The organism is Dendrosporobacter sp. 1207_IL3150, from assembly GCF_036763085.1.
GTDB lineage: Bacteria > Bacillota > Negativicutes > DSM-1736 > Dendrosporobacteraceae > JBAIYU01.
In genome coordinates this window covers 1-110,835 of the sequence record NZ_JBAIYU010000022.1, presented here as the reverse complement: position 1 = coordinate 110,835, position 110,835 = coordinate 1, and the positions used below count along the sequence as shown (strand labels likewise).

At 39.4% G+C, this 110,835-nt stretch carries 107 protein-coding genes and 1 riboswitch; of the genes, 95 read left to right on the top strand and 12 right to left on the bottom strand.

Annotated features, from left to right (window positions below):
• Positions 1-439 precede the first annotated feature (439 nt).
• From V6C17_RS12375 to V6C17_RS12365, 3 genes are read left to right on the top strand one after another with little or no spacing between them, the layout of a single operon-like run.
• Positions 440-751, top strand: coding sequence for a YerC/YecD family TrpR-related protein (locus tag V6C17_RS12375; RefSeq protein ID WP_333522890.1), 312 nt, complete (start codon positions 440-442; stop codon positions 749-751).
• 15 nt (positions 752-766) lie between these two features.
• On the top strand, positions 767-1,960 hold the full coding sequence (gene hisZ / locus V6C17_RS12370) for an ATP phosphoribosyltransferase regulatory subunit (RefSeq protein WP_333522889.1): 1,194 nt from the start codon (positions 767-769) through the stop codon (positions 1,958-1,960).
• Positions 1,960-2,484, top strand: coding sequence for an HD domain-containing protein (locus V6C17_RS12365; RefSeq protein ID WP_333522888.1), 525 nt, complete (start codon positions 1,960-1,962; stop codon positions 2,482-2,484). The genes hisZ and V6C17_RS12365 overlap by 1 nt, the downstream gene beginning before the upstream one ends.
• On the opposite strand, the gene V6C17_RS12360 is transcribed toward V6C17_RS12365, so the two are convergent.
• Positions 2,481-3,431, bottom strand: coding sequence for a D-2-hydroxyacid dehydrogenase (locus V6C17_RS12360; protein ID WP_333522887.1), 951 nt, complete (start codon positions 3,429-3,431; stop codon positions 2,481-2,483). The genes V6C17_RS12365 and V6C17_RS12360 overlap by 4 nt on opposite strands.
• 156 nt (positions 3,432-3,587) lie before the next feature.
• On the opposite strand from V6C17_RS12360, the gene hisG reads away from it, so the two are divergent.
• The 31 genes from hisG to V6C17_RS12205 all read left to right on the top strand — a co-directional run bounded on the left by hisG (position 3,588) and on the right by V6C17_RS12205 (position 37,271).
• Positions 3,588-4,253 (top strand): ATP phosphoribosyltransferase, encoded by a 666-nt coding sequence (hisG, locus tag V6C17_RS12355; RefSeq protein WP_333522886.1) that lies wholly within the window; start codon positions 3,588-3,590, stop codon positions 4,251-4,253.
• Positions 4,250-5,590: a histidinol dehydrogenase gene (hisD, locus tag V6C17_RS12350; protein ID WP_333522885.1), complete on the top strand. Its 1,341-nt coding sequence runs from the start codon at positions 4,250-4,252 to the stop codon at positions 5,588-5,590. The genes hisG and hisD overlap by 4 nt, the downstream gene beginning before the upstream one ends.
• A 1-nt stretch (position 5,591) precedes the next feature.
• Entirely contained in the window at positions 5,592-6,650 is a 1,059-nt protein-coding gene (gene hisC / locus V6C17_RS12345) for a histidinol-phosphate transaminase (protein WP_333522884.1), read from the top strand.
• Positions 6,651-6,654: 4 nt separating this feature from the next.
• Positions 6,655-7,242: an imidazoleglycerol-phosphate dehydratase HisB gene (gene hisB, locus V6C17_RS12340; RefSeq protein ID WP_333522883.1), complete on the top strand. Its 588-nt coding sequence runs from the start codon at positions 6,655-6,657 to the stop codon at positions 7,240-7,242.
• 23 nt (positions 7,243-7,265) lie between these two features.
• The gene (gene hisH / locus V6C17_RS12335) at positions 7,266-7,868 is read left to right on the top strand and encodes an imidazole glycerol phosphate synthase subunit HisH (protein ID WP_333522882.1); all 603 of its coding nucleotides are present in this window, start codon (positions 7,266-7,268) and stop codon (positions 7,866-7,868) included.
• 45 nt (positions 7,869-7,913) lie between these two features.
• Entirely contained in the window at positions 7,914-8,642 is a 729-nt protein-coding gene (gene hisA / locus V6C17_RS12330) for a 1-(5-phosphoribosyl)-5-[(5-phosphoribosylamino)methylideneamino]imidazole-4-carboxamide isomerase (RefSeq protein ID WP_333522881.1), read from the top strand.
• A gap of 4 nt (positions 8,643-8,646) precedes the next feature.
• Entirely contained in the window at positions 8,647-9,405 is a 759-nt protein-coding gene (gene hisF, locus V6C17_RS12325) for an imidazole glycerol phosphate synthase subunit HisF (protein WP_333522880.1), read from the top strand.
• The gene (hisIE, locus tag V6C17_RS12320; protein ID WP_333522879.1) at positions 9,402-10,055 is read left to right on the top strand and encodes a bifunctional phosphoribosyl-AMP cyclohydrolase/phosphoribosyl-ATP diphosphatase HisIE; all 654 of its coding nucleotides are present in this window, start codon (positions 9,402-9,404) and stop codon (positions 10,053-10,055) included. Before hisF ends, hisIE begins: the two co-directional genes overlap by 4 nt.
• Before the next feature lie 5 nt (positions 10,056-10,060).
• Positions 10,061-10,795: a SagB/ThcOx family dehydrogenase gene (locus tag V6C17_RS12315; RefSeq protein ID WP_333522878.1), complete on the top strand. Its 735-nt coding sequence runs from the start codon at positions 10,061-10,063 to the stop codon at positions 10,793-10,795.
• Positions 10,796-10,965: 170 nt separating this feature from the next.
• Positions 10,966-12,174, top strand: coding sequence for a divergent polysaccharide deacetylase family protein (locus V6C17_RS12310; protein WP_333522877.1), 1,209 nt, complete (start codon positions 10,966-10,968; stop codon positions 12,172-12,174).
• A 99-nt stretch (positions 12,175-12,273) separates the two neighbouring features.
• Complete coding sequence (locus V6C17_RS12305) at positions 12,274-12,762, top strand: DUF6803 family protein (RefSeq protein WP_333522876.1); 489 nt, start codon at positions 12,274-12,276, stop codon at positions 12,760-12,762.
• 191 nt (positions 12,763-12,953) lie between these two features.
• A complete protein-coding gene (locus tag V6C17_RS12300; RefSeq protein ID WP_333522875.1) occupies positions 12,954-13,223 on the top strand; it encodes a metal-sensitive transcriptional regulator in 270 nt (89 codons plus the stop codon).
• 30 nt (positions 13,224-13,253) lie between these two features.
• Positions 13,254-15,653, top strand: a complete 2,400-nt coding sequence (locus V6C17_RS12295; RefSeq protein ID WP_333522874.1) for a heavy metal translocating P-type ATPase — start codon at positions 13,254-13,256, stop codon at positions 15,651-15,653.
• Positions 15,654-15,902: 249 nt separating this feature from the next.
• A complete protein-coding gene (locus V6C17_RS12290) occupies positions 15,903-16,172 on the top strand; it encodes a DUF2933 domain-containing protein (protein ID WP_333522873.1) in 270 nt (89 codons plus the stop codon).
• A 53-nt stretch (positions 16,173-16,225) separates the two neighbouring features.
• On the top strand, positions 16,226-17,512 hold the full coding sequence (locus tag V6C17_RS12285; RefSeq protein WP_333522872.1) for a TolC family protein: 1,287 nt from the start codon (positions 16,226-16,228) through the stop codon (positions 17,510-17,512).
• A gap of 29 nt (positions 17,513-17,541) precedes the next feature.
• Positions 17,542-18,867, top strand: a complete 1,326-nt coding sequence (locus tag V6C17_RS12280; RefSeq protein WP_333522871.1) for an efflux RND transporter periplasmic adaptor subunit — start codon at positions 17,542-17,544, stop codon at positions 18,865-18,867.
• 11 nt (positions 18,868-18,878) lie between these two features.
• On the top strand, positions 18,879-22,058 hold the full coding sequence (locus tag V6C17_RS12275; protein WP_333522870.1) for an efflux RND transporter permease subunit: 3,180 nt from the start codon (positions 18,879-18,881) through the stop codon (positions 22,056-22,058).
• Positions 22,059-22,091: 33 nt separating this feature from the next.
• Positions 22,092-22,265, top strand: coding sequence for a hypothetical protein (locus tag V6C17_RS12270; protein ID WP_333522869.1), 174 nt, complete (start codon positions 22,092-22,094; stop codon positions 22,263-22,265).
• A 22-nt stretch (positions 22,266-22,287) separates the two neighbouring features.
• Positions 22,288-22,842, top strand: a complete 555-nt coding sequence (locus tag V6C17_RS12265; RefSeq protein WP_333522868.1) for a C40 family peptidase — start codon at positions 22,288-22,290, stop codon at positions 22,840-22,842.
• A gap of 88 nt (positions 22,843-22,930) precedes the next feature.
• Positions 22,931-23,323, top strand: a complete 393-nt coding sequence (locus V6C17_RS12260; protein WP_333522867.1) for a hypothetical protein — start codon at positions 22,931-22,933, stop codon at positions 23,321-23,323.
• 239 nt (positions 23,324-23,562) lie between these two features.
• Complete coding sequence (gene phnD / locus V6C17_RS12255; protein ID WP_333522866.1) at positions 23,563-24,444, top strand: phosphate/phosphite/phosphonate ABC transporter substrate-binding protein; 882 nt, start codon at positions 23,563-23,565, stop codon at positions 24,442-24,444.
• Between the two features lie 66 nt (positions 24,445-24,510).
• Positions 24,511-25,281 carry a phosphonate ABC transporter ATP-binding protein gene (locus tag V6C17_RS12250; RefSeq protein WP_333522865.1) on the top strand — a complete coding sequence of 257 codons (771 nt, stop codon included), beginning with the start codon at positions 24,511-24,513 and terminating at the stop codon, positions 25,279-25,281.
• Entirely contained in the window at positions 25,274-26,116 is an 843-nt protein-coding gene (gene phnE / locus V6C17_RS12245) for a phosphonate ABC transporter, permease protein PhnE (RefSeq protein ID WP_333522864.1), read from the top strand. Before V6C17_RS12250 ends, phnE begins: the two co-directional genes overlap by 8 nt.
• A 182-nt stretch (positions 26,117-26,298) precedes the next feature.
• On the top strand, positions 26,299-27,045 hold the full coding sequence (locus V6C17_RS12240) for a DUF169 domain-containing protein (protein WP_333522863.1): 747 nt from the start codon (positions 26,299-26,301) through the stop codon (positions 27,043-27,045).
• A 295-nt stretch (positions 27,046-27,340) separates the two neighbouring features.
• Positions 27,341-28,741, top strand: a complete 1,401-nt coding sequence (locus tag V6C17_RS12235) for a PTS mannitol transporter subunit IICB (protein ID WP_333522862.1) — start codon at positions 27,341-27,343, stop codon at positions 28,739-28,741.
• 117 nt (positions 28,742-28,858) lie between these two features.
• Positions 28,859-30,991: a BglG family transcription antiterminator gene (locus V6C17_RS12230; protein ID WP_333522861.1), complete on the top strand. Its 2,133-nt coding sequence runs from the start codon at positions 28,859-28,861 to the stop codon at positions 30,989-30,991.
• Between the two features lie 2 nt (positions 30,992-30,993).
• Entirely contained in the window at positions 30,994-32,862 is a 1,869-nt protein-coding gene (locus V6C17_RS12225) for a PTS mannitol transporter subunit IICBA (protein WP_333522860.1), read from the top strand.
• 23 nt (positions 32,863-32,885) lie between these two features.
• A complete protein-coding gene (pfkB, locus tag V6C17_RS12220; RefSeq protein ID WP_333522859.1) occupies positions 32,886-33,821 on the top strand; it encodes a 1-phosphofructokinase in 936 nt (311 codons plus the stop codon).
• Positions 33,822-33,974: 153 nt separating this feature from the next.
• Positions 33,975-35,234, top strand: a complete 1,260-nt coding sequence (locus V6C17_RS12215) for a zinc-binding dehydrogenase (RefSeq protein WP_333522858.1) — start codon at positions 33,975-33,977, stop codon at positions 35,232-35,234.
• Between the two features lie 26 nt (positions 35,235-35,260).
• Positions 35,261-36,991: a phosphoenolpyruvate--protein phosphotransferase gene (gene ptsP, locus V6C17_RS12210; RefSeq protein WP_333522857.1), complete on the top strand. Its 1,731-nt coding sequence runs from the start codon at positions 35,261-35,263 to the stop codon at positions 36,989-36,991.
• Between the two features lie 16 nt (positions 36,992-37,007).
• A complete protein-coding gene (locus V6C17_RS12205; protein ID WP_333522856.1) occupies positions 37,008-37,271 on the top strand; it encodes an HPr family phosphocarrier protein in 264 nt (87 codons plus the stop codon).
• 57 nt (positions 37,272-37,328) lie between these two features.
• On the opposite strand, the gene V6C17_RS12200 is transcribed toward V6C17_RS12205, so the two are convergent.
• On the bottom strand, positions 37,329-38,114 hold the full coding sequence (locus tag V6C17_RS12200) for a tRNA 2-thiocytidine biosynthesis TtcA family protein (RefSeq protein WP_333522855.1): 786 nt from the start codon (positions 38,112-38,114) through the stop codon (positions 37,329-37,331).
• Positions 38,115-38,247: 133 nt separating this feature from the next.
• Entirely contained in the window at positions 38,248-39,018 is a 771-nt protein-coding gene (locus V6C17_RS12195) for a DUF4130 domain-containing protein (protein WP_333522854.1), read from the bottom strand.
• Between the two features lie 231 nt (positions 39,019-39,249).
• On the opposite strand from V6C17_RS12195, the gene V6C17_RS12190 reads away from it, so the two are divergent.
• The gene (locus tag V6C17_RS12190; protein ID WP_333522853.1) at positions 39,250-40,890 is read left to right on the top strand and encodes a putative manganese-dependent inorganic diphosphatase; all 1,641 of its coding nucleotides are present in this window, start codon (positions 39,250-39,252) and stop codon (positions 40,888-40,890) included.
• Here the strand turns inward: V6C17_RS12190 and V6C17_RS12185 are convergent.
• Positions 40,883-41,773 carry a LysR family transcriptional regulator gene (locus V6C17_RS12185; protein WP_333522852.1) on the bottom strand — a complete coding sequence of 297 codons (891 nt, stop codon included), beginning with the start codon at positions 41,771-41,773 and terminating at the stop codon, positions 40,883-40,885. The genes V6C17_RS12190 and V6C17_RS12185 overlap by 8 nt on opposite strands.
• A 133-nt stretch (positions 41,774-41,906) precedes the next feature.
• On the opposite strand from V6C17_RS12185, the gene yedE reads away from it, so the two are divergent.
• The 27 genes from yedE to V6C17_RS12050 all read left to right on the top strand — a co-directional run bounded on the left by yedE (position 41,907) and on the right by V6C17_RS12050 (position 70,808).
• Positions 41,907-42,983 carry a YedE family putative selenium transporter gene (gene yedE / locus V6C17_RS12180; protein WP_333522851.1) on the top strand — a complete coding sequence of 359 codons (1,077 nt, stop codon included), beginning with the start codon at positions 41,907-41,909 and terminating at the stop codon, positions 42,981-42,983.
• 4 nt (positions 42,984-42,987) lie between these two features.
• Positions 42,988-43,206: a sulfurtransferase TusA family protein gene (locus tag V6C17_RS12175; RefSeq protein ID WP_333522850.1), complete on the top strand. Its 219-nt coding sequence runs from the start codon at positions 42,988-42,990 to the stop codon at positions 43,204-43,206.
• A gap of 11 nt (positions 43,207-43,217) precedes the next feature.
• A complete protein-coding gene (locus tag V6C17_RS12170) occupies positions 43,218-43,436 on the top strand; it encodes a DUF3343 domain-containing protein (protein ID WP_333522849.1) in 219 nt (72 codons plus the stop codon).
• A 165-nt stretch (positions 43,437-43,601) separates the two neighbouring features.
• Positions 43,602-45,833 (top strand): DNA helicase PcrA, encoded by a 2,232-nt coding sequence (gene pcrA, locus V6C17_RS12165; RefSeq protein WP_333522848.1) that lies wholly within the window; start codon positions 43,602-43,604, stop codon positions 45,831-45,833.
• Between the two features lie 20 nt (positions 45,834-45,853).
• Positions 45,854-47,893 carry an NAD-dependent DNA ligase LigA gene (ligA, locus tag V6C17_RS12160; protein WP_333522847.1) on the top strand — a complete coding sequence of 680 codons (2,040 nt, stop codon included), beginning with the start codon at positions 45,854-45,856 and terminating at the stop codon, positions 47,891-47,893.
• Between the two features lie 91 nt (positions 47,894-47,984).
• Positions 47,985-48,275, top strand: coding sequence for an Asp-tRNA(Asn)/Glu-tRNA(Gln) amidotransferase subunit GatC (gene gatC / locus V6C17_RS12155; protein WP_333522846.1), 291 nt, complete (start codon positions 47,985-47,987; stop codon positions 48,273-48,275).
• Positions 48,276-48,286: 11 nt separating this feature from the next.
• Positions 48,287-49,747: an Asp-tRNA(Asn)/Glu-tRNA(Gln) amidotransferase subunit GatA gene (gatA, locus tag V6C17_RS12150; RefSeq protein ID WP_333522845.1), complete on the top strand. Its 1,461-nt coding sequence runs from the start codon at positions 48,287-48,289 to the stop codon at positions 49,745-49,747.
• 3 nt (positions 49,748-49,750) lie between these two features.
• Positions 49,751-51,193 (top strand): Asp-tRNA(Asn)/Glu-tRNA(Gln) amidotransferase subunit GatB, encoded by a 1,443-nt coding sequence (gatB, locus tag V6C17_RS12145; protein WP_333522844.1) that lies wholly within the window; start codon positions 49,751-49,753, stop codon positions 51,191-51,193.
• 142 nt (positions 51,194-51,335) lie between these two features.
• Positions 51,336-52,016: a CPBP family intramembrane glutamic endopeptidase gene (locus tag V6C17_RS12140; RefSeq protein WP_333522843.1), complete on the top strand. Its 681-nt coding sequence runs from the start codon at positions 51,336-51,338 to the stop codon at positions 52,014-52,016.
• Positions 52,017-52,035: 19 nt separating this feature from the next.
• Positions 52,036-52,290 (top strand): hypothetical protein, encoded by a 255-nt coding sequence (locus V6C17_RS12135; protein WP_333522842.1) that lies wholly within the window; start codon positions 52,036-52,038, stop codon positions 52,288-52,290.
• A gap of 75 nt (positions 52,291-52,365) precedes the next feature.
• Positions 52,366-54,792, top strand: a complete 2,427-nt coding sequence (locus V6C17_RS12130; protein ID WP_333522841.1) for a Lon protease family protein — start codon at positions 52,366-52,368, stop codon at positions 54,790-54,792.
• Positions 54,793-54,911: 119 nt separating this feature from the next.
• Complete coding sequence (gene rlmD / locus V6C17_RS12125; protein WP_333522840.1) at positions 54,912-56,282, top strand: 23S rRNA (uracil(1939)-C(5))-methyltransferase RlmD; 1,371 nt, start codon at positions 54,912-54,914, stop codon at positions 56,280-56,282.
• A gap of 225 nt (positions 56,283-56,507) precedes the next feature.
• Positions 56,508-57,422, top strand: a complete 915-nt coding sequence (locus tag V6C17_RS12120; protein WP_333522839.1) for a hypothetical protein — start codon at positions 56,508-56,510, stop codon at positions 57,420-57,422.
• Positions 57,423-57,691: 269 nt separating this feature from the next.
• Positions 57,692-58,315, top strand: a complete 624-nt coding sequence (locus V6C17_RS12115) for a hypothetical protein (protein WP_333522838.1) — start codon at positions 57,692-57,694, stop codon at positions 58,313-58,315.
• Positions 58,316-58,329: 14 nt separating this feature from the next.
• A complete protein-coding gene (locus tag V6C17_RS12110; RefSeq protein ID WP_333522837.1) occupies positions 58,330-59,520 on the top strand; it encodes an HNH endonuclease in 1,191 nt (396 codons plus the stop codon).
• Positions 59,521-59,555: 35 nt separating this feature from the next.
• Positions 59,556-59,867, top strand: coding sequence for a hypothetical protein (locus V6C17_RS12105; protein WP_333522836.1), 312 nt, complete (start codon positions 59,556-59,558; stop codon positions 59,865-59,867).
• Between the two features lie 8 nt (positions 59,868-59,875).
• Positions 59,876-60,517: an HNH endonuclease domain-containing protein gene (locus V6C17_RS12100; protein ID WP_333522835.1), complete on the top strand. Its 642-nt coding sequence runs from the start codon at positions 59,876-59,878 to the stop codon at positions 60,515-60,517.
• Between the two features lie 4 nt (positions 60,518-60,521).
• Positions 60,522-60,842, top strand: coding sequence for a nucleoside triphosphate pyrophosphohydrolase (locus V6C17_RS12095; protein WP_333522834.1), 321 nt, complete (start codon positions 60,522-60,524; stop codon positions 60,840-60,842).
• 300 nt (positions 60,843-61,142) lie between these two features.
• Positions 61,143-61,724 carry a mobilome CxxCx(11)CxxC protein gene (locus V6C17_RS12090; protein WP_333522833.1) on the top strand — a complete coding sequence of 194 codons (582 nt, stop codon included), beginning with the start codon at positions 61,143-61,145 and terminating at the stop codon, positions 61,722-61,724.
• A gap of 2 nt (positions 61,725-61,726) precedes the next feature.
• On the top strand, positions 61,727-61,924 hold the full coding sequence (locus V6C17_RS12085) for a hypothetical protein (protein ID WP_333522832.1): 198 nt from the start codon (positions 61,727-61,729) through the stop codon (positions 61,922-61,924).
• 23 nt (positions 61,925-61,947) lie between these two features.
• Complete coding sequence (locus V6C17_RS12080) at positions 61,948-62,151, top strand: hypothetical protein (RefSeq protein WP_333522831.1); 204 nt, start codon at positions 61,948-61,950, stop codon at positions 62,149-62,151.
• Between the two features lie 268 nt (positions 62,152-62,419).
• Complete coding sequence (locus tag V6C17_RS12075) at positions 62,420-63,196, top strand: hypothetical protein (protein ID WP_333522830.1); 777 nt, start codon at positions 62,420-62,422, stop codon at positions 63,194-63,196.
• A 75-nt stretch (positions 63,197-63,271) separates the two neighbouring features.
• Complete coding sequence (locus V6C17_RS12070; protein WP_333522829.1) at positions 63,272-64,189, top strand: hypothetical protein; 918 nt, start codon at positions 63,272-63,274, stop codon at positions 64,187-64,189.
• An 87-nt stretch (positions 64,190-64,276) separates the two neighbouring features.
• Positions 64,277-64,990, top strand: coding sequence for a hypothetical protein (locus V6C17_RS12065; protein ID WP_333522828.1), 714 nt, complete (start codon positions 64,277-64,279; stop codon positions 64,988-64,990).
• Between the two features lie 129 nt (positions 64,991-65,119).
• Positions 65,120-65,824 carry a nuclease-related domain-containing protein gene (locus tag V6C17_RS12060; protein ID WP_333522827.1) on the top strand — a complete coding sequence of 235 codons (705 nt, stop codon included), beginning with the start codon at positions 65,120-65,122 and terminating at the stop codon, positions 65,822-65,824.
• Between the two features lie 532 nt (positions 65,825-66,356).
• Entirely contained in the window at positions 66,357-68,039 is a 1,683-nt protein-coding gene (ettA, locus tag V6C17_RS12055; protein WP_333522826.1) for an energy-dependent translational throttle protein EttA, read from the top strand.
• A 792-nt stretch (positions 68,040-68,831) separates the two neighbouring features.
• Complete coding sequence (locus tag V6C17_RS12050; protein WP_333522825.1) at positions 68,832-70,808, top strand: DUF2075 domain-containing protein; 1,977 nt, start codon at positions 68,832-68,834, stop codon at positions 70,806-70,808.
• 581 nt (positions 70,809-71,389) lie between these two features.
• Here the strand turns inward: V6C17_RS12050 and fosX are convergent.
• From fosX to pta, 4 genes are all read right to left on the bottom strand, one after another.
• Positions 71,390-71,794, bottom strand: a complete 405-nt coding sequence (gene fosX / locus V6C17_RS12045; protein ID WP_333522824.1) for a FosX/FosE/FosI family fosfomycin resistance hydrolase — start codon at positions 71,792-71,794, stop codon at positions 71,390-71,392.
• Positions 71,795-71,827: 33 nt separating this feature from the next.
• Entirely contained in the window at positions 71,828-72,688 is an 861-nt protein-coding gene (locus V6C17_RS12040; protein WP_333522823.1) for an EamA family transporter, read from the bottom strand.
• 39 nt (positions 72,689-72,727) lie between these two features.
• Positions 72,728-73,675, bottom strand: coding sequence for an NAD(P)-dependent oxidoreductase (locus V6C17_RS12035; RefSeq protein WP_333522822.1), 948 nt, complete (start codon positions 73,673-73,675; stop codon positions 72,728-72,730).
• Positions 73,676-73,805: 130 nt separating this feature from the next.
• A complete protein-coding gene (pta, locus tag V6C17_RS12030; protein ID WP_333522821.1) occupies positions 73,806-74,780 on the bottom strand; it encodes a phosphate acetyltransferase in 975 nt (324 codons plus the stop codon).
• Positions 74,781-74,949: 169 nt separating this feature from the next.
• Here pta and V6C17_RS12025 point away from each other — a divergent pair, with 169 nt between their 5' ends.
• The 15 genes from V6C17_RS12025 to V6C17_RS11955 all read left to right on the top strand — a co-directional run bounded on the left by V6C17_RS12025 (position 74,950) and on the right by V6C17_RS11955 (position 89,749).
• Positions 74,950-75,834: a LysR family transcriptional regulator gene (locus V6C17_RS12025; protein WP_333522892.1), complete on the top strand. Its 885-nt coding sequence runs from the start codon at positions 74,950-74,952 to the stop codon at positions 75,832-75,834.
• Positions 75,835-76,442: 608 nt separating this feature from the next.
• Positions 76,443-77,552 (top strand): cobalamin B12-binding domain-containing protein, encoded by a 1,110-nt coding sequence (locus tag V6C17_RS12020; RefSeq protein ID WP_333522820.1) that lies wholly within the window; start codon positions 76,443-76,445, stop codon positions 77,550-77,552.
• Positions 77,549-78,724, top strand: coding sequence for a sensor histidine kinase (locus V6C17_RS12015; RefSeq protein WP_333522819.1), 1,176 nt, complete (start codon positions 77,549-77,551; stop codon positions 78,722-78,724). Before V6C17_RS12020 ends, V6C17_RS12015 begins: the two co-directional genes overlap by 4 nt.
• A 16-nt stretch (positions 78,725-78,740) precedes the next feature.
• The gene (locus V6C17_RS12010; protein WP_333522818.1) at positions 78,741-80,189 is read left to right on the top strand and encodes a sigma-54-dependent transcriptional regulator; all 1,449 of its coding nucleotides are present in this window, start codon (positions 78,741-78,743) and stop codon (positions 80,187-80,189) included.
• Between the two features lie 203 nt (positions 80,190-80,392).
• Complete coding sequence (locus V6C17_RS12005) at positions 80,393-82,108, top strand: methyl-accepting chemotaxis protein (protein ID WP_333522817.1); 1,716 nt, start codon at positions 80,393-80,395, stop codon at positions 82,106-82,108.
• A gap of 10 nt (positions 82,109-82,118) precedes the next feature.
• Positions 82,119-82,727 (top strand): HD-GYP domain-containing protein, encoded by a 609-nt coding sequence (locus V6C17_RS12000; RefSeq protein WP_333522816.1) that lies wholly within the window; start codon positions 82,119-82,121, stop codon positions 82,725-82,727.
• A complete protein-coding gene (locus tag V6C17_RS11995; RefSeq protein WP_333522815.1) occupies positions 82,728-83,096 on the top strand; it encodes a response regulator in 369 nt (122 codons plus the stop codon). It begins immediately after the preceding gene.
• Positions 83,093-83,296, top strand: coding sequence for a hypothetical protein (locus V6C17_RS11990; protein ID WP_333522814.1), 204 nt, complete (start codon positions 83,093-83,095; stop codon positions 83,294-83,296). The genes V6C17_RS11995 and V6C17_RS11990 overlap by 4 nt, the downstream gene beginning before the upstream one ends.
• A 473-nt stretch (positions 83,297-83,769) precedes the next feature.
• Complete coding sequence (locus V6C17_RS11985; protein WP_333522813.1) at positions 83,770-83,931, top strand: hypothetical protein; 162 nt, start codon at positions 83,770-83,772, stop codon at positions 83,929-83,931.
• On the top strand, positions 83,918-85,195 hold the full coding sequence (locus V6C17_RS11980) for a Y-family DNA polymerase (protein ID WP_333522812.1): 1,278 nt from the start codon (positions 83,918-83,920) through the stop codon (positions 85,193-85,195). The genes V6C17_RS11985 and V6C17_RS11980 overlap by 14 nt, the downstream gene beginning before the upstream one ends.
• A gap of 314 nt (positions 85,196-85,509) precedes the next feature.
• The gene (locus V6C17_RS11975) at positions 85,510-86,364 is read left to right on the top strand and encodes a pirin family protein (protein ID WP_333522811.1); all 855 of its coding nucleotides are present in this window, start codon (positions 85,510-85,512) and stop codon (positions 86,362-86,364) included.
• A gap of 17 nt (positions 86,365-86,381) precedes the next feature.
• Entirely contained in the window at positions 86,382-86,624 is a 243-nt protein-coding gene (locus V6C17_RS11970; RefSeq protein WP_333522810.1) for a hypothetical protein, read from the top strand.
• Between the two features lie 34 nt (positions 86,625-86,658).
• Complete coding sequence (gene ygiD, locus V6C17_RS11965; protein WP_333522809.1) at positions 86,659-87,426, top strand: 4,5-DOPA dioxygenase extradiol; 768 nt, start codon at positions 86,659-86,661, stop codon at positions 87,424-87,426.
• Positions 87,427-87,951: 525 nt separating this feature from the next.
• The gene (locus V6C17_RS11960) at positions 87,952-88,764 is read left to right on the top strand and encodes an AraC family transcriptional regulator (protein ID WP_333522808.1); all 813 of its coding nucleotides are present in this window, start codon (positions 87,952-87,954) and stop codon (positions 88,762-88,764) included.
• Between the two features lie 70 nt (positions 88,765-88,834).
• Positions 88,835-89,749 carry a DMT family transporter gene (locus tag V6C17_RS11955; RefSeq protein ID WP_333522807.1) on the top strand — a complete coding sequence of 305 codons (915 nt, stop codon included), beginning with the start codon at positions 88,835-88,837 and terminating at the stop codon, positions 89,747-89,749.
• A 323-nt stretch (positions 89,750-90,072) separates the two neighbouring features.
• Here the strand turns inward: V6C17_RS11955 and V6C17_RS11950 are convergent, their stop codons facing one another.
• On the bottom strand, positions 90,073-90,489 hold the full coding sequence (locus tag V6C17_RS11950; RefSeq protein ID WP_333522806.1) for a MarR family winged helix-turn-helix transcriptional regulator: 417 nt from the start codon (positions 90,487-90,489) through the stop codon (positions 90,073-90,075).
• Positions 90,490-90,652: 163 nt separating this feature from the next.
• Between V6C17_RS11950 and V6C17_RS11945 the strand changes: the two genes are divergently transcribed.
• The gene (locus V6C17_RS11945) at positions 90,653-91,027 is read left to right on the top strand and encodes a putative zinc-binding protein (protein ID WP_333522805.1); all 375 of its coding nucleotides are present in this window, start codon (positions 90,653-90,655) and stop codon (positions 91,025-91,027) included.
• 325 nt (positions 91,028-91,352) lie between these two features.
• Here the strand turns inward: V6C17_RS11945 and V6C17_RS11940 are convergent, their stop codons facing one another.
• Entirely contained in the window at positions 91,353-91,715 is a 363-nt protein-coding gene (locus tag V6C17_RS11940) for a VOC family protein (RefSeq protein ID WP_333522804.1), read from the bottom strand.
• 367 nt (positions 91,716-92,082) lie between these two features.
• Between V6C17_RS11940 and V6C17_RS11935 the strand changes: the two genes are divergently transcribed.
• The 7 genes from V6C17_RS11935 (at position 92,083) to V6C17_RS11905 (ending at position 98,197) form a co-directional block, all read left to right on the top strand.
• Positions 92,083-92,760: a DUF6273 domain-containing protein gene (locus V6C17_RS11935; protein ID WP_333522803.1), complete on the top strand. Its 678-nt coding sequence runs from the start codon at positions 92,083-92,085 to the stop codon at positions 92,758-92,760.
• Positions 92,761-92,936: 176 nt separating this feature from the next.
• Complete coding sequence (locus V6C17_RS11930) at positions 92,937-93,584, top strand: Vat family streptogramin A O-acetyltransferase (RefSeq protein WP_333522802.1); 648 nt, start codon at positions 92,937-92,939, stop codon at positions 93,582-93,584.
• 142 nt (positions 93,585-93,726) lie between these two features.
• A riboswitch (cyclic di-GMP riboswitch) is annotated at positions 93,727-93,812 on the top strand.
• Positions 93,813-93,917: 105 nt separating this feature from the next.
• Positions 93,918-94,988, top strand: a complete 1,071-nt coding sequence (locus tag V6C17_RS11925) for an HD-GYP domain-containing protein (RefSeq protein WP_333522801.1) — start codon at positions 93,918-93,920, stop codon at positions 94,986-94,988.
• A 388-nt stretch (positions 94,989-95,376) separates the two neighbouring features.
• Positions 95,377-96,339 (top strand): DapH/DapD/GlmU-related protein, encoded by a 963-nt coding sequence (locus V6C17_RS11920; protein ID WP_333522800.1) that lies wholly within the window; start codon positions 95,377-95,379, stop codon positions 96,337-96,339.
• Between the two features lie 309 nt (positions 96,340-96,648).
• Positions 96,649-96,918, top strand: a complete 270-nt coding sequence (locus tag V6C17_RS11915) for a magnesium and cobalt transport protein CorA (RefSeq protein ID WP_333522799.1) — start codon at positions 96,649-96,651, stop codon at positions 96,916-96,918.
• An 83-nt stretch (positions 96,919-97,001) separates the two neighbouring features.
• A complete protein-coding gene (locus V6C17_RS11910) occupies positions 97,002-97,766 on the top strand; it encodes an N-acetyltransferase (RefSeq protein WP_333522798.1) in 765 nt (254 codons plus the stop codon).
• 125 nt (positions 97,767-97,891) lie between these two features.
• Positions 97,892-98,197 (top strand): MGMT family protein, encoded by a 306-nt coding sequence (locus V6C17_RS11905; RefSeq protein ID WP_333522797.1) that lies wholly within the window; start codon positions 97,892-97,894, stop codon positions 98,195-98,197.
• Positions 98,198-98,341: 144 nt separating this feature from the next.
• Here the strand turns inward: V6C17_RS11905 and V6C17_RS11900 are convergent, their stop codons facing one another.
• Together V6C17_RS11900 and V6C17_RS11895 are read right to left on the bottom strand one after the other, a co-directional pair.
• Positions 98,342-99,148, bottom strand: a complete 807-nt coding sequence (locus tag V6C17_RS11900; protein WP_333522796.1) for an HAD-IIA family hydrolase — start codon at positions 99,146-99,148, stop codon at positions 98,342-98,344.
• A gap of 29 nt (positions 99,149-99,177) precedes the next feature.
• Positions 99,178-100,470 (bottom strand): MFS transporter, encoded by a 1,293-nt coding sequence (locus V6C17_RS11895; protein ID WP_333522891.1) that lies wholly within the window; start codon positions 100,468-100,470, stop codon positions 99,178-99,180.
• 507 nt (positions 100,471-100,977) lie between these two features.
• On the opposite strand from V6C17_RS11895, the gene V6C17_RS11890 reads away from it, so the two are divergent.
• The 10 genes from V6C17_RS11890 (at position 100,978) to V6C17_RS11845 (ending at position 110,518) form a co-directional block, all read left to right on the top strand.
• Positions 100,978-102,447 (top strand): protein adenylyltransferase SelO, encoded by a 1,470-nt coding sequence (locus V6C17_RS11890; RefSeq protein ID WP_333522795.1) that lies wholly within the window; start codon positions 100,978-100,980, stop codon positions 102,445-102,447.
• Between the two features lie 219 nt (positions 102,448-102,666).
• On the top strand, positions 102,667-103,947 hold the full coding sequence (locus V6C17_RS11885; RefSeq protein WP_333522794.1) for an FAD-dependent oxidoreductase: 1,281 nt from the start codon (positions 102,667-102,669) through the stop codon (positions 103,945-103,947).
• 208 nt (positions 103,948-104,155) lie between these two features.
• Positions 104,156-104,443, top strand: a complete 288-nt coding sequence (locus V6C17_RS11880; RefSeq protein ID WP_333522793.1) for a hypothetical protein — start codon at positions 104,156-104,158, stop codon at positions 104,441-104,443.
• A 210-nt stretch (positions 104,444-104,653) separates the two neighbouring features.
• A complete protein-coding gene (locus V6C17_RS11875; protein ID WP_333522792.1) occupies positions 104,654-107,020 on the top strand; it encodes a hypothetical protein in 2,367 nt (788 codons plus the stop codon).
• Positions 107,021-107,033: 13 nt separating this feature from the next.
• Positions 107,034-107,801 (top strand): amino acid ABC transporter ATP-binding protein, encoded by a 768-nt coding sequence (locus tag V6C17_RS11870; RefSeq protein WP_333522791.1) that lies wholly within the window; start codon positions 107,034-107,036, stop codon positions 107,799-107,801.
• 139 nt (positions 107,802-107,940) lie between these two features.
• Positions 107,941-108,825, top strand: coding sequence for an SPL family radical SAM protein (locus V6C17_RS11865; protein WP_333522790.1), 885 nt, complete (start codon positions 107,941-107,943; stop codon positions 108,823-108,825).
• 36 nt (positions 108,826-108,861) lie between these two features.
• Complete coding sequence (locus V6C17_RS11860) at positions 108,862-109,170, top strand: carboxymuconolactone decarboxylase family protein (RefSeq protein WP_333522789.1); 309 nt, start codon at positions 108,862-108,864, stop codon at positions 109,168-109,170.
• Between the two features lie 27 nt (positions 109,171-109,197).
• The gene (locus V6C17_RS11855) at positions 109,198-109,752 is read left to right on the top strand and encodes a hypothetical protein (RefSeq protein WP_333522788.1); all 555 of its coding nucleotides are present in this window, start codon (positions 109,198-109,200) and stop codon (positions 109,750-109,752) included.
• 93 nt (positions 109,753-109,845) lie between these two features.
• Positions 109,846-110,076 carry a hypothetical protein gene (locus tag V6C17_RS11850; protein WP_333522787.1) on the top strand — a complete coding sequence of 77 codons (231 nt, stop codon included), beginning with the start codon at positions 109,846-109,848 and terminating at the stop codon, positions 110,074-110,076.
• A 187-nt stretch (positions 110,077-110,263) separates the two neighbouring features.
• Positions 110,264-110,518 (top strand): hypothetical protein, encoded by a 255-nt coding sequence (locus V6C17_RS11845; protein ID WP_333522786.1) that lies wholly within the window; start codon positions 110,264-110,266, stop codon positions 110,516-110,518.
• The last annotated feature ends 317 nt before the right edge of the window (positions 110,519-110,835 follow it).

The window sequence follows — 110,835 nt, the reverse complement described above, 5'->3', positions numbered from 1 at the left end:
TATTATGATTGTTTCCAAAGACATTATGTCTGTCCATTTTCGTGGCATAATTAAAACCTCCCGTCATAGTTATCCTACAACAGGAGGCTTTTTGTCACAATGTCTGTTTTGCTGGGTTCAGTTCAAAGTTTCACGGGCTTTGAAAAACTAAAATAGTATGTGGTTATATTTTTTTAGAGGGGGAGGGATAAACTAAGAAAAGTTAACGAAAACTGACTCCTTCAATGGAATCACCCCATTCGATAATATATATTATTAGGGGATAATTATTATCTAATTAAATTATAAAATATTTGTCCATATTTTGCAAGCACTAATTAGATGTATTATAATAAAAATAATTTCATAGATTAAAGAAGTAAAGGGATAAAGAAGGAAAATATATATAAAAGAAGAATAGATTACAGAAGCGACTGTACTGGTATAAGGAGTGAATGAAATGCCTGTTAATCCTAGACTTAAAGATGAGCTTACTGATCAATTATTCAAAGCCATTTTATTATTAAAGAATGAAGAAGAATGCTACCAATTTTTTGAGGACGTTTGTACAGTAGGTGAATTAAAAGCCATGGCGCAACGTTTGGAAGTTGCCAGCATGCTGAAGTATGGTCATACATATGATGAAATTGTTGAACGGACAGGGGCGAGTACCGCTACAATCAGCCGAGTTAAGCGTTGTTTGCATTATGGAGCAGATGGCTATAAAACAGTCTTGCTGCGTTTGGATGAAACAAAGGATGAAGAAAAATAAAGCGGAGGTGTTATTATGAACCAAAATGAATTTGTCCCACAGATTCCTTATGGAACTAAAGATTTTTTGCCGCGCGAGGCTAGCCGGAAAAGAGCGATTGAAGACAGTCTTGCGGCTATGTTTGCGAGATGGGGATATGACGAGGTAATAACGCCTACTATAGAGTATCTTGACACATTGAAAGTAGGAGCTGGCTGTGATATGCAGCAGAGTATGTTTAAGTTTTTTGATAAGAATAATCATATTTTAGCTCTAAGACCAGACATGACAACTCCTATTGCTCGTCTTGCTGCAAGTAGGTTAAGGGAAAATACCCCACCGTTAAAATTATTTTATATTACTAATGTCTTTCGGTATGAGCAGGCTCAGGTTGGAAGGCAATGCGAATTCTATCAGGCCGGGGTAGAGTTGATGGGAGTTCCTGGACCAACTGCTGATGCCGAGGTGATTGCTTTGGCTGTGGAAGCTATGCTTGAAGCTGGACTTCAGAATTTCCAAATTAGTTTAGGTCAGGTAGACTTTATCAATGGCATTATGGAGGAAAGCGAATTAACTCACAATCAGCGCCAGCAAGTTAAGAATGCTATGATAACCAGAGATTTAGTTGGGTTGGGAGAAATACTGTCAGCAAGTAGTTTAAGCAAGTCCGTTCAAACTATGCTGCAGCAAATTCCCGTACTTCATGGCAGGGAAGATATGCTCATTCAAGCTCGCGCCATGGTTAAGAATGAAACAAGCCGAAATGCATTGGATAATCTGTCCGAAATATATGAATTATTAACAGCCTATGGTGTTGAGAAATATGTTAATTTTGACCTAGGAATCATTCGTGATTTTGATTATTATACGGGAATGGTTTTTGAAGGTTATACTCCTGGTCTTGGTTTTCCACTATGCGGTGGAGGCAGATATGACCAGATGCTGACATCATTTGGTGCCGGTGGTCCTGCTACTGGTTTTGCATTAGGAATAGAACGGGTAATGTTGGCTCTTGAGCGTCAGGGTATAGCTGTTGTTTCCGAGGAGAAAAATTACTATATTGCATGGCAGGAAGGAAACCTGTCTGCGGCAATTTTAGAATCAAATAAATTGCGCAAAGATGGCAAGCATGTTGAACTGGCATTTCACGCCCAGTCTAAGGATGAAGCAAGAAACAGTCAGGCAGCTAAAGGCTATGAAAAATTAATATATGTTGGTGCAAGTGACTGATGTTAACTCGCATAAGGCAGGTTTTATCAGCTTTTACAGCTTATATAAATAGCAAAGATAAAGCTTTTGTAGGGAAATATCTAACAAAAGCCGAGCAGGATTTGTTCTGGGGAATGAACTTGCCAGATCAGAGGCATTCATTAAATGTTGCTTATACTGCGATAAAGCTGGCAGAAGGCAGCGCAATTGATCGAATTTTACTAATTAAGTGTGCCTTGCTTCACGATGTAGGTAAAGTCAAAGGTGATGTAAGTACACTTGATAAAATTATTACTGTTGCTGCTCATATGATTGCACCAGAATGGGCGAAAAACTGGGGGCGCGAGGGGCGGGGAAGTAAAATAGATAACCTACGCCATGCTTTTTATATTTATTTCAGCCACCCGGCTAAAAGTGCAAGATTTTTGCTTGAAGCTCATTCCGGTCAGCAAGTAGTTAGTATAGTGTTACAGCATCATAAAACTCCGGCAGAACAAGACCCGCCGGAGTTAACGATATTACGGGATGCTGACAACTTACATTAATAACCCTTGGTTTTGTCGATGATGTTGACCATTTCCTGTCCGCCGCAATAACATGCGAGGTTTTCGCAAAAAAGCTTCATTGCTCTATCTAAGTAATGCGGAGATATTGCAGCAATATGCGGTGTAATAATTACATTAGGCACATCCCACAACGGAGAACTCTCAGGCAAGGGTTCATTTTCAAAAACATCTAGCGCAGCACCCTTTATTATTCCCTGGGATAAGGCGATTGATAGATCATCTTCCTTAACAATTGAGCCTCTGGCTACATTTATGAAATAGGCAGACGGTTTCATAAGTTTAAACAAGTTTAGGGTAAATAATCCCTGTGTTTGCTTAGTTTCTGGTAAGGTGACGACGACAAAGTCAGAAACTGCTAAAACCTCTTCAATTTGGTTTGATGTATATAAAGTATCAACAAAAAGTTCGGTAGTCATTTCTCTTTTACTCGCAACGACTCTCATTCCTAAACCTTTTGCTCTTTTAGCTATTTCCCTGCCAATACTGCCGAGGCCGATAATCCCGATGGTTTTCTCATGAATTTCTTCAAGCGCAGTACGCTTCCATACTCTCTGCTGCTGCTGTTTTATAAATACATTAAGACCACGAGTAAAAGCCAAAATCATGGAAATGACATGCTCTGACATCGGAATACCGTGAATGCCGCGTGAATTTGTCAGCAGAGTTGAAGAGGAAATCATTTCAGGAAACAGCATTTTTTCGACACCGGCACTCAAAGCATGAACCCAACGGAGTTTAGGTGCTTTTAAATAGAGTTCTTGAAGATCCATCCAGCCCCAGGCAACTATTATTTCAGCTGTGTCTATATATTTTTCTGCGTCAGCTAAATCACAGGAAATAATGCTGCAGCCTGGTACAGAATTTGTAATTGCAGAGATGTGCCTATCTGATAATTGATTTATAACTAGGATATTAGGGGTGTGCATTTATTTTGCCTCCTTTTCGGCTATACTCTTTAAATATACTTCTATTAAAATTAGATAAATCCTACAAGGGCGTTGACGAAGGAATAATCTAGTGTTACTATATTAATATATTAATACTTTAAATCGCTAAAGCATTGAATAAGTAGGAGGGTTTTCATGACTTCGAGTGATATGGAATATCTTACGATTGCTTTGCCTAAAGGCAAACTTTTTAAACCATCCGCCGATTTATTGGCAAAAATAGGCTATACTGCAGATGGATTAAGTGAAAACTCCCGTAAGTTAGTTATTACCAATGAGGCGGAAAAAATTAGATTTATTATTACTAAAACGGCAGATTTGCCTACTTATGTTGAATATGGAGCAGCCGATATTGGTGTAATTGGGAAAGATGTATTGCTTGAAGAAGGCAAAGATGTCTATGAGCTGTTAGATTTAAAATTTGGGTATTGTCGAATGGTTGTTGCGGTACCTCAAGCCTTAAAGCAAGAAAAACTAAGTGATTACGCACATATGAGAGTGGCAACAAAATACCCTCATATCGCTGAGCGCTTTTTTCATAGCATGGGTATTCAAACTGAAATCATTAAACTTAATGGATCGATTGAGTTAGCTCCAATGGTAGGGCTGGCAGAGATTATCGTTGATATCGTAGAAACAGGACGGACACTTAAAGAGAATCAATTAGTTGAGATAGCGCAAATAAATCATGCAACAGCCCGGTTTATTGCTAATCGGGTAAGCTTTAAAATGAAGTTTGGGCGCATTAGCAAAATGGTTGAAGATCTTAAAGTTTTGATGGAAAGTGAGGCAGCGAAGTGAGAATTGTACTTACAAAGAATTTAAGCAAACTTGAAACAGCTGACTTGCTTAAAAAACCTGCCTTTGATGAAGTTGTTTTGGGGGATGGTGCGAGGGCAAGAATCAAGGAAGCTTTTGGCTCAGATCTTTCGGCAGCACAGGTTGTTGATAAAATTATTAATGAAATACGGACTAACGGCGATAAAGCTGTTGTGAAATATACGAAACTAATAGACAGGGCTGATTTTACAAATCAGTCTTTTGAAGTAACTCCTGCAGAATTTGACGCTGCTGCTCAAGCCGTTGAAGAAGATGTATTGAGGTCAATTAAACTAGCGATTAACAATGTACGTCGCTATCATACAGAGCAATTGCCGAAATCCTGGTTGAGTTATCGCGAATATGGAGCCATGCTAGGGCAAAACTGTATACCTCTCGAAAGGGTAGGCATATATGTACCAGGGGGCACTGCCGCCTATCCATCTTCTGTTATTATGAATGCTGTTCCAGCCGCTGTTGCCGGTGTAAAAGAAATCATTATGGTTGTACCTCCAGCTAAGGATGGAAGTGTGAACCCTTATGTTCTAACCGCAGCACGCGAAGCTGGTGTAACTAGGGTCTTTAAGATTGGTGGGGCGCAAGCTATTGCTGCATTGGCCTTTGGTACTGAATCGGTGCCGAAAGTTGACAAGATAACAGGACCAGGCAATATTTTTGTGACTTTAGCTAAGAAAGCAGTATATGGATACTGTGATATAGATATGCTGGCAGGTCCTAGCGAGATTTTAATAGTAGCTGACGAAACTGCGGACCCTCGCTACATTGCGGCAGATATGCTCAGTCAAGCTGAGCATGACGTACTGGCGTCCAGTATTGTAATAACCAATAGTGAAGAATTAGCCGATAAAGTTGCTCGGGAAGTTGAAGTTCAGCTAGCAAAGCTTCCACGTCAAGAGATTGCAGCCGCATCAATAGAGACTAATGGGTTAATAATTGTTTCAAAAGATATCTTAGAGGCTGTGGAACTTGCGAACATATCGGCTCCTGAACATCTTGAAATACTTACAGCAGAGCCTTTTAAGCTGCTGCCCTACGTTAGGCACGCAGGTGCAGTCTTCTTAGGACCATACTCACCAGAGCCGCTAGGAGATTATTTTGCTGGTCCAAACCACGTATTGCCTACAGGAGGAACAGCACGCTTTTATTCTGTTCTTAATGTAGAAACTTTTATGAAAAAAACAAGCATCATTGCTTATACTAAGCAAGCTCTGGCGGCAGTTAGCGATGATATTATACGACTTGCGTCAGCGGAAGGCCTAGAGGCACACGCTAACGCTATAAGGGTAAGAGGTGAATGATATGTCAAAATATAGACCAGGCTTAGAGCAGCTTCCTACTTATTCTGTTGAAGAAAAAGAGTGGGATATAAAGCTTGACGCAAATGAAAGCAATCTTAATCTTCCTCCTTTAGTATATGAAAGACTTGTGAATAGACTGTCATTCATAGACTTTAATCGTTATCCAGACATGGGAATGAAGAGCTTAAAAGAACTAATCGCGCAAAACTTTAATTTAGATATAGATAATATTCTTATAGGCAACGGCTCTAGTGAGATATTAGAGAAACTTTTTTATGCCTTTGGCGGACCTGGGAGGAGTATCGTTTTTCCTACGCCTTCTTTTTCTATGTATAATATTTATGCTAAGTTAACCGAAAGTATTGCAATACCAGTAGAATTAGAACAAGACTATTCGCTTAAGCCTGATAAAATAACTGCTGCTGCCAAAGCTTCCGGTGCAAAACTTATTATACTTTGTACACCAAACAATCCCACTGGAAATGCCATGCCACAGCAGGATATTGAAAATATAGTTGCTAGTGTTGATTGTCCGGTAGTAGTTGACGAGGCTTATTTTGAGTTTCATGGCGAAACCTCAGCAGGACTGCTTAAAAAATATCCTAATGTTATTATTGCTCGGACTTTTTCAAAAGCCTATAGTTTTGCTTCAGCAAGAGTAGGTTATATGGTTGCAGATTCCGATATTGTCAAAATGGTTGGTAAAGTATGCATGCCATATCATGTAAATTCATTATCTTTAGCTGGAGCGGAAGTTATTTATCAAATGAGAGATGAGTTCGTGCCCTACATTAAACAAACCATTGCTGAGCGTAAACGTCTCGAAGTTGCTTTAAAGTTATTACCAGGAGTTATTGTATATCCATCAGAAACGAATTTTCTGCTTATTAAGCTGCCTAATGCTGCCGAGCTAAATCAATACCTGTCTTCTAAAAACATTGGAATTCGTGATTTTAGCAATGCACCTAGTTTAACAGACTGTCTGCGTATATCGATCGGAACGGCAGACGAAAACGATGCTTTATTAAAATCTATTAAAGATTACCTGGAAAGAGGTTAATATTATGATTCGGTCGGCTCAAATAGCTCGTAAAACAGCAGAAACAGATATAAAGCTGCAGTTTGATATAGACGGAAATGGAAAATCGGTAATTAACTCAGGGGTAGGTTTTTTCGACCATATGCTTGTGTTATTTGCAAAGCATGGTTTATTTGATCTAACAGTCAATTGTGACGGTGATTTAGAAGTCGATTGTCATCATACCATTGAGGATATCGGTATCGCTTTAGGGCAGGCCCTGTCAAAAGCATTAGGGGATAAAGCCGGGATAAAACGCTATGGGACAGCTTTTGTACCTATGGATGAAGCTTTGGCTATGGTTTCTCTTGATATCAGTGGCCGTCCGTTTTTAGTTTATGATGTTGTTATTCCTTCGCAAAATATCGGAACATATGATAGTGAAATGACTGAAGAATTTTTACGTGCACTGGCTTTTAATGCTGGTCTGACATTGCACATTAAATTACTATCAGGAAAAAATTCTCATCATATAGTCGAAGCTATTTTTAAGGCATTAGGCCGCGCTTTGGATGAAGCAACGCGTAAAGATGAACGAATTGTTGGTGTTATGTCGACAAAAGGAACGCTATAAAGAGCGATTACGGAGGAATTAAGATGATTGCGATAATTGATTATGGAATGGGCAATCTGTATAGCGTTGAAAAAGCGTTTGTTAAATTGGGAGCTGAAGTGGTTGTTACTAGCGATTCTGAGACAATCGCAAAAGCAGATAAAGTTGTGTTGCCAGGGGTTGGAGCCTTTGGCGACTGTATGAAGAATCTTTCTGATTCGGGATTAATTCCTGTAATTAAAACGGTGATTGAAAAAGGTACACCCTTTTTAGGAATATGTCTTGGGCTGCAGCTTTTATTTGAGGGAAGTGAAGAAAACCCTGGTGTTCAGGGCTTGGGAATCTTTCCTGGCCAGGTAAAAAGGATAGTTGCTCCTAATTTAAAAATCCCGCATATGGGTTGGAATAGTTTAGAAATGCGCAGTACAAGCCCGTTGTTTAGCGAGCTGCATCCAAAATCGTATGTCTATTTTGTGCACAGCTATCACGCTGTACCGCTTGAAGATAATATTGTTACCGCCGTTACTGATTATGGTGGGCCTGTTACAGCTGCTGTGGGAAAAGGAAATATTCAGGCTGTGCAGTTTCATCCTGAGAAATCAAGTACTGTTGGTATGGAGATTTTACAAAATTTTATAAAAATATAATAAAAAGTTTTGAATAGCTTTTTGCGGTAACAAGGAGTGACTTACATGATTATTTTTCCAGCTATTGATATAAGAGGCGGCAAGTGTGTTCGTCTAACTGAAGGACGGTTTGATCAAGAAACAATTTTTGCTGATAATCCGGCAGATATGGCTAAACGTTGGACAGATGAAGGTGCAGAGTACTTGCACGTTGTAGATTTAGATGGAGCTTTAGCTGGTAAATCAGTTAATCTGGACGCCATTAAAGCAATTGTTGATAGTGTAAGTATTCCGGTACAGTTAGGGGGCGGAATAAGAACCCTCGAAAATATAGAAAATCTGCTTTTGTTAGGTATAGACAGGGTCATACTGGGATCAATCGCCGTAAGACAGCCAGAGCTTGTAAAGGCTGCATGCAGAGAGTTTGATAGTAAAATCGTAGTTGGCATAGATGCCCGCAATGGTGAGGTAGCCGTAGATGGCTGGGGTGTTACCGGTGGAATAAGTGCGGTAGAATTGGCTAAAAGAATGGCTGATGTTGGCGTAGCTCGCATTATATATACTGATATATCTAGGGATGGGACTCTTTCGGGAGTTAATGTTCCAGCTACTGCATCGCTAGCTCGTGTTGCTGGTATTCCTATAATTGCCTCAGGCGGCGTAAGTGGTATTGCAGATATTATAGCCGTTAGAGAAGCAGCGCAGGATGGTATCGAGGGAGTAATTGTTGGTAAGGCCATTTATACAGGCAGTCTAAGTCTGCAGGAGGCCCTAAGAGAGGCTAGAGGAGTGTGAACTCATGTATACTAAGAGAATAATCCCCTGTCTTGATGTTAAGGATGGGAGAGTTGTTAAAGGCACTAATTTTGTCGGCCTTAGAGATGCGGGTGATCCTGTTGAGCTTGCGAATATTTATGATAAAGAAATTGCAGATGAATTAGTTTTCTTAGATATAACAGCTTCTTATGAAGAACGAAATACTATGGTGCAGGTTGTTCAGCAGACGGCTTCGCAAGTATTTATTCCATTCACCGTTGGGGGCGGCATCAGAACGTCAGAAGATATTCGCCGCATGCTAAAAGCCGGTGCCGATAAAGTTTCTTTAAATACTGCTGCGATTAAGAACCCCATTATTATTGCTGAAGGTGCTCAGCGGTATGGCAGTCAATGTATTGTACTGGCAGTTGATGCTCGGCAGACTGGACAGGATAAATGGGAAGTTTACATTAATGGAGGACGTACGCCTACTGGCCTTGACGTTTTAGAATGGGTTAAGAAAGGTACCGAACTTGGCGCAGGTGAAATACTATTGACAAGCATGGATAAGGATGGCACCAAGGATGGATACGATATAGCCTTGACTAGAGCTGTTTCAGAAGCTGTTAACGTACCAGTGATTGCTTCAGGCGGTGCGGGTGAAATGGAACATTTTTATGATGTTTTAACAGCTGGAAAAGCTGACGCCGTACTGGCCGCTTCGGTATTCCATTATGGCCAATTCACTGTACGACAAGTTAAAGAATATCTTAAATCACGTGGGGTGGAGGTACGGCTATGAACATAGATAATATTAAATTCGATTCAAACGGTCTTATCCCAGCTGTAATTCAGGATAATACTACAAATACAGTTTTAATGCTGGCCTATATGAACAAAGAAGCTCTTGCCAAGACGATACAATCAGGGGTGACGTGGTTCTATAGTCGCAGCCGTAAATCACTCTGGCAAAAAGGTGAAACATCAGGAAATGTTCAAAAAGTTTTAGAAATGTATTATGATTGTGATGCAGACACTCTGCTAGTCAAAGTAGAGCAGTCAGGTGCTGCCTGTCACGAAGGAACCTTCTCTTGTTTTAGCCGCAGACTGGGTGAAACTGAAAGTAGTAGCGAAAAATTATTTAATGCCGAAGAAGTATATGGTAAATCTTTGTCAACTGTACTGCATGAGTTGTATAATGTAATTATGGATCGTAAAACAAATCCTAAAGAAGGTTCTTATACAAACTACTTGTTTGATAAAGGGCAGGACAAAATTCTAAAAAAAGTTGGCGAGGAATCTGCAGAAACAATAATTGCTTCGAAAAACAATGATAAAGGTGAACTGTTATACGAGATGGCTGATCTTTGGTATCACTGTCTTGTGCTATTAGCTCACCATGATGTTAGTCCAAGCGAGCTGTTGGAGGAATTGCAGAAACGGAGGAAGTAGTTTTAATGGGTAATACAGTTGGTAAAGAATTTATGTTACGTACACGCTATGCATACTTAGAAGGTACCGGTCAATCTCAAGGGCACACTCAGCCAGAATTGGAACTGCCATTTGACAGTACAGGAAATATAATAAAACTTCCGGAACCAGACCTTCTACCTGATACCAATGTTAATTTTCTAGAATTAGTTGAGATGAGGTCAACTTCAAGGAAGTATAGCGATGAGCCGATAACTTTAGCAAATTTATCACAACTATTATGGTGTACACAGGGCGTAAAATTAGTCATGCCGGATTCAGCAACCTTTAGAACAGTTCCTTCAGCAGGAGCTAGGCATGCCTTTGAAACCTATTTGCTTGTAAATAATGTTGAGGGCTTAAAGCCGGGCTTATATCGTTTTTTAGCAATAGATCACAAGCTTATTGAAATAACTACTGCAGATAATATTACTGATGAAGTAACTGCTGCACTATTAAATCAGCAGCAAGTTAAAAAAAGTGCGGTGACCTTTATTTGGACGGCGGTAACCGCTCGTATGACCTGGCGATATGGAGAGCGAGGTTATAGATATTTGCATCTTGACGCTGGTCATGTTTGCCAAAATCTCTATCTGACGGCTCGGATACTAAATTGCGGCGCTTGCGCGATTGCTGCTTTTGATGATGAGCAGATCAATCAAATACTAGGTATTGACGGACAAGAGCAATTTGTTATTTATGCAGCCACAGTTGGTAAGTAACTAATATATAACCCGTGGTGGAAGCAGGCTTTCATCGCGGGTTTTTTCACTATCTAACGAGTAGACTAGCTTCTCGTGTTATTTCAGTATATGCTAATTTAAATTTAAGAATAGTAAAACTACTATTTTGAAGAAGATTAAGAACAATAGAATTTTACGGGGTATTGTTAATGGCAAAGAAAAAAAGTAACAAAAAGAGTAACAAATATCTATGGATTGCTGCTATAGCTGCGTTAATAATAGCAGTGTTATATTTTTATGGTACTAATAAGACTGATAATAATCGGCAGCGCTTTGATATTGAGAAGAGCGGGGCAGCTTCAACGGCAGATTTTTCTAAAGCTTCACATAAAGTTCACGCGGCTGTTGATAATGCGTTAAGCAAGCATAGAGTCACTGCAGAGCATAATAAAGAAGAAGTTAAGGAAGTTCCCCGCACTGGTGTTGAAGGAAAAATACGTTGGCACTATAGGGAGTTATCTATAGAAAAGACTTCTGATACGACAATTGAGACGATTAAGAATGATTTAACAGCTTTAGTAAAAACAGCAGGTGGCGAGGTGTTATCTTCCCAGCCTGATCATTATATGGGCTTACCAATAATAAGAATGGATATAGGTATTAGAGATAATTTGGGCGGCGAGCCAGTTACTATTGTAACTGATAAAATAATTATTTCCCGGGAAAAAACGACAATACCTAAAGAAAATGTCAAAATAAGCGGCGAGTTAGCAATAGTAATTGATGATTTTGGCTATACCAAGGAAGTAATAGGTGCCTTTACTGACATAAATAAGCCCTTAACTTTTGCTGTAATCCCATATCGGCCATACAGTAATGAAGCGGCTACGAGGGGGCTTAGTTCAGGAAAGCAAGTAATATTACATCTACCAATGGAGCCGCTGGCTTCATCTGAGCAATCCGAGGAAAAGACCATTACAGTTAATATGACTGATTCTGATATCCAAGCTTTTGCCTCTAAGGCCATACAAGCGGTTCCTGGCATCATCGGAGTAAATAATCATCAAGGATCACGAGCTACGGCAGCTAAGCGGGTTATGCTTAATGTAATAAAAGTAGTAAAAAACAATAGTTTATTTTTTATTGACAGCCGTACTAACAGTGAATCGGTGGCTTTTGCTACAGCTAGGCAGCTGGGAGTTAAAACAGGTGAAAATAACATATTTCTTGATAATGAAGATGACGTTAATGCAATAAAAAAACAGCTGCGCAGTGCTGGTCAAATAGCTGGTCGTTACGGCAATGCAATAGCGATTGGTCATGCAAGAATAAATACGGCCAAAGCTATAACAGAGATGATACCGGAATTAGAAGCTAGCGGGATAAGACTAGTATTTGCGTCTAAGCTGCTGAAATAAATTAAAACTTTAATTCTTCACAATTTCTTCATAATGTCTTCATAACTTTTTCACATTTGTTTGTTATATTTAAGTCAGAACAAATAAGGGGGAATGGTTATGAGTATGACACATTATATGGAGTTATTAGCAGTAAATCAGCCATGGAACTTGATAATATATATGGTTATTCCTGTAGCACTAGCTGAAGCTCTTGTTGCAACAGAATTTTTCGTAGTGTTTCATCATCTGAAATCCGGTGCTTTACGCACACTAAATAAGTGGCTTGGCATAATTCTAGGCTTTTATTTTATGGGTATTTTTCTTCAACTTAGCTTTAGCGTTGTTCCGAACATAGAGTGGCGTGGTCCGGCTGATATTTTGGCTGTTGGTTCTTACCTAGCAGGTGTAGTACCGTTATTCGCTATAGCGCTCCTGGAGCTAGGGGTAATAGGTTCAAGAAAAACCGACGAAGAAAAGATGAAATTACATTTTATACTTTTGACAATATTCCTTGTTGTAGCACACGTTGCTATGGTATTCGGAATGCTAGATCCGCAGATTTTAGGTTGGAACTCTAGCGGTTCTAATATAATGCATAATCACTAATAAGTAAAAAGTCTGTCCTTTCAAGGGCAGACTTTTTACTTATTAGCAGCAGTAATGGCGTTAGGTATTGTTTTTATATCCCTGTCGGGTTTGTTATGAGATATTGGAAAAGGCTAATACTATTGACGGACATTAATAAAATGAAATATAATTACTGTATACCCCACGGGGGTATAGTAGGGAGGCGCGAGATGTTAACGGAAAAAGAGAAAAGCGATATGAGACAAAGGCTAAAAAAAGTAGCCGGTCAAGTTAATGGCATAGATAAGATGCTTGAAGATGACCGTTATTGTGTGGATATCGTACAGCAAATATTAGCTGCTCGGGCGGCGCTTAACCGCGTAGCCTTAATTATACTGGAAAGCCACGCCAAAAGCTGTGTCGTCACAGCTATTAAGGAAAACCGTGCAGAAGAGAGTATTGACGAGCTTCTTAGTGTGCTAAAGCAGTTTAGCCGATAATATAAAATCAACTAGAAAGGCGTGATTATAATGCCAGATATAAAAACAGATACCTTAAAAATCGGAGGTATGTCATGTGTTGCCTGTTCAAATCGTATTGAAAAAGGCATATCCAAACTTCAAGGTGTGGAAAAAGCGGTAGTAAATTTTGCTGCTGAAAAAGCAACAATTACCTATGATAATTCCAAAATTAAATTAAAAGACATTCAAGATAAAGTTGAATCACTGGGGTTTCAAATTATTAAAGACAAAGTTGACTATAAAATTTCAGGCATGAGTTGTGTTGCTTGTGCGAATCGGATTGAGCGCGGTTTAAAGAAGGCACCAGGTATATATGACGTTTCAGTAAATTTTGCTGCCGAAAAAGCTACTATCGAATTTAATTCAAGTGATATCACCCAAAGTAAGATTCAAGAAATGGTAAGTAAAATGGGGTTTGAAGCACACAATTTAGAAGATGAAGCAGATACTGATCGTGAAACGAAGGCTAGGAAAAATGAAATATCCAGCCAAAGGTTTCGCTTGATACTGTCATCGGTACTATCATTTCCTATGCTATTGGCTATGGTACTGCACTTTTTCAAGGCAGCGGAGAATATCAGCCATATCCTTATGAATCCTTACCTGCAATTAATACTAGCTACACCAGTTCAATTTATAGCAGGGTGGCAATTTTACAAGGGTGCGTTTATAGCCTTGAAGAATGGCAGTTCCAATATGGATGTTCTCGTTGCCCTAGGAACGTCTGCTGCATATTTTTACAGCATTTATAACGTCTTAACCGGTTCACCTGATTTATATTTTGAAACTTCAGCAATTTTAATAACATTAATTATTTTAGGTAAGCTGCTTGAAGCTACGGCTAAAGGACGCACTTCTGAAGCTATAAAAGCGCTTATGGGGTTAAAGGCAAAAACTGCTAGAGTAGTTCGTGATGGCAAAGAAATTGATATTCCAACTGAACAAGTAATTTTAGGTGATATCATTGTCGTAAGGCCAGGAGAGAAAATCCCTGTCGATGGAATAATTGTGGAAGGGACTTCAACTGTAGACGAGTCTATGCTCACAGGTGAAAGCCTTCCTGTAGATAAGAAGTTGAATGATGAAGTAGTTGGAGCTACAATAAACAAACTAGGGACGTTTAAATTTCGAGCAACTAAGGTAGGAAAAGACACTGCTCTTGCCCAAATTGTACGCATAGTAGAAGAAGCACAGGGTTCAAAAGCTCCTATTCAGCGCTTTGCTGATATAGTATCAGGATATTTCGTCCCTACTGTAGTTGCAATTGCTGTACTGACGTTTGCGGCCTGGTACTTTATGTTTGATCCCGGGAACTTTTCTAGAGCATTAGTTAACTTTACAGCGGTCCTGGTAATAGCTTGCCCGTGTGCACTAGGATTAGCCACTCCTACTTCCATTATGGTTGGTACAGGTAAAGGCGCTGAACATGGAATTTTAATTAAAGGCGCTGAGCATTTAGAAAATGCCCATCGTTTAACTGCAATTGTTTTAGATAAAACAGGTACTATTACTAAAGGTGAGCCTGATTTAACTGATATAATTTCGCTGGATAATACTCCTGATATTGAACTATTAAAGTTAGCTGTGCAGGCGGAAAAAAACTCTGAACATCCATTGGCTCAAGCGATAGTGAAATATGGTGAAGCTCAGGGAATAGCTATAAGTGATCCTGATGCATTCAAAGCTATACCTGGTCATGGTGTAGAAGTAGTAATAAATAATAGAAAAATATATATGGGTACCCGCAAACTTATGCGAGACCACAGTATCGAAATTTCAGGTATTATAGCCAAAATAGAAGCGATGGAAGAACAAGGCAAGACGGTAATGCTTATGGCTATTGATAATCAGATAGCAGGTTTATTTGCAGTTGCCGACACAGTTAAAGAAAACTCAGCAGCGGCGGTGAAAGAGTTAAAGGAACTTGGGTTAGAGGTATGGATGATTACCGGGGATAATGAGCGGACAGCACGAGCGATTGCTGGGCAGGTTGGAATTACAAACATTATGGCTGAAGTCTTGCCGGAAAACAAAGCGGAAAAGGTTATAGCACTGAAAAAAGAAAACAAAGTCGTTGCCATGGTAGGAGATGGTATCAATGACGCACCAGCTTTGGCAACTGCTGACGTCGGTTTTGCTATTGGCACAGGTACAGATGTAGCTATAGAAGCTGCTGATATTACGTTAATGCGTGGAGATCTTCGCGGTATAGTAGCAGCCATTAAATTAAGTAAAGCAACAATGCGTAACATTAAGCAAAATCTGTTTTGGGCCTTAATTTTTAACTCCCTTGGCATTCCCATTGCGGCGGCGGGCTACTTATCACCAGTTTTAGCAGGTGGTGCGATGGCCTTTAGTTCAGTTTCAGTTGTGACGAATGCTCTAAGGTTGAAAAATTTCAAACCGTGATAATAAATTAATAATATAAATCAGTCATTTTAAAAAGTAGGTTTTCCGTTTACTACGGGGGATCTACTTTTTTGTTATCAGAAATTATAACTTCAAGTTCGCGAGGATGTAGCGATAACATTCCTAGATGATTTGTAACATGTATTTTCCCTTGCCAAAAAATTCATAATTTATTCACATTTACTTCATAGCTTTTTCACATTTATAAGGTACGATATCTAAAAATAGCCAGTAAGGCAGGTATTCAAGATGAAAAGACAGCTAGGAAATATTATAGAAGAAATCGATACAGTTAACCAGAGTTTAGCGGGAAATCAGCATAGTGAAAAAAGTAAACATATCCTTTTGATGATATTATGCTGTATTACCCCTTTAATACTTGCAGTTTTACTGCCTGCATTTGGCTATACGGGCACAGCAAACTTCATTCTGCTACTGATATGTCCCGTTATGCACTTTATAATGAAGCGTGGTCTCGTAAAACATGCAAATACTGACGCAACCGATGAAAGTAGCTGAAATAACAAAACTAAAATTTCAGCAATTTTATTTAAATCTTAGGGGGGAATTTAGTGAAGAAACATTATAAGAGGTACTTATCAATTTTTTCAGTAGTTTCTATTCTTGCAGCTAATACAACCGTCGTTACTGCAAATACTGTTCAGTCTCTGAATTTACAGGAGGCTATTACAGCAGCGGTTAGTAAAAATCCATCAGTTATTGAAATGCAGAAGCAATGGGAAGTAAAGGAAAAAAGTATTCCTATAGCAAAAGCACAGCCTAATCCAGAACTTGGAATAATGAAGGATGATATACCAACAAGCACATTAGATCCACTCAAAGGCATGATGACAGAGTTTACAATTAGCCAGGAAATAATGAACCCATCTAAAGTTAATTTGATGGGAAAGATGGCAGCTAATGAGGCAGCAATGGCTAAACAAACTTATAATGACAAGCGTATTGAATTATATAGTGAGGCGAAAAAAGCGTACTACGATGTTCTTTATGCAACTAAAGCCTTAGAAGTTGAAAAAGAAAACCAACAGCTTATGGGGCAGCTTACGCAAATTGCTCAAGTTAACTATTCTACTGGGATGGTCTCACTACAAGATTCATTAAAGGCGCAAACAGAGTTTTCTAAAATGACTACAGATTTAGTCGATATGGCAGCAATGCTTGCTGTCACTAAGGCCAAGCTAAACGTTTTAATGGCAAGGGCAACTGATACACCTTTTACAGCCCAAGAAGAATTTAACTCGCCTCCGCCTAATTTCAACCTAGCATCACTGCAAAAAACAGCATCAGAAACTAGACCTGCCCTAATTGGAATGAAAAGCCAAGTGGAAATGGCTCAAAATGGTATAAACCTGGCTAAAAAAGAGCAGCTACCAGATTTTGAATTACAGCTTGGATATAAGACTTACAAGCAGGAAGAAATGATGCCTGTTAAGCCAGATAATTGGAAAGTTGGCTTTATGGTAATGCTGCCTATCTGGCAGGACAAAAATAGTGCTCAAATTAAATCTGCATCGGCTGGCTTAGAGGCAGCGCAAGCTTCGCTTAATAATATGGAGAACATGACATCACTTGATGTTCAGATGGCCTTAACTGAAGCGCAGTCATCCTGGCGTCAGGTCGAGTTATTTAAGAGTACTGTGATTCCTCAAGCAGAGCAGACTTATCAAGCCGGAGTTGTAGGATATACAAATGGCAAAGTAGACTTTATGGCTGTACTCGACAGTCTAAATGCCCTTAGAAACGCCAAGCTTGGTTATTACAAAGCAAAAGTTGATTATGAAAAAGCTATAGCCAACTTAGAAAAAGCAATAGGAAAGCCACTTGTTGGCAGCTTGTAAAAACTACAAAATAGAATAAGGGGGCCAGTATGTTAGATAACTTACTTTCAAAATTAGGAGACACAACTACTAAGAAGCGGCTGTTAGTGGGTGCGGTATTAGGTGCACTTGTAGCAGGTTCATTTGGCTATTATACCTATTATCATAAGAAGCCTGCGATGGTTGATCACTCTGCACACCAAGGTCCTAGCTCGGTAGAAGTAGCGGGCGATGTTGTAAAACTTGATGCAAAAGCCAGGCAGCTTGCAGGAGTCCAAACTTCACAAGTAGTCTCAAAGCAGTTAAATAAAGAAATTAAAACAACAGGCAAAGTTGCATTTAATGAAAGTGGTCGTACTTATATAACGTCTCGAGTAGAGGGCCGGATAGATGAACTCTATATAAATGCTGATGGAGATTATATTGCCCCTGGACAGGCTATCGCAGCAGTATATAGCCCTACTTATATAGCAGCCCAAGAAGAATATCTTCTAGCAATAGATACTGTTAATAAACTGCGCGGAGCAAGTAAGGATATTGCTCAACTGAATAACAAACTATTGCAAGCGGCAAAACGCAAGCTTGAACTACTAGGTGTACCATCAGATGATATAGCCCATCTTGAACATACACGCCAGCCCAATACTCATATGCTGGTACGCGCGCAATTTGGGGGTACCGTTCTCGAAAAACTTTTACTCCCGGGCGGTTATATAATGCCAGGTGATAAGTTATTTACGCTGTCGGACCTGTCTACTGTCTGGATGTATGCAGATATATATGAAAAAGATTTATCTAGTGTAAAAGTCGGACAAGAAGTAGTAGTTTCAAGTACTGCTTACCCTGGCGAAAAGTTCACAGGACGCATAACGTTTATCAATCCAGTACTAGACGATGGCAGCCGCATTGTAAAAGTCAGAGTAGAGATGGCAAATCCTGGTGGGGTGCTAAAACCCAACATGTTTGTCGATGCTGTTATTAATACACCGCTAGGCGAGAGTTTGGTTGTACCTGAATCTAGCTTGCTTGATACAGGTACTAGACAGGTGGTTTATGTTGCTCAAGGTGAGGATACCTTTGCTAAACGAGATGTAGTTGTAGGTAAAGAAGCCGGAGGATTTATCCAAATTTTATCTGGTTTGCAGCCGGGAGAAACTGTTGTAACAGCTGCAACATTTCTTATTGATTCACAAACACAGCTTGGCGGATTCGGTGGCCACGGAGGGCACGGCGGCCATGGGGGAAGCAAGTCAAACCAAGTTCCTGCCAGCACAGCACCTAACACACCTGCAGCAAATACACCTATAAAACAGCATCCGACTGCTCCAGCAGCACAAGGTGATCATAGCGGACACAATGGCCATAGTGGTCACTAAGGAGGATTGGCATGCTAAATAAGTTGATCGAATTCTCACTAAAGAATCGAGTAATTATAGTAATTTTAACTGTTCTTATCGCGCTATGGGGTGTTTTTGTTGTTAAGGATACGCCAATAGATGCCTTTCCTGATTTAAGTGAAAACCAGGTTTTAGTGTATGCTGACTGGATGGGGCGCGGTCCTCAGGAAGTGCAGGATCAGGTAACTTACCCACTAGAGACAGCACTGAGAGGCCTGCCGAAAGTTAAAGATGTCAGAAGTTCGTCCTCATTCGGCTTTTCGATGGTAACCGTAATCTTTGAAGACGGTGTAGATACCTATTTTGCCCGTCAAGTAGTAAACGAAAAAGTACAGCAAGCTATTCCGCTGCTTCCTAGAGGTGTTCAGCCAGCATTAGGGCCAGCTAGTACGCCAATGGGACAAGTATTTATGTACACTATTGAGAGCGATAAGCACAATCTCGCCGAACTTAGAACAATGGAGGACTTTTTAATAAAGCCTCAATTAAGCGCAGTTCCCGGTGTAGCTGAAGTAGCGAGTATTGGCGGATACGTACTGCAATACCAAGTAAACTTAGATCCAGGCTTAATGAAAGCAAACCGTGTTAGTGTCGGGCAAGTATTTAGCGCCGTAGGAGCTAACAACTCTAATATTGGTGCTAAAGTTGTTGAACAAAACGGTCAGGAGTATGTTATCCGTGGTCTAGGTCTAGTACAGTCAATTGACGATATTAAAAATATTGTTATCACTCAAAATAACAATGTCCCAATTTACGTTAAAGATGTTGCAAAAGTTGTAGCAGGTCCTGATTTCCGCCGTGGTGTTCTTACTAAGTCTGGTTATGAAGCAGCAGGCGGTATAGTCGTCCAGCGCATGGGTGAAAACACAATTAATGTAATAGATCAAGTTAAAGTTAAAATCGATGAAATCCAGCCAACTCTGCCTGCAGGAATGAAAATAGTACCGTTCTATGATCAAACTGATCTGGTTAAAAAGGCAGTTAATACGCTTAATAGGGCACTAATTGAAGAATTTATTTTAGTCTCTATAATCGTATTAGCCTTCCTTGGCAACTTCCGTTCTAGTATTATTGTGACAAGTGCAATACCGATTGGTATTTTAATTGCTTTTATCTTTATGAAAGAGATTAATTTGTCAGCTAACTTAATGTCACTTGGTGGTATTGCAATTGGTATCGGGGTTATGACGGATGCTGCTATCGTTATGGTTGAGAATGTTTACAGGCATCTAGCTGAAGATGGCGGTAAAAGAAATATTATAGATGTTACAATGGAAGCTGCTAAAGAAGTGGCTGCGCCGATATTCTTCTCAATTACAATAATCATTGTTACATTCTTACCAGTGTTCACTATGACTGGTACTGAGGGTAAAATGTATACCCCGATGGCGTGGACTAAAACATTTGCTATGACAGGTTCATTAATTTTAGCCTTTACCATAGTACCTGTGCTTTGCACGCTGTTACTAAAGGGTAAGATACAAGAGAAAGATACATGGGTTGTCGAAAAACTTCATCATTTATATGTGCCAATGCTCAAAAAATCGCTACAATATCGCAAGGCTACAATAGCTATTGCGCTAGTAGTTATGCTAGCTGGATTTGCCTTGCTTCCGCTTATTGGTACAGAATTTATGCCGGCACTTGATGAAGGAACTTATCTTGTAATGCCGACAATGCTGCCAAGTGTTTCGCTGACTGAAGCAGTAGAATCTGCAAAGAAAATGGATAAAGTCATAATGAAAGTTCCTGAAGTTGAAATGTCGGTCGGTAAAGTCGGTCGGGCCGAGTCGGCCATGGACCCCGCTCCAATAAATATGATTGAAACCATTGTTACCTTAAAGCCCAAAGACCAGTGGAGACCAGGGGTAACAAAAGCCGATATCGAGCAAGACATGATGGCTGAACTCTCTAAGCTGCCAGGGTTAAATATGGCTTTAACTCAGCCAATTGCAGGTAGACTCTCTATGCTCACAACGGGTGTTCGTACTGATCTTGGTATTAAGCTTTATGGTGAAGATTTAAAAGTTCTGCAGCAAAAGGCATTTGAAATCGAAAAGGTGCTAGCTACGATACCAGGAGTTAGCGATCTATTAGCTGAGCGAATATTTGGTGCACCATATCTAGAAATCAACATCGATCGTACAAAAGCCGCTCGGTACGGACTGAATATCAATGAAGTAGAAGATACTCTAGAACTTGCTATCGGTGGTAGAAATGCCACTACAACAATTGAAGGAAGAAAGCGTTTCAATGTAATGCTGCGCTATAATCGTGACAGCCGTGAGAATATTGATGCCATGAAAAACATTCTTATTCCTGTATCTTCCGGAGGTAGTGCTAAAGCTTTAAGCAGCGGTGGTATGGGCGGCATGGGGGGAGCTTCACTGAGTGCTAATGCTGCACCACCGGGAGCATATGTTCCGTTAGGTGAGGTTGCTCAGTTTAAAGTAGTAGATGGTCCTTCCATGATTAGTAGTGAAAATGGAGCTTATCGTGTTATAATCCAGCTTAATAGCCGTGGCCGTGACGTTGTAAGCTTTGTTGATGAAGCTAATAAAGCCATTAAAGAAAAAGTTGATTTACCACCTGGATATCTAATTAAATGGACCGGACAATACGAAAATCAGGAACGCGCTAAAAACCGTTTAGCCTTAGTTGTACCACTTGTGATTGTTTTGACCTTCTTCCTCTTGTATATGACGTTTAACTCAGCTAGTGATGCGCTGTTGATACTGCTTAACATCCCGTTCTCGCTGGTAGGTGGCATAGTGGCTATTTATATGGCTGACATGTACTTGACAGTAGCCGCAGCAGTTGGATTTATTGCGCTGTTTGGTATAGCCGTCCAAAATGGAGTTATTATGGTTACCTATATCAAGAAGCTAATGGATAAAAAGTCATTAGAGGAAGCCATTATTGAGGGGGCGATTACTCGTCTAAGACCTGTAATGATTACAGCGCTTGTCGCAAGTCTTGGGTTATTACCGCTGATCTTTGCTACAGGTACTGGAGCGGAAGTTCAGCGTCCAATGGCAACAGTGGTAGTCGGTGGACTAGTAACTTCAACAGTACTGACACTAGTGGTATTACCAAGCATTTATTATATTTGGAATGACCGCAAACGTAAACCAGCTGAACCTGCCCAAGTTCAAGATATCGCTAATTAGTCTCGTCAAAATTCGTAGTTTATTGGAGGAAATATGAAAAACAAAATGCTTTTTGCTATTCTCCTAGTAACGTTGGCGGTAGTATTTATTGCAGGATGTGGCTCTACCGATAAAAAGTCCTCACCTGCAACTACTAAGCCTGCTACCCAGAATATGGACCATACCAGCCATACTCCAGAACAGATGAAAGAACATAATAAACAATAGTTTTTATTATCGGAGGGAGCAAATGGAAAAATTAATCATTGCAATAGCTATTTCACTATACTTTGGCGGCGCAAACATAGTAAGCGCCGCCCCTCCCTCTGGTTATAATGATTTTTTGCAATCACTTGATTCGCTCATAACTGGAGCAGCTATTCCGATAGATGATGAAGTACTTATTAATACCCGAACGATAACGCCACAGAGTATTCAAGTCAACCAAATAGTAGGATTTGCTCAGAGTATGTTAGGGAAACCAGTAGTTTGGGGGGGCGCCTCAGCAAATCTAGGATTTGATTGTTCAGGGTTAGTCCAATATGTTTATCGTCAAGCTGGTGTTAATCTACCGCGTACGGCAGATCTTCAGTTTTTAGTCGGTGTGACAATTTCAAAGACTGTATTACAACCAGGAGATCTAGTATACTTTACAACCTACGAACCTGGAGCATCACATGTTGGCATTTATATTGGGAAAAACAAGTTTATACATACTTCGTTTTCGCAAGGGGTAGTAGCAATATCAGATATGAATGAAGATTATTTTGCTAAAAGATATTATGGTTCCAAAAGGGTTTTGTAAAATTCATACTTATTTCACAATTTCATCATCAGTAATTCACAAAGATGTTGTATAGTATAAATATAGACAAGTTGAAAGGATGATAAATATGAAGAAAAAATTTGCTGCTTTAGTAATTGGCGGTATTATAACGGTCTCTGCCTTTGGATTTGGCTATAGCGTTAATGCTGCAGAGAAAAACGCTGAGCAAAAACCAGCGATGCATAACATGATGCAGGGCGGTCATATGGATGCAAAGGCTATGGGAGATATGATGAAAGACCCTGCAAAATGTGTTGAGATGATGAAATCACCTGAAATGCAGGGAATGATGAAAGATATGATGAAAACACCTGAAATGCAAGTCATGATGAAACAAATGCTGCAAAATGATGCAGAGCTTCACAAAATTATGCTAGACCTTGTGAATTCGGTTGATATGAGTGAGCACGATCATGCTGCACCTAGAGCAACTGCAAGTGAACACAATTCTCATCACTAATATTTCAAAAAATCAAAAAGGATGCCTTATGGCATCCTTTTTTGTTACTAGTACTAATGCTAGCCATTAAAAAGCAACTATATAATAACCTATTTAGCTATGGGGCAAATTCCTAGCAAAGCGAGGGTATATTTATATGACATAGATAAAATATTGATTGGCTATAGAATTTATATTGACGCTAGTCTTGTGTAGTTCTAAAATAGTATAGGTAATGTTATATGAGAGAAGAGGATTATATGAGATTTAATAGCTTGTTGGTTGTGGTATTTTTAGTACTTACATTAGTTATAGCTGGGTGTGGCGGAGCAAGCACATCAGATAAAGCAGGCAAGCAAGATACCTTAAGAGTTGGACTGGTACCAAATCAGGCACCAGACAAAATAAAAGCTCAATATGAACCTTTTCGGAAATACTTATCTGAGAAATTAAATATGCCTGTAGAGCTTTTTGTTGCAACAGACTATGCAGGTGTTGTAGAAGCAATGGCTAATGATAAGCTGGATGTTGCGTACTTCGGTGGACTTACATATGTTCAAGCAAAGCAGCGGGCGAAGATTCATCCCATTGTAACGGAGATTGATCAAGAAACAAAAACAACTAAATACTATAGTTTAATAATCGCTCCAGCTGAAAAAGATACAAAATCGGTTGGAGAATTGAAAGGTAAAGTGTTTGCATTTGGTGATATCAGCTCTACATCTGGGTCGCTTTATCCGAGGGTTATGTTAGATAAGGCAGGCATTAAAGTGCCTGATGATTTTAAAAACGTAGTATACACAGGCGGACATGATGCAACGGCACAGGCAGTGCAGAATGGAGCAGTTGATGCTGGTGGCATTGAGGGGAGAATTTTAAAACGTCTTATAGCTAAGGACACGGTAGATGAGGCTAAGATAAAAGTGTTAGAAAGGCATCTAGTTGAAGGGTATCCTTGGGTTGTTCGGGATAGTTTGGATAAACAGCTCGAGGCTAAAATTGTCGATGCTTTCTTAACGATGAAAGATCCTGTTTTGCTCGATTTAATGAGGGCGGAAGGTTTTGCAAAAGTCTCCAACGAAACCTATGCGGAGGCAGAGCAAGAGGCTAAACGATTAGGGCTCTTAAATCCAAAGAAATAGCAGGAAGGCAGGAGGCTTACTCCTGCCTTTTCATAATATAACGAATGTTATTGTAGGTGATCGCTTTTGGAAATAATCAGCGCAAAAAAAGTATCAAAAATATATTCTAATGGGCAAGGTCTTAAGTCAGTTGATTTTACGATAAGTAAAGGGGAATTTGTAGGTATTGTTGGAGAGAGCGGTGCTGGAAAAACAACGCTAATGAGATTGTTGTGCGGAGCAATTTTTCCGACAGATGGAGAACTAATAATTTATGATACAGATATGACAAATATCAGAAGGGCGCGCCTGACTAATCTTAGGCGAAAAATTTCTGTTGTGTATCAGAATTATAATGTAATACCATGTCTTGATGTTGCCCGCAATGTCATGCTCGGAAGATTGTCTGAGGTCTCCTGGCTAGAAACTATACGCCGTCTATTTTTTTTGAATCGGGAAGAGCTTGGAGAAATCAAAAGTATACTAGAAAAACTTAATATTGCCGATAAACTAAATGAGCGCTGCCAGGAACTTTCAGGTGGACAGCAGCAACGGGTTGCAATTGCTAGAGCTCTATACAGTAAGGCTGATTTATTTATTGCAGATGAACCGATAGCTTCAGTAGACCCGGCAACCGCAAATTTAATTATAAATGCATTTAAAGATTTAAAATATCAAGGAAAAACTATTATCATGAATTTACATCAGCTAGATCATGCAATAAAACATTGTGATCGTATATTGATGTTTGAGCAGGGCGAAATTTGTTTTGACGGGAAACCAACGGAATTTGCTCAAAGTAGTGCATATTCTCGTCTGGATGATAAAGATCTCCAAATGGGGGTCACCAATGAATAATATCTTAAACTTAATAATTACTTTAGGGGTATTAGTCAGCATCTTTTACAGCGGCATAGATACAGGTGTTTCGCTTGGGGTGTTATTCGAACCGAAGAATATAAAAGCAGTTCAGAGGTTTTTAACTGGGCTATGGCCAATCGAAACAGACGCTGCTTTTTTACTTCAAACTTTTAAGTTATTAATTGAAACAGTAGAGATTTCTCTTGTATCAACGGCAATAGCAATTGTACTTGCATTGCCTTTATCGATTGCGTCTATTAGGCCTCAGGGTGAAGAATTTACTCTTAAAAGGCTGGGAATGTCAGAATGGACACTAAGGTGGATACTATACTATACAGTTCGTAGTTTGTTAGGTCTATTACGGGGGATACCGGAACTAATGTGGGCACTAATATTTGTTGTAGCAGTTGGGTTAGGACCGTTCCCTGGAATATTAGCACTTGCAGCTCATAGTACTGGAATTCTAGGAAAACTTTACAGTGAGATGTTTGAGGCGGTGGATTCTAGACTAATTGAGACCGTGCGGTCAAGTGGTAGTAGTCAATTTCAGGAGTTTATTTTTGTCAGGTTCCCTATGAGCCTATCAATCTTTTTGTCATATACATTGTTTAGATGGGAATGTAACCTAAGAGCTGCTACAATTCTTGGGTTTGTAGGTGCAGGTGGTATTGGCACTCAATTGATTATTAGCATGAAATTATTTATGTATCATGAAGTATCAACATTAATTATTGCAATATTGCTGCTAGTTATTACACTGGAGCTAATGGGACAGTATGTTCGTGCTCGTATTCTAACAGGTAATGAAGGCAGTGGTCCGAGAAAATCATAGAGGAACTATTTTTTGATAAAAGACATCTGCTAATTTAGCAGATGTCTTAATGATTTTTATGGTATATGTACATTATAAATGCTGCTAGTTAGGTTTCAGCACATATATATGCTTATTATCACAAGAAGGTTCTGGATAATTTTGGTAGAATGTATATACTAAAATGACAGGAGGGACTTATTGTGAACAGCCGATTAGCTAGTGAGTTAAAACTCCGGTATTCTCCAATAGCAATTCTTTTTTCGGACGAAAAGCCAATGGAATCACTCCAGTTTCAGGAAGGAAAGCGTGGCTGTGTAATTGCTATGTTAACAGCAGCAGCAAAGGGGAGGACTGCGGTATTCGATCGCTCAACTTCTGGCTGTTTGGGAGGTGCTGTTGGTCTAGGATTTGGCAATGCATACCCCCATTTCCCGGGTGGAATAGAGTACTTTCTTTCGACTGGTCGCGGTGAGGGATATCCAGAAGGCGAGGCTTATATAAAAACGCCAGAACTTGGATCTGATTTTGCTGATAATTTGCCATATACTGACCTTCCGTTTAAATACGTTATTTTTAAACCGTTATCCTTAGTAGATCTGTCTAACGAAAAACCAGAGCTAATTACTATCTACGCTAATCCAGACCAATTATCTGCGTTAGTCGTATTAGCAAATTATGATCGCCCAGGCAACGATAACGCCATAATTCCATTCGGTGCTGGCTGCCAAAGTATATGCCTTATGCCTCATCATGAGTCCAAACAGGCAAGACCAAGAGCCGTGGTCGGAATGATAGATATAACAGCTAGACCTATGGTTGATGCTGATATACTATCTTTTACTGTTCCGTATACGATGTTTTTGTCTATGGAAGAAAATATTCCAGACAGTTTCTTGGAAAAGCATGATTGGTTAAAAGTCAGAAAGCGGATACCTGACCCGCAATAAATATGTTTGTTATATGTAAAATACTTCATAAGCTTTTATGCGAAGCCCGCATAGAGGCTTTTTTTATATAAAAGAAAATAGATTATTTTAGTGGTGATTATAGGTTTCAGCTCGCGCAAAAAATATGGTGTCATGTTTTGTTTATATGATTGCTAGATATTCAGTTTTGTCATTAATGGCTATGGACTAATCCATATATCTTCAAATTGAATGATTGCATCTTACTATTTATAATTTAATTAACGGAATAGAAAGATTATTCCGACACGGCAATAAATAATAGGGAGGTAAGAAAATGTCAAGTGCACAAATTCAGCCCAAGTTTGTTCACACGGGTAATACTGAAAAGGTGCAAAAATTCGGCAGATTTCTCAGCGGCATGGTTATGCCAAACATCGGCGCATTTATTGCATGGGGACTTATAACAGCATTATTTATTCCTACTGGGTGGATACCAAATGCGTATCTTAGTAAACTTGTAGGACCAATGATCGTATACTTGCTGCCGCTTTTGATCGGCTATACTGGCGGTAAGGCAGTTGGCGGCACAAGAGGAGGCGTACTTGGCGCCATAGCGACAATGGGGGTAGTAGTCGGGGTAGATATCCCAATGTTTATTGGTGCTATGATTATGGGACCGCTAGGCGGGTTTGTAATTAAGCATTTTGATGAGTGGATTGAAGGCAAGATTCCAACTGGCTTTGAGATGCTGGTAAATAACTTTTCTGCAGGAATTATTGGGGCAGCTGTAGCTCTATTAGGTTACACATCTATAGGCCCTGTCGTATTAGCTCTAAACAATATGCTGAAAAACGGTGTAGAGGCAATTGTAAATGCGGGTATTCTTCCCTTAACATCACTCTTTATCGAACCAGGCAAAATTCTCTTTTTAAATAATGCAATTAATCATGGAGTGTTAGGCCCGATCGGTATACAGCAGGCAAAAGAATTAGGGCAGTCTATATGCTTCCTGCTGGAAACAAATCCAGGTCCAGGGCTTGGTATTCTATTAGCGTACTGGGTATTCTCAAAGGGAATGATTAAACAATCAGCTCCTGGAGCAGTAATTATTCACTTTTTAGGCGGAATTCATGAGATTTATTTCCCATATGTACTTATGAATCCAATGCTCTTAATTGCAGTAATCTGTGGTGGAGCAAGTGGCGTATTGACCTTTACAATTTTCAAAGCAGGACTTGTTGCAACACCATCACCTGGCAGTATATTTGCTCTCCTAGCCATGACACCTAAAGGAGGGTACTTAGGTGTATTAGCTGGAGTACTTGTATCAACGGTTGTAAGCTTCTTAGTAGCCTCAGTGTTTGTTAAAAGAGCTAATGATAAGATTGACGAAACAGAATTAGAAGATGCTAAAGAAAAGGTAAAAGAGTTAAAAGGTGTACAAGTAAAGACTCGCATTACCAAAATCGTATTTGCTTGTGATGCCGGAATGGGTTCAAGCGCTATGGGAGCAACAAATTTAAGAAATAAATTTAAAAAAGCTGGACTTAATGTAGAGGTTACAAACTGCGCTATTGAAGATATTCCAATGGATGCTCAAATTGTTGTCAGTCATCAATCGTTAACCGAAAGAGCTAAGGCAAAAGCTCCCAAAGCAGAACATATATCTATAATGAATTTTATGAATAGTCCAGAATACGACGAATTGGTAAAACGGGCAATAGAGAATGCTTAGCTGATATAAGAATTATAAAAAGATTAAATGGGTAACTTTGTTACCCATTTAATCTAAAATTTGTATTACAATGGAAGTATAAGAATACGGTGATATGCGTTAAGGGGGGGACTGCAGTTGCAGGTAAATAAGGTTAATTTGCGAGTGAAAAATATATTGCAGAGGCTCTGCAGTCAACCAGACTATATAACCATATCGTCTATTGCCAAAGATGTAGGTGTAAGTGCTAAAACTGTTTTAAGAGAAATGGATGAGGTCGAACGCTGGCTAGAAGCTAATGCCTGCAGTCTTAGCAAAAAAACTGGTTTAGGTATCAAAATTGAAGGAAATGTTGCGAGTGCTAAAGAGCTTCTCAAAAGTCAGTGCGAGGACAGAACAGAGGAAGCGTACTCTCCTAAGGCGCGGCAGACTCTTATCATAAGTGAATTGTTAAAAAATCAGCAACCAGTAAAATTATTTAATTTTGCTGCTTTGTTTAAAGTTACAGAAAGTACTATAAGTAACGATCTTGATAAAATTGAACAGTGGTTTTCCACTCATAGGCTTAATTTAATTCGAAAACAGGGTCTAGGGGTTTATGTGGAAGGATCAGAAACTGAATTTAGAAAAGCAACTATTAATTTTATTTATGAAAACATTGATGAGGACCAGCTTATTAGAATAATACGCCGCAATCTAAATAGGTCAAACCAGCCAAGCAATGACGTAGATCTACAAGCAAAACGAAGGCTGCTAAATTTAATTGAACCACAATCAGTATATAAGTTAGAAAGCTCTATCCGTGAGGCAGAAAGGAAAATGGGACATAAGCTAACTGACAATGCTTATGTAGGCTTAATCGTGCATTTGGCACTTGCCATTCAAAGATTAAGGATAAAGGAAGAAATTAAGATTGAAAAAGAATTCTTAGACGAGTTAAAAAAACTCCCAGAGTTTTCTATTGCATTAGATATTGCAGCAAGTGCTGCCGACAGTTTTTCGATAGAAATTCCCGAAGATGAAGTCGGCTATATTACCATGCACCTTAAAGGATCAAAGAACCGAACGGATTCTATTAAATCAAGTAATAAAACTATTGGAAATTTCGAGCTAGTTAAACTTTCAAGAGAAATGATAAAAGTAGCAGAAAGATTGACAGGACATTTTCTCTCGCAACATGATAGCCTATTAGTCGGCTTGGTAAATCATTTGGGGCCGGCAATAAGTAGATTAAAAATGAATCTGGAAATTAGAAATCCATTACTAGAAAAAATTAAAGTTTTTTATCCAGATCTAATAGAAGTTAGCAAAAATTGTGCAGTTGTTATTGAAAAAAATATCGGTATTAAAATGCCTGAAGCTGAAATTGCTTATATAGCAATGCATTTTGGAGCAGCTATAGAAAATTCCCAAAAGTTTGCTAAACCAATTTATAGGTGTGCTATAGCTTGTTCAACGGGTATAGGTACCTCTAGGCTGCTTGCAACAAGAATAGAAAAAGAGTATGACAATATACAGGTCGTTGATATCATATCCACTATGTATATTGAAGAGGGCATGCTTCAAGAGCAAGATATTGATTTTATAATAGCAACTGTAACCATCGATAACTGTATTATTCCAGCCGTAACAGTAAATCCACTCTTATTTGAAGAAGATAAAAAAAGAATAAATAAGCTGATAAAGCTTGTGCAGAATAGAACTACTTCAAGTATTGCTCCTAAAAAAAGCTCATTAAAGCTAAAAGATAAATTGCTCTTACTAAATGAATATAATCAGGGTGTTATTCAGATTTTAGATAATTTCTTCATTGTAGATGATAACGAATCTTCAACTATTGATGATTTAATTGCTAAGCTCAGCAACCAAATCGGAAATGATCACATAAACCAACAGGCAATAGCTGATGCCTTAAGGAGCAGGGAGGAGAAGGGTAGTACTTTTATAACTGGACATAGGCTAATCTTGCTGCATTGTCGTACAGATGCTGTGCAATCGCTCCACTTTGGTTTAGTGAGAATTGGTAAAGAGCTTCATCTTTTAAATGGTAGGAATGAGTTAGAGGAAGCTAAACTAGGTGTTGTAATGCTCGCTCCCGAAAATTGCACTAAAGAAGGTATGGAGACGATTAGTTATCTAAGCAGAATGTTAATTGAAAGAGCTGGGCTTTTAGAAGTATTATTAAGTGGTTACAGCGAAGCGATTTCAGAAATAAGCAATATTTACCAAGGCTTTTATAAATCTAAATCAGCTAATTTACTGGGGGGTTGACAATGAAGGTAGAAAAAACGGTCGTAAATACTTATTTACCTAGTAATACTGAAAAGGTGCAAAAATTCGGCAGATTTCTCAGTGGCATGGTTATGCCAAATATAGGTGCATTTATTGCATGGGGACTTATAACAGCATTATTCATCCCTACTGGCTGGATACCAAATGCGTATCTTAGTAAACTTGTAGGACCAATGATCGTATACTTGCTCCCGCTTTTAATCGGCTATACCGGAGGTAAGGCAATTGGCGGCACAAGAGGAGGCGTACTTGGCGCCATAGCAACAATGGGTGTAGTAGTTGGGGTAGACATTCCAATGTTTATTGGTGCTATGATTATGGGACCGCTAGGTGGATTTGTAATTAAGCATTTTGATGAGTGGATTGAAGGCAAGATTCCAACTGGCTTTGAGATGCTAGTAAATAACTTTTCTGCAGGAATTATTGGGGCAGCTGTCGCTCTTTTAGGTTATACATCTATAGGTCCGATCGTATTAGCTCTAAATAATATGCTGAAAAACGGTGTAGAGGCAATTGTAAATGCTGGTATTCTTCCCTTGACATCACTCTTTATCGAACCAGGCAAAATTCTCTTTTTAAATAATGCGATTAATCATGGAGTGCTAGGCCCAATCGGTATACAGCAGGCAAAAGAATTAGGTCAGTCTATATGCTTCCTGCTGGAAACAAATCCAGGTCCTGGGCTTGGTATTCTCTTGGCTTACTGGGTATTCTCCAAGGGTATGATTAAACAGTCGGCACCAGGAGCAGTAATTATTCACTTTTTAGGCGGAATTCATGAAATTTATTTCCCATATGTACTGATGAATCCTATGCTCTTAATTGCAGTAATCTGTGGTGGAGCAAGCGGCGTATTGACCTTTACAATCTTCAAAGCAGGACTTGTTGCAACACCATCACCTGGCAGTATATTTGCTCTCTTAGCCATGACACCTAAAGGAGGATACTTAGGTGTATTAGCTGGAGTACTTGTATCAACGGTTGTAAGCTTCTTGGTAGCTTCAGTGTTTGTTAAAAGAGCTAATGATAAGATTGACGAAACGGAATTAGAAGATGCTAAAGAAAAGGTAAGAGAGTTAAAAGGTGTGCAAGTTAAGACTCGCATTACCAAGATAGTATTCGCTTGTGATGCCGGAATGGGTTCAAGTGCTATGGGAGCTGCTAACCTAAGAACAAAATTTAAGAAGGCAGGGATTAATGTAGAGGTAGTAAACTCTGCTATTGAGGATATTCCGTCAGATGCTCAGGTTGTTATTAGTCATGAAAACTTAGCTGATAGGGTAAGGCGGACTGCTGTAAATGCTGAACATATATTTGTTAAAGACTTTATGGATAATCCTGCTTTTGAAATCTTAAGAGGGCGTTTTGAGAGACCTGCTGACTTGGAGCCAACAAAGCTGCCTGAAGTCCAAAATGCAGCGGATAATGCCATCCTTAGAAGAGCAAACATAAAGTTAGGATTAAAAAGCGTCGATAAATATGAGGCTGTGAGGATGGCAGGGCAATTACTTTATCAAAGCGGGTATGTAAATGAAGATTATATAGAAGCAATGCTCGAAAGGGAAAAAGATTTAAGCACATATATCGGAAAAGGCATTGCCATACCACATGGAGTAGGAAAATCAAAAGATGAAATTAAAAAGTCTGGAATGGTCGTATTACAATTCCCTGACGGTATTGATTTTGGCGAGGAAAAAGCTTATTTAATTGTTGGAATTGCTGGAGTTGGAAATGAACATTTAGGTATCCTGTCTAACATTGCTACAGTCATAGATGGTGAAGATGAGGATATCACTGAAGAGCTTCGAAAAACAAATGATGTTGAATATATATACGGTCTATTTATCTAAAAAAGTAGCTACGGGGGAGAGAGATGATAATTACCGTTACGTTAAACCCGGCAATTGATAAGACAATAGTTATAAATGACTTCCGCATTAACAGCGTGAATAGAATATCATCTACAAGACTTGACGCAGGCGGAAAAGGCATAAATGTATCCAAGACTATTTTAACTTTAAACGGAAAAAGTAAAGCTATCGGGATAGCTGCCGGGAATGCTGGAAGGTTTATTCAGGACTATCTTAATGCTGTCAATATTGAACAAGATTTTGTTTCTATATCAGGAGAGACAAGAACAAACATTAAGATAATTGATCCAGTAAATAAAACAAATACAGATATTAATGAAGCTGGTCCAGATATTTTAATGGATGATCTAGAATCTGTAAAAAATAAGTTATTAAGTGGTATTGATGATAAATCAGTCGTAGTTTTTTCCGGAAGTGTTCCTAGTAATGTACCTAATGAGGTTTACCGTCAATGGATAGCTAGCGCAAAAGAAAAAGGGGCCAAAACAATACTAGATGCTGATGGTGATCTATTAAAGTTGGCTCTTGAAGCTAGTCCATACATGATTAAACCCAATATCCATGAATTAGAAAGATTATTTAATAAAAAAATTAACACTATCGAGGATGCAATTGAAATAGCTGTTGAGATCATCAATAAATATAAAGTTGAAAATGTAGTAATTTCTATGGGGGAAAAAGGAGCACTATTTATCAAAAAGGATTGCTATGTTTTAGCCCATGGTCTTAAGGTAGAAGTAAAAAGTACGGTTGGTGCTGGCGATGCCATGGTAGCAGCTTTGGCATATTCGATTGATCAAGGATATAGTTTTGAAGATACTATAAAGCTTGCAGTAGCCTGCGGTACGGCGAATGTCATGACTTCAGGCACTGAGCCAAGTACGTTAGAGACAATTATGCAATTAGAAAAACAAGTTACTTGGGAGTTTATCCAATGACCAAGCCGCTCTATACCCAAAGGGCACAGGAGAGCGGCTAAGTCCCTGGATAAGTTCGACTAAGGTTCAGGTGGAGTTCTACCCGTAGGGCAAAGTTAACTCCACCTGAACCAAGTCTCACTTGATTAATAAATAGCGATAGGATGGTAGCGTATGAAAACAAGAGCGGTAAGGCTATATGGAAAGAAGGATCTTCGACTGGAAGAGTTTGAACTCCCGGAGATTAATGATGATGAAATTTTAGTGCAAGTTATATCAGATAGTATTTGTATGTCAAGTTATAAAGCGGCAATTCTTGGGCCGGATCACAAAAGAGTTCCGAATGATGTTGCTGACAAGCCAATAATTATCGGGCACGAGATGGCTGGCAATATAGTAAAGGTCGGATCAAAATGGCAGCATCAATTTAAAGAAGGTGAAAAGTTTGCCATGCAGCCTGCCCTTAATTATAAGGGCAGTATGGATTCACCTGGTTATTCTTATCAATACTGTGGTGGAGCTGCAACCTATACGATAATGCCTCAAGAGGTAATGGAGTTAGGCTGCCTGCTAAAATATGATGGTGAAGCTTACTATGAAGCTTCACTAGCAGAACCTATGTCGTGTATTATTGGAGCGTACCATGCCAATTACCATACTAGTATGGGCAGCTATGAACATAAAATGGGTATTGTTGAAGGTGGCAAGCTAGCTATATTGGCTGGTGCTGGGCCTATGGGACTGGGAGCAATTGATTATGCTCTAAATGGTGATATAAGACCAGGCCTGATTGTTGTTACAGATATAGATGAAGGTCGACTTACAAGAGCAAGTGCGATTTTTAGCGTTAGCGAAGCCAAAGAAAAAGGGATTGATTTAATATATGTCAATACCAAAGATATGAGTGATCCAGTGAAGTATTTACGGGGACTGACTGACGGCAAGGGCTTTGATGATGTTTATGTATATGCACCAATAAAAGCGGTCGTGGAACAAGGCGATAAAATTCTTGGCAGAGATGGATGTTTGAATTTCTTTGCTGGACCAACTGATATTAACTTTTCAGCTGAATGCAACTTTTACAATGTTCATTACGGCTCGACGCATATTGTAGGAACAACTGGCGGTAATACAAGTGATATGATTGAATCCTTGCGTCTTACTGAACAGGGAAGAATCAATCCTGCAGTAATGGTTACCCATGTAGGCGGTCTTGATAGTGCAGCGGAAGCTACACTTAGGCTACCTGATGAACCTGCTGGTAAGAAACTTATTTATACTGGCATAGATATGGAACTAACAGCGATAGCCGACTTTGCAGATAAGGGAAAGTTTAATCCATACTTTGCCAAACTTGCCGAGATAACAAACAGAAATAAGGGCTTATGGAATGCTGAGGCCGAGAAATATTTATTACAGAACTGGGGCAAATAAGCTGCATTTCGAATGGGGGTGATATTTTGGAATATCAAGGAATTTCCGGCTCTAACGGCATTGCAATAGGAAAAGCGTATATTTATCGTCAGGAAGAGTTTATTATTGATAAAGAACCAATTACCGTTGATTGCATTACCAAAGAGAAGGATAAGTTAAAGCTGGCTGTTGATCTTACTAAACTTCAAATTGAAATAATTAAGGATAAAGCGCTGACTGAAGTAGGCGAAAAAGAGGCGCAGGTATTTGCTGCACATTTAGAAATAGTTAGCGATCCTACTTTAATTGAAGAGATTGAAGAATTAATTAGTTCAAATAGATATGCTGCCGCTTATGCCGCAGAGCAAGTTATTGCTCAATATGTTAGCTTGTTTTCCAATATGGAAGACGAGTATATGCGTGAACGGTCTGCCGACATCCGCGACGTTGGTGAGAGATTAATAAGGAATGTGCTAGGAATTGCTCCTAAACGCCTTGATCATCTTTCTGGTGAGAATATCATCATTGCTGAAGATTTGACGCCATCCGATACTATGACGATTGATAGGCGGCATGTTAAAGGTTTTATTGTTAATGCAGGTGGCAAAACATCACATGCTGCGATTTTAGCTAGGACTTTAGAGATACCAGCAGTTATGGGATTAAAAAATAGTACAAATAATATAAAAGATGGCCAGCTGGTCATTGTTGATGGATCGACAGGTAAAGTAATAGTTAATCCTAGTCTGGATTTATTAGCTGAATATAAGGAAAAGCTGGCGCAGTACGTAACTCGCCAGGAGGAATTGAAAAAACTCATCAGTATTCCCGCACAAACGACTGATGGAAAACTAGTAACATTAATGGCCAACATTGGTACTCCGCAGGATGCGGATATCGCTATTGAAAAAGGAGCGCAGGGGATAGGCTTATATAGAACGGAATTTCTTTATATGGAACATGCCCAGCTGCCTAGTGAAGATGAACAGTATGAAGCATATAAAATTGTAGCTGAAAAATTCATGGGTAAGCCCGTAATTATTAGAACGTTGGATATTGGCGGCGATAAAAGCGCAAAATGCTTTACGCTACCGAAGGAAACAAACCCATTTTTAGGCTGGCGGGCAATTCGGATAAGTTTATCACGTCCCGATATTTTTAAAACTCAGCTCAGGGCTATCTTAAGAGCAAGCGCATTCGGACAGATTTGGATTATGTTTCCGATGATTTCGGGAATTAGTGAAGTTCGTGAAGCCAAAGTTATTCTGGAACAGTCTAAACAGGAACTTCGCGACGAAGGAATAAGGTTTGACGAAAACTTAAAGATTGGGATTATGGTTGAGATTCCCTCTGCCGCTGTTACAGCAGATATTATCAGTAAAGAAGTAGACTTTTTTAGTATTGGAACAAATGATTTATGCCAATATACACTAGCAGTTGACAGGATTAACGAAAATATAAGTCATCTTTATCAGCCCCTTCACCCTGCGGTGCTGCGACTTATAAAGCAGGTAATTGAGGTTTCAAATAAGCATGGCAAAGTAACCGGTTTATGCGGTGAAATGGCGGGTGACCCACTCGCGATAATCGTTTTATTGGGATTGGGACTAGAGAAATTCAGTACGAATGCAGCTACTATGTTAACAGTGAAAGAAATCATAAGAGCCGTTTCTTACGAAAAGGCTAAGGAAGTTGCAGATGTTGTGATGACAATGGATACTCCTGAAGAAATTATGCAGTATTCGGCTCAAGTTTTAAAAGATCTAGGTTTAAATTAAGTTAGGGGGAGTAGAAATGTATTCTGCTAAAGTTTTAATAAATAATAAAACAGGACTTCATGCAAGACCAGCAACCTTATTTACACAAGCCGCTTCAAAGTTTCAATCCCGCGTAACAATACAAAAAGATGAAAAAGCTGTTGATGCTAAATCTATTTTAAAAGTATTGGCACTTGGAATCGGCCAAGGAACAGAGATAACAATCTCTGCGGACGGTTCAGATGAGCGTGAAGCTGTTGAAGCTTTATCTAAACTGCTAGAGAGCAATTTCGGCGAATAAGAATAAATAAAAACTCCTGAAAGGCTAGATGCTTTTCAGGAGTTTTTTAGCTAAGATTCAATTAGGCTTTTTCATGTAGTTTAGGTATTGAACTTTTAACTCTTCACGTGCAGGTTCATCCGGCCATAATTCGATAACCGCGCTTTGACGCATTGCCGCAGCTAGATGTTTATATAGAGCTTTGTTGGTGGTCTGTAAATTACGAATTGTTTCTTTTACTTCTTGGCGTTTTGTCTTACCATCAAGTGGACAAGGACTTGGGAGAGGGGTAAAACCGTGAATATTTATGGCTGCCCGTATTTCATCTTCGCGAAAGTAAATTAGTGGACGAATGACTGTTAAATTTGTCCGGTCAAGATATGTTTTTGGCAAAAATGTCTTAAGCTGACCGGAGTACATTAGACTCATAAAAAAGGTTTCCACGGCATCGTCATTATGGTGTGCATAAGCGATTTTATTAAAACCATGCTCAATGGCAAAGTTATTTATGGTACCGCGGCGAAAAAATGAGCATGTAAAGCAGGGATCTTTACCGCCATTATTTTCGATTGCCCCGGCGACATTAACTTGACGAGTATAATAAGGAATGTCGAGACTGTCACAAAAATCAGCGATGGGTTGAGTATCAAAACCCTCTGTGAACATTGGATCTAGGGTGATAGCTGCGATTTCAAAATTACGTGGTGAATATTTACGTAAGATTGATAAAGCATATGTTAGAAATATGCTATCTTTTCCGCCAGACAGACCAATCAGTATCTTGTCTCCTTCAGAAATTAAATCAAATTCGACAATCGCACGCATTAAACGGCTGAAATAGTATTGGGGCAAAGTTCTCTTCATTAAGGCACCTCGTAAAGATTTGATATATCGTTATTATAAATGCTTAACTCTTAAGAGAAAATAGTAAAAAATAACCTAAAGATAATTTGCTATCACAAATCTTCTTTAGGTTATCTTATATCATGCATTTGCTTCATGAGGAACTTTCCTTTTGTGAATACTGGCCTTCGTTTAACCAACTCCAGTATTTTTTTGGAATTGCCCGCTCCGCCAAGTGAATATTTTTGCGTGTAGCTAGATACTGTGCTTGATAATAGGTTTCCCAAGTCTTGCTAAAGGTGTCGCTGGCAAGAAGATATGGAGAAAACTCAGCGGAAGGCACCAAAGAAAGGATGTTATTATCTAAAACCAGAGCCTGATCATCCAGCACAATAACAAGACGAGTATTAGGGTAACGCAGTGCAAACCTTCGTAAAATAATATCGGCAGTATTATGAAATAGTTTGGGTTGAGCAATTAGCGTATTGTTAGCAGCAGGCCGAAAGCGAACAAATCCGAGCATTCTATGGATTTCGTGTGAGACTGCTTTCGAACGGTCTCTAAACAGCTTACTAATGTCTCCGGCACCAGTAAAGCAAAAAACATGTCCATAGCGTATGGCTTGTTCGATTGCAGCAAAAATTACAGCAGTTTTATCATTTGATTGATAGCGTAAATTCGCACTAATTAGTTGTGTTAATATTTTACCAGGGTTACTTAGAAGCCAATTTGCATTTAGACCACAAGTATTATTTAATTTTTCAATTAGCACTGGCAGAGTAGTATTATCAGCATCGAGTTCGCTGGTGAACATAAATAATCCTAGACTTTCTTGATCGCCTTTCAGGCAAGGTAAATCATTATGTATTTCAGCCAGCATAGCTGCTTTAATAATAGATATTGGTGTTGGCGAGCATAAAATCACGGCTGTCACCTCATAGAGAGCTGTTGTATTAGATATGTTACGTTAATTATATTATACGAACGTACGTTTTGCAAACATATGTTTCGCTTAACGCTTTGCTTCACATTTAAAATTGAATATATGGTTTTATAAAAAATTTCCAAGTTATACTTTTGTTATTTAGAAAAAATGTCGTATAATAGATGATGGCAAAAAAACCATCCTAATGATATGGAATTTGGAGGTACATAGATGAAACTTTCTAAACCTATTTATACTATTGGACACCGCAATCCTGATACTGACTCAATTTGTTCAGCAATCGGTTATGCACATTTAAAGAGAGCGCTTGGTGAAAATGTAGTCCCAGCCAGAGCTGGTAAAATAAATGCTGAAACCAAATTTGTTCTAGAACAATTTGGGATAGAATCACCCAAATTGTTAACAGACTTATATCCGCGAGTACGCGATGTAATGTTGGACACCACAATTGTATTACAGCCTAATGACACACTGCGCGAGTTAGGAAAAGTAATGCGTCAGCTTGGTGTTAAATCAGTACCTGTAATAGATGAAAATAACTCGTTGCAGGGAATTGTTTCAGTTAGCGATTTAGCTAAAAGGTATTTTGATGAATTGGAAATGCAGGACTTATGCGAAGCTGGTGTAGATTTTGCTGCAATTATTAAGGTTTTAGATGGACAACTTATTCAAGGTGATGATCTAAACCGCAAGGTAACAGGAAAAGTTCGAATAGCTGCTGGCAGTGCTACAACAATCCAAAAAGTAATTCAGGCTGGGGATGTTGTGCTTGTTGGAGATCGAGGCAGCACTTTACTTGAATGTATTGAAAAGAAAATTTCCTGTCTTATTGTGACAGGAAATGCTCAGATAGATAAAGATATTTTAGCTGTTGCAGCCAAAGAAGGCATAACGGTGATTAGCGCTCCATATGATACATATACTTGTGCTCGGCTTATTAACCAATGTATCCCAGTAAGCATGATCATGCAGAAGAAGGTAATTTCGTTTAAGCCATCAGATATGGTTAGTGATATAAAAGAAATTATTGCTGAAACTCAATATCGTAATTACCCCGTAATCGAAAATGGAAAACTTGTCGGCTTAATAACTCGCGATCAACTGATTGTAACTGAACGTGAAAAAATTATTCTGGTAGATCATAATGAACGTACACAAGCCGTAGAAGGCATTGAAGAAGCACAAATAGTTGAAATAGTGGATCACCATCGACTTGGCGGGTTAGAAACAGGCGAGCCTATCTTTATTCGACATGAACCAGTAGGTTCGACAGCAACAATTGTTGCAAACATGCACTGGCACAGAGGTATAGAAATGCCAGCACATATTGCCGGTCTGCTTTTGGCAGCGATAGTATCAGATACTGTTTTGTTTAAGTCACCTACGGCTACCTCCTACGATCGTGAAACAGCCGTTAAATTAGCTGAAATTGCTAAACTCAATCTCCAAGAGTTTGGTATGTCCGTATTGAAGGCTGGTTCGGGTATAGGCGATATGTCACCGTCGGAGATAATCCGCAATGATTTAAAAGAGTTTCAAATTGGTGAGTATCGTGTTGCTATTGGTCAGTTATCAGTAATGGATACAGCTGAAGTGTTGGCAGTTAAGGATGATTTATTACTTGGTATGGAAACCATGCGCTCCAAAGAAAACTATGATATGACGTTATTAATGGTTACAGATATAATAAATGAAGGTACGCATCTCATCTACAGCGGTCACCCATCTATATTGATTGGCGAGGCTTTTGGCAATAAAGGAGAAGGCGGCGTTGTCTATCTCCCTGGAGTAATGTCGAGAAAGAAACAGGTTATTCCTCCAATGGTTGAGGCTGCTAGAAACTTCAACTAAGAGATTTATTTAGGTGGTTTAAGAATAAATCTATACAAGTAGGCTGCGTGATGCTAGTCTGCAGCAGATAGAAAGAACGTTCTATATTGACTTCAGGTATTGTTATAGTTTTTAACATACCTGAAGTCAATTCTTTTTTTACCGCCCAACGAGAAATAAACCCTACACCCAACTGATTTAAAATGGCCGTCTTAAGGGCTTCATTGCTGCTGGTTTCTAGTATTATGTTTAGAGTGCTGACATCAACACCTTTTAGTTCTAGCGAATTAAAAATTGATTTTCTAGTTCCTGAAAGAGTATCCTTAGTTATCAGCGAAACCGTTGGAAGATCTGCTAAAGTTAAGCTGCCGCCTAGCTCCTGCCAAATGGTGGGATGTCCAACCAAGACAACCTCATCTCTCCAAAGTTCGCGATAATTTATATTATGAGTTGGTTTAGCGCCAACTATTGCCAGCGGAAACTCACCATTTTCAAAACTAGTTATTATCGAACTGCTGTCAGAAATCTCAAGTGATAACTTAATACCTGGATTATGCTTTAGGAAGGCAGTAACTATTTCAGGAAGAATATATTCGCCCGGGATAGTACTTGCGCCCAATTTGAATTGGCCAGTCTGACCAGCTAATAAAGTTTTAAGCTCGTTTTCCGCAGCAATCATCAGAGCACTGGTTTTTTTTGCGCATTCTAATAGTATCTCACCATAGATTGTTAGGCTGACCCCTTTAGACGTGCGAAGAAATAAGGGACAGCTAAGTTTTTTTTCTAAATTATCGATATGAAAAGAGACTGTTGGCTGGGTTAGATCAAGCCTTTTAGCGGCCTGTGAAAAGCTCTTTTCTTCTGCAACTGCTTGAAAGATTGGCAAAGATTGTAACACAGACATTTAATCACCTCTTATTTTGCTTATTTCTTTATAATTCTTAATATTCCCTGTTTTTGGTTTTGAGAAGGAATGTATTTTTGCAATATAGAATATCTTTAGTAGTGATATTGATTTTATATATAGAGGTGGTATTGTGACTTTAACTATTGCTATAATTACAGGCATAGTTTTTGGACTAGGGGCTGTACTATTAGTCAAATTCGGTAACCCTGGAAACTACGGCTTTTGCGCAGCTTGTCAGCTTCGTGATATTGCAGGAGCACTAGGAATACATAAGGTTGCTACACTGCAATATGCTCGGCCTGAAATTTTAGGCTGGGTTCTAGGGGCATTTGGTATTGCAAAGATCAATGGTGAATTTCAACCGCGGGGCGGTTCTAGTCCATTGATAAGATTTATTTTAGGTGCTACTATGATGATTGGTGCATTAGCTTTTTTAGGCTGTCCATTAAGGGGAATAATGCGACTTGCGGCAGGCGATTTAAATGGTTTGACAGGATTAGTTGGTTTTGTCGCTGGGATTGCTGCCGGCATTGCTTTTCTTAAAAATGGCTACAGTCTTGGGCGTGCGAAAATATATACTAGTACTTTGCCGAGCATTAGCGGTTACGCTTCAGTTTTCGCTGCGTTAATACTAGTGTTTGCTGTTAGCACTAATGCCGGGTATTTAAACTTCAGTGCTAAAGGCCCAGGCGCGATGCATGCCCCAATTTTTATCAGCTTAATAGCTGGTTTGTTAGCTGGTTTTTTTGCGCAACGCACAAGAATGTGCTTGAGCGGCGGCGTCCGTGATTACATACTTGTTCGTGATACCCAAATGCTGATTATATATGGTGTAATGTTTGTTGCTGCTTTAATAGGTAACTTATATTTTGGTTTCTTCAAGCTTGGCTTCACAGGTCAGCCATTAGCACATGATATGCATCTATGGAACTTTTTGGGTTTGTTCTTGACCGGACTTGCGGCAACGCTAGCTGGAGGCTGCCCTCTTCGCCAACTGATTATGTCAGGCGAAGGTAATACTGATGCTATGTTTTGTATATTAGGGATGTTAGCTGGTGCGGGTATAGCGCATGGCTTTAATGCGGCAGGATCACCAGTTGGTCTTGCTATAAACGGTCAGATAGCCGTTAGTGCTGGTTTGGTGATTACTGCCGGTATTGGTCTTAAATACCGCGAAAACTTCAGTTTCATGAATAAAGGAGCATAGTAAAATGGAGAAGGTGCTTGATCTAAGAGGTCTAAGTTGTCCGATTCCTCTGATTAGAACTAAGGATTCATTAACTGTGTGTGATAGCCTGACAGTACTTGTTGATGAAATGCCTGCTAAGGAAAATATTATAAAGTACGTTAAGTCTCAAGGCTGGCAGACAGAATGCATCAATAAAGGTAGAGAGTTTGAATTGAAAATCAGGAAAATAAACAGTCTATGAAAGGATAGCCAATGCAATTAATAATTACCTTTCCATCTGTTTATCATGCTTTCAGAGCAAGAAGCGTCTTATTAGAAAATGGCATTGATATCGAATTAATTTCTATTCCACGGCAGCTCTCAGGTTCATGTGAAGGCTTGGCAGCCCGAATTGATCATTCTAAAGCTGACTATGCAGAATCACTTTTAAATAGCGCCGGTGTAGTGATAATGAAAAAAATAGTTATATAGTAATTTAGCTTGTCGTTAAAGCGGCAAGCTTTTCTTTTTTGTATTCAAAGGAATATAGGAAAATTTGACGAATTTATGAATGTTTTAGTAGTCTAAAAGCAACAAAGCTGATACAAAATCTCAAAACTTGGTAATGCTAAATTTAATCTTTTCGCGGAGGAAGCAATGCAAAATATATTCAATGGTTTGAATGATGCTCAGGCAGCAGCAGTGTCGCATATCAATGGGCCGCTCTTAATTATGGCTGGTGCAGGATCAGGCAAAACAAAAGCTTTAACTTGCCGAATAGCCCACTTATTAGATCAAGGCGTAGCACCTTATAATATTTTGGCAATAACTTTTACTAACAAGGCTGCAGCAGAGATGCGGGAACGTGTTGACCGGATGGTTGGCAGCAGAGCTAAAGATATTTGGCTTAGTACATTTCATGCTTTTTGTGCAAATTTCCTACGAATGGAGATAGAAGCTATATCAGGCTACAAGCGAAACTTCGTTATTTATGATTCGGGTGACTCGCAAGCAGTGATAAAAGCCTGCTTAAAGGAACTCAATTTGGATGATAAGCAGTATGCACCAAATAGTGTTCAGGCAACAATTTCTAATGCTAAAAATGGCTTGAAAGATGTACCGCAGTTTACTCGCGAGGCAGATACTTTTTTTGCTCAGAAAATAGCAGAGATATATCAGTTGTACCAGAATAAACTACGAAATAATAATGCTCTTGATTTTGACGACTTACTGATGCTAACAGTCCGTCTACTAGAAAACAATCAAGAAGTCAGAGAAAAATATCAAGATAAATTTAAGTATATTATGATTGATGAATATCAGGATACAAACCATGCTCAGTATTTGCTCGCTACTTTGCTGGCAGCAAAATCTCGTAATATTTGCGTAGTAGGTGATGCTGACCAAAGTATATACGGTTGGCGCGGTGCGGATATTCGCAATATAATGGACTTCGAAAATGATTACCCTGAAGCCAAAGTAATAAAGCTTGAACAAAACTATCGTTCCACAAAGACTATTCTAGAAGCAGCAAACGCCGTTATCGAAAACAACTCTGAGCGCAAGCCTAAGGCACTATGGACCGAAAATAATAAGGGTGAACTAATAACCTACTATTTAGCTAATGATGAGAGAGACGAATCACAGTATATCTCAGATAACATTATCAAACTAAATACCGTTTATAACACCCCATATGGCGATATTGCAGTTTTATATCGGACTAACGCTCAGTCGAGGGTAATTGAAGAAGCATTTATGAAAAACGGTATACCCTATACTATGGTGGGGGGACTGAAATTCTATGATCGAAAAGAGATCAAAGACATTTTGGCTTATCTAAGAGTAATATTTAATCCAGCCGACACAGTCAGCTTACTTAGGATAATAAATGTTCCACGCCGGGGCATTGGTGATACAACAATCAGCCGTTTAACAGATTATGCTGCTCAAAATAATCTGACGTTATTTGATGTAATTTCTAACCCAGAATTAGTCCCGGATTTAACAGCTCGGGCTAAACGGCCATTAGAGTCGTTAGCGGAACTGATCTTTAATCTTATCTCAATACAGGACTCAATGCCTGTAGTCGACCTTATTGATAAAGTTATGATGGATTCGGGTTATATTGCTGAACTTCAGAAAGAGTTGACACCTCAAAATGAAGCAAGGATTGAAAACTTACGCGAGCTCTTGAGCGTAGCAAAAGATTTTGCCAAAGGTGAACTTGAGGAAACTCTTGAGAACTTTTTAAGCCAAGTGGCATTAGTATCTGATATAGACACAGCTGAAATAGCTGGGGAAAAGGTTACACTAATGACGCTGCATTCGGCTAAGGGACTAGAGTTTCCAATTGCCTTTATGGCAGGCATGGAAGAAGGTTTGTTTCCCCATTCCAGAACACTTATGAATGAATGCGAAATTGAAGAAGAGCGTAGAATATGCTACGTTGGCATAACAAGGGCCAGACGCAAGCTATATCTGACTAATGCCAGAATGCGGACTATCTATGGTAAGACTATCATGTACCCAGCATCACGATTTTTGAGTGAAATACCAGAAGATACAGTTGAACGTGTTACTAATAGACCTAGTCGGTTTGGCTTTAACGCTGGTGGAACTGCTGTCACAGCTGGTAATCGAGTCAGCCAGCAGTCACCGATCGCCCAAAGCATACCAGCACCAAAACCAACACCAGTCCAATTGACAAAGGCTGGGCAAACTTCGTGGAAGGTCGGAGATAAAGCTCAGCATAGCAAATGGGGTGTAGGAACGGTTGTAGAGGTCAAGGGCGAGCAAGACAAGCAAGAATTAAAAATCGCTTTTCCTGGGCAAGGTATTAAGCAGCTTATGACCCAATTTGCCCCAATCGTTAAAGTTGAAGTATAAGCGGTAAGGAGTGGACGATAGTGGCCGATGACATTCCTAGAACAATTGAAGAAGCAGTTATTAAAGCGAATGAGTTAACTCGCCAAATAGACTACCATAATTACCTGTATTATGTATTAGATAAGCCTGAAATCAACGATGCTGATTACGACTTGCTAATTAAACAGCTAATCGCAATAGAAACAAAATATCCGGAAATTGTTACCCCATACTCACCAACCCAAAGAGTGGGGGCAGCTCCGGCAGAAGGCTTTCAGCGGGTAGGTCACTTAACACCTATGCTAAGCCTTGGTAATGCCTTCTCTGCAGAAGAATTACAGGCCTTTCATAATCGAGTCATTGGCGGACTTGGCACAAGTGATGATCTAGAATATGTTGTTGAGCATAAAATTGACGGATTAGCGATCAGTCTAGTTTATGAAAATGGTCTGCTGGTACGCGGAGCGACTAGAGGCGACGGTATTGAAGGCGAAGACGTTACCTCAAATATCAAGACGATAAAGTCTATTCCGCTAAAACTGCAAGGCGATGATGTCGACATTCCACCACTGCTCGAAGTACGCGGTGAGGTTTACATGGCTAAGCAGGAATTTGCAAGATTAAACGATTTACGTGAAAAGAATGAGGAACCTTTGCTTGCTAATCCTCGCAATGCTGCAGCTGGTTCGCTCCGTCAGTTAGATCCTCGTGCTACAGCTGATAGAGCTTTAGATGCATTTATCTATGGGATAGGAAAATATGAAGGAGTAGAGTTGACTACTCATGCTCAGACTCTCGAATATTTAAAGGCAGCTGGCTTTAAAGTGAACCAATTATATCGTGTTTTTAATAATATACAAGAGGTTGCCGATTACTGTGATAGTTGGGGCGAAAAACGTTCTAGCCTGCCGTATGACATAGATGGTATGGTTATAAAAGTTAATAGTCTGCCAAGCCAAACTATACTCGGCAGCACAGCTAAAGATCCGCGGTGGGCTATTGCTTATAAATTTCCTGCCGAACAAACAACTACGATCGTTAAAGATATAATAATAAGTGTCGGGAGAACTGGCACTCTTACACCAACGGCTATTCTACAGCCAGTACGCTTAGCTGGCTCGACTGTGAGCAGGGCAACCCTGCATAATGAGGATTATATTAAGCAAAAAGATATTCGTATTGGCGACACTGTAGTTATTCATAAAGCTGGTGAAGTAATACCTGAGGTGATTTCAGTCGTTCTTGATCACCGAACTGGTGAGGAAGCGCCTTTTGTAATGCCAGAAGCCTGTCCAGAATGCGGCAGCCCGGCCGAAAGGAATGAATCTGAGGCCGCCCGCAAGTGTACAAACGTGGCATGTCCGGCACTATTGAGAGAAGGACTCTTCCACTTCGTTTCGCGCGATGCAATGAATATTGACGGCCTTGGGCCAGCTGTACTGACGAACCTTTTAGAAGCTGGCCTTATTAGGGATGCTGCCGACTTATATCAGCTAACTGAGGACAAATTACTTCAGCTTGAAAGAATGGGCAAAAAGTCAGCTGCTAATCTCCTTGCTTCCATAACAAAAAGTAAAGAGGCGGGTTTAGCAAGACTACTGTTTGCCTTAGGTATTCGATACGTTGGTGTTAAAGCAGCATCAGTACTTGCAAGGCATTTTGGTGATATTGATGCGGTTAAGTCAGCTAGTGTCGAAGAATTGATTAAGTTAGATGAAATAGGCGAAAAAATTGCTGAAAGTGTTGCTGCCTACTTCGCTTCTCCAGCCAGTCTTGAGTTAATCGAAAGGCTGCATAACTCCGGCGTTAAAACAACAGAAGACAAAATAGTTGTTGCAGACAAGCAGCCGTTCTTAGGTCTCACTTTCGTGTTAACAGGAACGCTTATTGAAATGACTAGGAATGAAGCGGCGGCAATTATCGAATCATTGGGCGGGAAAGTAGCCGGTTCTGTCAGCAAGAAAACCAGCTATGTACTTGCTGGGGCAGAAGCCGGAAGCAAGCTGGAAAAAGCGCTTCAATTAGGCATAAGTGTGATCGATGAAGCTGAATTTAAAAATATGATCGACGAAGTGTCGTAAGATAGCAGTTTCACTACTGGACAAGCGTGGTATAATATGATTTATATGGTAATTTCCCAAAAGAATTTATTATAGTTGGATGGTGAAAAAAATGAAAATTACGCGTAAAGATGTTGAAAATGTTGCGTTACTGTCTCGCCTTGAGTTTCCCGAAACCCAATTAGAAAAATTAACTGAGCAGCTAAATGCTTTTTTAGAATATGCAGATGTTTTAAATAAAGTGGATGCTGAAGGCATTCAGCCAACAGCCCACGTTCTGCCGCTGAAAAATGTAATGAGAGCAGATGAAACCAAGCCTTCACTGGCGCGGGAATTAGCCTTATCTAATGCCCCAGAACAGGAAAACGGCTATTTCAAAGTTCCAAAGATTATGGAAGGATAGGAGGAAGACTAATGGATTTCTTTAAATATAAAGCACACCAACTGCATAGCTTGCTTAAGAATAAAGAAGTATCTGCAGTTGAGATTACTAACTCAGTAATTGAGCGAATTAATGCAGTAGAAGGTAGTGTTAAAGCTTACATAACTCAAACCAGCGAAGCTGCCTTAGAAAAAGCAAAAGCAGTTGATGCTAAAATACAAAAAGGTGAAGAAATATCGCCTTTAGCCGGTATACCGGGTGCAATAAAAGATAATATTTGTATTTCGGGAACAAAAACTACTTGTGCTTCAAAGATTTTGGCTGATTTTATACCGCCATACAACGCAACCGTAATGGAAAAGTTAGGACAAGATACAGTTGTTGTCGGCAAAGCAAACTTGGACGAGTTTGCAATGGGCGGTTCAACCGAAAATTCTGGTTTTCATACAACCCATAACCCTTGGGACCTTTCTACCGTTCCTGGTGGTTCAAGCGGCGGGTCGGCAGCAGCCGTCGCAGCAGGGGAGGCTATTTGGTCGTTAGGGTCTGATACAGGCGGGTCAATCCGTCAGCCAGCCGCTTATTGTGGTGTAGTCGGATTAAAACCAACTTATGGACGCGTGTCCCGATACGGATTAGTTGCCTACGCTTCATCTCTTGATCAAATTGGACCTATCACTCGTGACGTAACCGATGCTGCTTTTGTAATGAATGCTATTGCCGGATATGATTCCAAAGATTCAACTTCAATAAAAGCAGATACGCCTGATTATACCAAGGCACTTGTTAATAATATTAAAGGTCTAAAAATTGGTATCCCACGCGAGTATTTTGTCGCTGGTATGGACCCAGAAGTAGAAAAATCCATCCGCCAGTCAATTGATCAGCTTGTTGCTTTAGGAGCAGAAATTACAGAAGTGTCAATGCCGCACACTGAATATGCTTTATCCGCTTACTACCTTATCGCTCCTGCCGAAGCAAGTTCCAACTTGGCGCGTTATGATGGCGTAAGCTATGGTCATCGAGTACCTGGCAATGATATAGTTGATATGTACAAAAAGACCCGTAGTGAAGCGTTTGGCACTGAGGTTAAACGTCGGATTATGCTTGGCACATACGCATTAAGCTCCGGCTACTATGATGCATACTATCTGAAAGCACTTAAAGTTCGTACGTTAGTTAAGCAAGACTTTGACAGAGCTTTTGAAAAAGTAGACGTGCTTGTAACGCCTACGGCCCCGACTACTGCCTTTAAAATAGGTGATAAATCGAACGATCCTTTAGCCATGTATTTACAGGATGTTTGCACAATTCCTGTTAACTTAGCGGGTGTGCCAGGTATTTCAATTCCATGCGGCTTTTCAAACGGAATGCCTATAGGCTTGCAAATTATTGGAAAACCACTTGACGAAGAAACCATTCTGCGCACAGCTTATACATTTGAACAAAACAATGACTACCACAAGCGTTTTGCGCCACTTGGGGAGGTTTAATAGATGGATTACGAAATAGTTATTGGTATAGAGGTACATAGTGAGCTAAAAACCAATTCCAAGATTTTCTGCGGTTGCAGTACAAAATTTGGCTCAGAGCAAAATACTAACGTTTGCCCAGTTTGTCTCGGCTTACCTGGAGTTCTTCCAGTAATTAACGAGCGGGTTGTTGAATTTGCAATTAAGGCTGGTCTAGCTCTTAATTGTGAAATTCTCCCCTTCAGCAAGTTTGATCGTAAGAATTATTACTATCCTGACTTGCCGAAAAACTTCCAAACTTCCCAGTATGATTTACCGATAGCAGTTAATGGCTATCTGGATATTGATGTTAACGGACACACCAAGCGAATTGGCGTAACCCGAGTACATATGGAAGAGGATGCGGGTAAACTAGTTCACTCAGGAACAATCTCAAACTCGGATTATGCCTTAGTAGATTATAATCGTACTGGTGTACCGCTTATTGAAATTGTCTCTGAACCTGATCTTCGTTCACCTGAGGAAGCAAAGGCATATGTTGAGAAAATAAGATCAATCCTTGAATATATTGATGTTTCGGATTGCAAAATGGAAGAAGGAAGTCTACGTTGTGATGCCAATATTTCACTTAGACCAAAAGGCGAAACTAAGCTTGGTACTAAGACTGAAATTAAAAACTTGAATTCCTTTAAAATGGTCCAAAAAGGCTTAGAATATGAAGTTGAACGTCAAGCCGAAGTTTTAGAAGACGGCGGTCGCATTATTCAGGAAACCCGTTCATGGGATGATAACAAAGGAATTACCGTCTCTTTGCGCAGTAAAGAACAAGCTCATGATTATCGCTATTTTCCTGAGCCTGATCTAGTTCCAATAATTGTTGACCCTGCGCGCGTCGAAGAAATCCGTGCTAATCTGCCAGAGCTTCCTGATGCCCGCAAAAAACGCTTGATGGATGAATTTGGTCTTTCTGATTATGATGCAGGAGTAATAACAGCCAGCCGCTTGGTTGCTGAGTATTATGATGAAATAGTAAGTTTCAAGGCTGATCCTAAGGTTGCAGCTAACTGGCTTATGGGCGAAGTATCAAAGTTTCTAAACTCTGAGAATCTTAGTATTGTTGATTGTCCTGTTACTCCAGAAAAATTGGCCGGCTTGATAGATCTAATTGGTAAGGGTACTATTTCTAACAAGATAGCTAAGACAGTATTTGAAGATATGTGGTCAAGCGGTAAGAATGCAGCTGATATTGTCAAGGAAAAAGGGCTTGTTCAAATTACCGATACTAGTGAAATCGAAGCAATTGTTGATTCAGTAATTGCAGCGAATCCACAATCAGTTGAGGATTTTAAAGCTGGTAAAGAAAAAGCAATTGGCTTCTTAGTTGGACAAATCATGAAACAAACAAAAGGAAGAGCAAATCCTGAAATGGTTAACAACCTTTTAAAAGAAAGATTAGCAAAGGCTTAGCTAGCAAGAGTTTCTCTAAAATAAAAATAAGATTCCTTTTATTACCGGCAGGGTGCGAAGTTTTCGCACCCTGTTTTTTGTATGAAATGGCATAATGAAGCACATAATTCTATTGATACGCCTAAAAAGAAGGTGTCTAATTATGCTATCAGGAAAAGTTCCCTGGAACCTAAAAGAAGTTTTATCAGTACATGTTTTGAGACTGGTTGTTGGTTTACTTTTAGTGAGATTGATTTACCCAGTACTATTTAATGCCACTTCATTTGTGGTTGAGATTACTGACAGGTTAATAGTAATAGCCCTTGTGTGGATGACAGTACGTAAGTATCAGCGTGATTTAGGTGAGCTTGGTATAACCTTTAAGAATTTGGGCCGTAATGTAGCTATGGGTATTGGTGCAGGAGTGCTGCTACTTGGGATAAGTCTATATAGTGAACGAATTTACACGACATTATTATTTGTAACACCAAATCAGCATCCATTGGTAGCGCAAGTGCAAAGTGCGGCGTCCCTTCAACAATTAGTAATCCCGTTATTTTTAGCTGGGTTTGCAGCACCTGTTGCTGAAGAGGTATTATATCGTTTTTTTACCTTCTTACCCTTAAAGCAGCGGTGGGGACTATGGGGAGGGGCATTATTAAGTTCAGCTATTTTTGCATTAATGCACTTTAATGCTTATTGGCTGGCTGAAATAATTGTTGTTGGCGTAGGCCTAACACTGTTATTTTACTGGACAGGCTCATTGTTAAGCTCGATTGTTGCACATTCTTTGATAAATACATCCAAAGTGCTCATGATCTATTTTGGTATTCCTCTAATTTAGAATATAAAGGAGATGTACTATGCCTAAATGTAAAGTTTGTGGAAATACATACAGCTTTGGCTCAAGTGAAGTTCCTCCTTCTGCGCCTACCGCTAATGGCCCAGTGTCAGGAATGATTGCCCAGTTTAATAATCAAAATGATGTTGTTAGTGTTAGCAGTCTAGGAGCCAGTAAAGCCTCAATAACTAAGGCAGTAGATGATCCTAAGCAGTTTTTTGATACATGTATACATTGTGGAAGTCAGGATATTGACTGGAATAATAGTGAAGAATAGAGGAGTTCTGTTAGATTTAGTCGAAATATATGGCAAATTTAACCATAGTTACAAAACGAAAAGGGGACTGATTTCATGACCAATTTGAAGGAACTCCCAGTAGATAAGCTGCGCTTTAACTGTGATGAGAGTTTGCTTGGTTTTGAAACCACTGCAAATGTTCCGCCGCTTGAAGATATGATAGGTCAAGAACGTGCGGTTAAGGCGGTTGAGTTTGGCTTATTTACTAAAAATCAAGGCTATAATATATTCATATCGGGCTTAGTTGGAACAGGTAAAATTACCTATGCAAAGTCCTCGGTAAGTAAAGTAGCCAAGAAAGAAAGTGTACCAGATGATTGGTGTTATGTTAATAATTTCGAAAACCCTGGTCAGCCAATAGCTGTATCCTTGCCAGCAGGCGTTGGCAGTGTTTTTCGCCAAGATATGCAAGATTTAGTTGAAACACTTAAGACTGATATACCTAAAGTTTTCAGCAGTGATGATTATGAACAGGCTAAGACTAAACTTGTAAAAGGCTTTCAAGATAAACGTGCTTTTATCTTGGAAGAGTTTAATCATTACGCCGAAGAGCAAGGTATTATGCCACAGTGGTCCACAACTGGTTTTGCAGGTGTTCCGATCAATGAAGGTAAGCCCTTAACACCTGAAGAATATCAGAAAATGGACAAGGAACAGCGCGAGAGCATCGAGCAAAAACTACGAGCTGTTCACGAAAAAGCCACTGAAATAGTTCGCCGAATGCAGCATTTAGAACGTGAAGTGCGTGATCAAGTAAAAGATCTTGATCGAAAGATAGGCTTATTCGCTGCCGGCCACTTTATAGATGAATTGAAGGAAAAATACGGCGGGTACGAAGAAGTTGTAACATATCTCGAAGCAGTTAAGCAGGACGTAGTTAAAAATATTAATGATTTTAAACCTGCGCAGCTAGATGAAGAAACAAATCCGTTGATGCTCTTTAAAAGAAATGTGCAGGATACTATAAAGACTAAGTATACAGTCAATTTACTTGTAGATAATCGCGATTGCGAAGGTGCGCCAGTTATCGTTGAAATTAATCCGACCTATTATAATCTTCTGGGCCGGGTAGAATATGAAAATCGTATGGGCGTAGTTTCAACCGACTATAGTATGATTAAGCCAGGCGCACTCCACAAGGCTAATGGCGGTTATCTTATTCTTAATGCCCGCGATGTGTTAGCAAATATGGGGGCTTGGGAAGCACTGAAACGAGTGCTTAAAACTAGGAAACTATTTATAGAGAACCTTGGTGAGCAATATGGTATGCTTGCTATGGCCTCACTTAAGCCTGAAACCATTCCGCTTAATGTTAAGGTAATTCTAATCGGCAATCCATATATATACTATCTAATGTTTAACCATGATGAGGACTTCCGTAAGTTATTTAAAATACATGCTGATTTTGATGTTCAAATGGAAAATAATCCTGAAAATATCAAAAAGCTGGCAGCTTTTATCAGCTCAACAGTTGAACGAGAGCATCTAAAGCACTTTGATAAGAAAGCCGTCGCCCGTGTTGTTGAATATTCTTGCCGGTTAGCAAGCAGTCAGAAAAAACTTACAACTCGCTTTAATGAGATTGTTGAACTATTATGTGAAGCTGACGCCTGGGCAACCACCGAAAGCAGCTCGATAATTAATGTCAGTCATATTAATAAGGCTATTACAGAAAAGAGAAACCGCTCCAATAAGTATGAAGAACGCCTGCAAGAGATGTATGTAGAAGGTAAATTCCTAATAGATACCGAAGATAAAAAGGTCGGCCAAGTGAATGGACTTGCAGTTATGGCGGTTGGCGAATATTCCTTTGGTAAGCCATCTCGCATTACAGCAAACACATACCTTGGCAAAAGCGGTGTTGTAAATATAGAGCGTGAAACGAAAATGAGCGGGACAAGCCATACTAAAGGCGTTCTAATTCTAAGCGGTTACTTAGGAGAAAAATATGCGCAGGAGCGTCCACTCACCCTAACTGCCAGCTTAACTTTTGAACAGACCTATGAAGGTGTCGATGGAGACAGCGCATCTAGCACCGAACTTTATGCAATATTATCAAGTTTGTCTGGTCTGCCGTTAAAGCAATATATTGCTGTTACAGGCTCGGTAAATCAAAAAGGCGAAATTCAGCCGATAGGCGGAGCAACACAAAAAATCGAAGGCTTCTTTTCAGTATGTAAGGCCAAAGGCTTAAACGGTGAACAAGGCGTAATGATTCCTCATCAAAATGTTGATGAGTTAACTCTTGATGATGAAGTAGTTGAAGCCGTTCGAGAAGGTAAATTCCATATCTATCCTGTTAAGACTATTGATGAAGGCATTGAGATACTGACCGGTGTAGAAGCCGGGGTAGTGAACAGTGATGGCAATTATCCAGAAGGCAGTGTTCACCATTTAGTTAATAAAAAGCTTAACGAATATACTGATACGCTAATTAAACTAGGTAAAAGTGCAGAAGGCGAAACTAAAGTTAAAGTTTAATAATCTTTAGAAAAAGGCCGCTCTGGCTCCAACCCCTTTGGGACTGATTGGAGTCATGAGCGGCAAAAATTTCGTTATCAGCTTTTCTGTCAAACCGTATAAGAAAGTAGGCAGTTGTTGTGATTAATGAAATACCAGTAATAAAGGGCAAAGAATATCCAATTGACATTTTAAGTTTAGGGCACAGCGGTGAAGGTGTCGGACGATATAAGGACTTTACTGTTTTTGTGCCATATGCGTTGCCGGGTGAGCAGGTTCAAGCGAAGATTATTGAGGTTAAGAAAAATTATGCAAAAGGGAAACTGATTTCCGTAATTAATCCGTCAGAAGAACGCAATGAGCCAGAGTGTTCCTTGTACCAAAGATGCGGCGGCTGTCAGATGCAGCATATGAGTTATTCAGCACAGCTTAAAGCTAAACGGCAGCAGGTTGTGGACGCAGTAACCCGTATCGGTAAACTTTCAGACGTAACAGTTCATCCTACTATTGGTGCGGATAGTCCTTGGTACTATCGAAACAAGATGCAATTTCCGGTAGGTACAGTTAATAATAATTTAGTCATAGGTTGTTTTGAACAAGGCACTCATAGCATTGTAAATACTGAAAATTGCTTGATACAGCATGAAGCTAATAATACTATTGCCCAGCAAGCTAGAATAGTTTTATCTGAACTTGGCATTAGCGCTTACAACGAGAGAACTGGTGAAGGTGTTGTTCGTCATGTCTTAGGAAGAGTTGGTAATGCAAGCGGCGAGGTGATGGTAGTATTAGTGACAGCGACGGATGGTCTGCCTCGTAAAGCTCAAATAATTGACCAACTAAAGAACAAAATACCAGGTATTGTGAGCATAATTCAAAATGTTAATTCTAGAAAAACTAATGTTATATTAGGCAATAAGACAACAACGTTATGGGGTAAAGATACGATAACTGATAAACTAGGGGAGTTTTCTTTTAATATATCTGCCAGATCATTTTTTCAGGTTAATACAGTACAGGCAGAGGTATTATATAATAAGGCCGTAGAGTACGCCGGTCTAAATGGCCATGAAACAGTCATCGACGCATATTGCGGTACTGGAACAATAACGCTGTTTTTAGCCCGCAAAGCGAAAAAGGTAATTGGAATTGAAATAGTCGAACCAGCAATAAAAGACGCCAATGCAAATGCCGAACGCAATGGCATTACAAATACCGAATTTATTGTTGGAGATGCCATAGATGTAATGCCCAAGCTCTTTAAAGAAGGAATTCGTCCTGATACAATTGTTGTCGATCCACCAAGAGCTGGCTGTGAACGTATTGTTCTTGAAACCTTTGTCAATATGCAGCCTGAGCGAATAGTATATGTATCCTGCAATCCCGCATCGTTAGCTAGGGACTTAGCAGTACTCAATGAGCACGGATATAAGACTGTTGAAGTTCAACCGGTAGATATGTTCCCGCAGACATTTCACGTGGAGTGCGTAGCGTTGATAGAGCGGGAATAAGATGAAAATGACACCTCTTATTTGTCTACCAGGAGTGCAAGTAAGGCGTCTAGTACTTAACGTCTGAGCTGTGGAAAACGTATCATCGGTAATAACGAAAATGGGGGAGTTTATTCAATACTGATCAATATAGAGAGATCCTGTATACATTTTAATGCATACAGGATTTTTTGTCGTTTAGTAGGAATAGATTGAAGAGTAGAAAATTTTGGAGGTAGTTAAAGTATGACTACAAAGTGGGCATCATTGATCGGGAAATTTCTATATGAACATAATTTGACAACTTTTAAGGGCTACAAATCGAATAGTGATTTTCCAGGAGTAGGAGTTGCCGTTTGTAACTCGAACTTTGACGGTGGAATAATAGAAGCCGAATTAGATTTCGAGAATATCGGTCATGGGACAGCTTGTCAAATAATTGTTTCGCATAGTAGTCATGAATTTGTTACGGCGGGTTTGACCTCTTCTAGTGATGGTAGTCCCTCGGGAATGTACTATATTGGAATGTTCAGCAATCAGCGATGGAATTCATTAGCTGTGTCAGGTGATTCTCAGAACTTGACACCTGGAGTGAAATATAATCTTAAGGTAGAAGTGAAAGGATCGCTTGTGCACCTTAAAGTCAATGATGTACTTGTACTCTCAGCTATTGTTCCGCAAATTAGGCCAAGAAGCCAGGTGGGTATATATTGTACATCGGCATATGATGTGTTCATACGTAATTTTGCTATAACACAAGAACGTGCGAGAGCATTTGTAGTTATGCAATTCTCTAGCCCTTATAACGAAATATATGAGGATGTAATAAAAGAAGTTTGTAGTCAGAATAGATTAACTGCATGTAGGGCAGACGACACATATTTACCTGGATTAATTCTAGGAGATATAGTGCAGCAAATAAAAGAAGCAAAGATAATTATTGCGGATATATCAAAACCAAATTCTAATGTTTATTATGAAGTGGGATATGCACACGCCCTTAATAAACCTTGTGTTTTGCTAGCTGAAAAAGGTACTCAGCTTCCGTTTGATGTATCAGCATTCAGAGTTTTATTTTACGAAAACACAATTCCTGGCAAATCTAGGCTTCAAGACAGTTTAACAAGATATCTTGATGAAATACTAACTCGGAGTTTATAAAGGATTCACTCAATCTTGGACAATAAAGTTATAGTGTCAAAGATTCCAACTAGCTAAAGTCAAAAAAAAACTCGGGATAGTTACTTTGTTTTGAAACAGTTAATCTGTACCCGAGTTTTCCAGGAAATCAAGATTCCTACTGGAAATACTCAAATGTATAAAAAAATGGCTGCCTACAGAAGTGTCGTAAAAGAATGGAATTATAAAGACAAAAAGAAGAAGGTGCACAAAGGAAAAAAGATTATGAAGACCTTTCACTTCGTGTCATAATGAAAATACGTGTTGAAATTGCTAAGGGCCAGGATAAGGTCGAGCATGAAATTACAAAACAGGAAGCGCAAGCCCTTATTAAGTATAGAGATGAGAAGCGGCGCAGCTCGTGGGCATCAGAGCCTCAGATTCGTAAGTATGACTATGTGTTCAACGGAAGGCTTAGAATAAGCATTCGGCAGGGACGATATTTCAGAGACACAGATAAAATTAATGTTGAATCTCGGCTTGGCGAAATGTTAATAGAGCTTTATGAGGAATCTGAAGTGCTTCGTCTTGATCGTGAAGCGAGAGAAGAGGAAGCTCGTAAAAAGGCGGAAGCTGAACGCCGGAAGGAAGAACGGCGAAAAAGATATAATAAGGAAGTTGAGCGAACAATAGCACTGGAAAATGCCGCACTCGACTATGAGACTGCGTGTAGAATCCGCGCTTATGTCAAGGCTGTTTCGGCTTCCTGTGGACACGATGGACTGGATGAGGAAACGGCCGCGTGGGTTGATTGGGCAACGAAAAAAGCTGACTGGTTTGACCCAACTGTAGCTAGAAATGACGAACTATTTGGTGAACGCGAACACGAAAAAAGTTCCAGTGACAAGGCCCTAAAAGAAATTTGGCGTTGGTGATGGGAGAGTAAGCTATGTATACTAAGTTGACTGATGTTCAAATAAAGCTGGCGGAGCAATTACTAATCTCAGTAATAAAGAAAGAAAACATTATATATTATCATGAGTTAGCAGAAAGGATTAATCCTCCGATTTTTCATAGGAATGTCGGCAAACAAATTGGAGAGGTATCAACATTATGCCATGAACTTGGCTTACCACTTCTATCTGCAAAAGTTGTTAATAAAGACACGAATACCGCAGGTGCTGGCTTTTATCCACTCTACGAGATGTACGGCATTGATACTCAAGGGCTTTCGGAAAAAGAGCTTTTCAAATTAGAACTAAAAAAAATCCGAGAGTGTAAAGAATGGTATAAGCTTGCTGACCACTTGGGGCTTAATTTAGACTTGCCGCGCTCCAATAACGAGATTGTGGAAGAGTTTGAAATACAGATACGAATACTTCCTATGAGTAAGGATGAAGAATTTCCTGGGTGGTCATTCGAGGAGATACAGAAAAAGTATTTCTTAAAAGATCTAGTCGAGAAAAATGGTTACTACTATTACCGTAAATCGGGTATGAATTGTGCTAAAGGATCACTCGTGCTATTTCAATTTAATAATGCGATCATAGCAGCAGCACGCATTATAGATATTGTGAAATATGCCCCCCCTGTTGACGAGCATTATCATGGCGCATATATTTTTGATACTAACAGTGTCACTATTTTTGAACCTATTACATATGAAGAGCTCTATGTTATTGACAATTCCATTCAGCCCTTTAAGCAAGTTAAGCAGATCATGCGATATGAACTCTTAGAAAAAGTTCAAAGGCTTATTGCGCGCAAGCAACATCCATTAATGGCGGAAGAATTACCTTCTGATAAAGTAAACCAATATATAGAAGGCGCCAAAAAACAAATCACCGTTAATGCGTATGAAAGAAGTTATAAAGCTCGGCAAGAATGTATTAAACATAAAGGGGATACATGTTTAATCTGTGGATTTAATTTTGGTGATTTCTATGGCGAAGAATTCAAGGGAAAAATACATGTGCATCATATTAAGTCTTTAGCAGAAGTAAAAGGCGAATATCAGATAGACCCTTTAAACGATCTAATACCGGTATGCCCGAATTGTCACTTAGCATTACATTCGAAAGGCAACAATGAGGCCTATAGCATTGAAGAGTTAAAGGCCATGTTGCCGAGCCGCAGTTAATGTAAAACGTATCCTAAGTTACGCGGAGGTCCTAGATGGACGAATATATCAAAACTTGGAATCATATCATCATGAATTGCGGTTATGATAACACATACAAAATGGCATGGGCTAAAGCATTAGTAGAATTATCTGTTGCGGCTCAGGGCAGAGGCCAACAACATGTTGCTTTTACGTTTGAGCAAATTGCCGAAAAGTATCTGAGCTATTACTGGAATCAAACAATATACTTTGACCTTGTGCAAGGTTCTAATTTAAAGAAGCTGCCAGAAGTATTGACCGGTATTATAGAGCGAAAGATAATTATCTTCCAGAGCGCATTGAAAAAGTTCAATTTGAACGGTTGAGTTTATCATTGGCTTATCAGGAAACTATTGTAAGCATTGCTAAGACACTGAAGAAGGATGTATGCTACCGGTTCATGACTGTGGGTGGTACTACGTATGAGATATATCAGCTTGACCGGAAATCGGGAATGGTTACGCTAAATTCAGAACAAATAAGGTCATTGACAGAGCACTCAGAACTACTTTTACAGGTAATTAACTATCGCTGGACACAGATGTTAGAGAGCTTTAACTATAGTCCTAAAATCGCCATGAAGGTACGGGCCGTAGCGGAAGGCAAAATCCGGCGCCAAAACTTATCGTCATTCCATCCGTATTTGGACTTAGCCTTTGACAATGGTGAGCGGACCTGCTTTTATTGCCATCAGCCAATTGCGGAAGGCGACTTGTCCGTTGATCATGTGATACCCTGGTCATATATGTTCTCTGACGATTTGTGGAACCTGGTGTACAGCCATAAGTCGGAGAATTCGAGTAAGTCAAACACTAGCCCATTAGAAGATATCATTATTCGATTAGAAGAAAGAAACAAACTCCTCCAGCAAAAACTAGAGGAAAGTGAATTCAAGAAGGAAAAGCACTATGACGAACTGAAATTAGCCATTGAGAAAGATTACGTACGGAAATTCTGGATGGCTGTGAAAGGATGATACTGTGGCAGGAGAAGTAATCCATAATAAACTGGTTAGAGATAAAATTCTCGATATCATTGAAAGTCATGGCAAGCAGTACAGCTATCATATCGCTAAAGAAAAAGAATATCAGCAATTCTTAATCGAGAAGCTTAGGGAAGAGCTACTGGAGTTTAGCCAAACGCCGAATGAAGAAGAGGCGGCGGATATGCTAGAAGTCATTTTTTCCTTGTTTCATACATTTAATCTCGACCCCACACGGGTGGAGGAAATTCGCCAGAAGAAATTAGCTGAGCGCGGGGGCTTTGAAAAAAGGATCATCCTTGAGAAGGTTAGTGGTTGAAAAGCTAATATCAAGACAGACTGCATTGTATATTTATAACCTAGATGAGTATGTTTTGAGATGTTTATACAACTTTTCTATTGCATAAATTGCATAAAGGCCAGAAAGAGAGCCAGGAGGCGGCAAAGGTGCGCCAACTCTGGCTTTTGTTGTTTACAGAATGGCATATTATAGGACTTTAGTTTTGATTTTTTCCAATACTTAAATCAGGAGTATCGAAGTTGCTTGTTTTTTTATATTTTAACGTGGTAAAATATAAAAAATGGAAAATTATATATAATTCACAAAATTGGAGTAATCATGTCACCTGAAACAATAGATAAATTGAATCAATTTAAGCTTGACGCAATGAATGCCAAGACTTTATATCTTGCAAAAATTAAGGAATGGAATTTTTACCAAAAAGTTTATTATGTAATTACTCTAATTATTCCGATAATGTTCTTTTTTGCTTTATATTGGGCCAAAGGTCAGCCATATGAAAATAGTATAGGATTAATTTCATTATTTCTTTCGATTTTTACGGCATGCTATTCAGTTTGGTCGTTAATTAATAATAATGATCAAAAAAGCATTGATTATCATCTCGGACTAGAAAATAATACGCGGGTAGTTCAAGATGTAGACTATTTTCTTTCCAAAGGTATAACAACTGATGAAATGAATTTGTTTTCTCAAAGAGTTGATAGTGTTAATAACCAGGATAGTATACTTCTCGCTTCGATAAGTAAAGGAAAAATACAGAAAGTGTATGTTGCTAATTTAAAGCAACTAGATAGGAACGCTAAGTGTCCGGTATGTAACACAGCTCTATGGAATGCAAAACGTGGCTGGTTTTTTCAAAAACGGTGTGAAGCATGTAGATGCAAATTAGGAAGTTGAATATGGATAAAATAATATTATTTTCAATTTGGTTTAGAAAACTTAGTACTGAAAAAAAACTTGAAGTGATTAATAGTATTAATAGCTTTGAAATGGATACGGAAATGTCAAAGAAACGATATAGGAGAAAGCTAGGGATAGGCGGCGGGCCGGCCCCGAAATCCAAGCAATGTCCCAATTGTGGATACCGTATTGACTAAAACTAACTAGGGGGATTTCTTTCATGAGCAAAGCTATAGAAGCTTTTGAAAATTGGTATGAAACTATGTCTCAAGCGGAAAAGGACAATTTAGATAAGCATTTACTAAATAAATTCCTCCTTACTGAAGGCGTTTTTGCTGGACCAACGATGAGAAAGAATGCAGGGCTAAATGCTGGTCCTGTGTCTTCGCTACGGGTTTGTCCTTCTTGTGGTCGACCCATATAATGATAGTTTTGGACTAAGATATTGTTTAGGATTAATATCCCCTCGCCATGCAGTTACCTATCACTAAGCTTAATCGACTTTTTATTCGGAGACGATTTGGTAGTGGCTACGTCTAATTTCTCTACGCTAAATGTATGGCGGGTTTAGCTCAAATAGTAAAATAACCATAGTTTACTTTTAAAGTAAGTTATGGTTATTTTTACATAGGTGCTGCTATCGGTCGCTCTGCAATTCATTGAAGTTAGCTTTAAAGAGAGGAGTAGGTTTTATGAATAGGATACCGCAGGACGTAGTTGCTTACCAGCCGGTTATTAAAGAAATATGGGATAGCTTTAGTCCAAAGTTACAAGAATTCTGGATTGAAACGCAATCTACATTAAAAAACGCCGTAATTATTCCCGCAGAACTTTCAGTTAACAGCAACGTATATGCTAATGTTACATTTAAAGCTTTGGAAGCCGAGGCAAAAGAACTATACCAACATGACTACCTTATTAAGATAGGAGTTAATCTTCATGATGCTGAAGAATACGATATAGCACACGAATTGGCACATATTTATTCCTGGTCTAAAGAGAATTACTGTTGTATATATCAAGAACATATTTCTATGGATTATAAAAAATCAGAACTTGTTGCGATGATATTCAATACAGCTATTCATTCTGTTGTTGATAACATAACAATCAAAAAAGGATTTCCATTAGAAGGGTTCTTTGAACGTAAAAAGGATGAATGCATTAGTGGAATCCTCAGTATGTCAAATAGTGATCAGAATGATTATTATCGTATACTGAACATGATAATTGATTCAAAGCATCGATTACCGACAGAAGTATATGATGAACTGCTCGACTATGTTGCGAAGTTTGAATTTAAACAAATGATTTCGCTGGCTGAAACCTTACCGTTATATAATTTTAACAACCTGGACTCGAATTCCATAAAAGAAGCTTTTAGTCAAACTTGTGCAATGATTGAAATTGATTATGAAAAGCTAGGTATTAAACTATATAATGCGCAGGAGATGCCTTTGTTAAAATAAAGTTTTTAGCGAAGTGGCCCAAGTGCTGTAGTTGAATATTTTTTTGTTAAAAAATGTCTTTGGAGGATTGATGTTTTGAAAAATCGGGATCAGGAAGACTATATTATATACAAAACAGTAAATGAGATAGAAGATATAGTTAAAAATCAAATAAAAGACCAACTAAGTTACGACTCAGTGAGCATCATACTACTCAAAGGGGAGAATAACCAAGTACATGCAAGAGTGTTTGATATAAGCCAACGGAGAGAAATATTAACCGAAGGGATTAGGCCTGAGGAAATAGTTCCAATATTTATACAAAACAAATTTGGAATTACCACGAATGCCTATTGCACGTTTGTAACAAATGATTTGATTGCGATTTCAGTATCACGTTCCTACTGGTTTAGAGCGGAGGCTACTATTACTGCATTTCAGAACTTTATTTTGAGTTCTACACCAGTACCAGACTTTTCTGGATCTTTTGCGGACAAAGTATTCGAGACTATTCATAGTTTTCAGTTTTTTTGCAGGCAGCATCCCGAATCGTTGCACGATCAAGACGAACCTTTAATTAGAGATATATTTCTACTCACGCTAAAGCTGGTATTCAAACAGGCTGAAGGAGAAGCGTTTAATTATGATGGGCGAGTAGATTTTAAAGTAACTAACAGGGATAATTACTTAGAATTTATAACCGGAGAGTTCAAATGGTGGGATGGAAAAGCAACGTTTGAAAATGCGTTCAACCAGGCGGTTAGAAAACATTTTACTGGTCAAGAAAAAGAAGTGTATATAATAATGCTTTCTAAACTAAAAGACTCTTCTATTGTGAAAAGAGAAATTGAGCGCCTTGTTTTTAATGAAGACGAAATAGATAAAAGTTTCGAAAGTAAGAATCTTGCTCCTTTGGGATCGTATGAGTTCTTTAAGGAATATAGGATAATTACATCTGAAAGATTTATACCACTAAAAGTTGGAGTGATTAACCTGCACTATCAAAGAGTATAACTAGAAGATTAGAGATACTGATGAGAAATTAAAAAACCGGTGACAAAAACAAGCTGACTACCGCAAAATAAATTGATTGGGTGAATTATGAATATATTGTTGATTTTAACTCTGTGTGTAGGGCTATATTTAATCTATTGGTCTGCTGATATAGCAGCACAACTTCTAATTTATGATTTCGGAAAGTATTCAATGATACCTTGGTGGAAAGATCTCTTGTTTAATTTAGGTACTGGCTTAGTAAGTAGTGTAATTCTGATTTTCTTGTATGACCAAGTAATCAGATTTAAGGCTGAAAGGGAACGAAAAGTTAGGGAAAGTATTGCTGCTAAGAGAGTAATATCTGCATATGAAATATTTTTATTTTTAGCTTTTTATGTTTTAGACCCAAGAGCAGAAGGGAAAAATTTTGCTGCATTCAAGATAGACTATAGCAATAATTGTTTTAATGATGACTACTATAATGCCATTTCACAAATTGACTTAACTACGAAATCGGTTGTTGATAAAGATAAAAGTAAGTTAGAAGAAATATTGGAGCAAATAAAACAGTTAAGCGACAGCCTTTCGAGAACGCTTGGTATTTATGAGCCCTATCTAAGTAGCAATATAGTAAACCGGATAAACGGCATTCAAACATCGAAAACTTTAAATGGGTTCGTGGTAATGGCAAAGTTTTCACGAAGTAAGCCTTATAGTGAAACTCCGTGTTATTTAGAAAAAGATATTATGCAGGACTTTAAAAATATAGTGGGGGACATCAAAGTTCTAATAGAAGACCTTAGAAAACTAAGTGCCTGATTATCGTCTCCCTTGACAAGTAGATGCTTTTTTAGTGGCGGAATACCAATAGTTTAAAGCAATTAGAGAAAGGGAAAAGATTTGAACGAAATTTTGTTTGTAAGCCTAATTGTTTTGGTTGTTCTTTACATGTTATACGCGCCTAAAATCAAGGGTTACATAGGCGAATCACGAGTAGCAAGGCAATTGGACAAGCTTAAGGATGAAGAATACAAAGTCTTTAACGATGTTTTGATAAGAACGGGTAGGGGAAGTAGCCAAATTGACCATATCGTCATCTCAATATATGGTATCTTTGTTATTGAAACTAAAAACTACAGTGGTTGGATTCACGGGAACGAGCATTCAGAATATTGGACTCAATCTCATTATGATGTTAAAACGAAATTCAGGAACCCGATAAAGCAAAACTGGGCACATATATATGCTTTAAAGGAAGCACTCTCAGGTTTTGAACGAGTTAAGTACCATTCCATCGTTGTTTTTGCCGGTAGTGCAGAATTAAAAAACGTAAGGTCCCAAATACCAGTCGTTTATGACCATCAACTCTTTCGAACCATTATGGATATTAGAGGAATCCCCAGTTTATCAATTAAGCAAGTTAATTCTATCGCAGATAGACTAAATAAAGTTAAAATCCAAGATAAAGTGGCAAAAATGGAGCATTATCATCAGGTTCAAAATCATGTCCGCGAATGTAAATCAAAGGAAAAATCACTAGTTTGCCCCAGGTGTGGTGGAAGTTTAGTCGTTCGAGATGGACCTTATGGTAGGTTTTATGGTTGTTCAAATTATCCGAAATGTGAGTACAAGCTAAGTTATGGGGCACGATAACTTCATCAATGATAATGTTATTGAATGATAAGGTTAACCCTTCCATAACACCTGATGTTTTTTCTACTGGATCAGTATATCTCGACGAGACAGGGTACCCTCTCTAGAAAAATAGGGCGAGACCATTGAGCGAATATCCAATTCCGCTAATTAGTATTACCTTTCTATCAAAACACACGTTGAGACAGTCACACTCCTGCAAAGGAAAGACACCACGATCGTGCAACAGTAGGAATATTCAAGTGGGAGTGCTGACATTAACTCTGGGATCGTCATAAGGTAGTAATTGAGGTAAGTAAGTTGCCAATCAAAAAAATGACAAAAAGCTTTTTAACGTTTAAGCATTGCCTGGGTATATCCCAGGCTTTCTGGTTTCATTGCAGAAGGATATGTGGGATGTGCTATAATTATATTTAGATAATTGCACTTGTTTTTAATTGTTATGAAGAATTAGTTTGTTTGCCCGTAAACTTGATAGTATTATCAAGATAGTATTATTACTTTTAACTAAAAATTTTTAAGAGGTGAGTAAATGAGTCAGGAAATAGACAAAATTATTTATTCCATGATCCGTGTATCTAAAAAACACGGGCAGAAAGAAGTCCTCAAGGACATTTCGCTCTCTTACTTTTACGGAGCAAAAATCGGTGTCCTGGGTCTGAACGGATCCGGCAAAAGTTCGCTCCTCAAAATACTGGCCGGAGAAGATCAGAGCTTTGACGGTAAGACCGTTCTCGCCCCCGGCTACACCATCGGTTATCTCCCTCAGGAGCCGTTGGTGGATGAAACCCGCACCGTGCGCGAGGTAGTGGAAGAAGGCGTAAAAGAACTGGTTCAGATTCGTGATGAATACGAAGCCATCAACTCCAAATTTTCCGAGCCCATGGAACCGGACGAAATGGACGCGCTTATCACCCGCCAGGGTGAAGTGCAGGAACTTATGGACAGCAAGGGCGTCTGGGATCTGGACTCCAAGCTTGAAATGGCCATGGACGCCTTGCGCTGCCCTCCGCCCGACTCATCGGTTTCGGTGATTTCGGGCGGTGAACGCCGCCGTGTGGCATTGTGCCGCCTGCTGCTGAAAAACCCGGACATCCTGCTTCTGGACGAACCAACCAACCACCTGGACGCTGAATCGGTCTCCTGGTTGGAACATTTTTTAAAAACTTTCCCCGGTACTGTAATTGCCGTAACCCACGACCGTTACTTCCTTGACAACGTGGCGGGATGGATTCTTGAACTTGATCGCGGTCGCGGCATTCCCTGGAAGGGCAACTACTCTTCCTGGTTGGAACAAAAGCAACAACGTCTGGCCAACGAAGAAAAAGGCGAAGCCGAACGCCAGAAGACCCTGGCCCGGGAACTTGAGTGGATCCGCATGGCTCCCAAAGGACGCCACGCCAAGAGTAAAGCCAGGATTAATGCTTATGAAGCCATGCTTTCACATGAGTCTGAGCGCTTGGGTAAGGATTTGGAAATTTACATTCCACCGGGACCACGCTTGGGTAAGATCGTCATTGAAGCTGAGAATGTCAGCAAAGCCATGGGCGACAAGGTGCTCATGGAAAACATGAGCTTCATGATTCCGGCTGGAGCCATCGTCGGTATCATTGGCCCAAACGGAGCCGGTAAAACCACTCTCTTCAAGATGATCACCGGACAGGAAAAGCCCGACAGTGGTACCCTAAAAGTCGGCGAAACCGTTAGTTTGGCTTACGTGGACCAGAACCGCGACTCCCTTGAGCCCGGAAAAACCGTCTACGAAGTTATCAGCGACGGCTACGACACTATCAAGCTAGGCAACCGCGAGATTAACTCTCGGGCTTACTGCGCGCGCTTCAACATCATAGGACAGGACCAGCAAAAGAAAGTGGACGTGCTATCCGGCGGTGAACGCAACCGCGTTCATATGGCCAAGATGCTGAAAGCCGGGGCCAACGTAATCCTCCTTGACGAACCCACCAACGACCTTGACGTGAACACCATGCGTGCCCTGGAAGACGCACTAGAGAACTTTGCCGGTTGCGTGTTGGTCATCAGCCACGACCGCTGGTTCCTTGATCGCATCGCGAGTCACATCATGGCTTTTGAGGGTGACTCCGTCGTGACCTTCTTTGAGGGTAACTATTCGGACTACGAAGCCGAACGCAAAAAACGCCTTGGCAAAGAAGCCGATCAGCCGCATCGACTGAAGTTCAGAAAACTTACCCGCTAGGAAGCTACTGAAAAACCCGGATTTTTGCAGTCAAAAAATCGGGGTTTGGCGCACAGCGAAGCAGTTTATGCACATTTTGTCAGTGGCTGAAGCGATAGGAGAGTTTGATGTTGATATGTTTTTGCGTTGATTGAGAATATTGTTGTGAATGATAGTAGTATAATCAGTTCGCACCATTACACGAAATAGCTAATTCCGTGTACCAGTATCATCTGTCTATCAAAACATATCTGGAATGGCATAATGAGAACATTATTTGGGATAATATTGTGTTAAGGCTTAAAGACATGAAATGTTTATCCAGACGCCTACGGTTGTGAAAGGGACCACCCTCTGTTCTCATAGACGTTTCACGTCGAGTGTGTAGACTTGATAGAGAGGGAAAAGCCTTAAACCATAAGGCTCAAAGCTTTTAAATGAAATTAATATATGTGATTTATGTTCGCCTAGACGTTGAGTTTAGGCGAATTTTGATCTTAAGGGGTGGTGGGTTTCAACTTTTATGCCGAAAGAAAAAGGAGTTTTGCGAAAAGGTATGACAAGTACATCCACAGCTGAAATATCGATAAGCTTTGAAGTGCTTGTCGGGTTATTGTAGTCAACGGCAAAGGTGAGGGAACGATTTTTTACTAAATCATCATCTTTGCACGTTGCGCGAGACAGTGGTATAATTTGGAATAAATGCTGAATTCTAAGGAGAAATACAATGATTAATATTTTTTAATGCTGTAGTTAGAAAGATTTCAAAAGGGTGGAGATAGCAAATCGGTTGTTTGAAATTGAGGTGAAAGAATGCGCAATTTAAGATCATATTATTCTTCCGAAATTGAAGAGTTTTTGAATAAATCTGATTCCGAAATTCTTGGTATTATATATAAAAATGATGCTTCTGCAGAAACAAAAATTCAACAAAGCAATACTTGGGAACTGGAAATTTCTATACTAAAAAAACAACTGGCCGACTTTAATAATGGACGGATAATATTCGAATATATAATTCCACGAATGGGAAAACGAGTAGATGTTGCTTTTCTTTATAAAAACATTGTGTTTATTTTGGAATTCAAATGTGGCGATAACGAATATAAATCTTCCACTTATGATCAAGTATATGATTATGCACTGGATTTACGAAATTTTCAAAAAGAAAGTCATAACAAGCTGATTGTGCCGATAATGATATCCACAAAAGCGATTGCTGAGACATTAACGGTCAAAGAACACGCTAGAATCATCGAGCCAATAAAATGTAATTCGAATAATATAGCCGATACAATTAAGCATGTTGCACGTCAATATGTCGAACCGGCTTTTGACTATTTGTCCTGGGAAAATTCCGAATATTTACCTACGCCCACTATTGTAGAGGCTGCACAGGCTTTATATCGTGGGCATAATGTTGCGGATATTACACGCAGTGATGCCGGAGCTGAAAACCTCACTGTTACGACTGATGAAATAAATAAAATTATAGAATACAGCAAAGTTAATCAAAAAAAGTCCATTTGCTTTGTAACCGGCGTACCAGGAGCAGGGAAAACCTTAGTTGGCCTTAATATAGCTATTCAGCGCTCTGACGCAAAAAAAGGTGAACATGCGGTTTTTCTGTCTGGAAATTACTCGCTTGTGGCCGTTCTGCAAGAGGCACTGGCTCGCGACAAGGTAGCGCAAGCACAAAATGTGAATAATAAAATAACGAAAAAGGACGCATTGCGTAGCACGTCGGCATTTATACAGATTATCCACAAATATCGAGACTCTTTTGTTAGAAATAATAATATTCCTCCGGAGCGAGTTGCGATCTTTGATGAGGCACAGAGAGCTTGGACCAAAGAGCAAATATCAAAATTCATGCTTACTAAAAAAGGCATCACAGATTTTGATTACAGTGAGCCGGAATTTTTAATTAGCACAATGGACAGACACAAGGACTGGGCTGTGATTATCTGCCTTGTTGGTGGAGGGCAAGAAATTAATACAGGTGAGGCAGGACTGCCGGAATGGTTTAATTCTCTCAGACGAGAATTTCTCGATTGGGATGTCTATATCACGCCACATCTTAATGATGACGAGTATCGGAGAAGCAATAAATGGGAAGATATGATTGCGGGACTAAATGTCTATGAAGTTGAAAAGTTGCATTTATCTACATCAGTTCGATCATTTCGCACACCTGATTTGGCTTCCTTCGTCAAAGCCATTCTGGATGTAGATACACAAAAAGCGAAGGATTTACTTGAAAGGTGTAAGGACAAATATCCTATTATGATAACAAGAGAAATGGTGAAAGCAAAGGATTGGATAAGAACACAATGCCAAGGGACAACGCGTTATGGCCTTCTTGCCAGTAGCGGAGCTTTGCGTCTGAAGCCAGAGGGAATATTTGTGAAGAACGATATTTCTGTAGAAAATTGGTTTTTAAATGGAAAGAATGACGTCCGTTCAAGTTATTATCTAGAAGATGTTGTCACTGAATTTGATATTCAAGGCTTAGAGCTCGATTATTCAATTGTTGCCTGGGATGCAGACTTCCGTTTTGAAAACAATGAATGGCATTATTATAACTTTTCGGGGAATCGCTGGAACAATGTAAATTCAATGGACAAGCGCATTTATCTAAAAAATTCATATCGAGTTCTGCTGACAAGAGCCCGCCAAGGGATGGTCATTTTTATTCCAAAAGGAAACGATAACGATAACACGCGCGTTACTAAATACTATGAAGGCATTTACAACTATTTCAAGTCGGTCGGCGTTGCCGAAATTTAAAATCATTGGGGGACACTATCTTCATAAGAGGCAGTGACGACACAATAGGCGTTTCTGATTTGTCAAAAGAACAATTGGAGCATATATGGAGTAATAATTAGCCGTTTTGTATCACGTTTCTATCAAAACACACGTCGAGTGCGTAGCGTTGATAGAGCGGAAGTAGGTTGAAAAAGTACATCACTTATCCGTCTAGTAGGAGTGCAAGTAGGGCGTCTAGTACTTACCGTTTAAGATTAGCTAGTGAGAACCGTATAACTGGTAATGGAGAAAGGCATCACCCGATTATTACGGGTTTGATGCCTTGTATTTTGTCTGATGAAAAGAAGTTCAAGGTCTAATGGGTGTGCCTTTCGTCCACTTAATCCTATTACTCTAACATAGAGGCAGGCATATTATGCAATACTTTAGCTTCAAACTATGGGAGGGCTGCTTTTAAAAAGGCGGGGACAGGCATTGTTTTTTGAAGAACAGTTAACCTATCCCCGCGTTTTTCTTGGTCTTTAAAAAACACTGAAAAGTATCGGTAACCTCACTTTCGCGACACAAACTAAATTGTCATCGTTCTCGCACATGCCTTGTTACTTCAATACATATCTTTCTAACCGCCGAGAAAGTGTTCCGGTATGTATTTCAAACAAATGATTGTCAAAGTCATAAAAATACAATGATCTGCCTTCGCCTTCTACGCGTGGCCGAGGTGGTTTAAAATCTACACCTAATCGTTGAATGCGTGATTGATATGTTTCAAAATCTGCTTCTGATATTTTAAATGCGATGTGGTTGTATGTACGAGTAGGAAGGGACTCTCCTTCCATAATTGCGATCCATTGCCCGCCAATCATGAAGAATTTCTCTCTCGAGATCGAAAATGTACTATCTCCGCTAGAGTAAACTTCTTCTGCTTCAAATATTTCTTTGAAAAATTTAGTCGCAAGTTCAAGGTCTTTAACAATAAAAGTAACGTGACTGATGCCTTCTATCACATTATCTCCTCCTATGAATTCGTTATTATCTAACTATCCTATAGACAACGCTACTAATCCAATGACCATCGCGCTTGCGCCGATGACACGAATCTTTACATTTCCTTCCGATAGCAGTCTGGCTCCCATAGCAGTGCCTATTAAAATGCTAACTTCTCTCGCTGGTGCGATATAACTTACAGGACTGAATACCATGGCAGTTAAAACCAAAATATACGTCAATGGGCATAAAATAGCCACACTAACAGCTTCAATTTTATGACTGGCCCATTGGTCTTTTACTTTGTCCCAATTTTTAAACGCATATGGGGTTAAGAGAAATAGTCGTCCTAAGTTTGCCGACCAGTCAAGGAGTAAAGGTGGTATCAGAAAGGTGCTGACAGCCAATTTGTCTGAGAGCGTATAGCCAGCAATCATAGTGCCGCAGAGAATAGCAAATATTATTGGTTTGCGGGCGGTAGGTTCTGCCAGATTAAAGGGATTCCCTGTGATTACAACAATTCCTAATCCAATTAATACTGTTCCGACAAGCGCTACTGCTGAAGGCTGTTCGCCTAAAACTACAATGGCTGCAATAGTCGAAAGCATAGGACCCGTACCGCGTGCCAGAGGATAGATGACAGAGAGATCACCAATCCTATAGCCTTTGTCCAACATGATAAAATATAAAGAGTGGAATACGGCGCTGCTTAGCATAAGCCCTAATTGATACCATCCGATAATCGGCTTTTGTACAACGATTATCCATAAAGCTAACGGGGAATAAAGCAAAGTGGAAAGAGCTGCGAATAGCCAAATAAAGGCTATACCACCGCATGTTTTTTTGGCCAAATAATTCCAGGCAGCATGACCGAAAGCGGCAATCAGGATAAGAACAATAGCCGATCCTGTCATATAATCCCTCCAATGAAATTCATTTGACTTGTAACAAAACTATAATAACTGATTGAGCTTGCTTTCAGGTTCTTCACCATTCTCTACACGTCTTATGTTATTCACAAAGAAATCATATCTTTTTTTATGGAACTTGCGGCCGTCGGGCATGCCTGCCGTATGGGGAGTAAGTATCACATTACTAAAATTTCGGAGCTCACTCTCAATTGGAAGCGGTTCAGATTCAAACACATCCAGGCATGCGCCTAATATGTCCCCGTTTTTTAATGCATCTATCAAGTCGCTTTCATTGACAATCCCACCGCGAGATGTATTGATAAAAAGGGTGGTATTTTTCATTTTTTTAAATACCGCTTTGTTTATCAGCTGTTTGGTTTGTTGATTCAGGGGTATATGTACACTTACTATGTCCGATGTGCTCACAAGATTATCGAAATCCGTCATTTTCACATAACCGTCAGATGGTGCAACGGTAGTTCTAGTACAAGCTAGCACATTCATATCAAAAATCCTGCAAAACTCAGCCACTTTTTTACCGATAGCGCCCAAGCCGATAATCCCAATCGTTTTGCCCTTTAATTCACTCCCTGTATAGTCCAGTTGGTTTTCATCCATCCTGTTTTTCATGAAAGAATCAAGAAACGGTATGTTTTTATAATAAGACAATATCAGTGCCATTACGTGCTCGGCTACTGCCTGTGCATTAACTCCTGCAGCATTGGCCACCCAAATGCCAAGATGCGTACAGGCATCGATATCTACATTATCAAATCCTGCACCCGTTTGTACCAATTCTAAGTTTTTTGCCATAGAAAGCAGGCCACGGTCCACTTTAATATGCTCAGGTATGATTACCTGGCAATCTTCAATGTGATGCAGCATTTCTTTTCCGGGAGGGGCAATTACAATGTCCCAGTCTTCCGGAAAATGCCTTGCAATATTTGATTTTGAGGTCTCGCTAAAATAGCCAACTATGAGAATCTTCATTGCTAAATCACCTTTCATGCTCTATACTATGCTTCTAATAAAACCCGTTTGATGTGTGCAATTACAAGCCTGGCATATTTTCCGGGCAAGAGAATCTCAGAATTTCATTGTACTCTTTGCTTTAATATAACTAGTCTTTTAAAGAAGCAGTAATAATCGCCATATTGTAAACTTCATCTGCATTACAACCTCTTGAAAGGTCATTTATCGGTGGATTTAACCCCTGTAGGATGGGACCATATGCCTCAAAGTTTCCGAGGCGCTGAGCTATCTTATAACCAATATTACCAGCATTAATATCTGGGAATATGAAAGTGTTCGCTTCCCCTGCGACAGGGGAGTGTGACGCTTTTATTTTTGCAACATCTTTGGAAAACGCGGCATCAAACTGGAGCTCACCGTCAATTGGAAAATCAAGATTCATTTTCTTTAATTTTGCGGCTGTATTTCGTATTTTATCAACTGATTCTCCTGTGCCTGAGCCTAACGTACTATACGATAATAAAGCGACTTTTGGATCAATTGAAAAGACTTTTGCTGTTCTTGCCGTTTCAACAGCAATCTCGACAAGTTCATCCTCACTTGGATTCACGTTTATAGCACAATCGGCCATCGCGTACTTTTCTTCAACATTTTCTATTTTGCGATATAGAATAAAGCTGCTTGAAACAATTTTATTCCCGGGAGATGTTTTAATAAGTTGAAGTGCCGGACGAACAGTGTCGGCCGTAGAATAGGTTGCACCACCTAAAAGGCCATCGGCATACCCCATTTGTACAAGCATCGTACCGAAATAATTTGTTTTCATCAAATACTCCCGACAGGTGGCTTCATCCATTTTTCCTTTTCTAAGTTCAACCATCATCGTAACCATAGCTTCTATAGCCGGATATGTTTTAGGTTCTATGATTTCAATTTCATCTATAAGAAAACCATACTTTTGCGCTGCCATATGTATCTCTTCTGGATTACCTAACAGTATAGGTTCGAGTATCTTCTCTTTTTTTAATCGGCTTGCCGCCTCAAGAATTCTTGGATCTGAACCTTCCGTAAATACTAGCTTTTGATGTTTGGTTTTTAATTTTTCAATCATAAGTTCAAACATGTATATACCTCCATTTTTTACTTATCGGATTTGTCATGTGATTCTCTAGTGAAAAAACGTTTGACCATCATCTCTATTAATGATAATTTTAAACATAAAGAATGTTGTTGTAAAACTCAAAAATTTTGTGAACTATATTAAATTTTTCTATATATTAAGAGGTGTTCTAATGTATTTTCCTGGGATTGAGGCGTTTTTAGCTATTGTACGGACCGAGAGTATAAGCAAGGCGGCCGAAGTGTTGCACTTGTCGCAGGCTACTGTAAGCTATCGGCTAAAGACCCTGGAGAAGGAAATGGGTGGCCTTTTGGTTGAGCGAAAAAAAGGGGCATCCAAAATCCAGTTGACGCCAAAAGGGGAAAACTTTTTTAGCATTGCGGAAAGATGGGATGCTCTCTGGCGGGAAACACAAATCTTACGGGTCAGCGGTTCTCAGCTAAGTCTGGCAATTAGCGCTGCCGAAAGTATAAGTCACTTTGTTTTGCCTCCTGTATATAGAATGTTAAATCAGCATACCCCGCCGATCCGACTGCAAATTCGTACGCAGCATACCCAGGAAGCATTTGATAGTATTGAGCGTCGCGAGATGGATGTGGCATTTGTGGTGCGAGAAATCGTGTCGCCTAGTGTCACGGTTAAACCGTTTTTTTCTGAAGAAATGGTGCTACTGCGCCTGGCTGTGCCCGGGCGACAAGCTGGTGATACTGTTGAAATGGGAGAATTGGCGGCAGAACACGAAGTCTTCATAAATTGGAATCGAGAGTTTCAATTTAGACATGACCAGTGGTGGGATCCTCTTTGCCCTTCTCGCGTTCATCTGGACACGGCGGGACTTATCACTACTTTTTTGAAGGATGAAAGACAATGGACTATAGTTCCCGCCTCTATTGGCGCACGTATGATTCAGATTGGAGAGTTTGTCCTTCAGAAATTATCGACACCAGTGCCTCCAAGGATATGCTATAAGGTAACTCACAAGTTTCCCAACCAGGCTTTACACGATACCCTTCGTATTCTTGATAATTATCTGCAAGATATATTTGGAATACAATGATCTTTATAAAAATTAAAAGTTGCTACTTATTTGACCTCTCTAACCGCTTCAATACATTGGGTACATAATAATTTCGTGTAAAAGCATAACCCACACACAAAACGACCCCCTTGCATAGAGGTGTCGCGGCATTTTTAGGGGTGTAGAAACTACAATTTATCCGTGTATTAGTATCATCGTTCTATCACAACACATGTTGAGGCGTTGGTAGATCGGGAATAGCCTGAAATCAAAGGGTTAGCGGGTTTGACGATAATTTAATAGATATGTTTATGTTAGCCCAGACTATGTCTGGTTTTTTTGCTTGGGAAGGGAGCGATACAAATGTATTTGAACAGCATCATAGAAAGATCAGCTTAAAACGAAATTGGGATTTAATAGTTTTGAAACTACAGGAAAACAATTTGTGGAATTGAGATAATGCATATGATTAGAAAAGGGCAGGTTGAAGAATTTCAATCTGCCCTTTCTGGGGTTGAGTTCATTATCTTAGATTTTGTCTTTTGCCAGAACACAAAAATGATAGTAGTGGGCAGAATTTGCAGGTTTTTGCAGGAAGGTGTCGAATTGACATATCCGTTAATGTTAAATTAGGAGTGACGGTGACAATGTTACTAATTGAAGATATAAGATCATTACCTCCGGTTTCAAATCACGCAGCGCTTCAGTATGAACTAAATCATAACGACCTTCGGTTATGTGTAAGCCGTAATATGGAACATAGAACGGATATTAAAGAGCTAATTGGGTTTAATGAATTAAGCGCGATGCAAGAATTCCACTTGAATCATGCTCGATTTATGGTAAATGTACTTCACTTAAATAGCTTTGAGTTATTGGGTAGGGTTTTTATTTGGGTTTATAGAGCCTATAGATCTCATGGCTATTCGTACGAATATTTTCCCATTGCACTATCAGCATGGAAAGATGCGATTAATCACCACATAGAGGCAGAAAGTGCTGCTGAAATTATAGCTGTATATGATTGGCTAATTAAAAAGCATGACATAATCATTAATATCGTAGAGAGCGGTGAGTACAAGCTATTTTCCATGTCTGGTGAGTGGCAAAAGGAACAGGCTAACTTTCTCAACCATCTCCTCAATGGCGATTATAAGGGATGCCTCGCATACCCTCAAAAATACGTTTCTACAGAGAAAGATCTCATGGCTTATTATATGGATATCATTCAGCCAACGATGTACGAGCTTGGCCATTTATGGCAGACTGGTAAAATATCAATTGCTGAGGAGCATTTAGCTACAGCTATTGTTACCCGGCTTATGTTGGTACAATATATGAAACTACCGGGTGTGGTTCCAGCAAAAGGTAAGGCAATCATTACCGCAGCTCCAAACGAGTTCCATGAAATCGGGGCTCGTATGGCCTCAGACCTATTGGAGCTCGATGGATGGAATGTAGCTTACTTAGGAGCGAATACTCCGGTACATGACTTAATTGAATTAGTCAAGAGGGAACGCCCCACCTTTATTGGTATTAGTGTTGTTATCCCCTTCAACTTACTATTAGCCCAAAAAGTAATACGCCGTATTAAGAGTGATCCAGATATATGCAATACAAAAATTATCGTCGGAGGGTCCGCCTTCTTACATGACGATACACTATGGCGTCTTATTGGTGCAGATGCCATAGCACTTGACTGCCAAGAGATTCTTAAATTAGCGTCATCTTTTGCTAAAGGGATTACAAACGAATGACAACAGTATCTTGCGTTAGGGTTACCGAGATAACTGACGACTATATTTGCAATCGAACTTCCGTAGGTGTATTGCGATTAGGGAGAGACTTAGTAATCCAGTACGCCAACACGGGCTTTTCCCGTATGCTTGGGCTAGTCAGGTCCCCCATTGAGTGTAGCTTGTTTAATTATGTAACTAGTGAAACTAAAGATAACCTTGCTCTCCCGGTAAGTAAAGAGCCTGTACAGACCGTGTGGCATTTTCAGCAGCAAGGTTTTATCGTTAAGACTGAATGTACAATCTATCTAGATGGAGAGTACTATCTTGTATTTATAGATAAGCCACTTCTAGCAGGAAATCATATCGTTGCTACAATGAATACACTCAGCATTCAAACCGCTAATACTTCCAGGGAAGTAGAAAAGAGAAGACGTGAATTAGAACACGCAAACCAGGTGCTTCAGTTTGAACAAGATAAGCTTATTGATCGCGCTGAGCGTTTAGCCTCTCTGGCGGCCTTTGCAGCCGGAATAACCCATGAGATCACGCAGCCCATTAATGCCATCAAAGTCGCGGCTGATAGTATGGTGTTTCTTAATAAAAACGGTATACAAGTCTCTCATACAGAGATTGCAACTGATATGGATGAGATTTCACAGCAGGCAGATCGTATTAATAAGATAATTAAACATTTAAAGGGATTAGCCAATAAGAGCGACCCAAATTTTTGCAGTTGTGATTTAAATAGAATTATCCTAGAGGCTATTCGATTAATATCTCATGAGGCTGCGGTGGCTGGTATCCAGGTAAAAACAGAATTGGGTAGTGTTGGGTGTATAGTGGGGAATGAGACGGCTCTAGAAGAAATGGTCTTGAATCTGTTGACTAATTCCATTAGAGCCCTTCATAGGGCAGCGGTCAAAGATAAACAAATTATTGTTAGGACCAGTACATGTAACAGTGAAGTTAGTCTAGAAGTTGAAGATAACGGAACTGGTATTGATCCTTCTATTGAAAATGAGATATTCGAGCCCTTTTTTACTACAGGTAAAGAAGGTTCCGGTACAGGATTGGGTCTAGCTATTGTTTCATCTATTGCAAAGACGCATAAAGCTAGAATTGAAGTCATCAACGAATATAAACGAGGGGTAACATTTAAGGTTAACTTTCAAAAAGCTATTGGATGTTAGAGTAGGAGGCTCCTAGGTGAATATTTTACTTATTGATGATGATAAAAGTGGCCGATTTTTCTTGTCAAAATTTCTAGCTCGACTGGGACATTGCATAACTGAATGTGGTGATGGGCAAGAAGCTCTCATTTTATGTAAGGCAAAGCAACACTTTGATATGGTGCTGACAGATATCAAGATGCCTTACCTGTCAGGTATCGATTTCTTACGTCAGGTAGGTGAAATTCCAGAACAATCGGGTATGCCAATCGTACTTATGTCTGCACATACTGATGTAGACACAGCGATTGCGGCGCTGCGGTTAGGGGCCTATGACTATTTAGTTAAACCGGTAAATGTAAATGAATTGACGGTAATTGTAGAAAGAATTGCGGAGTATAGGGCTCTTAGGTCTGAAAATACTCGCTTAAAGGATAACCTCGATACGGAAGTTCGCAAAGTTACTGAACAGACCCGCCAAGAAATGGCTCGACTAAAGAAAATAGCAAGCCGGGTAACAGGGCTTGCGCAGATTGGTCTTTTTTCGAATAAAATGCTGCAAGCTTCTGAACTCGCGAAAAAATTTCATAGTGACCGCTCTATTCCTGTACTTATAGAAGGAGAAACAGGTTCAGGTAAAGAGGTCATAGCGAAGATGGTCCATCATGGGTCCGACATTAATGAAGCTCCTTTTATTGACCTTAATTGTGCTGCGATTACTCCGAGCTTGTTTGAAAGCGACTTATTCGGTTACGAGGCCGGAGCTTTTACAGGCGGTCTAGCAAAGGGGCAAAAAGGTAAAATTGAGATTGCCGCCGGTGGTACTCTGTTTCTCGATGAAGTTGGGGAGATGCCATTAGAACTGCAAGCAAAACTTTTGCGAGTATTACAGGAGAAACAATTCTATCGGGTTGGAGGAATTCGAAAGGTTAATACAGATGTCAGGGTAATCTGCGCAACGAATGCAAACCTAGAGCAAAAGGTCAAAGATGGCACCTTCCGTGAAGATCTCTATTACCGGCTCAAAGTCGGACATATACATATACCCCCGTTAAGAGAGCGATTAGAGGATATCATGCCTTTAGCAGAGCTTTTTATTAAAGAGTTTTGCGCTCAAAGAGGGCAAAAACCGTGTACGTTATCCAAAGCAGCCGCTGATATGCTGAGAAGCCATAATTGGCCAGGAAATGTACGCGAATTGAAAAATACAATTGATTTATCTACACTACTTTGTGATGAAAATGAACTCCGCCCTGAACACATAAATCTTCGGCCAACTTTTTCTGCCAATAGGCCACCACAGACGACCGATTCGCCAACGGTGACATTCAGTATTCCGGATAAACCGTTTTCGCTGGAAACCATGATCGATAACATTGTTCTTCAGGTATTAGAGCTGCATGGCGGGAATAAAACAGAGACTGCAAGATATTTAGATATTTCACGAAGAACATTATGTTATAGGTTAGACAAGATGAAAAAATAAACGATGTACAAATATGTACAACAAAAATGGTATACATATTTGTGTTAACCAAAGAAGTTATTGCCAAACAAATATCTCTTAGACTCTAATAAAATCAAGGGTTTTATAAGCGTGCCAATCATTGGCACGCTTATTGCATTTTATTGGTTCGAAGAGCGTCATCTCTTACGAAATTTAATTTAACAAAGAAAGCAGGTATTATTATGCAATATTTACAGAGGGCAAGTGTGGCCAAAAAACTGACTGGACTTATTTTGATTTCGATAATCTTTTTACTTAGTGTAGGTTTTACTGGTTACCATTATCTACAGAATGCTAAAACTGAATTGCGGACGATGTACACGAAACGGGTGCAACCGACCCAGTGGATTAACGAGAATCGAGCCCACTCACGGGCGATAGAGGGTAATATACTCCATATGATGATAACTGTCGATCCAAAAGAAAACCAACGCTTGTTAGCTGATATCCAAACAAGGGTAAAAGCTTTTAATCAGAATCTAGTTAACTACGAGAAGAATGGACTAGATGCCACAGAGGTAGAACTACTTCGGCAAACCAAGGATACTTTGGATAAATATCGCACCGAACGGGATGCAGTTATTAAATTAGCGACAGAAAACAAGAATGCAGAAGCCTACCAGCTTTATTTCACAAAAGTAATTCCGATTAGTGAGGCATATCAACAACAAATTGTATTAGTGTCGGAATACATAGAAAAAAAGGCAATAGAGGCTACTGAAGAGAACGAACGCGAGTTTAATCAGGCCGTGCTACTGATGGTTATTGTAATAGTAGTTGCGGGACTTTTCATTGCAATGACAGGTTGGTATATAAGCCGATTAATTACAATACCGTTAAGGCAAGTATCTTTGTGTGTACAAGAAGTGGCCACAGGAAATTTAGCGGTAAAAGAAGTCGATATCAGTTCGCGAGATGAGATTGGTGAAGTTGCCCTATCAATAAATCACATGCTGCAAAACTTACGTGATTTGATTAAACAGGTACGAAGTACTGCGGAACAAGTTGCTGCTTCGAGTGAAGAGTTAACAGCAAGCGCGGAGCAAACGGCAATAGCCGCAGGGCATATCGCGTCCTCTGTAACAGAAGTTGCAACAGGAGCTGAAAAGCAAATCACAACTGTCGCCAATGGCTCAGAAACCGTACAAGCAATGCTCGCAAAGTTCGAGCATGTTTCTGCCAATGCTTTAAAAGTTACGGAAACCTCCTCTAAGGCTGCTTTGGCTGCTAGCGAGGGAGGGACTGCTATTGCCCACGGAATTGAGCAAATGAGGATAATCGAAAATACAGTCACACATTCTGCTCAAGTTGTCGAAACGCTAGGAGAGAGATCAAAAGAGATAGGACAGATTGTAGCCACGATATCGGGTATTGCAAGTCAGACAAACCTCTTGGCGTTAAACGCGGCAATCGAAGCTGCTCGTGCAGGTGAGCAAGGTCGTGGTTTTGCCGTTGTCGCGGAGGAGGTTAGAAAGCTGGCGGAACAATCACAAGATGCAGCTAAGCAAATAGCACATCTGATCCAAGAGGTGCAATCTGAAACAATAAATGCGGTGAGCGCAATGGTGCAGGGAAGAAACGATGTTGCTACCGGTGTAGGTGTTGTAGGGAGTGCTGGTAAGGCTTTTCGAACAATTTCAGAAGCTGTACAATTGTCAACTGAGCAGATACAACAGATATCAAATGAGGTTGCTCAGGTTTCTAAAGAAATCCAAAGTGTCGTTAGTTCTATGAATAACATTGCCTCTATTAGTAAGCAAACAGCCAGTGAGACGCAGAGTGTATCTGCATCCACCGAGGAGCAGTCAGCCACTATGCAGGAAATCTCGGCTTCAAGCCATGCATTAGCAAAGTTAGCTGAGGAGCTGCAGTCAGCTATCGCTACATTCAAGTTATAAGGAGCCGCTAATGCAATTAAGTTTTTCATTAATTAAGCAGATTGGGGTTTTAGATCGCAAGGCAGAAGCCTACTTATCGCTGCTAAATATAGATAAGGGCGCAACCTTAGAGCATTCAATAGAGGTTTCCCGTCTTGCTTTGCTTATCGCAGATAAAATAGAATCTATTTCATATTTAGAACGTATTTACTTACGGTGGGGAACGTTGCTGCACGATATTGGAAAGATAGACGTTGGAGCCAATATTTTGCTTAAAAAAGGTCCTTTATGTGAGAGGGAATTTGCCCGGGTAAGAGAGCATCCTCGGGCTGGTTTCCGTAGAGCAAAGCTAGCTGGTTTTCCTTGTGAAGTAGCCAATATTATTCTGTACCATCATGAACGGATGGATGGAAAGGGGTATCCGTACGGGGTAACAGGTGATGGCATCCCCGTGCTAGCTAAGATTTGTAGTGTTGCTGACTCTTTTAATGCAATGGTATCGAATAGGTCGTACCGGATAAAAAAGTGTAATCATTACGCTTTTCAAGAAATGGCCGCTCATGCAGGAAAACAATTTGATGTAGATATAGTCAACCATCTTTTAGAACTTAAGCCACACATAGTGGTAGGCGGTGTATAAATGAAGATTTTAGTTATAGATGACGACGAAGCCTGTAGAATAAGCATAGTCAACTTTTTAAGGAAAACGGGGTACAGCGTTTTAGCGTGTAGCGATGGTCGGGCCGGACTGGATATTTTAAGTCAAACACAAGATGTTGACTTGATCTTCTCAGATTTACAGATGCCTGTACTCTCCGGACTGGAGCTGATAGAGCGCGTCAGAGCTTCTGAGAAGTGGAATAAGGTAACTATCATTTTGTGTTCCGCAGATACGACCGAGGCATTGCAGCATAAGGCAATTAAGCTTGGTGCACATAGCTTCCTGCCTAAACCTATAGATATTGTTGAGTTAATATCAATACTTAAAGTGTTAGAGGTAAGTATATGAATATGCTTGTTCTGGTGGCGAACGATTGTTTACTATTTGCCAGAACGCCAGGAACGGAAATTTCGCTATTACATAGTCCGGCGCAGCACTACTGGATTCATGGTAACGACATTAACCGTTTTCATGAGGTAACTATTAAAAATGAATATCTTATAGGAAGGCGCAATGTTGAAGAATTAAGGGAAATGGTATGCCTGTAGCGATTAGCGAATGGTCAAAAAACGCTTTATATCTTATTTTTATAATACAAAAAATAAGGCTTTCAATCAGGTTGAATATTACGAGGTAGAAGTTCCCCCTGCTGCAGGAGGAACTAAGAGTGTTACTACTCCATAGAAAGACCTAGCTGGAACATTGGATGCAAAAAGGTAAATTTTTTGAGTGCGGAATTGAATAAGAATAACTAAGGTTTAGCGAAAAATTAACAAATGGAAAAAGTGAGCTGGTTGGTGGTTGAAAATCACCAACCAGTTCACTAATATCGTCTGAGGCCGAAGAAGTGGCCGGAATCTCTGGAATGGGTGCTATTGCAGCATACCTAGGAAACGAGCTTAAGGAGTTAAAGTAGGTGTTTTTTTATCATTTCCAGTAAATATTTGCAAATATTACCACCTCTATAGGATCTTTACACAGAACGTATGTTCTGGTAATATATCTATAGAGGTGGATAGTGATGAGCGAACATACTATAGATTTACTGAGTATCCCTGTTTTTCAGCAGATGATTCGGGTAGTTTACGTCGACCGGTGTATGATCAAGTGGGCGGGTATGCTTCTGTCCGAACACAACGAACAGATGAAAGATCAAGAAGGCTGCAGCGATGGGGTTCGTTGATTTTTCTCGTTTTCCCCGCAGAAGTGTATTGTGCATCGACGTAAAATCATTTTTTGCATCTGTAGAGGCTGTTCGGCGTGGGCTTGATCCACTAGAAGCTCATATTGCTGTAGTATCAGATCTAAGGAGAACCGGTGCAGTCGTATTGGCTAGCAGTCCGCGGGTTAAATCGGAATATAATATCAAGACCGGAAGTAGACTCTTTGAGATTCCCAAGCGCTCTCCTATTATGGTAGTAGAACCCAATATGGCGCTATATATCAAAATTAACCAGGATATACTCAATATATTCCGCCAATTCGTAACAGATGAAGATCTACACGTTTATAGCATTGATGAGTCCATATTGGATGTCACTGCATCATTAAATTTGTTTGGACCCGCAGAGGTGATTGCAGAAGCCATTCTTAAGAGGGTAAAGGAAGAGTTAGGTCTTATTGTGACTGCAGGTATTGGCGATAATCCGCTTTTGGCCAAACTAGCGCTGGATAATGAAGCCAAAAAGCGACCGCCATGGATTGCAAAATGGACGTATGAAATGGTGCCGCAAACAGTATGGAAGATACAACCGTTAACGGCATTTTGGGGTATTTCCAGAGGTTACGATAAAAAACTCAAGCAAATGGGCATTTATACGATAGAGGCGCTGGCTCACGCCAATCCATTGTTGTTACAGAAAACTCTAGGCGTAATTGGGCTGCAATTATATTACCATGCGTGGGGGTTAGATGCCAGCATCATTAGCCATAGGGAACGTCCCAAAAGTAAATCCTATAGCAAGAACCAGATATTAATGAGAGATTACTCATTAAAAGCGGAAATTCTAATGGTCATTAAGGAAATGGTGGGAGATGTTTGCGCTAGGCTGCGTAAGCACCGGGAGAAATGCCAAGAGATATATTTAGGGATAGGGTACTCGGATAGGGAATTACAGTTGGGGTTTACGGCCCGGATTAAGTTAGTCCGCCCGGAGCATTCAACGGATATCATAAGTGAAGCGGCACGGCAGGAATTTATTAATCGGTGGAATGGTGAACCGGTGCGATCGGTAAATATTGCTGCTGGAAAAATCGTGTCACAAGATCATGAGCAACTGGAACTGTTTTTTAATGGAGAAGAAAAGAAATATGCCATGGATAGAGTAGTAGATAATCTGCGGGAGCGATTTGGCAAAAAAGCCATCTTTTATGCCGGGTCGATGGCTGGTGGAACCTTCCTTGAACGGGCGGACTATGTAGGTGGACATAAAGGGAAAAGTGAATGACGAAAAATTTAAAGAATAGTTGTCTAGAAGTTGCTCTAGGCGACTATTCTCTTTTATAGATTTATATAAAACTATGGAAGGCTATATAAAATATAATTAAAGCAAATCCTGCAAGTATCCCGCGAAAATATAGAGAGAGTTTGAAAAGTTATGCATTGTTTTTATTTGACAGGAATTATTATCCATATCTATAATATTAATAAGAACAGTATTTATATTCTGATGTGATAGGTATTTACACTGAAGATGATGTACTCGGTTATTTACTAAACGTCCAGGGCGGACTGCCCTATTTGTAAGGAGGTTTGTTCATTATGAGCGGAATCAGGAAAATACGTAAAATTATCACTGGGGAGCGCGCTGTCGATGGGGCTGGCGTACAACTGGTCCGTGTGCTCGGACACAAGGACACGAAGGATTTCGATCCCTTTCTGATGCTGGACGCTTTCGACTCAGTAAATCCAGATGATTATATCAAAGGTTTCCCATGGCATCCTCACCGTGGAATTGAAACTGTCACGTACCTGATCAGAGGAGATATTGAGCATGGAGACAGCTTGGGCAATAAGGGCAGCATTCTCGATGGGGAATGCCAATGGATGACTGCAGGATCAGGGATTATCCATCAAGAGATGCCTAAGCCGTGCGAACGAATGCTAGGAGTCCAGTTGTGGCTCAACCTGCCAAAGAAGAACAAGATGACTGCCCCTAAATATCATGGGATTACTAGTGGTGACATTCCAGTAATCGACGAAGGTGCCAGTAAGATTCACGTAATTGCCGGAACTTACAACGGCAAAGCGGGGGCCTTTGAAGGCGACTATGTGAAACCGCTGTACCTGGATGTGGAAATGACCGCTGGTGTTCAGTGGGAACTAGATACAGACCGCGAAGCGACGTTATTTGTGTATATTGTGCATGGTGAAGGAAACCTCGACCCGGAAAATGATAAAATGATACCGGCGAAACATGCTGTATTATTTGATGCAGGAACCAAGTTACGAGTGAAAGCTGGCCCGAATGGTATGAGGTTCCTTTTGCTCGCAGGGAAACCGCTGAACGAGCCAATAGCTTGGGGTGGTCCCATTGTTATGAATACCCGTGAAGAGCTGGATATCGCTTTCCAAGAACTGCGTGACAAAACTTTTATTAAACACTTACCGAGCTAGCCTAGAAGATAGTTAAAATGGAGGGATACAGAATGGGTAAATTTGAGAAGCATGTGAAAGTGGGACTTCGCGACAAACAGTCGAAAGAGTTGATCGCTGTATATCCGTTTCCCGCTAATGGCGATGACGCAGAAATTGAAAAAGCAGTTCGCGATTGGTATTATCAGCAGAGCTGCGAAGCTGAGGATCGGCTTCTGAGTACTTATGTTGATGTTTTGACCGAAAATGAGATGAGATCGCGGGGTTACAGGAAGGATTAGCTCCTGCGAAAGCGCAGAATTTGGAGGTTTAACTATGTCAATTATGCCGGCCATATTCGTAGGTCATGGCTCTCCAATGATTGCAATCGAGGATAGCCCCTATTCACGCACCTGGGCACAGATCGCGGCGGAGCTGCCGAAACCTGAAGCTATTCTGTCGATCTCAGCCCATTGGTATACAAAAGGAACCCGCGTCATGGTAAATGACCGTCCCCGCACTATTCATGACTTTTACGGTTTTCCGGAAGCGCTATACCGAATTATGTATCCGGCGTCCGGTGCTCCGGACTATGCCCGAAAAGCTAGAGAACTGCTGGGAGACTCGGCAGTGTTTGATGAAAGTTGGGGCTTGGACCACGGAACATGGTGCGTCTTGCGGTCGATGTATCCCGAAGCGGACATACCCGTATTCCAGGTCAGCGTCGACCGGAGTGCATCGCCTGAAGAGCATTATGCTCTGGGCAGAAAACTCTTCGATTTGCGGAACCAAGGCGTAATGATCTTCGGAAGCGGCAATGTCGTGCATAATTTGAGTATGATTGATTGGTCCCGTGGGGGCGGCTACGACTGGGCGTACGAGTTTGACAATGCAATTGTGGACCACGTGCTGAAAAAGGCCCACCAGGGTGTGATCGAATACCAGCGACTCGGACGTCCAGCGCAAATGGCGGTACCAACCTTAGAACATTTCCTGCCTTTGTTATACGTTTTGGGAGCAGTTAATGAAAACGATTTGATCCGTGTTTATAATCAGGTTTGTACAATGGGAAGCCTGTCGATGACTTCATACGTGTTCGCTTAAACTAGTACCAACAACGAAGGAGTGCCCGCATTGCTTTTCTAGTGTACACATAGGCGACAAGATGTTCAGCTTGTACCTCGGCATTCGAAGATTAGAATAGAAACGACGTCGATCTACCCCTCGGTAAGTATTATGTTCGCCTAGACTTTGTTTAGGCGAATTTTTTTATTTTATTGAGGTGGTACTTTTTGCCGAAATTCATCTTTACACGAAAGTAACGGGGATATTTGCAAAATGATATGGAGATGAAAAAAGTTTTGTTCTGGCGTAATTAAGGATAGTGTATATCCCTAATATGGGAATGTTTAGTGACTTGATGATATAATGAAGTCATGTGAAGTAACCAAAAATAACGTTTAAATCAAAAGATGAAAGTTTATCAGAAACACTAGCAACTATGAAAGATACTTAGCGTGGATAACATGACATTGAATTAGCACGACGGATAGAGCATATTGGGACGGATGGAGTGAGCCCGTGTCCTCAGCAGCAATATACTTGAAATGAAAGGAGAGTGTTTGAATTTTGAATATATTAGACAAGGATTATATAAGTAGTATTAAACAAGAAGGACATATGGAATTTAGCAAAAGCATTATTGAAGGCGTGGAGATCAAGCTATGTAGAAATCATCCCCATGCGTATAAGCCTCATGTCCATAATGAACTTTCATTAGGGTATATCGTAGAAGGATCCACTGACTTAACCTTGAAAGACAGGACTATCCACTATGGATCAGGCGATGGTGTCGTTATACCACCATTAATGACTCACAGATGTGCGCCGAATGATATTAATCACTGGGCATATGTTATGTTATTTGTCGATCCCAGCTACTACAGTGATTCAGTAAATTTTAGTCATGCAAAGAAGTTAACAGGTAATCAAATCCGAAAACTAATAGGCTTTATTGAACAATTACTGACAGAAAAGATTCCAGACACATTGGAAAATATACTTATTGAGTTATTGCTGGAGTTTGGAGAAAAAGATATTACTGATACTACTGCCGCAAGTACAAGTTATATCGTCAAAACGATTCATGATTATATATTAAATCACGTGAATGACGATATAACATTAGATAAGCTTGAGCAAATATCCGGGTTAAATAAATTTTCAATCATCAGGAATTTTAAAAAGTTATATACAACCACACCTGCCGCATACCACTTACAATATCGGGTTGCTGAAGCAAAAAGGTTATTAAGTAAAGGTGTAGACGTATTTGCAATTTGTGAGGAATTGAGATTTTATGACCAAGCCCATTTAATTCGGGAATTTAAAAAAATGTATGGCATTACACCAGGGACATATATAGAGCAAGTAAAGGTATAGTGCCAATTTTATACAATACAGTTCCTTATTATTTAGCTAATCTGGACTTAGCAAAGATAAGGAGGCTTCTATGAATAGAATTAAATTAGCACTTGTTATGATTATTTGGGGTAGTTTGGGTGTATTTACAAAATCCATTCCCTTGTCCGCTTTAAGCTTAGCTTTTCTCCGGGCAGTAATTGCCCTGCCGGTCCTTTTTGTTGTAATGAAAATGAAAAAAGCAGATAAGGTAGAGTGGCCGCTGTTAAAACCGTACATTATTTCAGGTGTATTGCTAGGTTTTGGCTGGTTAACTTTGTTTTATGGGTTTAAACATACTAGCATTTCATCTGCTGTTATTATCTATAATATGTGTCCGGTGTATGTAATGATCGCTGCACCACTGATATTAAAGGAGACCATTTCAAAGCTTCAAGTTGCTGTGATTTTAAGCTCGCTTATAGGTCTCGTCTTGATTGTCGGTCATAATGTGTTAGAAGGGTACGGATATATGGGGATGGCGCTTAGTGCTATTTCGGGGATGCTTTACGCAGCGATTGTTCTTATTAACCGCAGCATTAAATGCAGGGTGGATAATCAAACTGCTACATTTGTGCAAATATTTACAGCGATGCTGGTTTTACTGCCATTTGTATTGATGGATGGAAATATTTTAACGTTTGTTAACTTGGATGCTATGGCGGTCATTTATACCATTCTATTGGGTATATTGCACACCGGTGTGGCTTATACCATATTCTTTTCCCTCTCTGAACATATGAAATCTGTTGAAATAGTGTCCTACAGTTACTTGGAGCCTTTATTTGGCATTTTATTCAGTGTAATCGTTATTGGAGAGAAGTTAACAATCCTCCAAATTATAGGTGGGGTTTTAATATTGGGCTCAACATATATCGGGGAAATGCTTAAGGATAGCAAAATAAATAAAGAAAAAGATCTTACTCAAATGGCAACATCAAATGCATATAGAAGCAATGAAAAGTAAGCGAAAATATAAACTTTAAATAAATTGTTACCCTTATATTAAGGGCGCCGACTGAAACGCGAAACTCTTTTTTCGCGTTTCGGTATCACGTTTCTATCAAATACACGTTGAGTGCATGTTTTGATAGAGCGGAAGTAGGATGAAAAAGGAAGCTAATAAAAGAATTTAAGGTGGCAATTCTTTAAGTAACAGGTTCTTGCTCTGAAATTATCTTTTTTAAATTATAACTAACCGAAGCTACAAAAAAACGACCTTGCGGTGCCATACCTCGCAAAACGGAGTAAAAAACTACCCATAGCCAGTTAGATGGCTATGGGTAGTTTTTAATCCGTTTTGTTCTCTTTACCCATAATGCTTTTGGTAAGCGCTTCCGAGAATAGTTGCAGTCCTTTTATAACAACATCATGTTCCTCGGCGGGCATTGTTTGCAGAAGTTGTTCAAATATCGACCTTGATTTAGCGTCGATGTCCTCAAATTTTTGTAGTCCTAGACTGGTTAGAGAAATACGAATATATCTTCGATCGTTGGGGTCTTGCTCACGAAAAACTAGGCCTTTTTTAACTAGCTCATCAACAGTTCTGCTCATCGCACTCTTGTCAACTTTCAGGCGAGCGGCAAGATCGTTGAGTGAGCTGTTAGTATCCTTGCCCACTTCAATGATGGTATGGCACTGGGTAAATGTACAGTCTGAACTACAAAATGATTGTGTGTTTTCTAATAAGCCTAGCTGCCTAATCATTTCCTTTACGGAATCACGCAGACAGTGGGCTTTCTCTTTGAGTTGATTAATAATAGCTCACTCCAATCGTTGATATTACAAACTGTTGACATATACAACTATTTATAATATGATACTATTATAATACTAATTAACCTCGGGACTGTAAAGGAGAAGGAGAGGATTGATTTTGGAGTATTCTTGTCAGGTCGATGGGGAAAAACGAATTGTATATGCATGCTCAGGCTGCGCCGATGTGGGCGAGGTGGCTGATCAGGTTAGCAGAAGTCTTCGCAGAATAGGCTTCGCCACAACAAAGGCTAGTTGTCTGATTGGAATTGGGGCGGGGTTGCAGCAGTTCATTGACGCGGCTAAGGCTGCCGAAGAAGTTATCACAATTGACGGGTGTTCCATCGGGTGTGCTAAGAGAACAATTGAAAACATAGGTCTAATTCCTAAAGCGATTGTTTTAACCGAGATGGGACTTGTTAAAGGGCAAACGACATGCACACAAGACATGGTTGAAGTTCTTGCCCAATCTATATCTGAACGATTATAAAATGGTTAAAATATTAGAAGTTGATCGTGAAAAAAGAGAATCTAACAACTAACGAGTTGTAGTACGAGTCTGGCGAAGGTATCACTAAAATATAACTCCCAAACTAACACGGCCCCCTACATTGAGGGGGCCGAACTTTTAAACCACAATTTCGGATTTAGTAGAATAAGTCAAGCCTTACTCCTTGCACTGAAATAGAAAGATACATAAATGAGTCGGTTTTTTAGGTCGAATACCTAAGCCGACTCATTCTTAATTTTGCACAATATTATGGATTTTGATAGTGCTTATTAAAATCAAAATGCCGTATTGTTTGGTAGGAAAACTACATCGTGTGCAACCCGATTCTGTTACCCTCACTATCTTCAAAATAAGCGCAAAAACCATACTCTCCAATACTTGTTTTAGGGATTATTTCTTTGCCCTTGCTTGCCACTACCTTGCTAAGGGTTTCGGTGATGTCAGTTACAGTGAAGTACACCATCGTGCCAGCATAGGACGGTACGAAGTGTTCCTCTTTAACAAGCGCTCCACCAATACCCGGAACGCCCATTTCCATGGAAAACATAGCCATCTGCCTTTGCTCCATGTCTACTATGGTTAAATTTTGTCCAAATACCGCTTCATAGAAGGATTTAGCCCTGTCGATATCAGCCACAGGTATCTCAAACCAAATTACCGGATTCACTTCTTATCTCACCCCTAGCGAATTCTTATATTAACTATTATAACCACTGTTTTTAGTTTTAAGTTATTGCCGCTAATTTACGATTAAAAGAAGTAAACGAGCTAAGAAAGCGCTGATTGGTTTTTGAGGAAAAAAGCAAATTTGGAGTAACAGATTCGCGTGTTTTTTCAATATAGCATATGCTTCATTCATAAGGCAGGAGAATTAATGGTAAAATACAAGCAATGAGGAATTTTTTAAGGGCAGACGTTGGCGATGATTTTGGAGGGCTTTCTCCAGTCGTCCTGATCTGAGGCTGAGAGTAATATGTTTATATAAATAGGTTAATAAGTAAAAAAACAGAGTTTTTAAATGAAAGGAAGAAGCTATGAATATGACAAAACAGGACATGAAAGAAAACGCGCAAAATGCAAAGTCTGGAGAAATCATTACTTTCGGCGCTTATCCACAGAATGCGGATGGAGCTGACTTGACACCAATAAAATGGAGAGTATTGCAAAATTCAGGGAGTGAGCTGTTCCTTTTGAGTGAGTATATTTTGGATTCTAAGCGATACCATAGCGATTTTGAAGATATTATCTGGCGCGATTCTGATTTGCGGAAATGGCTTAACGATGAGTTTTTTAATGCCGCGTTCAATGACTCGGAGAAAAAATTTATCAAGATTACACATTGCACGGACAACGGTAGTGTAGATACACAGGACAAGGTTTTTCTGCTCAGTGTTTCAGAGGTGAAAGAACTGACCACTAAGGTTAGTGGAGATTCTCTAAGTGTAGAACGTCGTGCAATAGGAACGGAATTTTCAAAAATAAAAAAGAACGATGGATGTCACTTGTATGTGTATGATAAAAAAGTCGGAGATAATTATATAGTTGAGGATGGTGAGCAATTTGGTTGCTCATGGTGGTGGCTGAGAACCCAATCTGATAATTCTTCGCGTGCGTTTTTTATTGGTCATCGTAGCAGTATTCGCAGTTACGGACGTGTCAACTTACCTCACTACGGTGTTCGTCCTGCACTAAAAATTAATCTTGTGTTATAAAGAATTGTTTCAGAACAGAATAGATAGCTTGGGATACAAACGATAACTTAAGCATGTATATTGTGAACAAATCCAAACGGCGGTAAAAGGCAAAATGCGATGAATTTTTATAGTAAGTTACTAAATAGATGTTATTGAAGCCTAAGAAGCTAGACGAATCGAAAGGAAGTGTCAATATGCCGATAGCGCCAGACAAAACTAAAATATTTCCCAACGAAAATATAAAAACGGTTTGCTATATAAAGAATCTACCAGATAAAGCAAACGTGGTGATTGGCGACTATACATATTACAGCGACAGCAAAAACTCCCCCGAGAAGTTCTATGATCGCATTCAGCATCATTATGAGTTTCTTGGGGATAAATTAATCATTGGGAAATTCTGTGCTATTGCTGAAGGTGTAACATTTATTATGAATGGAGCAAATCACCGTATGGATGGCATTACAACGTATCCATTCAATATCTTCGGTGGAGGTTGGGAGAAGGTTACACCTACAGTAGAGCAGCTGCCGTTTAAAGGAGATACCATAATCGGCAACGATGTATGGATTGGGCAGAATGTTACGATTATGCCAGGTGTTAAGATTGGCGACGGTGCAATTATCGCCGCAAATGCGACTGTAACAAAGGATGTAGAGCCTTATACGATTGTCGGCGGCAATCCGGCCAGATTGATTAAAATGAGGTTTAATAATGAAATGATTGAATTGTTATTAAAGCTTCAATGGTGGAATTGGGATGAGCAAAAGATATTTGATAATCTTGGACTACTGGTTGCCGCCAATGATATCGCTACAGTAAAAAAGTTGTTGGAGAATTGATAGTTAGCTATTAAAGAATTGACCCTTTAACGAATATAAAATAGTGCCATTGTAGGAGGGGCCCATTTCGCCTTTTCAATTCAATACCACATGAAGGAAAATGCAACTAAATGTCGAAGTGCATTAACATTCCAATTTAAAATCTTATATTGGGCAAACTTGTCGAAAGGTAAGGACGCAAAGTCATGGGTCTAAGGATAAACTATCTAGGATTGCCAGACTGCTTGTTAGTGTAGATAGCATTTAATCTAGGCAGGCAGCAGCTTGTCTTTTTTTATTTTGTACGAGAGCATCTTACTAATATTTTACATAAGGTTAAATATAGGAGTTAATATGCAAAAAATATCTGTTCAAAATTTAAAACATGGAATGACTACCTATAATCGGTTATCTGCTGCAGATGGTCGGATATTGCTAGGAAGCAATATCCAGTTGACCGAGCGATATATTGAAAGAATTCAAAAAATGGGTGTATTTTGTTTGAGTGTGACTAACCCGATAATTGAACGCATCGGGTTAACTTACGAAGAGACTCTACCTGAAGAGAAGAAAACCGAAGTAACTAGGTTGTTGAAGGATTCTTTCGATGATGCAAAAAAAGGTAAGCTCATCGATGTGTATCGTAGTGTATCTGCCTTGGCTAAAATGATAGAAGAGACAATAAGAAAGAATCAAATTATTCGGATGGATAATATAGCTACTCCAGGAGATTATGTTTATAAACACTGTGTAAATGTAGCAGTGCTGGCAGCTGTTATAGCCAGCGACTTGGGTTATAACGCAACTAAAATGCATGAAATTGTTATGGGTGCATTGCTTCATGATATTGGTATAGTATTGATGGATGAAGATGCAAATGAATTGGAACACCCTCAGTTAGGCTTTGATTATGCACGTAAGCTACGTGGATATTCCGTCGTTTCAGGTCATATTATCTTCCAGCATCATGAGAAGTATGATGGTACTGGTTATCCTAGAGGGCTACAAGCTAACCAAATTCATGAATATGCTAGAATTACTGCAATTGCTGATGCCTATGATACTATGGTGGCAGGACCGAAGAACAAGGAAATATGTTTACCACATCAGGCATATGAAGGAATAATGGCCATGAGTGGAACTCACTTGGATAGAGAACTTGCTAATATTTTCTTGGCTAAGGCGCCGTTATATCCTATAGGAACTTTTGTTGTACTTGACACTGGTCATATTGGAGTAGTAACTGAAGCACGGCCTAAACTCCAAGCAAGGCCGACAATAATGATACTGACAGACTCAAACGGAGAATTACATAATGAATGGTCAGAGATTAATCTTATTCAAGAATTGACAACATTTATTACACGAGTTCTGTCTGAAGAAGAAGTTATTGAGTTAACTAACAACTATGAGACTTTACGCTAGAAAGGCTAAAAATGCATAGCGATTAGATGAGTGGGCAGTGTTAATCTCTGTAATCGGAATAGCCTGGATTAAGGTTCGATTATTTTACGGTAATTTTATATGTGTGTTGTAATCTCATAGACATAGTCTATGAGATTTTTTATTGAGGAATTGTCGGTACAGTATACGAAAACATAATTTCAAATAATAGCGGATTGTAAATATAAGTACGATGAGAGGATTTAATATAAGAATGTGGAAATTCTAGCTAAAACGATAGAGATAAAATTGAAGGGCGTTAATCATACTATGACACCTTCATAAGTAATACTATTATGAGATTTCTATTTCATGGCATTAAGATTAGTGTAAGGATGAAATTGATTATAGAGGGGAGCGTTACGCGAATTTGAGAATAGATGATTCAGCTCGACTGATTGGTACAATCAGACTAGGGGAGAATGTATATGTTGCCCAGGGTTCGATACTTCGGTCTAAAGATGACTCATTCAAAATTGGAAATGAAACTTGGATACTTGAAAACTCTGTCCTAATAGGTACGCCTGAGTATCCTATTGCTATTGGAAGTAAGACTGTGTTTGGACACAAATGTGTTGCCATCGGCGCACAAATCGGTGATTTATGTGAGATCGGAAATGGTACTATATTTCTTCCGGGCTCTAAGATTGGTAACATGTGCATATTCGGCGAAGGCACAATCATACCAGCAGGGGCAGTGATTCCTAGCGAATCGGTTGTTATCGGAAGGCCAGGCAGGTTTGTCAGAAGCTTGAGTGATAAGGATAGAAATGTGATTTTAAGGATGAGAGGCAATGATATTAGTTTACGCTTAGTGGCAGAGAATCTTGTAAAACATGAACCGAAGGAAGGTGATAAAATGGGGAAAATCTATAACTTTGGGGACAAATACCCTGTTATTCATCAATCTGCATTTATATTTGATTCTGCCGAGATCACTGGAGACGTTACGATCGGCAGCAATACGGTAGTAGCATCTGGTGTCAGAATTATTGGGAACTCGCATGGACCGGTTAAAATCGGCAGCAATGTGCAAATACTTGAAAACTCAGTCTTACATCTGTTGCCGGATAATGAACTTATTATTGAGGATGATGTCACGATTGGCCCTGGATGTATTATTCACGGAACAACGATCGGATCTAAAACTATTATCGAGTCTGGTTCAATCATCTGCGACTATAGCGTACTGGGTAAAAATACTTTAGTGAAGTCGGGGAGTGTTGTTAAGCAAAGAAGCGTTATTTCGGATAATCAAATAGTTGAGGGATTTCCAGCAAAGATTGTTGGTGAGAATGTGACCATGATGGAAAGACCAGCTTGGGCGTTTTAGTTAATCTCATCGATCCGAGGATCATGAGAGTTTCATCTAGACTGGATTGAATAGCTCAAGGTAAAATATATGGTTAAGGCGCCTAGACTATTGTTTAGGTGCTTTTTTATTCTGGTCAGTAATAGTACACGGAATGATATAAATAAGTAATGTGAGAGGACTTTGTGTAAAAGTATGGAATTTCTAGCTTACGCAATAAAGCTGGAATTGAAAGTTTTTAAGAATTATGCTCAGTAACTAATAAAAAATCATCTTAACGCTGAGTAAATGTTGGAACTGTTATTTGGAAGTTACAGGGAGGGGCCCATATTGAAGCCGATAAAAAAAGCGGCCATTTTTCTAATAATAATTGGCGCAGAAAAAGCCCAGAGAATCTTGGCGTTGATGGATAATAAAGAAATAAAATCTGTTGTTTCGGAGATTAAGAGTTTAACAGTGCTTACTAAGGAAATGCAGGAATGTGTATTGACTGAGGTTAAGGGGTTAGGCTATGAAGATAATATGATACCTTCTCAAGTCCTGACTATTATAAGGTTTTTATTTAATGGCAGTAAGATTAGTGACAAGGCCGGTAGATGATTTTTCATAATTGTGGACTATCAAATAGTTCGTATGCGAATAATGCAGATATCCGTTCTTTATATTAAATCTGGGGAGGAAAAATGAAAATGGATATTATAAGTGTTAATAGCAGTAATATTGATAACGAGCACATTTGCTGTGCGATTACAGATAAAAAAGGCGAATTTTGTGTTTCATCTAAAAAAGCGTGGTTAAGTGAGCGCTATAACGATGGGATTGTCTTCAAGAAGCTTAATGTTCGTGGTAAGGTTTTTATTGAATATATACCTGCAGAAAATGCGTGGGTTCCAATAATAGCAGACGAATATATGTTTATTAATTGTTTTTGGGTTTCAGGGAAGTTTAAAGGGCAAGGATATGCTAACAAATTGCTAGAAGAATGTATAAGTGATGCAAAGCTGCAATGTAAAAAAGGTATTGTTGTTCTTTCGTCAAAAAAGAAAATGCCGTTTTTATCAGATCCTGAATATTTGAAATATAAAGGTTTTGAAGTATGTGACACGGCAGAGCCGCACTTTGAATTGTTATATTTACCGTTCGAAAAAAGCACTTATAAGCCGAGTTTCAAAAAGTGCTGTAAAAAAGGGATAGTTGATAACCAAGGAATGGTCTTATATTACTCAAACCAATGTCCACATACTGAAAAATATGCACCTTTGATTGCAGAGATTGCAAGTCAAAGAAATATTGACTTTACTTTGATTAAGTATCAGACAAAAGAGCAAGCCCAAAATGCTCCCGCACCTTTCACGACATATAGTTTCTTTTATGAGGGTAAATTTGTGACAAATGAAATATTGTCAGATAATAAATTCATTAAATTTCTTGAGCAAAAGGGTTTATAGTTGATATCTGTTTAACACATTTTTCTTACTATCAAACAACTACAGAATCAATTTATTGCACAGCATAAGATTAAAGAACGAAGGATAGTTGTTACTTTTATTAATGAGAGGATTTTGAACTATTTATGAGTTTTAATAATAGGGTTTATGAAGCAGTTCGCCAAATTCCTGAAGGGAAAGTTTCTACTTACGGTCAAATTGCTTTAATGGTTGGAAACCGGCGAGCATCACGCGCTGTTGGCTATGCATTACACCGTAATCCACATCAAGGAAAAGTACCTTGCCATAGAGTGGTTTTTCAAGACGGCAGACTTTCTACGGGCTTCGTCTTTGGCGGAAAAGATGTACAGAGGCATATGCTCGAAGCGGAGGGGATTATTTTTACCGTTGATGGCTGTGTGGATATGGAGAAATGTCGTTGGCAACCATAGTTTAATCTTATATAAGTGTACTTAGATAAAAAATGGTCATCCTCTGAAAAGAGAGGATGACCTAGTTGTATATATGAGAGGTAGATCGTTTTTTGGTATTTGGTATTTGGTATTTAAGATGGTTGTAATAAAATTACTTAACTGTCAATCTTGCTGCAATGCTGCAGCAAGTTCTCGCACACTTTCGAAGATATAGTGTGGGTGAATTTCTGAATTGGTTACATCAGTCTGCGTACTTTCGCCGCTTAAGACTAATATACCGCAAATATTAGCGTTTTCCGCCATCTTCATATCGGTATACAGTCGATCTCCGACCATCGCTGTTTCTTCGCGTTTACAGTCGAGTCTTTCAATCAGTACATCGATGATTTCCTGATAGGGTTTGCCAATGATTTTTGCACGTTTACCCGTAGAAGAATAAATCAATTCAAGCATAGCACCTACGTCAGGAATATATCCTGAGCGTTCATCGGTTGGACAATTAATGTCTGGGTGCGTTGCGATAAATGGAACTCCTTCGCGAATAAGATGACAAGCTTCAGTTAGCTTGGCGTAAGTTAAGGTCTGATCAAAACCTAATACTACAAAATCAGGTTTTGAATTGGTCAAGGTGAAACCATGCAATATAAATTCTTCTTCCAAGTCTGGTGTACCTAATAAAAAGATACGAGCATTAGGTTTATTTTTTTTTATATACAAGGCAGTAGCTTCACCAGAAGTTAAAATCTGATCAATATTAGCATTTATACCAAGTGATTGGAGTTTCTTAACATAGTTTTGTTTGTTTTTGGAGGAATTATTGGTCAAAAATACATACTTGCGGTCGCTTTCAGTTAGGTAATTCAAAAATTGAGCTGCGCCTGGCAGTAATTTTTGACCTAAATAAATAGTTCCGTCCATATCTAAGGCAAAGTACTTTAGTTTTTGTAAACACACCGGATTCAGTTGCATGTGCTTCTCCTAACTATAGTTAAATATAACTAGTCGTGAGCTTTAACATTCCAAACCATAGCTGCTAACAAGAAGGAAAGTACAGCAGATCCTACCCAGAAATCGGAGGCAAGTGCGAAGTCGTAAACTTTTTTGCCGTTAACTATAGTCATATGAGCATTAATCAAATAGCCGCTGACTACTTCCTGAAGGGCTGCACCAAAGTAACTCAATAAGCCTATCATACCCATTGCTGCGCCGGTAGCGCGTTTAGGGCAAATATCAACTGCCATAAGACCGCCTAGATAACATACTAGTGCACCCATGGTAAATCCGTAAACACACATTGCTACCATATCAGTTGTAGGGTTAGCAGGTGCCCATACAAATGCGGCAATTGAAGCTGCATATAGAACTCCGTAAATTAAAGCAGGCATATTTCGCTTATGATTGAAAAATTTATCGGATACTAGACCGCAGGTAAGTGCGCCGAAGATACCAGCAAACTGCATAACGCCCAATACTCCGCTGGCACCAAGAGTAGTATAGCCCTTTGCTTCAGTCAAATAGATTATTCCCCAGCTTTCGATAGCATAACGTGCAATGTAGCAGCAAAGACTTGATAAACCAAGTATCCATACAGCTGGGCGTTTAACAACAGACCATTGTAAGGCACTAACTGATTTCTCTTTTTCAACTACTGCTGCGTGGTCGTTTTTGAAATCTGCAACATTGGGCAAGCCGTAGGTTTCAGGACGGTCATGCATAAAGAAATAAATAAGGAGAGATCCAACTAGACAAAAGATACCAGGAATGATAAAGCCTAATTTCCAGCTATATGCTGTTACGATAGTAGCGGTAGCTACATACGTGAAGGCTGCTCCTAGATTGTGACTAGTAAACCAAATGCCGTAGAAGGTACCACGCTCTTTATTACTAAACCATTGATTTAGAGAAACGATACAAGGACCAGCGCCGAAGGATTGGAACCAGCCGTTTATACCCCAAAGCACTACCAGCGGGGTGAACTGATTACAAAAACCCATAAGCACAGTTACAATAGAAGATAAGAAAAGACCGAGAGCAAAGAACCGTTTGTTGTTCATCCTATCAGCTAAAAAGCTGTTAACAAACTTGCCGAGCCCATAAGTAACGAAGAATACGGAACCCATTATACCTAATTGCTGCGCATTTAGTACGCCGGCTGCCATAAGTGGTTTTTTGATAACGGAAAAATTAAGACGTAAAACATAAAACAGGGCATAACCCATGGTGATTGAGGAGAAAACTTGCCAGCGGTATTTATTAAAAGTTTTTGTAATTACTCCTTGATCATCCGACATTGGCGGTTTATCTTGGCCGGTTGCAAATACGCTCCAGAATAAATCCAGTAAGCCATTACCTCTTGGAGTTTCATTTTTCACTTCAGGTTTCACTTTAAATTCACCTCGCTTTTTTCTGTAAATTTGTTTTCTTGGATAATGCTTAACAACATTTTGTTAGAAAGCTCTTCCCAGACATCCATAAAAGAATTCTCCTTCCCAAGTGAACTTATCTACATCTAAATTATCACACTATTAAAACAACTAAACTATCAGATAAAATCTGAATTACTATTAAGATTTTTGAGTATAATTGCAGGTGTTTTTTCACTAATCAAATACGTTGAGAAATCCTAAATTGTATTTGCGTTCTGACTAAAGAGTATAATTAGTTACTGCAGGCAACACTAAAAGAAGACTTATACTGTGAGAATTATGAAGGTAGATAGCTCATATAAGGAGATCGTAATAGCTGTTTTTGAGTAAGAAAAAATATAGGAGCCTATAAAGAAAGGAGCTATGATGTTATTGGAAACAATAATAAAGACAGGATGGAACTTCGACACCACTTATGCTCGGCTGCCTCACTCATTTTTTAGCATTATTAATCCTACGCCTGTACCCTCGCCGAAGTTAGCAATTCTTAATAATTCTTTGGCTGCGTCTTTAGGGTTAGATGTAGAGTTTCTACAAAGTATTGATGGTACTGCAATACTTGCAGGTAATCATGTTCCTGATGGCGCTTCACCGTTAGCTCAAGCTTATGCCGGACACCAATTTGGTAATTTTACGATGTTAGGTGATGGACGGGCAGTTTTGCTTGGTGAGCAGATCACCCCTAAAGGCGAACGGTATGATATTCAGCTAAAAGGCTCAGGGAGAACTCCCTACTCACGCCGAGGTGATGGTAGAGCAGCCCTTGGACCAATGCTGCGTGAATACATTATAAGTGAAGCGATGCATGCTCTTGGTATTTCCACTACTCGCAGTCTAGCGGTAATAACAACTGGTGAAATAGTACAACGTGAATCAGAGCAGCCTGGCGCTATCTTAACCCGTGTGGCTGCCAGCCATATACGTGTCGGTACTTTTCAATATGCAGCAAAATGGGGCAGTATTGAAGATCTTCGGGTATTGGCTGACTATACAATTGAGCGTCACTACCCACTTATTGCAGTAGACGATGCAAATAGATATGTTTATTTGCTGAAACAGGTAATTAATCGTCAGGCTGAACTTATTGCGAAATGGCAGATGGTTGGCTTTGTTCACGGAGTCATGAACACAGATAACATGACGGTTAGTGGTGAGACTATTGATTACGGTCCTTGCGCCTTTATGGATACTTATGATCCTGCAACGGTCTTTAGTTCCATTGATGCACATGGACGTTATGCTTATGGTAATCAACCTTATATTGCTGGCTGGAATCTTGCTCGATTTGCCGAGACACTTTTGCCATTGCTGCACAGCGATCCAGAGGAAGCCATTAAACTTGCTCAGAACGCTATAGCTGGTTTTAACGAGATATATCACAACAATTGGCTTACTGGAATGAGAGCAAAACTAGGATTATTTAACCATGAATCACAAGATGAAGCATTAATCCAAGACCTCCTAGGCATACTGCAAAAGAACCGTGCGGACTATACTAATACTTTCCGGGCATTAGCTCTCGATAAGCCAGAAGATACCACCCTTATTGCCGTTGAAGAATTTACTAAGTGGTACGAGTTGTGGAAGGCGAGAATAGGCAGGCAGCATGAATCTAAATCACTTATACTTGATTTGATGCAGAGCTCCAACCCTGCGGTGATTCCCCGAAATCACCTGGTAGAATCTGCATTAGAAGCTGCAGTCAAACATGACGACTTTAGCTTAATGCATCGCCTCCTTGAGGTTCTTGCAGCTCCCTACGCACACTCTACCGAACAAGCTGATTACACCATACTTCCTGAGTCTTCAGACCGCCCTTATCGAACCTTTTGTGGTACGTAACATTATAAGTGAACGCCTAAACAATTTTTTAGGCGTTTTTATTTTAGGACGTTTAAGAGTTAAAAGAAAAATTATTCATATAACCAGGAGAATTTCAATTAACACGGTAATAGATATAAATGAGTGATAAGACAAATTAATGCTTAATAAAGTGATATATATACAATGAAAAAGAGTGTTACATATAAGCTTCTAACGTATCATGAAGGGGGAAATAAGGTGAAAGAGGTAGTAGTCATTGGTGGTGGATGGGCTGGATGTGCGGCTGCCGTTAGCGCAAAAAAAGCTGGCGCAAAGGTAACACTATTAGAGCGAACAGATCTACTATTAGGTCTCGGAAATGTTGGTGGACTTACTAGAAATAACGGAAGATACACAGCTGCAGAGGAATGCATTTTGCTAGGCGGTAGAGAACTATTTGCAATAACAGATAGCTGTTCAAGGCATAAGAACGTAGACTTTCCAGGGCATAAGCATGCAAGCATATATGATGTAAATTTAATAGAGAGTGCCGTAAGACGAAAAATTCACGAACTGGGAATTGATGTTTTATTTTATACGACTGCCAAGAATGTAGAAATAGAAGATCAAAGGATAAAGGCTATAGTATTAAATGATGGAACAAAGATAAAAGGAGACTGCTTTGTAGAGACAACCGGTACTACTGGTCCAATGAATAATTGCCATAAATATGGAAATGGCTGTGCAATGTGTATATTAAGATGCCCTACTTTTGGTGGCAGGGTGAGTATAACGGAAAAATGCGGAATTAAGGATATGATGGGAAAACGCAAAGATGGAACGTATGGTTCTTTCAGTGGTTCTGTAAAAATAAATAAAGAAACGCTAAGTAAAGAACTTCATGATAGGCTCAATAAAGAAGGGGTCGTAATTATACCGTTATCTGCCGAAGAAAAGAACTCAGAAAAACTAAATATAAAAATATGTCAACATTATTCTTTAGACGCTTTTGCAGATAACATAATCTTACTTGATACAGGTCATGCGAAATTAATGGCGCCATTTTATCCTATTGAAAAACTCAGAAAAATTAAAGGTTTTGAGAATGCTAGATTTGAAGATCCCTATTCAGGCGGGGTAGCAAACTCTATAAGACATTTGTCAATTGCGCCTAGGGAGAATACAATGAAGGTTAAAGGTATCGAAAATCTCTTTGTGGCAGGGGAAAAGAGTGGATTTTATATAGGGCATACTGAAGCAATTGTTACTGGATATCTAGCAGGTCATAATAGCGTACGAAAAGCATTAAATGCCTCACTATTAGAGTTACCAGATACTTTAGCTACTGGAGACTTTATAGCCTATTCAAATCAAAAAATGAGTGAAGTAGATGGTGACAAGAATAAATTCACTTTCGCAGGCTCGACTTATTTTGAACGAATGAAAGATATAAACCTATACTCCATAGACCAAGAAAAACTATTTTCCAGAGTAGAAACGACAGGGTTACTCAATATTTATGACAAAAAACTATGCTAGCGTATAATTGAAGTAGTAAGTTTTAGGGAAACTATAATAGTAAATACAAAAAATGGGGTTAGCACAGCTAAATCCCATTTTTTGTTTTGTCGATAAACTTATCCATAGTATAATAAGTTGTAAAATTTAATATTACTTGCAATTTAGTAGGATAAAGTGTGAAATTATTTAAAGTATGACTAATGATAATTTAAGAGGTGGATATTTTATGAGCCGAGAAAAAATGTTAAATAGACCAATGCTTGTTTCTGCAATCAAAAAAATCTGTTCGGAAAACTATAAAAAGTATAATGTATCGGAAATTATTCATATAGACGGACATCGTCATAGAGTAGAAATCGAGGCTGATGGGGCTTCCTTTTTTGTAGATTTTCATTACAGACCAAATGGAAGCACTTCAATTGACATATCGAGCGGTCACCACATTGATAAAAAGAAGCTGATTAAAGATGCAATACTAAAAGATACTACACTTATATTAACTAATAACAGCTAATCCAAGAGGCATTGAATGTTTGAGGAGACTAAGTGCAAAGCAAATCGATGAGGTCATACTTGGAGTAAGTATTATTTCATAGCAAACGTTTTAGTAGCATTATCTTGCTGATAAATTCTATATGGGTAATTTTAGACTAAAATAAAACAGTCCTGCAGATACTTAATAGTAACTGCAGGACTGTTTTTACTATCTAGAGGGGGCAGGGCTATGGCTGAGTCAGTAAGTGATTTTCGGAAAAAGCTATCAAGAACTTTTTTTAGAAATTCTTTTAACCGTGATATTCTTATACTTTTATTGATTAGCATTTTTATAGGAAGTGCTCTGTCCTGGGTTCTAGCCATGTCAGCAAATTCATACTTTTCTCAAACGATATCATCACTTGTTGGTGAATACGGTGAATATGACTTCATAATTAATGTTAGAGAAGAATCAAAAGATGACGGACGAGCGCAGATTGAAAAAATTATTACTGAAGTCCTTCCAGGTGCGCGATTGAAGGAAGGCCCCACTTTGACTGGTGTAACAAGCTTTATGGTTGGAGTGTCCCCAGAGCATAAAACTAAACAGACATTTGAGACGATAAATAATATTTTCGGAAGCGTTCCAGGAAAGTCTGGTATTAGTATTATGTCCGAGCCTAGATTAACTTTGAAAGCTGTACCGGAAGGTGCTAAGGCTACTGTTATCGATCAGGTTATGCAGATTAACGGGGTGTTATTTGCTTTTAGGAGTGGTGGATCAATCATTATCCTTCTAAACTCTATCGAAAATTCGTCAGCTGTAAATAATGAAGTAGAGAGAGTATTATCCCAGTATCAGTTAATTGATATAGCATTTCCAGTGGGAAGTGAACCAGATAATCCTATCCGATTAGGAAGCCAAATTGCTGATGCTCTAAGGACTGATACAGCAGTTGGTTTTGCAGAAAGCGTGTCAGTTGATACACAGAAAAACGATACGACTTCTTTTGTGAGTACTATTATTGAGTTGAGACGCTTTTTGATGGCTTACGCAACTAAAGCTTCTATTCGTCCAGCAGCAGGAGCTGCAATCCGTTCTGGTGATATAATTGCATTCCAGGGTGCAGCTGCTAATGCGCCAGTACCACAGTCACCAATAGATACGGCAAATGTATTAGTTCAAATAACAAACATGAAACAAGACGGAACAGCTGAAGGTATGGTAATTCAGGGAACAGTCGGAAAATTGTCTGAGAGTCAAGGGTACTTAGTCATTGATTCAGTAATCGAAAAACCTATTGGCACTGCAACTTTTCAGAACCCTCGAAGTGAATTAGGTAATGCATTAGGAGAAACGTCGAAGTTAGTTGAACAGATACCCGGATTTTCTCAAGATTCGCAAAGCATGATAAGTATTGCCAATACATCGCTAGACAACTACTCAGGAAGTTTGAGAGCAATAGAGCAGACACTTTCAGGGTTAGAAAATGCCGGTACTACACTCCAAGCAGCCACTAGCGGGTTAGCAAATCTTGATACTAGTAGTATACAAACACAGTTAGGCAGCTCGGCTCAAGCAATGGGAAACCTAGCAAATACATTACAAGTTATTCGCTTGTTGAATCCGGATGTTGGAACATCAGTTAATGATGTGACAATGATGCAGCAAAATCTTTCAAACCTCCAAGAAAGACTAGGCACGCTTGGTAATGTTGCTGCAGATGCTCGACGAGCCAAAACTGCCATAGACAACATTGTAGCTAATGGCAATAGTACAATTACCAATTTGCGAAATTTTGATATAGCAGGTGCACGTCAGACGTTAAATAGTACTAGTGGGCGATTGGGGCAGTTGCAGCAGTTTAATACACCAATGGTAGCAGCACAATTACAATATCTTGGTGCAGCTGTACCAAACTTAAGCGATGAAGAGATTAGTCGGTCTATTAAGATTATGGATCAGTTTATTGCAGGACAAGTAATCCCCAGTCAGCGGCTGCAAATTTTAACTAAAAGTAATATTACAATTGAACTAGTTCAACCTACTATTCATAAAGCAATAGGTCATAGTAATGTATCCTTGTATTTGTCAGAGCTGGGCATAATTGAGCCTGATCCGCGCGCAGAAGTGATGGTGATATTACAGCAGGTTAAATCGGTGCTTGCGGGTATGGTCTCTCTAGTAGCAACAGTTACCTTTCTAACACTCGACCACACAGCAATAATGACTATCATCCGACGACAGCGTTCAGTGACTCGCAGAACGAAAGTTAAGGGATGGAAGAAAATATTTTATAGTATTAAGAGTGCATTTACTGCCCCAGAGTGTGTATATGGGATGGGTATAGGGGCGCTGCTTCTTACTGTTATGTTTGTTATTTCTGGTGGAGGTATACCTTATTTACCGTGGCTTGGTGTACCACTTATGGGGGCCATGATTGGTTTATTAATTGCTAATAATACTGAAAAAATTAATCCTATTTCTACTGACGAGGTCAGTGCAGGGGAAGCTTTAGGATTATCGTTTGACGAAATTATGCGAGAAATTGTTATTCCGAGTTCTCGGCCTGGACTATTACAAAAACTTAATCGCAGAAAAATGAAATTTAAATAAGTTGGGTGTTAAGATGCTTCTAATACGAGAATTATATAAACAGTTTGGCAGTATAAAGGCTATTAATAACATGAATCTGGAAATACGAGAAGGCGAAATTGTTGTACTAATGGGACCATCGGGTTGTGGTAAGTCAACAACTATTCGTACCATAAATCGTCTTATAGAGCCTGATAGCGGGTCTATACTTCTTAATGGCTCAGATATTATTACGATGAGACCAGACGAATTACAAAAAGTTCGCAAAAATATCGGTTTTGTTTTCCAACATTTCAATTTAATCGGAAGATTGACTACCCTGGAAAATGTTATGTTTGGTCTGGTAATGAGTGGGATGGACCGTGAAACTGCTAAAAGTAAGGCATTAGAAGCACTTGGTAAGGTCGGAATGGAGCAACATTTGGATCAAACACCAGCTCAGTTATCAGGTGGACAACAGCAACGTGTAGGTATTGCCAGAGCTTTGGCATATGAACCTGAACTTTTACTTTGGGATGAGCCAACCGCCTCATTAGATCCAATCTTAGTCCGCGAGGTACTAGTCGTTATGGAGGAGTTGGCGCGGTATCGCGCCAGCACAATGATAGTTGTAACCCATGAACTGCCTTTTGCGTTGAGGGTTGCCGATAGAATTGTCCTAATGGATAAAGGTAGTGTAGTAGAAGAAGGAAAACCTACACAGGTTTTTGTTAATCCGACGTCTGATATTGGAAGAAAATATAAGGAGCTTATTGAATATCAGATGAATACGAGTGCCCAAAGTCTTTCAGGTAATGCGTAACAAATGTTAAGTTATAATTATCGCAGGAATAATGAACTGGTTGAAGAACTAAATAAAAAATGCGTTAGTATGTCTTACCTTAGAGGTGTCACACCATTAAAGGCATTTTTAATAGTAAAGGAATAGAGTAGAGAAAACTATGGAGTTCATAGAAGCAAAATCAATTATATCTAACTACACTAATGGTGATGCCTGGTTTGGCAAAAACTATAATATGAATATTTATAAAGGCTGTTGTCATGGATGTATCTACTGTGATAGCCGAAGTGAATGTTATCATGTTGAAAACTTTGACAAAGTAAGGGCCAAGTCAAATGCACTTGCTCTTATTGCGCGCGAACTTAAGTCAAAGCGTAGAACTGGTGTGATTGGAACAGGTGCTATGAGTGATCCATATAATCCTTTTGAAAACAAATATGGTTTAACAAGAGGTGCTTTAGAATTAATTGATACATACAGATATGGTGTTACAATTGCTACGAAAAGTACCTTGATTAAGAGAGATATTGATATTCTTAAATCAATTAAAAGACATTCACCTGTTCTTATTAAAATTACTGTTACTGCAGCGGATGACGTGCTTTGCCAAAAAATCGAGCCCAATGCTGCTGCAACTTCATTGCGGTTTTCTGCAATAAGAGAACTTTCTAACAATGGGATATTTACCGGAATACTACTTATGCCGGTACTTCCGTTTATTACAGATAACGAAAAATCCATAAGTAATATAATTAGTCTTGCGGATGAAAATGGAGCTAAGTTTATATATCCGGCTTTTGGAGTAACATTAAGGCAAAATCAGCGGGATTGGTTTTATCAAAAACTTGATGAGCACTTTCCAAATCTAAAGCAAAGGTACATAAATCGGTTTGGCAATTCATATGAATGCCAATCGCCAAACGCAATAGATTTATGGCGCATATTCAAGAATGAGTGCGATAGGCGAGGCATTCTTTACAATATGGAAGATATAATTAATGGATATAAGCAAGGATATGGCGATAACCAACTTTCTTTATTTTAAAATGTTTAAACGGACTTAGGGAGGATGAGATTTACTATGAAAAATGTTAGCAGCGCATTTGAATGTTTTATGACAGAAGCACCAGAAGAGGCAAAGTCATGGCTGGAAATAGTAAAAAAGCTAGATAAAACTAGCGCCCTTGACTCTAAAACGCAAGAGATAGCGTACATTGCAGTATTATCGGCGGTAGGGCTATTAAGCGGATTACCTTTTCATGTCAAACATGCTAAAGAGCTTGGTGCTACACGAGAAGAAATTAAAAGTGCAGTCTTGCTTTCGCTTCCTGCTGTCGGTAATAAGGTAATTGCTGCATTGCCGGTAGCTTTGGAAGCATATGATAATTGAAGGCAATTGGTACAGAAGGAGCGTAAATTGAAAAGAGAAAACGCAATTTTGACTTATACAAATACCTTGTTCTTTCCCCTCTCGCCGCGTGAAGATGAAGTTAAAATTGAAGATATAGCACATGCTTTATCACAAATGTGCAGGGCAAATGGTCACTTCAAAACTTTTTATAGTGTTGCGCAGCATTCAATTAATTGTGCAAATGAAGCAAAAACAAGAGGATTATCAAATAGGCTGCAACTTGCTTGTCTTTTACATGATGCAAGTGAGGCTTATATTTCGGATGTTACAAGGCCAGTAAAATGCTATCTTGAGGAATACAGAAAAATTGAGCACAAATTACAGCAGGTTATATTTTCGCGATTTGGAATTGGCGATCTCACGCATGAAGAGATTTCTATAGTAGATGAAATTGATAACGTACTGTTATATTTCGAATTTGAACATCTACATCACCAAGGTATCCATGAGAATCCTCCCAGAATTTATTCAGAACCATATATATACGAAGAGAATATGGTAAGTGTTGAACAGAAGTTTATCGAAATAAGCAAATGTCTAATAAATAGTCTGGATACTTAAAACATCTGGAATGAATAATTTATTAACTAAAGGAATATAGTGATGAAAAGAACTTCCTCTGTAGATTACTTTGAATGACACGGAGGGATTGTGATGATGATCACTAGTTGGATTAAGATTAATTATCAAAAAGGGTACACCTTAACACTCAAAGCGTTAAGGAGAATGGTTGGCTGGGCTATTATACTGTATTTTATAGCTGCAGTAACATTAGCATTGTGGTATTTTATGGGAAATGCATTTTACCATCACTATTACTTTTTCTCAAAGATTAGCTTTGAACATACTGTCGGACTTTTAAAACGCTTAGTTTGTTGGCAATAAACTTGAGCAGAGCGGTAATGCTCTGTTTTTTATTTTCTTTGATTTATTATAATTAAAGAAAATAAAATAGTGAATTTAATAGTAGTAAAAAAATAAATAGCAACTCGATATTGGTACTGATATAATTACGATATTATAGTACATAATAAAAAACGTAAAATATTCATACGAAAAATGGAGGTTGTATATGCCGGAAGATAAAAATACTGAAATAGTCTGGATTGTAAGCTTTGAAGTTGACGAAGATGGCAGTTTACAAAGTTATCTTATTGAAGAACAAGATTTATCAAGTTACCGCACAGATATAGCAAACAGCTTACGAGAATTAATCGGCAAAGGTCTGTTTTATTCCCATAGTGAAGCCGAAAAATGGGCTGAAGCTCAGACAAATAGTTCTTGTGGCTGCAAAGGTAAAAAGGGTGGCGGCTGTTGCCGTAAGTGATTTTGTTCCAAGAAATTGTCGATATTAGAAATGTGTTGACACAATTAATTGGACATGTTAACATAAGTAAGTCGCCGATGAGCGGTGGCACAAAATACCAAAAACAATATGTTGACATGATAAATTAGTTATGTTAATATAGATAAGCTGTCAGATGGCAGCAACGCAGTGCAAACTGCAAAGTGTTCCCTGAAAACTAAACAATGTAAGAAGAATTAATGCCAGATGTGCGGTGCTCATTGAGCACAAAACGTTAATCGTGCAAACGAATTAACAAAAAGCAATTTCGAATTATAAAGAGCCATCAAGGTTCTTCA

Bases quoted from the DNA above. Each gene is read 5' to 3' on its own strand.
- V6C17_RS12375 (WP_333522890.1), top strand. From the start codon at position 440: ATGCCTGTTAATCCTAGACTTAAAGATGAGCTTACTGATCAATTATTC.
- hisZ (WP_333522889.1), top strand. From the start codon at position 767: ATGAACCAAAATGAATTTGTCCCACAGATTCCTTATGGAACTAAAGAT.
- V6C17_RS12365 (WP_333522888.1), top strand. From the start codon at position 1,960: ATGTTAACTCGCATAAGGCAGGTTTTATCAGCTTTTACAGCTTATATA.
- V6C17_RS12360 (WP_333522887.1), bottom strand. From the start codon at position 3,431: ATGCACACCCCTAATATCCTAGTTATAAATCAATTATCAGATAGGCAC.
- hisG (WP_333522886.1), top strand. From the start codon at position 3,588: ATGACTTCGAGTGATATGGAATATCTTACGATTGCTTTGCCTAAAGGC.
- hisC (WP_333522884.1), top strand. From the start codon at position 5,592: ATGTCAAAATATAGACCAGGCTTAGAGCAGCTTCCTACTTATTCTGTT.
- hisB (WP_333522883.1), top strand. From the start codon at position 6,655: ATGATTCGGTCGGCTCAAATAGCTCGTAAAACAGCAGAAACAGATATA.
- hisH (WP_333522882.1), top strand. From the start codon at position 7,266: ATGATTGCGATAATTGATTATGGAATGGGCAATCTGTATAGCGTTGAA.
- hisA (WP_333522881.1), top strand. From the start codon at position 7,914: ATGATTATTTTTCCAGCTATTGATATAAGAGGCGGCAAGTGTGTTCGT.
- hisF (WP_333522880.1), top strand. From the start codon at position 8,647: ATGTATACTAAGAGAATAATCCCCTGTCTTGATGTTAAGGATGGGAGA.
- hisIE (WP_333522879.1), top strand. From the start codon at position 9,402: ATGAACATAGATAATATTAAATTCGATTCAAACGGTCTTATCCCAGCT.
- V6C17_RS12315 (WP_333522878.1), top strand. From the start codon at position 10,061: ATGGGTAATACAGTTGGTAAAGAATTTATGTTACGTACACGCTATGCA.
- V6C17_RS12310 (WP_333522877.1), top strand. From the start codon at position 10,966: ATGGCAAAGAAAAAAAGTAACAAAAAGAGTAACAAATATCTATGGATT.
- V6C17_RS12305 (WP_333522876.1), top strand. From the start codon at position 12,274: ATGAGTATGACACATTATATGGAGTTATTAGCAGTAAATCAGCCATGG.
- V6C17_RS12300 (WP_333522875.1), top strand. From the start codon at position 12,954: ATGTTAACGGAAAAAGAGAAAAGCGATATGAGACAAAGGCTAAAAAAA.
- V6C17_RS12295 (WP_333522874.1), top strand. From the start codon at position 13,254: ATGCCAGATATAAAAACAGATACCTTAAAAATCGGAGGTATGTCATGT.
- V6C17_RS12290 (WP_333522873.1), top strand. From the start codon at position 15,903: ATGAAAAGACAGCTAGGAAATATTATAGAAGAAATCGATACAGTTAAC.
- V6C17_RS12280 (WP_333522871.1), top strand. From the start codon at position 17,542: ATGTTAGATAACTTACTTTCAAAATTAGGAGACACAACTACTAAGAAG.
- V6C17_RS12275 (WP_333522870.1), top strand. From the start codon at position 18,879: ATGCTAAATAAGTTGATCGAATTCTCACTAAAGAATCGAGTAATTATA.
- V6C17_RS12270 (WP_333522869.1), top strand. From the start codon at position 22,092: ATGAAAAACAAAATGCTTTTTGCTATTCTCCTAGTAACGTTGGCGGTA.
- V6C17_RS12265 (WP_333522868.1), top strand. From the start codon at position 22,288: ATGGAAAAATTAATCATTGCAATAGCTATTTCACTATACTTTGGCGGC.
- V6C17_RS12260 (WP_333522867.1), top strand. From the start codon at position 22,931: ATGAAGAAAAAATTTGCTGCTTTAGTAATTGGCGGTATTATAACGGTC.
- phnD (WP_333522866.1), top strand. From the start codon at position 23,563: ATGAGATTTAATAGCTTGTTGGTTGTGGTATTTTTAGTACTTACATTA.
- phnE (WP_333522864.1), top strand. From the start codon at position 25,274: ATGAATAATATCTTAAACTTAATAATTACTTTAGGGGTATTAGTCAGC.
- V6C17_RS12235 (WP_333522862.1), top strand. From the start codon at position 27,341: ATGTCAAGTGCACAAATTCAGCCCAAGTTTGTTCACACGGGTAATACT.
- V6C17_RS12225 (WP_333522860.1), top strand. From the start codon at position 30,994: ATGAAGGTAGAAAAAACGGTCGTAAATACTTATTTACCTAGTAATACT.
- pfkB (WP_333522859.1), top strand. From the start codon at position 32,886: ATGATAATTACCGTTACGTTAAACCCGGCAATTGATAAGACAATAGTT.
- V6C17_RS12215 (WP_333522858.1), top strand. From the start codon at position 33,975: ATGAAAACAAGAGCGGTAAGGCTATATGGAAAGAAGGATCTTCGACTG.
- V6C17_RS12205 (WP_333522856.1), top strand. From the start codon at position 37,008: ATGTATTCTGCTAAAGTTTTAATAAATAATAAAACAGGACTTCATGCA.
- V6C17_RS12200 (WP_333522855.1), bottom strand. From the start codon at position 38,114: ATGAAGAGAACTTTGCCCCAATACTATTTCAGCCGTTTAATGCGTGCG.
- V6C17_RS12190 (WP_333522853.1), top strand. From the start codon at position 39,250: ATGAAACTTTCTAAACCTATTTATACTATTGGACACCGCAATCCTGAT.
- V6C17_RS12185 (WP_333522852.1), bottom strand. From the start codon at position 41,773: ATGTCTGTGTTACAATCTTTGCCAATCTTTCAAGCAGTTGCAGAAGAA.
- V6C17_RS12175 (WP_333522850.1), top strand. From the start codon at position 42,988: ATGGAGAAGGTGCTTGATCTAAGAGGTCTAAGTTGTCCGATTCCTCTG.
- V6C17_RS12170 (WP_333522849.1), top strand. From the start codon at position 43,218: ATGCAATTAATAATTACCTTTCCATCTGTTTATCATGCTTTCAGAGCA.
- pcrA (WP_333522848.1), top strand. From the start codon at position 43,602: ATGCAAAATATATTCAATGGTTTGAATGATGCTCAGGCAGCAGCAGTG.
- gatC (WP_333522846.1), top strand. From the start codon at position 47,985: ATGAAAATTACGCGTAAAGATGTTGAAAATGTTGCGTTACTGTCTCGC.
- gatA (WP_333522845.1), top strand. From the start codon at position 48,287: ATGGATTTCTTTAAATATAAAGCACACCAACTGCATAGCTTGCTTAAG.
- gatB (WP_333522844.1), top strand. From the start codon at position 49,751: ATGGATTACGAAATAGTTATTGGTATAGAGGTACATAGTGAGCTAAAA.
- V6C17_RS12140 (WP_333522843.1), top strand. From the start codon at position 51,336: ATGCTATCAGGAAAAGTTCCCTGGAACCTAAAAGAAGTTTTATCAGTA.
- V6C17_RS12135 (WP_333522842.1), top strand. From the start codon at position 52,036: ATGCCTAAATGTAAAGTTTGTGGAAATACATACAGCTTTGGCTCAAGT.
- V6C17_RS12130 (WP_333522841.1), top strand. From the start codon at position 52,366: ATGACCAATTTGAAGGAACTCCCAGTAGATAAGCTGCGCTTTAACTGT.
- V6C17_RS12120 (WP_333522839.1), top strand. From the start codon at position 56,508: ATGACTACAAAGTGGGCATCATTGATCGGGAAATTTCTATATGAACAT.
- V6C17_RS12115 (WP_333522838.1), top strand. From the start codon at position 57,692: ATGAAAATACGTGTTGAAATTGCTAAGGGCCAGGATAAGGTCGAGCAT.
- V6C17_RS12110 (WP_333522837.1), top strand. From the start codon at position 58,330: ATGTATACTAAGTTGACTGATGTTCAAATAAAGCTGGCGGAGCAATTA.
- V6C17_RS12105 (WP_333522836.1), top strand. From the start codon at position 59,556: ATGGACGAATATATCAAAACTTGGAATCATATCATCATGAATTGCGGT.
- V6C17_RS12090 (WP_333522833.1), top strand. From the start codon at position 61,143: ATGTCACCTGAAACAATAGATAAATTGAATCAATTTAAGCTTGACGCA.
- V6C17_RS12085 (WP_333522832.1), top strand. From the start codon at position 61,727: ATGGATAAAATAATATTATTTTCAATTTGGTTTAGAAAACTTAGTACT.
- V6C17_RS12080 (WP_333522831.1), top strand. From the start codon at position 61,948: ATGAGCAAAGCTATAGAAGCTTTTGAAAATTGGTATGAAACTATGTCT.
- V6C17_RS12075 (WP_333522830.1), top strand. From the start codon at position 62,420: ATGAATAGGATACCGCAGGACGTAGTTGCTTACCAGCCGGTTATTAAA.
- V6C17_RS12065 (WP_333522828.1), top strand. From the start codon at position 64,277: ATGAATATATTGTTGATTTTAACTCTGTGTGTAGGGCTATATTTAATC.
- V6C17_RS12060 (WP_333522827.1), top strand. From the start codon at position 65,120: ATGTTATACGCGCCTAAAATCAAGGGTTACATAGGCGAATCACGAGTA.
- ettA (WP_333522826.1), top strand. From the start codon at position 66,357: ATGAGTCAGGAAATAGACAAAATTATTTATTCCATGATCCGTGTATCT.
- V6C17_RS12050 (WP_333522825.1), top strand. From the start codon at position 68,832: ATGCGCAATTTAAGATCATATTATTCTTCCGAAATTGAAGAGTTTTTG.
- V6C17_RS12040 (WP_333522823.1), bottom strand. From the start codon at position 72,688: ATGACAGGATCGGCTATTGTTCTTATCCTGATTGCCGCTTTCGGTCAT.
- V6C17_RS12035 (WP_333522822.1), bottom strand. From the start codon at position 73,675: ATGAAGATTCTCATAGTTGGCTATTTTAGCGAGACCTCAAAATCAAAT.
- pta (WP_333522821.1), bottom strand. From the start codon at position 74,780: ATGTTTGAACTTATGATTGAAAAATTAAAAACCAAACATCAAAAGCTA.
- V6C17_RS12025 (WP_333522892.1), top strand. From the start codon at position 74,950: ATGTATTTTCCTGGGATTGAGGCGTTTTTAGCTATTGTACGGACCGAG.
- V6C17_RS12020 (WP_333522820.1), top strand. From the start codon at position 76,443: ATGTTACTAATTGAAGATATAAGATCATTACCTCCGGTTTCAAATCAC.
- V6C17_RS12015 (WP_333522819.1), top strand. From the start codon at position 77,549: ATGACAACAGTATCTTGCGTTAGGGTTACCGAGATAACTGACGACTAT.
- V6C17_RS12005 (WP_333522817.1), top strand. From the start codon at position 80,393: ATGCAATATTTACAGAGGGCAAGTGTGGCCAAAAAACTGACTGGACTT.
- V6C17_RS12000 (WP_333522816.1), top strand. From the start codon at position 82,119: ATGCAATTAAGTTTTTCATTAATTAAGCAGATTGGGGTTTTAGATCGC.
- V6C17_RS11995 (WP_333522815.1), top strand. From the start codon at position 82,728: ATGAAGATTTTAGTTATAGATGACGACGAAGCCTGTAGAATAAGCATA.
- V6C17_RS11990 (WP_333522814.1), top strand. From the start codon at position 83,093: ATGAATATGCTTGTTCTGGTGGCGAACGATTGTTTACTATTTGCCAGA.
- V6C17_RS11985 (WP_333522813.1), top strand. From the start codon at position 83,770: ATGAGCGAACATACTATAGATTTACTGAGTATCCCTGTTTTTCAGCAG.
- V6C17_RS11980 (WP_333522812.1), top strand. From the start codon at position 83,918: ATGGGGTTCGTTGATTTTTCTCGTTTTCCCCGCAGAAGTGTATTGTGC.
- V6C17_RS11975 (WP_333522811.1), top strand. From the start codon at position 85,510: ATGAGCGGAATCAGGAAAATACGTAAAATTATCACTGGGGAGCGCGCT.
- V6C17_RS11970 (WP_333522810.1), top strand. From the start codon at position 86,382: ATGGAGGGATACAGAATGGGTAAATTTGAGAAGCATGTGAAAGTGGGA.
- ygiD (WP_333522809.1), top strand. From the start codon at position 86,659: ATGTCAATTATGCCGGCCATATTCGTAGGTCATGGCTCTCCAATGATT.
- V6C17_RS11955 (WP_333522807.1), top strand. From the start codon at position 88,835: ATGAATAGAATTAAATTAGCACTTGTTATGATTATTTGGGGTAGTTTG.
- V6C17_RS11950 (WP_333522806.1), bottom strand. From the start codon at position 90,489: ATGATTAGGCAGCTAGGCTTATTAGAAAACACACAATCATTTTGTAGT.
- V6C17_RS11935 (WP_333522803.1), top strand. From the start codon at position 92,083: ATGAATATGACAAAACAGGACATGAAAGAAAACGCGCAAAATGCAAAG.
- V6C17_RS11930 (WP_333522802.1), top strand. From the start codon at position 92,937: ATGCCGATAGCGCCAGACAAAACTAAAATATTTCCCAACGAAAATATA.
- V6C17_RS11925 (WP_333522801.1), top strand. From the start codon at position 93,918: ATGCAAAAAATATCTGTTCAAAATTTAAAACATGGAATGACTACCTAT.
- V6C17_RS11910 (WP_333522798.1), top strand. From the start codon at position 97,002: ATGAAAATGGATATTATAAGTGTTAATAGCAGTAATATTGATAACGAG.
- V6C17_RS11905 (WP_333522797.1), top strand. From the start codon at position 97,892: ATGAGTTTTAATAATAGGGTTTATGAAGCAGTTCGCCAAATTCCTGAA.
- V6C17_RS11900 (WP_333522796.1), bottom strand. From the start codon at position 99,148: ATGCAACTGAATCCGGTGTGTTTACAAAAACTAAAGTACTTTGCCTTA.
- V6C17_RS11895 (WP_333522891.1), bottom strand. From the start codon at position 100,470: ATGTCGGATGATCAAGGAGTAATTACAAAAACTTTTAATAAATACCGC.
- V6C17_RS11880 (WP_333522793.1), top strand. From the start codon at position 104,156: ATGAGCCGAGAAAAAATGTTAAATAGACCAATGCTTGTTTCTGCAATC.
- V6C17_RS11875 (WP_333522792.1), top strand. From the start codon at position 104,654: ATGGCTGAGTCAGTAAGTGATTTTCGGAAAAAGCTATCAAGAACTTTT.
- V6C17_RS11870 (WP_333522791.1), top strand. From the start codon at position 107,034: ATGCTTCTAATACGAGAATTATATAAACAGTTTGGCAGTATAAAGGCT.
- V6C17_RS11865 (WP_333522790.1), top strand. From the start codon at position 107,941: ATGGAGTTCATAGAAGCAAAATCAATTATATCTAACTACACTAATGGT.
- V6C17_RS11860 (WP_333522789.1), top strand. From the start codon at position 108,862: ATGAAAAATGTTAGCAGCGCATTTGAATGTTTTATGACAGAAGCACCA.
- V6C17_RS11850 (WP_333522787.1), top strand. From the start codon at position 109,846: ATGATGATCACTAGTTGGATTAAGATTAATTATCAAAAAGGGTACACC.
- V6C17_RS11845 (WP_333522786.1), top strand. From the start codon at position 110,264: ATGCCGGAAGATAAAAATACTGAAATAGTCTGGATTGTAAGCTTTGAA.